Origin of the sequence: Thermogemmata fonticola (assembly GCF_013694095.1) — a bacterium.
Lineage (GTDB): Bacteria > Planctomycetota > Planctomycetia > Gemmatales > Gemmataceae > Thermogemmata > Thermogemmata fonticola.
This window is the reverse complement of the sequence record NZ_JACEFB010000016.1, coordinates 1-97,534: the sequence shown is the minus strand read 5'-3', so window position 1 is coordinate 97,534 and position 97,534 is coordinate 1. Positions and strand designations below refer to the sequence as shown.

69 protein-coding genes and 2 tRNA genes are annotated in these 97,534 nt (G+C 59.0%); 37 read left to right on the top strand and 34 right to left on the bottom strand.

Annotated features, from left to right (window positions below):
- Nucleotides 1-308, top strand: a 308-nt coding sequence (locus H0921_RS15905; protein WP_228499900.1) for a hypothetical protein, incomplete at its 5' end; no start/stop codon positions are given.
- Between the two features lie 413 nt (nucleotides 309-721).
- Here the strand turns inward: H0921_RS15905 and H0921_RS15900 are convergent.
- The gene (locus tag H0921_RS15900) at nucleotides 722-1,915 is read right to left on the bottom strand and encodes an NAD(P)/FAD-dependent oxidoreductase (RefSeq protein WP_194539502.1); all 1,194 of its coding nucleotides are present in this window, start codon (nucleotides 1,913-1,915) and stop codon (nucleotides 722-724) included.
- 756 nt (nucleotides 1,916-2,671) lie between these two features.
- Here H0921_RS15900 and H0921_RS15895 point away from each other — a divergent pair.
- The 12 genes from H0921_RS15895 (at nucleotide 2,672) to H0921_RS15840 (ending at nucleotide 22,963) form a co-directional block, all read left to right on the top strand.
- Entirely contained in the window at nucleotides 2,672-3,199 is a 528-nt protein-coding gene (locus H0921_RS15895; RefSeq protein ID WP_194539501.1) for an RNA polymerase sigma factor, read from the top strand.
- Nucleotides 3,200-3,522: 323 nt separating this feature from the next.
- The gene (locus H0921_RS15890) at nucleotides 3,523-5,178 is read left to right on the top strand and encodes a FecR domain-containing protein (RefSeq protein ID WP_194539500.1); all 1,656 of its coding nucleotides are present in this window, start codon (nucleotides 3,523-3,525) and stop codon (nucleotides 5,176-5,178) included.
- A 333-nt stretch (nucleotides 5,179-5,511) separates the two neighbouring features.
- Nucleotides 5,512-7,839, top strand: a complete 2,328-nt coding sequence (locus H0921_RS15885; protein WP_194539499.1) for a DUF1549 and DUF1553 domain-containing protein — start codon at nucleotides 5,512-5,514, stop codon at nucleotides 7,837-7,839.
- A 48-nt stretch (nucleotides 7,840-7,887) separates the two neighbouring features.
- On the top strand, nucleotides 7,888-9,195 hold the full coding sequence (locus H0921_RS15880) for a DUF1501 domain-containing protein (protein ID WP_194539498.1): 1,308 nt from the start codon (nucleotides 7,888-7,890) through the stop codon (nucleotides 9,193-9,195).
- 259 nt (nucleotides 9,196-9,454) lie between these two features.
- Nucleotides 9,455-11,968 carry a DUF1553 domain-containing protein gene (locus H0921_RS15875; RefSeq protein WP_194539497.1) on the top strand — a complete coding sequence of 838 codons (2,514 nt, stop codon included), beginning with the start codon at nucleotides 9,455-9,457 and terminating at the stop codon, nucleotides 11,966-11,968.
- Between the two features lie 145 nt (nucleotides 11,969-12,113).
- Complete coding sequence (locus H0921_RS15870) at nucleotides 12,114-13,463, top strand: DUF1501 domain-containing protein (RefSeq protein WP_194539496.1); 1,350 nt, start codon at nucleotides 12,114-12,116, stop codon at nucleotides 13,461-13,463.
- 130 nt (nucleotides 13,464-13,593) lie between these two features.
- Nucleotides 13,594-14,163: a 3-keto-disaccharide hydrolase gene (locus H0921_RS15865; RefSeq protein ID WP_194539495.1), complete on the top strand. Its 570-nt coding sequence runs from the start codon at nucleotides 13,594-13,596 to the stop codon at nucleotides 14,161-14,163.
- Nucleotides 14,164-14,188: 25 nt separating this feature from the next.
- Nucleotides 14,189-16,480: a PSD1 and planctomycete cytochrome C domain-containing protein gene (locus tag H0921_RS15860; protein WP_194539494.1), complete on the top strand. Its 2,292-nt coding sequence runs from the start codon at nucleotides 14,189-14,191 to the stop codon at nucleotides 16,478-16,480.
- 231 nt (nucleotides 16,481-16,711) lie between these two features.
- The gene (locus H0921_RS15855; RefSeq protein ID WP_315851921.1) at nucleotides 16,712-18,250 is read left to right on the top strand and encodes a DUF1501 domain-containing protein; all 1,539 of its coding nucleotides are present in this window, start codon (nucleotides 16,712-16,714) and stop codon (nucleotides 18,248-18,250) included.
- Between the two features lie 27 nt (nucleotides 18,251-18,277).
- Nucleotides 18,278-19,519 (top strand): hypothetical protein, encoded by a 1,242-nt coding sequence (locus tag H0921_RS15850; protein WP_194539492.1) that lies wholly within the window; start codon nucleotides 18,278-18,280, stop codon nucleotides 19,517-19,519.
- Nucleotides 19,520-19,550: 31 nt separating this feature from the next.
- Nucleotides 19,551-20,822: a hypothetical protein gene (locus H0921_RS15845; RefSeq protein ID WP_194539491.1), complete on the top strand. Its 1,272-nt coding sequence runs from the start codon at nucleotides 19,551-19,553 to the stop codon at nucleotides 20,820-20,822.
- 719 nt (nucleotides 20,823-21,541) lie between these two features.
- Nucleotides 21,542-22,963, top strand: a complete 1,422-nt coding sequence (locus H0921_RS15840; protein WP_194539490.1) for a DUF4832 domain-containing protein — start codon at nucleotides 21,542-21,544, stop codon at nucleotides 22,961-22,963.
- 849 nt (nucleotides 22,964-23,812) lie between these two features.
- Here H0921_RS15840 and H0921_RS15835 read toward each other — a convergent pair.
- The 3 genes from H0921_RS15835 to H0921_RS15825 form a co-directional block, all read right to left on the bottom strand.
- A tRNA-Arg gene (locus tag H0921_RS15835) sits at nucleotides 23,813-23,885 on the bottom strand.
- Nucleotides 23,886-24,021: 136 nt separating this feature from the next.
- Entirely contained in the window at nucleotides 24,022-26,718 is a 2,697-nt protein-coding gene (locus H0921_RS15830) for a sialidase family protein (protein WP_194539489.1), read from the bottom strand.
- Nucleotides 26,719-27,020: 302 nt separating this feature from the next.
- Nucleotides 27,021-27,578, bottom strand: a complete 558-nt coding sequence (locus H0921_RS15825; protein ID WP_315851920.1) for an NUDIX hydrolase — start codon at nucleotides 27,576-27,578, stop codon at nucleotides 27,021-27,023.
- Nucleotides 27,579-27,812: 234 nt separating this feature from the next.
- Here H0921_RS15825 and H0921_RS15820 point away from each other — a divergent pair, with 234 nt between their 5' ends.
- From H0921_RS15820 to H0921_RS15805, 4 genes are all read left to right on the top strand, one after another.
- Nucleotides 27,813-28,967 (top strand): site-2 protease family protein, encoded by a 1,155-nt coding sequence (locus H0921_RS15820; protein WP_194539488.1) that lies wholly within the window; start codon nucleotides 27,813-27,815, stop codon nucleotides 28,965-28,967.
- A 103-nt stretch (nucleotides 28,968-29,070) separates the two neighbouring features.
- A complete protein-coding gene (gene hisS / locus H0921_RS15815; RefSeq protein ID WP_315851919.1) occupies nucleotides 29,071-30,447 on the top strand; it encodes a histidine--tRNA ligase in 1,377 nt (458 codons plus the stop codon).
- Nucleotides 30,444-31,109: an HYExAFE family protein gene (locus H0921_RS15810; protein ID WP_194539486.1), complete on the top strand. Its 666-nt coding sequence runs from the start codon at nucleotides 30,444-30,446 to the stop codon at nucleotides 31,107-31,109. The genes hisS and H0921_RS15810 overlap by 4 nt, the downstream gene beginning before the upstream one ends.
- Before the next feature lie 140 nt (nucleotides 31,110-31,249).
- The gene (locus H0921_RS15805) at nucleotides 31,250-32,050 is read left to right on the top strand and encodes a sugar phosphate isomerase/epimerase family protein (RefSeq protein ID WP_194539511.1); all 801 of its coding nucleotides are present in this window, start codon (nucleotides 31,250-31,252) and stop codon (nucleotides 32,048-32,050) included.
- A 108-nt stretch (nucleotides 32,051-32,158) separates the two neighbouring features.
- Here the strand turns inward: H0921_RS15805 and H0921_RS15800 are convergent, their stop codons facing one another.
- Nucleotides 32,159-33,043 (bottom strand): LysR family transcriptional regulator, encoded by an 885-nt coding sequence (locus H0921_RS15800; RefSeq protein WP_194539485.1) that lies wholly within the window; start codon nucleotides 33,041-33,043, stop codon nucleotides 32,159-32,161.
- Between the two features lie 187 nt (nucleotides 33,044-33,230).
- On the opposite strand from H0921_RS15800, the gene selA reads away from it, so the two are divergent.
- Nucleotides 33,231-34,679 (top strand): L-seryl-tRNA(Sec) selenium transferase, encoded by a 1,449-nt coding sequence (gene selA, locus H0921_RS15795; protein ID WP_194539484.1) that lies wholly within the window; start codon nucleotides 33,231-33,233, stop codon nucleotides 34,677-34,679.
- 60 nt (nucleotides 34,680-34,739) lie between these two features.
- Here selA and H0921_RS15790 read toward each other — a convergent pair whose 3' ends face one another.
- The 3 genes from H0921_RS15790 to H0921_RS15780 form a co-directional block, all read right to left on the bottom strand.
- Nucleotides 34,740-35,519: an SDR family NAD(P)-dependent oxidoreductase gene (locus H0921_RS15790; RefSeq protein WP_194539483.1), complete on the bottom strand. Its 780-nt coding sequence runs from the start codon at nucleotides 35,517-35,519 to the stop codon at nucleotides 34,740-34,742.
- Nucleotides 35,516-36,034, bottom strand: a complete 519-nt coding sequence (locus H0921_RS15785; protein WP_194539482.1) for a DUF1802 family protein — start codon at nucleotides 36,032-36,034, stop codon at nucleotides 35,516-35,518. The genes H0921_RS15790 and H0921_RS15785 overlap by 4 nt, the downstream gene beginning before the upstream one ends.
- 147 nt (nucleotides 36,035-36,181) lie before the next feature.
- Nucleotides 36,182-37,177 (bottom strand): NAD(P)H-dependent glycerol-3-phosphate dehydrogenase, encoded by a 996-nt coding sequence (locus H0921_RS15780; protein ID WP_194539481.1) that lies wholly within the window; start codon nucleotides 37,175-37,177, stop codon nucleotides 36,182-36,184.
- Nucleotides 37,178-37,348: 171 nt separating this feature from the next.
- Between H0921_RS15780 and H0921_RS15775 the strand changes: the two genes are divergently transcribed.
- The gene (locus tag H0921_RS15775; protein WP_228499896.1) at nucleotides 37,349-37,633 is read left to right on the top strand and encodes a hypothetical protein; all 285 of its coding nucleotides are present in this window, start codon (nucleotides 37,349-37,351) and stop codon (nucleotides 37,631-37,633) included.
- 39 nt (nucleotides 37,634-37,672) lie between these two features.
- Here H0921_RS15775 and H0921_RS15770 read toward each other — a convergent pair whose 3' ends face one another.
- Entirely contained in the window at nucleotides 37,673-38,527 is an 855-nt protein-coding gene (locus tag H0921_RS15770) for a hypothetical protein (RefSeq protein WP_194539480.1), read from the bottom strand.
- Between the two features lie 360 nt (nucleotides 38,528-38,887).
- Between H0921_RS15770 and H0921_RS15765 the strand changes: the two genes are divergently transcribed.
- From H0921_RS15765 to H0921_RS15745, 5 genes are all read left to right on the top strand, one after another.
- Nucleotides 38,888-40,009: a DUF1559 domain-containing protein gene (locus tag H0921_RS15765; RefSeq protein WP_194539479.1), complete on the top strand. Its 1,122-nt coding sequence runs from the start codon at nucleotides 38,888-38,890 to the stop codon at nucleotides 40,007-40,009.
- A gap of 158 nt (nucleotides 40,010-40,167) precedes the next feature.
- Nucleotides 40,168-40,365, top strand: coding sequence for a hypothetical protein (locus H0921_RS15760; RefSeq protein WP_194539478.1), 198 nt, complete (start codon nucleotides 40,168-40,170; stop codon nucleotides 40,363-40,365).
- A 347-nt stretch (nucleotides 40,366-40,712) separates the two neighbouring features.
- Nucleotides 40,713-41,237, top strand: coding sequence for a hypothetical protein (locus H0921_RS15755; RefSeq protein WP_194539477.1), 525 nt, complete (start codon nucleotides 40,713-40,715; stop codon nucleotides 41,235-41,237).
- A gap of 319 nt (nucleotides 41,238-41,556) precedes the next feature.
- Nucleotides 41,557-42,444 (top strand): PEP-CTERM sorting domain-containing protein, encoded by an 888-nt coding sequence (locus H0921_RS15750; RefSeq protein WP_194539476.1) that lies wholly within the window; start codon nucleotides 41,557-41,559, stop codon nucleotides 42,442-42,444.
- A gap of 302 nt (nucleotides 42,445-42,746) precedes the next feature.
- Nucleotides 42,747-43,340, top strand: a complete 594-nt coding sequence (locus H0921_RS15745; RefSeq protein WP_194539475.1) for a peroxiredoxin — start codon at nucleotides 42,747-42,749, stop codon at nucleotides 43,338-43,340.
- 248 nt (nucleotides 43,341-43,588) lie between these two features.
- Here the strand turns inward: H0921_RS15745 and H0921_RS15740 are convergent, their stop codons facing one another.
- Nucleotides 43,589-46,462, bottom strand: a complete 2,874-nt coding sequence (locus tag H0921_RS15740; RefSeq protein WP_194539474.1) for a PSD1 and planctomycete cytochrome C domain-containing protein — start codon at nucleotides 46,460-46,462, stop codon at nucleotides 43,589-43,591.
- 415 nt (nucleotides 46,463-46,877) lie between these two features.
- Between H0921_RS15740 and H0921_RS15735 the strand changes: the two genes are divergently transcribed.
- Nucleotides 46,878-48,872 carry a DUF4129 domain-containing protein gene (locus tag H0921_RS15735; protein ID WP_194539473.1) on the top strand — a complete coding sequence of 665 codons (1,995 nt, stop codon included), beginning with the start codon at nucleotides 46,878-46,880 and terminating at the stop codon, nucleotides 48,870-48,872.
- A 379-nt stretch (nucleotides 48,873-49,251) separates the two neighbouring features.
- Nucleotides 49,252-51,252, top strand: coding sequence for a 1,4-alpha-glucan branching protein GlgB (gene glgB, locus H0921_RS15730; RefSeq protein ID WP_194539472.1), 2,001 nt, complete (start codon nucleotides 49,252-49,254; stop codon nucleotides 51,250-51,252).
- 101 nt (nucleotides 51,253-51,353) lie between these two features.
- Here glgB and H0921_RS15725 read toward each other — a convergent pair whose 3' ends face one another.
- Both H0921_RS15725 and H0921_RS15720 read right to left on the bottom strand, forming a co-directional pair.
- Nucleotides 51,354-51,698 carry a hypothetical protein gene (locus H0921_RS15725; RefSeq protein ID WP_194539471.1) on the bottom strand — a complete coding sequence of 115 codons (345 nt, stop codon included), beginning with the start codon at nucleotides 51,696-51,698 and terminating at the stop codon, nucleotides 51,354-51,356.
- A gap of 228 nt (nucleotides 51,699-51,926) precedes the next feature.
- The gene (locus tag H0921_RS15720) at nucleotides 51,927-52,409 is read right to left on the bottom strand and encodes a tRNA (cytidine(34)-2'-O)-methyltransferase (protein WP_194539470.1); all 483 of its coding nucleotides are present in this window, start codon (nucleotides 52,407-52,409) and stop codon (nucleotides 51,927-51,929) included.
- A 237-nt stretch (nucleotides 52,410-52,646) separates the two neighbouring features.
- Between H0921_RS15720 and H0921_RS15715 the strand changes: the two genes are divergently transcribed.
- The 3 genes from H0921_RS15715 to H0921_RS15705 all read left to right on the top strand — a co-directional run bounded on the left by H0921_RS15715 (nucleotide 52,647) and on the right by H0921_RS15705 (nucleotide 58,362).
- Nucleotides 52,647-54,977: a DNA translocase FtsK gene (locus tag H0921_RS15715; RefSeq protein WP_228499889.1), complete on the top strand. Its 2,331-nt coding sequence runs from the start codon at nucleotides 52,647-52,649 to the stop codon at nucleotides 54,975-54,977.
- Between the two features lie 332 nt (nucleotides 54,978-55,309).
- Nucleotides 55,310-57,559 (top strand): polysaccharide biosynthesis tyrosine autokinase, encoded by a 2,250-nt coding sequence (locus tag H0921_RS18370; protein WP_194539469.1) that lies wholly within the window; start codon nucleotides 55,310-55,312, stop codon nucleotides 57,557-57,559.
- A 23-nt stretch (nucleotides 57,560-57,582) separates the two neighbouring features.
- Nucleotides 57,583-58,362 (top strand): tyrosine-protein phosphatase, encoded by a 780-nt coding sequence (locus H0921_RS15705; protein WP_194539468.1) that lies wholly within the window; start codon nucleotides 57,583-57,585, stop codon nucleotides 58,360-58,362.
- On the opposite strand, the gene H0921_RS15700 is transcribed toward H0921_RS15705, so the two are convergent.
- Nucleotides 58,297-59,406 (bottom strand): GNAT family N-acetyltransferase, encoded by a 1,110-nt coding sequence (locus H0921_RS15700; protein WP_194539467.1) that lies wholly within the window; start codon nucleotides 59,404-59,406, stop codon nucleotides 58,297-58,299. The two genes, H0921_RS15705 and H0921_RS15700, sit on opposite strands and share 66 nt — an antisense overlap.
- A gap of 234 nt (nucleotides 59,407-59,640) precedes the next feature.
- Here H0921_RS15700 and H0921_RS18365 point away from each other — a divergent pair, with 234 nt between their 5' ends.
- Complete coding sequence (locus tag H0921_RS18365) at nucleotides 59,641-60,501, top strand: ribonuclease domain-containing protein (protein WP_315851918.1); 861 nt, start codon at nucleotides 59,641-59,643, stop codon at nucleotides 60,499-60,501.
- 2 nt (nucleotides 60,502-60,503) lie between these two features.
- Complete coding sequence (locus H0921_RS15690; RefSeq protein WP_194539466.1) at nucleotides 60,504-60,899, top strand: barstar family protein; 396 nt, start codon at nucleotides 60,504-60,506, stop codon at nucleotides 60,897-60,899.
- 870 nt (nucleotides 60,900-61,769) lie between these two features.
- Here the strand turns inward: H0921_RS15690 and H0921_RS15685 are convergent.
- From H0921_RS15685 to H0921_RS15640, 10 genes are all read right to left on the bottom strand, one after another.
- Nucleotides 61,770-61,857: transfer RNA gene (locus H0921_RS15685), tRNA-Ser, on the bottom strand.
- A gap of 185 nt (nucleotides 61,858-62,042) precedes the next feature.
- Nucleotides 62,043-63,401 carry a DUF1501 domain-containing protein gene (locus H0921_RS15680; protein WP_194539465.1) on the bottom strand — a complete coding sequence of 453 codons (1,359 nt, stop codon included), beginning with the start codon at nucleotides 63,399-63,401 and terminating at the stop codon, nucleotides 62,043-62,045.
- A gap of 208 nt (nucleotides 63,402-63,609) precedes the next feature.
- Nucleotides 63,610-63,897: a co-chaperone GroES gene (groES, locus tag H0921_RS15675; RefSeq protein ID WP_194539464.1), complete on the bottom strand. Its 288-nt coding sequence runs from the start codon at nucleotides 63,895-63,897 to the stop codon at nucleotides 63,610-63,612.
- A 30-nt stretch (nucleotides 63,898-63,927) separates the two neighbouring features.
- On the bottom strand, nucleotides 63,928-64,404 hold the full coding sequence (locus H0921_RS15670; RefSeq protein ID WP_194539463.1) for a response regulator: 477 nt from the start codon (nucleotides 64,402-64,404) through the stop codon (nucleotides 63,928-63,930).
- A gap of 340 nt (nucleotides 64,405-64,744) precedes the next feature.
- On the bottom strand, nucleotides 64,745-66,073 hold the full coding sequence (locus H0921_RS15665) for a DUF1571 domain-containing protein (RefSeq protein ID WP_194539462.1): 1,329 nt from the start codon (nucleotides 66,071-66,073) through the stop codon (nucleotides 64,745-64,747).
- A 401-nt stretch (nucleotides 66,074-66,474) separates the two neighbouring features.
- Complete coding sequence (locus H0921_RS15660; RefSeq protein WP_194539461.1) at nucleotides 66,475-68,220, bottom strand: GH3 auxin-responsive promoter family protein; 1,746 nt, start codon at nucleotides 68,218-68,220, stop codon at nucleotides 66,475-66,477.
- A gap of 152 nt (nucleotides 68,221-68,372) precedes the next feature.
- Entirely contained in the window at nucleotides 68,373-69,395 is a 1,023-nt protein-coding gene (locus H0921_RS15655; protein WP_194539460.1) for an alpha/beta hydrolase, read from the bottom strand.
- A 456-nt stretch (nucleotides 69,396-69,851) separates the two neighbouring features.
- On the bottom strand, nucleotides 69,852-71,036 hold the full coding sequence (locus tag H0921_RS15650) for a putative CRISPR-associated protein (protein ID WP_194539459.1): 1,185 nt from the start codon (nucleotides 71,034-71,036) through the stop codon (nucleotides 69,852-69,854).
- Nucleotides 71,037-71,100: 64 nt separating this feature from the next.
- Nucleotides 71,101-72,633: a PDDEXK family nuclease gene (locus H0921_RS15645; RefSeq protein WP_194539458.1), complete on the bottom strand. Its 1,533-nt coding sequence runs from the start codon at nucleotides 72,631-72,633 to the stop codon at nucleotides 71,101-71,103.
- Between the two features lie 427 nt (nucleotides 72,634-73,060).
- A complete protein-coding gene (locus H0921_RS15640; RefSeq protein ID WP_194539457.1) occupies nucleotides 73,061-73,765 on the bottom strand; it encodes a sigma-70 family RNA polymerase sigma factor in 705 nt (234 codons plus the stop codon).
- Between the two features lie 234 nt (nucleotides 73,766-73,999).
- Between H0921_RS15640 and H0921_RS15635 the strand changes: the two genes are divergently transcribed.
- The gene (locus H0921_RS15635) at nucleotides 74,000-74,620 is read left to right on the top strand and encodes a CDP-alcohol phosphatidyltransferase family protein (protein WP_194539507.1); all 621 of its coding nucleotides are present in this window, start codon (nucleotides 74,000-74,002) and stop codon (nucleotides 74,618-74,620) included.
- A 45-nt stretch (nucleotides 74,621-74,665) separates the two neighbouring features.
- Here H0921_RS15635 and H0921_RS15630 read toward each other — a convergent pair whose 3' ends face one another.
- The 5 genes from H0921_RS15630 to H0921_RS15610 all read right to left on the bottom strand — a co-directional run bounded on the left by H0921_RS15630 (nucleotide 74,666) and on the right by H0921_RS15610 (nucleotide 80,452).
- Nucleotides 74,666-75,523 carry a fumarylacetoacetate hydrolase family protein gene (locus tag H0921_RS15630; RefSeq protein WP_194539456.1) on the bottom strand — a complete coding sequence of 286 codons (858 nt, stop codon included), beginning with the start codon at nucleotides 75,521-75,523 and terminating at the stop codon, nucleotides 74,666-74,668.
- A gap of 2 nt (nucleotides 75,524-75,525) precedes the next feature.
- Nucleotides 75,526-76,833: a GTPase gene (locus H0921_RS18360; RefSeq protein WP_315851917.1), complete on the bottom strand. Its 1,308-nt coding sequence runs from the start codon at nucleotides 76,831-76,833 to the stop codon at nucleotides 75,526-75,528.
- A 169-nt stretch (nucleotides 76,834-77,002) separates the two neighbouring features.
- A complete protein-coding gene (locus H0921_RS15620) occupies nucleotides 77,003-77,827 on the bottom strand; it encodes a type III pantothenate kinase (protein ID WP_194539454.1) in 825 nt (274 codons plus the stop codon).
- Complete coding sequence (obgE, locus tag H0921_RS15615; protein ID WP_315851916.1) at nucleotides 77,824-79,059, bottom strand: GTPase ObgE; 1,236 nt, start codon at nucleotides 79,057-79,059, stop codon at nucleotides 77,824-77,826. Before obgE ends, H0921_RS15620 begins: the two co-directional genes overlap by 4 nt.
- A 382-nt stretch (nucleotides 79,060-79,441) precedes the next feature.
- A complete protein-coding gene (locus H0921_RS15610; RefSeq protein WP_194539453.1) occupies nucleotides 79,442-80,452 on the bottom strand; it encodes a sigma-70 family RNA polymerase sigma factor in 1,011 nt (336 codons plus the stop codon).
- Nucleotides 80,453-81,754: 1,302 nt separating this feature from the next.
- Between H0921_RS15610 and H0921_RS15605 the strand changes: the two genes are divergently transcribed.
- Nucleotides 81,755-82,834 (top strand): diguanylate cyclase, encoded by a 1,080-nt coding sequence (locus H0921_RS15605; RefSeq protein ID WP_194539452.1) that lies wholly within the window; start codon nucleotides 81,755-81,757, stop codon nucleotides 82,832-82,834.
- 269 nt (nucleotides 82,835-83,103) lie between these two features.
- On the opposite strand, the gene H0921_RS15600 is transcribed toward H0921_RS15605, so the two are convergent.
- Nucleotides 83,104-84,045, bottom strand: a complete 942-nt coding sequence (locus H0921_RS15600) for a zinc ribbon domain-containing protein (protein ID WP_194539451.1) — start codon at nucleotides 84,043-84,045, stop codon at nucleotides 83,104-83,106.
- Nucleotides 84,046-84,586: 541 nt separating this feature from the next.
- Between H0921_RS15600 and H0921_RS15595 the strand changes: the two genes are divergently transcribed.
- The gene (locus H0921_RS15595; protein ID WP_194539450.1) at nucleotides 84,587-85,897 is read left to right on the top strand and encodes a HEAT repeat domain-containing protein; all 1,311 of its coding nucleotides are present in this window, start codon (nucleotides 84,587-84,589) and stop codon (nucleotides 85,895-85,897) included.
- 134 nt (nucleotides 85,898-86,031) lie between these two features.
- On the opposite strand, the gene H0921_RS15590 is transcribed toward H0921_RS15595, so the two are convergent.
- The gene (locus tag H0921_RS15590) at nucleotides 86,032-88,098 is read right to left on the bottom strand and encodes an ATP-dependent DNA helicase (protein WP_315851915.1); all 2,067 of its coding nucleotides are present in this window, start codon (nucleotides 88,096-88,098) and stop codon (nucleotides 86,032-86,034) included.
- A 348-nt stretch (nucleotides 88,099-88,446) separates the two neighbouring features.
- Complete coding sequence (locus tag H0921_RS15585) at nucleotides 88,447-89,157, bottom strand: BON domain-containing protein (protein ID WP_194539449.1); 711 nt, start codon at nucleotides 89,155-89,157, stop codon at nucleotides 88,447-88,449.
- A 630-nt stretch (nucleotides 89,158-89,787) separates the two neighbouring features.
- Between H0921_RS15585 and H0921_RS15580 the strand changes: the two genes are divergently transcribed.
- Nucleotides 89,788-91,470 (top strand): FkbM family methyltransferase, encoded by a 1,683-nt coding sequence (locus tag H0921_RS15580; RefSeq protein ID WP_194539448.1) that lies wholly within the window; start codon nucleotides 89,788-89,790, stop codon nucleotides 91,468-91,470.
- 73 nt (nucleotides 91,471-91,543) lie between these two features.
- Here H0921_RS15580 and H0921_RS15575 read toward each other — a convergent pair whose 3' ends face one another.
- From H0921_RS15575 to tilS, 3 genes are all read right to left on the bottom strand, one after another.
- A complete protein-coding gene (locus H0921_RS15575) occupies nucleotides 91,544-92,545 on the bottom strand; it encodes an aspartate carbamoyltransferase catalytic subunit (RefSeq protein WP_390622569.1) in 1,002 nt (333 codons plus the stop codon).
- 82 nt (nucleotides 92,546-92,627) lie between these two features.
- Nucleotides 92,628-94,310, bottom strand: a complete 1,683-nt coding sequence (purH, locus tag H0921_RS15570) for a bifunctional phosphoribosylaminoimidazolecarboxamide formyltransferase/IMP cyclohydrolase (protein WP_194539446.1) — start codon at nucleotides 94,308-94,310, stop codon at nucleotides 92,628-92,630.
- Nucleotides 94,311-94,433: 123 nt separating this feature from the next.
- Nucleotides 94,434-95,414, bottom strand: a complete 981-nt coding sequence (tilS, locus tag H0921_RS15565; protein WP_194539445.1) for a tRNA lysidine(34) synthetase TilS — start codon at nucleotides 95,412-95,414, stop codon at nucleotides 94,434-94,436.
- Nucleotides 95,415-95,753: 339 nt separating this feature from the next.
- Here tilS and H0921_RS18245 point away from each other — a divergent pair, with 339 nt between their 5' ends.
- A complete protein-coding gene (locus H0921_RS18245) occupies nucleotides 95,754-96,518 on the top strand; it encodes a DUF2752 domain-containing protein (RefSeq protein ID WP_315851914.1) in 765 nt (254 codons plus the stop codon).
- A complete protein-coding gene (locus H0921_RS15555) occupies nucleotides 96,445-97,134 on the top strand; it encodes a hypothetical protein (RefSeq protein ID WP_194539444.1) in 690 nt (229 codons plus the stop codon). Before H0921_RS18245 ends, H0921_RS15555 begins: the two co-directional genes overlap by 74 nt.
- Nucleotides 97,135-97,534 lie beyond the last annotated feature (400 nt).

Here is a 97,534-nt window from a genome sequence, read left to right as displayed (position 1 = left end):
CGGATGGATCGGAGGTGGTGGTAATGGAGACGCGGGTGGGGAAGTCTGGGTATCCGATTCCGGTGCGTTGGACGTACCAATATGAGGGTGTAATGGTCACGAGGGAGTATGATTTGCGTGATGAAGGGGTGGAGCCGTTGGAGAGGGAGTTTACGTTGTCGGCGTTTGGATTGCCGGAGCCGGTGGGTGTGGAGTGGGAGCGGCCGGTGCGGTGGTATTTGTGGCTGACGCTGGCGGGGGTGGTGTGTTTGGTAGCCGGCGGAGTATTTTACTGGCTGAGCCGCCGCCGAGCCGGAGGGACGAACTGAAGCTGGTAAGCTGAGCGGTACATATTCGGTGTCCCATTTCGCGCGATGCCGTCCCGGAAACATTTGTTTGCCTTTGTTTTCCAAGATAACGTAGATAACAAAAATTGGAGTGTTCAACTTCATAAAGAAGGTTATGCTCAGCGCACACGTCAGGAAGACGTATTGTCCAAAGATTGGTCGAAGATTTGGATCAAAATCAAAAGCTGGTCCGTGGAGGTGATCTTGAAGGTGGAACCGAGGCGAAATATCACTGTTCACCTTTGGGGGCGTACCTCTTCTCGGATATTTTCCCGTCTAACTCCGGCATCAGCGACAGACGACATGCAGTTGTCGTGGGCGAATGAATGAAGGTACTTCTACATGCATTCTCTTATTTCATGATTTCGGGCGAATGCGGCAAAGGAAAAGCGGGATTACATACGGCCTTTGAGCATCAGGTTCCAATACATCCAGGGGAGGCCGTATTTTTTCAGGAGCCACATACTCCAGCGTTCCTTAGCCTGATTGAAGGGGAAGGTCTCCTTAGGTTTGTGGTCATAGTCAAATTCTGCCAGTATCAGTTTGCCGTAGTCTGTAATAATGGGGCAGGCAGAGTAGCCGTCATAGCGGGCAGGCAGTGGTTGGTGTCGCATGGCAGCTAGCAAGTTTTTGACTAACACGGGGGCTTGGTCGCGGATGGCCGATCCGGTTTTGGAAGTGGGCAGGTTGCTGACGTCGCCCAGGCTGAAGACATTTGGGTAACGTACGTGTTGAAGGGTGTACTTGTCGACGTCCACCCAACCAGATTCGTTGGCAAGCGGACTATTCCGCACGAAATCCGGGGGACCTTGTGGTGGGGTGACGTGGATCATGTCATAGGTCAAGACGACGGTTTCCTGCGTGTCTAGGTTTTCAAAGACCGCCTCATGGGTGTTTGGTCGGATTTCGACGAGGTTGTGCCGGAAACGGGTATCGATTCCCTTGCGGGCTAATACCTTGCTCAGTGCTTCCGCGTACTTTTCCACGCCAAAGATTTTGCGGTTGGCGGAGGCAAATACGATGCGGGAGCGGTCGCGGATCCCCGTCCGGCGGAAGTAATGCTCAGCCAGGTACATGATCTTTTGCGGAGCCGCACCGCATTTGATGGGAGTAGCTGGTTGTGTGAACAAAGCGGTACCACCCTTGAAGTTGCGAATGCATTCCCACGTATAATCGACGTACTGATAGCTATAAACGCTACACACTCCGTTGTGGCCAATCGTTTCGGGCAGCCCCTTCACTTGATCCCAGTTGAGTTGGAGACCCGGCGCTACCACAAGGTAGTCGTAGCTAACCGTTCGTCCATCACGTGTCTTAACCTGATTCTCCGCGGGTAGAAACTCAGTTACGGCATCACGAATCCAGGCGACTCCCTTCGGGATGTAATCGGCTTCTGCCCGCTCGCTGGCTTGTTTGGGGAAAACACCGGCACCCACCAGCGTCCAAAGGGGTTGGTAGTAATGTTTCTCGGATGGTTCGATAATGGCTACATCCAACCGTTTATCAGACCGACGAAGCCGAGCGGCGACTGTAATCCCTGCCGTGCCGCCTCCCACAATCAGAATCTGGTGATGCATGTTGGCGTGCATGAGAGTTCCTCCTACAGTTTTTGGATATCCATAACCGAGCCATTCCATCCTCGACAGATTCGCTGGGGATCCATATCGTGCGGCCTGAAGTCCGGGAGATAAGCGGTTCCAGCCTTAGAGCATCGGACTACGAACCTCAGTTGCCGAAACCAATATCGTTTTGGTTCACATCGCCTGGCATGGAGGATCCCCGATTTCAAGGTGAAAACCGATTTCACCCAACACACCCCAAGTCGCAGCAGTTGGTGCAAACTTCTGCAAGTGATTTGCTGACCGAGTACGATCCTATCCGTCAGGTTTGTGGATGAAATCTTTGGCTTGGTGCCTTTATGGGTGCGTCTAAACTCCGCAACGCTCGGTGATCTTAGTTAAGACGATCCGGAATTGGCTCCAAGAGTTACAAAATTTTCCAAGATCACCCGTCCCCAGCAGGTGTCCAGGCCAAAGATGGGCTTATCCGTGAAACTGAGCGATACCTGGTTTGAGGAAGCGTCTGAGGCCTTCAGTTGCTGTCGAATGACCAGATAAGATAGCCATAACAAATGATCCTGGAACAAATTCCAAATGTTGTCGTTGATGGCGGTGGGTAAAAGCGAGAATCAAGGGGCCAGCTCTCTCCTCAGCGGACAATAGCAGATTCGGTAACCGAGCGAGCAGAGGGAATTGTGGATTGACCCGGCGCGCTTCAGCCCAAAGATGTGATATTTTTGCTAACCTTTCGCCCCCTCGATCCACATCACCTACGGAGGGCATGAAATGCAAGAATCACCATTGCTACGGCAGTTTTTGCAACATAGGCACGTGATTCTCGCTTACGTTCATACGCTGACCCGCGATTGGTCCGCAAGCGAAGAGATTTTTCAAGAAGTCGGGCTTGCGATAGCTCAACAAGCCCGAAATGGCGTCCAGGTGAATCAATTTTTGGCGTGGGCATTGGAGATTGCCAGGCGGCAAACCTCGGCCTACTACCGCAGGCACCAGCGGCAGAAAAAAATAATGCCCCTGTCCGAGTCCTTGGCAGAAGTGGTGGCCCAGTCGATTCAAGAAAACGAGCGATTAGTAGGGGAAAGCGACGTCCGCTATCGGTTTTTGAAAATGTGCTTAGAAGCTCTCAAGGGGCGGAGCCGGGAAGTTATCGAACAGCGTTATAAACTTGGGCGTTCTATTTCTGACATTGCGAAGACCTTGGCATGGCAACCAGAATCAGTCAAAGTCGCCCTGAGTCGAGCACGGCAATGGCTGCGCAATTGTGTTCAGAGAAAAGTACATCTTATTGAAGATTAGCGGGGGCTGCTGAGGTGAACGAACGGCTTTGGGAGTATCTGGGACAACTCCAGGACGGTGAGCTATCACCCGAAGACGTCCAGATATTGGCCGAGTTGTTGCGATCTGGCGATGCGGGGGACCGTTCTCTGTTTCTGGAAATGATATTGTTGGACGTTCATCTCCATGAGGCTTTCGCGGAGGAACGATCTGTAGCTGAATACCTGTCAAGTTCATCCTCCGCTGTTGAACAAGGAGTTATTTTCGAGCGAAGAGGTTGGCCAAGGAGGGAGTGGAAAAGAGTTGGCAGTTGGGTAATTGCGAGTTGTGCGGTCTGCCTACTCGTGGCTTTAGGGATAGTCATCACAAATTGGCGGCTGGCCCCCCAACAAGCTCCGCAGGATCCATTACCGCTTGCCCAGTCCAGTCCGAGTGTAGTTGCCGAGTTGAAAAAGGTGGAAGGGAATGTCCTGGTGGTGAATCATGACGAGAGCAGGCCAGCCTATTCTGGTCAGTTTCTCTTTCCGGGTCAAAGCATCGTGACACGGGGATCAGAGAGTAAGGCTTTGGTGGCCATCGATGACGACGCCAAGATGAACATCAGCGGCGACACAGTCGTGTACACATCGTTGCAAAAGGAGGAGAACGCCCGTTTGTTCATTGTGGAACAAGGCAACTTAGTAGTGGACGTGGGGCGAGTTATCAAGCGCAAGATGAAAGTGCAGACTGCAATTGGCATTGCCGTAGCCGAGGCGGAAACGTCGTTGCATATCCTCGACGGGGAGGGATTGGCAGTCATACGCGGTGAGGTCCGCTTCACTCATAAGCTCAGCGGAAAATCGATTTCGATCAGAGAGGGACATTATCTGGTGGCGACTGAGGCAGGGGACGTATCCCTGGGCCGTTTGTTCTTGGGGCAAGGAAACAATTGGGCGGTCTTTCCTAACTTCGGCTTGGATACCCGAGCGGTAGCTCTGAATCTGGCATTTTCGCCGGACAGCGAATGGTTGGCGGCGGCATGTCGTGTTAGCAAAGAAGAAAGAAGTATTCGTTTGGGGCCGGTTCAAAGCCAAGCGCCCCCGAGGGAACTGTTGGGTCGGTCGTGTGTGGCATTTTCGCTGGATGGAAAGACGTTGGCTGCAGGAGGTCGTGGACATGTGATATTGTACGGTTTGCCGCCGGATCAGCCGCCACGGCTGCTGACCGACAAAAAGAATCTGGGGGAAAACACTATCAGTTGCCTAGCGTTCTCGCCCAATAGCAAAATATTGGCAACGGGTCTGAGCACAGGGAACGTACTCTTGTGGGACCTGACCACGGGAGTTGTCCAAGCCAAGTTCCCCGCCCACAATGCCTCGCTCACATCCCTCGCCTTTTCTCCTGACGGAACCCTCCTCGCATCAGGTGGTCTCGATTCCACCGTCATCGTACGGGATGCTCTGTTGGGATCAGAAAGGCTGAGAATCGATTGTCCGCCGGCACTGGCTGTTTGGGCTGTTTCCTTCTCTCCCGATAGTACCACGTTGGCCATCGCCACAGGCCCGCGGGATTTTCGCATGCGTTATCCCGTAGGTGATGTACGGCTATGGGACATTGCTGGTCAGAAAATGAAGCATATCCTATGCGGCCACACCCGAGCGGTAACCTCGCTAGCATTCTCCTCCGATGGCTTGACTATCGTGACGGGAAGTGCCGATACCACAGTGCGTTTCTGGAATGTGACGAAGGGCGCAGAGTACGGCATGCTGAAAGGGCATGAAGGAGCCGTGGGCTTTGAGGGTCTGAGTGTAGCTTTGTCTCCCGATGGAAAATACCTCGCCACAGGCAGCTACGACCGCACTGTCAAGGTCTGGAAAACGACTACTTTGTTGAACAACGATGAACCGACTGATTCGCTTGCGAGGACAGGCCCGTGGTTGGACGCCGAACTGTTCAGACCACGCGGCCTTACATTAGCCGAGCCAATAAGGAGCAATTACCAACGGCCTCGCTATCGCTAGAGCAAGCCTCCCCCCCGATGGTTGTTTGACTAGTCCGATTTCATCCATCGGCGGTCCGAACAGTGAGCGATCTGGCAAACAAGACAGCTTCCCCTCCAACAACCACCCTGAAAGCCGCGACAACGGAGGGAAACAGAGATGAATAAGCGCCGGAGCTATTCGTTGAGCCGAAAGAGAATGCCTTCTTTCCATCTCATACTGGTATTAGTTGGGATCGGCTGTTTTGCATCTGGCGAGTGTCTCGCAGGGGAGGCGCCGAAGGAGCCGTCATTCCATCGGCATGTGCTGCCGGTGTTGAGCAAACTCGGCTGCAATGCGGGATCCTGTCACGGGATGGTTCAAGGTAGGGGAGGCTTTCGTCTCAGTCTCTTCGGCTACTTGCCTGCTGCTGACCACGACCAATTGTTGAAAGATGCATCGGGGCGACGGGTCAATCTTGTCCATCCTGAGAATAGCCTGTTTCTGTTGAAGGCCACGGGTCAAGTTCCGCACGAAGGCGGCATGCGCACGGGTGTGGGTTCTTACGAGTACCAAATTCTCCGCAATTGGGTGGCGGCGGGTGCCCCGTTCGATTCCGTCAATAACTCTCATGTGAAGGAAATGATTGTGTCTCCGGCGCGGTTTACAGGCAAGCCGAAAGAGCATTTTACATTGAAAGTGGAAGTAGTTTTCCGGGACGGGTCGCGGGAAGATATCACAGCTCTGTGTGTGTTTGAGTCCAACAATCGGGAGGTGGCCGAAGTTGATGCCCGCGGACATGTGAGTGTGGTAGGAGTAGGAGACGCGGCTATCGTGATTCGCTACCCGGGCCAAGTTGGCATGGCCCTGGTAGTGGTAATGCCCGAAAAAATCGAGAACAGTTTCCCCGAAGTGAAAGAACACAACTTCATTGACAAACATATCCTTGCTCGTTTACGTCTTCTTGGCATTCAACCATCGGAGTTGTGCGATGATGCTACTTTTCTCCGCCGAGTTTATCTGGACGTGACTGGTGCTCTGCCGACACCCGATGAAGTGCGTGCCTTTTTGGCAGACAAGGACCCGGAGAAGCGCTCCAAAAAGATTGAAGCTTTGCTAGGGCATCCTGATCATGCGGCTTTGTGGGCCACCAAGTTTATGGACATCCTGCGTTTGAGCAGTTTCCACGCTCCAGGTTTTCCTCCGCAGGTGCACCATGAGTACCGCGCCTACGAGTGGTTGCGAGCGCGGTTGAAGGAAAACATCCCTTACGATCAACTCGTGGAACGTATCCTCACGGCAACTTCGCGCGAAGGGCGGAGCCTGGAAGAATGGGCCGAGGAAGCCGTCAAGATCGTGCTCGAAGAGGTAGAGGGAAAAGCGCCGACGACCTATGCCGCCCGCAAAACTCTGGATTTGTTCTGGCAGCGACGCATGGAGAGCGATGTGGATCATGCCATTCGCGTCGGACATGCGTTTTTGGGCCTGCGTTTGCAATGCGCACAGTGCCATCGCCATCCCAATGACGTGTGGACCCAGGATGATCTTCTCAGCTTTGCCAACTTTTTCATGCGGATACCCCACTATAACGGCCTTGCTGCTCCGCGCGCCAAGGCGAGTCAAGAGGTCGTAGCTCTGGCGTTGCAAAAGGCCAAAGGGTTGCCCCCGAAAGCCCAAGGTTTGCTCAAAGGGCAGCTTGGCGACGGGGAAATCTGGGTGCTGACCAGGAAAGACCTTGACGGGCCTGGGATGAAGAATGGCCGTTCGTTCTTCAACAGCGGCCAGAAAGCAACCGGCTACGCCATCGTCACGAGTCCGCTCGGCACGCAAACTTCCAAGACGCTGCGTTTTCTCGGCGAGAGGGAGCCGATAGCCGAGCCGCCCGACGGTGTGGATCGCCGCCAACTCGTGATGGATTGGTTGCGGCGCCCGGACAATCCGTTTTTCGCCAAGGCGATCGTCAACCGCGTGTGGGAACATTATTTCGGGCGCGGCCTGATCGATCCGGTGGACGACCTTTCGCCGTTGAATCCTCCGTCGCACCCGGAACTGCTCCAGGAATTGTGCGCGGGATTCATCAGGAATGGCTACGATTTGAGATGGCTGCATCGGACCATTCTCTGTAGCCGCACTTACCAGCAAAGCAGTGTGACCAACGACAGCAATCGGCACGATCGCCGTAATTTCGCCTCGTTTTACCTGCGGCGTCTACCGGCAGAGGTGTTGCTGGACTGCTTCGACCAAGTTGTGGGAATCCGGTCCGTTCCGGGAGAGAAAGTGCCGCCGGGAATGCCGGCAGGTATTCGGCTATTGGAAGGCGGAGCCATTTTCCACCGCAAAGACACAGACACGGCATTCGCCTTGGAGGCCTTTGGCCGACCGAAGCGCGATGTGGAAGTTGTTTGCGATTGCGAACGCGAGAACCAAGCCAACATGCTTCAAGCCCTTTATTTTGCCAATCATCCGGCAGTACGCAAAAAGCTCAAGGATCCCAGGAATCGCTTGTCTGAGATTCTCAAAAAATACCCCACAGAGGCGGAACGGATCACCGAAATCTTCTTGCTTACTCTAAGCCGAATGCCCTCCGACCAGGAGCTTCACTTGGCCCAGGAGTTCCTGAAACAAACACACGACACCCTGGAAGGTTACAGGAGCTTGATCTGGAGCCTGGTGAACTCGAATGAGTTTATTTTCAACCACTAGCAGACAAGTCCTGCCGCATTGGAACCATTGCCAAGGGAGGAAGGAAGCATGAATCGTCGCCATTTTCTGACGATTGGCGGGAGCACCCTGTTTGGGCTGACGTGGGCAGATATTCTGCGTGCTCAGGCTGTAACTGAGGTTGGTCGTCCCCAGCCGAAGGCACGCCAGATGATCTGTCTCTGGTTGGGTGGAGGACCGCCCCATCGTGATTCGTTTGATCCAAAGCCTGATGCTCCTGCGGAATTTCGTAGCTCGTTCCAAACAATCCGTACCAATGTGCCGGGTATTCACGTGACGGAATTATTGCCGCGGATGGCGCGAATCGCTGACAAGTACACCATCATTCGCTCCTGTACTACCGGAGATGCGCGAGCAGACCATGCTAAGGATACCTACTACTGGTTGACCGGTAACCGCCGACGTGAACCACAAACCCCTAAGTATCCGACTTACGGAAGCGTTGTAGCAAAGCTCCGCCCCGCCCCGCCTGGCATCCCCAGTTTCATCTCGTTTGAAGGAGCCAACGTACTGGTCGATTCCTACCTGGGTTCCGCGGTAGCTCCCTTGGTGTTTTCAGACCAGCAAGCTAGGGCGATGCGGGAAATGCTCACAGTTCCCCAAGCGCAATTGACGCTATTCGATCGTGAACGCAATTTGGTGCACGCTTTCAACAGGCTACGCTATCAACTTGACAAATTTGAACCGCTTTTAGAAGGACGTGATCGTTTCCAACAAAATGCCTTCGACATGCTGCGCTCGGCACGTATTGCCCAAGCGTTGGACCTCAGCAAAGAAAGCCCGCGCAATTTGCAACGTTACGGTGCCACGTCCGAGAATCGGGCCCGTGGCGGCCGCAGCGCTTGTGAAGCGGTACTTCTAGCTCGGAGACTGATCGAGGCAGGCGTACCGTTCGTCCACCTCCGGCTGCTGAGTTGGGATTTCCACGACGACAACGATGGCGGCTGTCGCAACAACTGGCCTTCGATCGATAGCGCCGTGTCCAGCCTGTTGGAAGACCTCGACGAACGCGGCTTGCTAAAAACCACCATCGTAACCCTTTTGGGCGAGATGGGGCGAACCCCTTGGCGCCAGGGTGGTGGTGGCAAAGGTACCGACCATTGGCCTGTCCAATTCGTCGTTGTCGCGGGCGGCGGCTTTAAGGGAGGGACTGTTGTCGGCACCACGGATTATCGCGCCGCTCAGATCACCGACAAGCTTTATTACGTCGAGAGCTTCGCTCGCACCATCTATACTTTGCTCGGCATCAACCCGGACCAGGAACTACTCACCACTGATGGCCGACCCATCAAAATTGTCGTTCAAGATCGGCCGCTTATTCGTGAGGCGCTGGCGTAAAGCAACGAAGCGCATTGGGTGTCAGGTGCCCGCCAAACGAAACTCTCTACCATCCCCCCTGCCTTTTATCAGAGAAATGAACTTGTCGAATGTTGCTGGTGTGCTTGTGGAAGGTGGACCTAATGCGTTGGCTACCATGCCGTGTGCGAGCTGATCGGAACGGGGTGAATCGCCAAGGGCCGGAGTGTTATAGGGTGCCTAAGGACTCGGCAGGCGATTGGCTCACGGAATTTGCAAAGAGGACTCGGAGGACGCGCAGATGACTGTCTATTGGCCCCACCTTGTTGGAGAAACTCAAGCATGGCCTCTGCGGTCCTGGTATCGTTGGGTATTTCCCCTGCTGGCGGTTATCGGCGGTCTCCCTTCCCAAGGCTTGGCGCAGGTCCAGCGGCAGGATGGCCCGTCGATTCCGCCCGAACCCATGTTTACCAGGCATATAGTTCCGTTGCTTAGTCGCTTGGGATGCAATGGGGGGGCTTGCCACGGTGCGGTTCAGGGAAAGGGTGGATTGCGGCTCAGTTTGTTCGGTGCTGAACCGGAGTCGGATTACGACCACCTGAGCCGAGAATTCAGCGGACGGCGATTGAACCTGCTGGATCCCGCTGCAAGTCTCTTTTTGCTAAAGCCAACCGGTCAGGTCAATCACGAGGGAGGCGTGCGGTTGGCTGTAGGCAGTCGGGAGTATCAGTATCTGTACAACTGGATTGCGAAGGGTGCGCGGCTAGACCCGCGGGACTCCTCGCGATTGATCGGCCTCAAAGTGACGCCAGCAAGCCATACCGTCAGACCGGGAGAGGAATATCGGTTACACGTCGAGGCTAGCTTCAGCGATGGCAGTAGGGAAGAGGTAACCGAGCTGTGCGTCTTCGAGTCGCACGATCCCGCCGTGGCCGAAGTGGACCAGCAAGGGCGAGTGCGGGCCATCCGACCGGGAGACGCGGCGTTAGTGATTCGCTACCGGTCCGAGCCAGTCGTGGCCATGCTTCTGGTTAGCAGCGAAGCGAAAGTGACATTCCCCCAAATTCAGGAACACAATTTCATCGATAAGCACGTGCTGAACAAACTGCGTCAACTGGGCATTCCGCCTGCCGATCTGTGCGATGACGTCACCTTCCTACGGCGTGTCTCGCTAGATGTAACCGGAGCTTTGCCGACACCTGAAGAGATTCGCGCCTTTGTGGAGAGCAAGGATCCTGAGAAACGACGCAAGAAGATCGAGGAGTTGCTCAATCGGCCTGGCTACTCGGCGGTGTGGGCGACAAAGTTTTGCGACCTGCTTCGTCCGCGGATCAGTTACGACACCAACCGGCACGCGCCCGAGCCGGCAAGCGTCCGCCGTTTTTATAGCTGGATTCGGGCACGGCTAGAGGAGAATACCCCCTACGACGAACTTGTCGCACGCATTTTGACAGCAACTTCATTGGAAGGCCGCAGTCGAGAAGAATGGATCAACGAAGCCATTGCGTTAGCGGCGGAGGAGAGGAAAGGCGGCGAACTGAAAATTTACAACAACCGGCGAACACTGGATTTGTATTGGCACCGCTTCGATGCCACCGGAGTCAAGGGGACTATTCAGATCGCCCATGCCTTTCTCGGTTTACGCCTTCAGTGTGCGGAGTGTCATCGTCATCCGCATGATGTTTGGACCCAGGATGATCTCTTGAGCTTCGCCAACTTTTTCAATCGCCTTCGGGCCAACACAGGCGTCTTGGACCAAAAACAAGCCGCTGAAGTGACAAGAAAGGCGGGCAGTGGCCTTACCGCCGAGGAAAAAAAGCAATTGGCAGCTAGGTTGGAGGAACGAGATAAGCTCCGGATTCCCCGGTGGTTGGACATGTCAGCCGTCTATCACGTCAAGGGTAACGTCTTTGGTTGGGCGACAGCATCTAGCACGCTCGGCACTCAGAGATCTGAAAAGTTCCGTTTGTTGGGGGAGAAGGACAATATCCAAATTCCCGACGAGCAAGATCCGCGTGAGGTGGTGGTCGCCTGGTTGCGGCGTCCAGACAATCCGTTTTTCGCTAAGGCGATCGTCAACCGTGTCTGGGCGCACTACTTCGGTCGGGGCCTGGTTGATCCCGTGGATGACCTGTCCCCTCTCAATCCGCCCAGCCATCCCGAACTGTTGCAGGAACTCGCAAGCGGCTTCATCGCGAGTAAGTACGACCTGAAATGGCTGCACCGAACGATCCTGCAAAGCCGGACTTACCAACAAAGCGCCCATCCCCATCCGGCCAACCCTGGAGAGCATCGCTATTATGCTTCGTTCTATCGTCGGCGTTTGCCGGCGGAGGTGGTGATTGATGCCATCAATCACGCCACGGGCAGTAGCGAGAGGTACGGTTCGGGCATTCCGGCAGGTACGCGCGCTGTGGAGCTACCGGGCCGTCTCGAGGAGGGCATCATCACCAATCACTTTGTCGAGCATGCCTTCACGGTCTTCGGTAAGCCGCGACGCAGCCCGGAGACAGTTTGCGACTGCGAACGCGACAGCTTGCCCAACCTGGAGCAAAGCTTGTTTATGGCCAATCATCCAGAAGTGATCAGGAAGATCAGCGCCCCCACGGGGCGAGTCGCCCAAATTGTCAAGATGCATAGCAACGACGCCAAACGTCTTGAGGAGCTGTACCTGTGGACATTATGTCGGCTGCCAACTGAGGCCGAGCGCCGGCTGTGCTTGGAGCATCTCAAGAATGCCCCCTCGGCCCAAGTAGGGCTAGAGGGGATCATGTGGAGCTTACTCAACAGTAGCAGCTTTTTGCTGAACTACTAAGCCGAGCAATCCCAGCGGTGCATGCGAAATTATTCTGAGATTATTTTGAACAAAATATAGAAAAAGGAGGTCCAACATGTTCGGATGTCCAACATTCAATCGTCTGATGAGTCGGCGGAAGTTTTTCCAAATAGGTGGGGTCGGAATGTTCGGTTTGACTTGGGCCGACGTGTTGCGTGCCCAGGCGGCGGACGGTGGTAAGCGGGGACGTGGTCGAGCTAAGCAGGCGATCTTCATCTTCTTGCCCGGTGGTCCGCCGCATCAAGACATGTTCGACATGAAGCCTGAGCATCCAGAGGCTGAAATTCGGGGTCCATTCCGCCCCATTGCGACTAAGGTTCCCGGCTTGCAAGTATGTGAGCATCTGCCGAAGTTGGCTCAAGTCGCTGACAAGTTTACGATCCTCCGTTCGGTCAACGCACGAGGCTTTCCCTTAGCCGGGGGCCACTTTGGCGGACTATGTTGGAAATGTGGTAATCGCCGCAGCACGGCTGGCACGCCCAAGTATCCAGCTTACGGATCAGTTGTCGCCAAGCTTGTTCCTACACCCCACGACCTGCCTGGTTTTGTCGTCCTCGGCGATCTCAATTCCAATTCACCCGGAATGAAAGAAAACTATCTAGGGCCTGCTTACAACCCCTTGGTGATCACTCTGTCCGACAGACCGCGGCAACCCAAACCACTCAGTACCGATCCACGGCAAGGCCCGGATTTCCCGGACATCACTCGTTTGCAAGTCAATGCGGCTGACTTCGAACGCAACACGCTGCTGCTTCGTTCGTTGGAAGCCCAACTGCGACAGCTCGACCGAGCGGAACCGTTACTGGGAGCAATGGACCAGTTCCAGCAGAAAGCCTTCGATATCTTGCGTTCACCCAAGCTACGCGAAGCTGTGGACCTGAGCAAGGAATCGCACCAAACCAAAGAACGCTACGGCTTCTCCGTGTACGACTCCCATGACAACCCCAGTAAGGCGGGGAATATCTATTCGCCTCGGGTATTGGCAGCTCGGCGACTGATCGAGGCGGGCGTGCCGTTTGTGTATCTCGATTTCGGCTCCTGGGACTGGCACGGCGGCCCCGGCCAATTGGAAAAAGCCTTGCCGGTCCTGGCTAGTTTCGATGCCGCCATCAGTGCGTTGATCACTGATCTGGACGAGCGCGGCTTGCTCGATACGACCCTGGTGGTGGCGTGTGGCGAAATGGGACGTACACCGCGGTTCCAAGGCAAGAACGGCTACGGTCGCGACCACTGGGCGCCAGCGCAGTTTGTCTTTGTCGCCGGTGGCGGCTTCAAGCGCGGTGCGGTGGTGGGGGCTACCGATTCCATGGCAGCCTACGTGAAAGACAATGAATACAAGGTCACCAGTCTGGGCAAGACCATCTATCACCTGCTTGGTATCGACCCTGATCACCAACTGTACACCACGGACAATCGTCCCATCAGGATCATCGATGACGATAAGGCGCCGTTGATCCACGAAGCGATCATCTGAGCATAGCTCCGCCGGGGAAAGAGGGTACACCGATGATAACGATTGGTGAACGGTGCGTTGGGACTAAGGGCCTTTCACGACGCGAGTTTCTGCGCGTGGGGAGTCTTGGTCTGGGTGGACTCACGCTGCCGTGGCTGTTGGCGAACCGAGCTGCCGGCGCCGCAAGAACTGGAAGGTGGAGGATGGCGCCATCGTCCTTAGGCATACCGAGGAACGGCCGGCGTGGCATGACCTCATCTATCTCGACGAAAAGTTCGAGAACTTCCACCTGTCGCTGGACTGGAAAGCAGAGTGCAACAGCGGCGTGTTCGTGCGGGCTGGCGTTCCGGGCACCCCCTGGGCTTACTTGGAAATCGCAATCAGCGGCGAATACAAGAATCGCAAACGGGTCCCACCTGATCAGGCGGACGGCGCCCTGTACAGTCTGGCGGCGCCGTCGCGCGATGCCCCCAGTCACGAAGGCTGGAACAACTTTTACATCATTTGTGACGGTCCGATCATTTCCTGCATGCTCAACGGTATTGAAACATTCCGGGTCGATTTCCGCGAGGAAAAATGGCACAAGCCGCAGGGCAAGTTCAAACTGGTGTACGCCAACTTACCGCGCGAAGGCTGGGTCGTTCTCCAGGACCATGGCAGCAAGGGCAAGTTCCTCGGCTTCAAGAATATCAAGCTCAAAGTCCTAGCGAGTGGGAAGTAGCAGATCCCGATGCGGAGGGTGCGAAATGGCCGGACGGTGGCTCCTGCACGGCATTCTCGTGATGGGTGGGCTGCTGCTTGCCCGCCCGCCTCTGGGCTTGGGAGCAGAGAACGCTGACCCCAGTGACATCGAGTTTTTTGAGGCCCGCATTCGTCCCATCCTCGTGAAACATTGTTACGCATGCCACTCGTCCCAGGCGGCCAAGGTGCGGGGCGGTTTGCTCCTGGACCATCGTAACGGCGTGCTTCAAGGCGGGAACAGCGGACCGGCAGTGATACCCGGCCGACCAGAGGAAAGCCTGCTCATTCAAGCCCTCAAACACCAGGGCAGAAGGATGCCTCCTGGAGAAAAACTGCCGGCGGCAGTCATCGAGGACTTTGTGCACTGGGTCAAGATCGGCGCACCAGACTCACGCTCCGAGGAGATTCGGGCGGTTGCCTCGCCTGCCGACAAAGCTAAGGACCTTTGGTCATTGAAGCCTTTATCGGACCCCGTGGTCCCTGTTGTCCAAGAGACGACCTGGCCGCGGACAGACATTGACCGTTTCATTCTGGCCAATCTGGAAGCCAAAGGATTGAAACCCGTCGCCGATGCTGAACCGCACGTTCTGTTGCGTCGGCTCCATTACGTGCTGACCGGTCTGCCGCCTACGCTCGCGGAACGGGAGCGGTTTTTGGAGATGTGGCGGCGGGATCAGGTAGTGGCTGTGGCGCAGACGGTAGATGAATTGCTGGCCTCACCGCATTTTGGCGAGCGCTGGGCCCGCCATTGGCTCGATTTGGCACGGTATGCCGATGTCAGTGGTGCCACCGCACCCGTCGCTTATCCGCAAGCCTGGCGCTACCGGGAATACGTCATAGACGCCTTCAATAGAGACAAGCCCTTCGACCGTTTTGTCCGGGAGCAGCTTGCCGGCGACTTGCTGCCTGCGTCCCGCCCCGAGGAAAAAGCGGCCAACTTGATTGCTACGGGGTACCTGGCGCTGTTTCACGTCGTCGCCGCTGATCGGAATCCGGAAAAGCGACGATTGGACATCGTCGATGAACAGCTCGAGGTGATAGGCAAAACCTTTTTAGGCATGTCGCTCGGTTGTGCACGCTGCCACGATCATAAGCTCGATCCCATCACCACACGAGACTACTACGCCCTCGCTGGAATTTTGCGTAGCACGCGCAGCATCAACAATGCCAAGGGGGATTTCGGTTCTGGTGTGCCTGGGATTGTCGCTCTCGGAAAACTGCCACCGACCGTACCGGTGTGGATGCGCGGTGCGGATGGCGGTGTGATGGCCGTTCGGGATGACAACGAGATCGTCGATGTGGCGATTCGCAAGGGAGGCGATGTGGATCGGCTTGGCCCTGTGGTGCCACGCGGCTTTCCTGTGCTGTTGACCTCGAAACCGGCATCCACCATTCCCCGGAATCAAAGTGGTCGGCTCCAGTTGGCTGATTGGCTGCTCAGTCCAGACAATCCCTTGGTGTCGCGGGTCATCGTCAATCGCATCTGGCATCATGTTTTTGGTGCGGGCTTGGTGCGCACCACCGATAACTTCGGTACCACGGGCGAGTCGCCGAGCCATCCCGAATTGCTGGACTACCTCGCGCGGCGATTCCGCGAGTATCACCGGGGAAGTTTCAAGTCGTTCATCAAAGAATTGTTGCTGACACGGACATGGCAGTTGAGCGCCAGCGACGATGCCAAAGCCCAGGCTGTGGACCCCGACAATCGTCTGCTCTGGCGTGCGCATCGTCGCCGGCAAGACGCCGAAGCTTTGCATGATGCCATGATGTTCGTCGCGGGCCGTCTCGACCTCCAACCTGCCACTTACACCGTCCCTGAGACCTTCAAGGGAACTGGCAATCAGGGAAGCACCATGCATTTGGCCATTCCGCGTGAGACTCTGTACAAACGTGCCATTTATTGGCCAGTCTTTCGCAAGGATGTGCCCGCGGCTTTGGATATGTTGAGTATCTTTGACATGCCCCCAGCAACTTCTCCCTGCGGTACCCGGGCAGTCTCCATTGTCCCCTCGCAAGCCTTGTTCTTGCTCAATAGCCCGCTGGTCCTGGAATGTGCCGAGGCTTTGGCGGTAAAAGTACGGTCCGATCCCGAACTGACCACAGAAGCCAAGCGCATCGACCGCCTCTACCTCCTCCTGTTTGGACGCCAGGCCAGTGCCAAGGAGCAACAGCAACTGCACAGCTTTCTCTCCACTTTTGTTGCTCAACTTGGAGACCGCCCCGACGCTTATGACGTAGCCTGGACTCGATTATGCCATACTTTGCTGATTTCCAATGAATTCACGGTGGTGGAGTAAGCAACCGCTTCCTTACGGAGACATCAGCAACTTTGTGTACGGACTCGCAGTATGAAATGTGCAAGATACCTGGGGGTCATGAGCAGAGAGGTAGGTGCGAACGAAGAAAATTGTGTCATCCGACCCCGAAGGTGGATACAAATGGTGTTCAACCAGGAGATCAAGAAACGGCCTTGAGCGCAAACGAAGCGCTGATACGGTCAATTGATAACCGGAATTTGCAGGGGGCTGATGCGAACGCGACTTCATCGGTCGGCAGCTTCGAGGGAGATGAGTATGAGCATGAAGGCATCGTTTCCGTGCGGACGCGTTCCAGTAATTCCGGCCACCCGTCGTGAGTTTCTCCAACAAACGGCGCTGGGCTTTGGCTCGCTCGCCTTTGCTGCCTTGGTTACGCAGTCAACAGCAGGTACCCCTATCGATTCTCGAGCGCTTTCTACTGGCTCGCCCCTAGCTCCCAAGCTTCCCCATTTCCAGCCACGCGCTAAGCGGGTGATTCTGCTTTTCATGGAAGGCGGTCCATCGCACGTGGACCTGCTTGACTATAAGCCAGAGCTTTTCCGCCGCCATGGCCAACGTCTGTCTGCCGAATCGTTGCCGCGGCATTTTCGGGAAGGTAAAGCGGAGAACCCTGAGGATTTCGGTCCACTCATGGCGACGCCCGTCAAGTTCAAGCAATACGGCCAATCCGGATTGTGGCTGTCGGATGTCATCCCACACATCGCCCAATGTGCTGACCAGTTGTGTGTGCTTAAGGGTATGGTGTGCGACAGTACCGAGCATGGGACGGCGGTGCAGCAGTTTCACACAGGCATGGTGGTTCCGCGGCCGAGCATGGGGGCTTGGATCACTTACGCTTTAGGAACGGAAAACCAAAACCTTCCCGGCTTCGTGGTCATTTCACCGCCGGCTGGCACAACTATAAACTGTGGGAGCGGCTTCTTGCCGCCGATTTATCAGGCTACCTTGCTGCATAATACCGACAAATCCAGCGGAGAAAAGCTACGTTACCTGACTGATCCACGATTGCCTCCGGAACTTCGGCGTAAGCAACTGGAACTTTTGCGTGAGATTAACCGCGAACATGCTCAGAGGGCCGGACAGGATACAACTCTGGAAAGTATGATCGAGTCCTTCGAGATGGCGGCGCGGATGCAACTTTCGGCGCCGGAAGTGCTTGACATTTCCCGTGAAACTCCCGAAACGATGGCTCGTTACGGCATCGGCGCGGGGGAAACAGACAGCTTTGGCCGACAGTGTTTATTAGCTCGGCGGCTTGTTGAAGCAGGTGTGCGCTTCATCCAAGTCACCAGCAAGGGGTGGGACCATCACAACATGATACATCGCAGCCTCAGGAGCAGTTGCGCCAGAGTCGATAAGCCGACCGCAGCGCTCTTGACAGACCTCAAACAGCGGGGACTGCTTGACGACACACTCGTCATTTGGTCGGGAGAATTCGGTCGAACTCCTCTGGTGCAAGGGGTGCGGGGCAAGACAACCCTCAACTACGAGGCTCTGGGGCGCGGACACAACCCCTATGGCTGGAGCCTCTGGTTAGCAGGTGGCGGTGTCAAAGGCGGGTTCTGTTATGGCAAAACGGATGACTTTGGCTTCCAAGCCGTCGAAGATCGGGTCCACATTCATGATTTGCATGCGACCATTCTGTACTTGCTCGGACTGGATCATGAACGGCTGACTTACCGGCACGCAGGGCGGGATTTCCGCCTCACCGACGTGCACGGGCGGGTGGTCAAGGAAATCGTGGCGTAACTACCGCTATGCGATGGAGAGAATGACATGTTGCCTTTCACGCTCGCTCTCGCCGGGTATGGGCTTGTTCTTTGGTCGGCATCGTCGTCCCTGACAGCCGACAAACTACCGCCCAAGGTCCCGCAGCGAGAGCATTTTGCCTTTTGCAACTTCTTCGAATACCTGGACGGCCCAAAACTGGAAGCGCTGTCCGGCCGGAGTCCCAACCTGGCCTGGGACGAAAAGGGAAACATGTATTTCTTCGCGACGTTCTGGTACGGAGCCATCCGTTGTATCCGCACCGATGGTCGAGTCGTGACCATTACCGGCAACGATTACTGGACTCCGGATTTAAATCTTAGCGAGGGGCCAGCGAGTGCGTTTCCATCGCCAACAGGCGGCTGGGGGACTAATTACAGCTACCCCATGGGCGGCATTGCCGTGCAAGGCGTGCCGCACGAGGGAGAAGACAAGGGCTGCATCTACGTCGCCAGCCACCACGGGGGCATCTACCGGGTCTTCCGCAACAAGAGCAAGAATAACCGTTGGTGGTTTGCTCAAGCCATCGGCTTCGGCAAGGACGCTGTTCCACGAAAGCGCGGCGAATCAGCCGAGGCAAAGAGTGTGAACCTAAGTTACGTATCGAATCTGCAAATTGGCCTCAATGGTAGATTGCAGCTCTTCACCAAGGGTTCGTTTCTGGAGTTTCACGACGGCAAGTTAATGTGTCTGCTTGGGCCGGATGATTACGTGGGTAAAGCGGATAACGGCGGGCCGAGACAGTCCTGTTCCGAAGGTTACCTTGCGGGTGATGGTTCCTTCTACCTGGGGACTTACTACGATGGGGAGGGATACGGCAGCCGGGGAGTGGCTATCTATCGAGCCAAGTTGGCGAATGGAGTCGTCAAGGTGGAGCCTGTGGCCAAGGCCCAAAGCGGCCAACCTCGAGATGGCAACGCCCTGACAGAGGCAGGTTGGTTTTGCGGGCCGCACTTCGCGTTCGGACGGAACGAGGCCCGTTATCAGCCGCCCAACGTCGTCTTCACCAGTTCCCACGACGAAGCCACATTACGGCGTATCCTCGACGGGCGTAGTGCCACCCTGTGCAGCGACGGGGAATGGCGGGAAGTACTCCGAAGCAATCCAAAAGAAACGCCGTGGTGGTTTCACTTTTGGCGCATTGGTCCAGGTGGTGCGAGCTATCAGGTTTACCGCGGTGGCGATTGGGGTTCCGACCAGAGAATGTACCGGATTACGGGCATCGATTACACCCGGCCAACCGCGAAATAGAACGAACTGTCGCAAAAGGGAGCGTATCCTCATGAAACGACTCGTAGGCATGCTACTGCTGGGCAGTGCCTCCATCTTATCGGGAGGTCTCGGTGCAGAAGTTACGGTAAGTGATGCGATCGAAATTACGCCCCGCTTCGAAACACCCCGTTGTCAGATGTGGCCTCGGGCAGCATGGGCCGAAGAACCGCAACTTTGGCTCGTGGCGTGGCGCGAAGGAAACACGAACGCCTTGGAGGCGGACATTTGGTGCGCCCGCGTCCATGCGGACGGCAAACCCCTCGATCCAGCAGGAATCAAGGTCTGTGCGGCGGCTGACAACCAGGAACGACCGTCCGTGGCGTCGGACGGCAAAAACTTCCTGATAGTGTGGGAAGACTACCGCAACGGTAAGGACTACGATGTGTACGCAGCCCGTGTGTCCGCCGATGGGAAAGTGCTAGACCCGGATGGTTTTCTCGTGGCCGGTGGTGCCCATAATCAGTGCCATCCCGTTGTGGTTTTCGCGAGCGGCCATTATCACGTCGTCTGGCAAAGTTACGGGCAAGATGGACCTCGCTATCTGCTCTGTGCAACACGTATCTCCCCGGAAGGGAAGGTCATGGACCGCGCCTTGCTCATTACCGAGCCTGGCAAAAGCCTGGGAGACAAGACGGCCAGCGCGTATAACCCGGTGATTGCTGCTACCCCAGACCGCATTTTAGTGGCATACCTAATTGCAGATGGCAACCCCATGAATATTGCGATTCGATCGGCTGTCCTGAGCATCGATCCAACAAGCGGCCGTCCCCTAGGACCCCCGCAGAATCTTGGTCCCGCCGAGCAGCGGATGCCAGCCTTGGCATGTGACCCCGGCGGTGCACTTGTCGCCGTGCCGCTGGGTAGTGCCGGCCAGAATACAGGCTTTCGTTTGTATCGCCTTGATAGAACCGGCAAGGTGGTTGACGGCCCGCGACAAGTTGCCGCGCCGACTGCCAAACGACTTGTACCGCTCTTCACGTTGGCGTTCGATGGACGGAATTATCTCCTTACAATGGATCGTCCGGACCTGCGGGAAGGGCGCGTCAAGCAGATCAAGGTCTGGGGTTGGCAAATGCCGCCTGACCGTTTTCCACTGTCCGAAGATGCTCTCAAATACGATGCCGTTGAGAAATACGGCTTCCTGATCGCCGGAGTAGGCGACAAATACCAAATGCAGGGTTTTGCTTGCGCAGGCCGAAAGGGCCACGTTCTGGTCGCTTACGTCCAAGTCGAGGGACCGAACAATCTGAAATTGCTAGCGCGGCTGGTCCGCGCCAAATGATCTCAGTACCTAAAGGGACCGCTGTCATCGTACCTACGGGAGACTGGATTCTCGATGACGTGGACTTGTGCAATCCGGCACTCCCGAAAGCTGCGGGGGAAGCTAACTGGCGAGTTGTCTGGAATTCAAACCATCCTTTATCTGCCCACCACCTGCCGCCCATCATTAGCGATGACGACTAACGTACCGCTGAGGTTGGATTGGCGACCTTCTGGCAGACGACCAGCTTAATCTGATTGACCCCAGTCTGTGGACATCACGCTCCAGCATTGGCATCCCCGATAGCTACTTGTTATGTTACGGTCTATTTGACGGCACCGCTTACCGCATTGATCCGCCACGCCTAGCAGATTCACGCAGTTAGTAGAGTCTGTTTCCGAACAACATGAGACAGTCTGAAACGGCAGTTTTCCGGGTGTCATCCGAGTTCTGAAATGGTCGTTGTGGACTTCGGCGATTTCCGAGTGTTGGTAATCTTGGGCATCGTTGCTGGGACCACTTAGTGCCCAGAAGTGGTTGTATTCCATAAAACACACATCGAACTATCGAGAGGTGAAATTGTACGATCTTCCTGGAGACTAACTATTTCATAATCTCGGTCGGCCCTCGCAAATGAGAGTTTACGGTGTGGAGTTTGGGGTTCTGGAACAATTTCTAGAACAAGATAAGTCATTGAGTTGAACGCAGCCGTGATAACAAACATCGAGGCAGAGGAGACGATGGTGCGAATTTCCCGAATTGTGTTTTGGTTGATGGCACTTGCCTGGGGGATGATGGCTGGATTTGTTGCCATGGGCGGCTTCAGCTCGGAGGCTAAACAGCAGGAATGTCGTCTCCTTGAGTATGCTCCTGCCCCCGTGGACAACCCTCTCAAAGGCCTCGTGCCTTATCAGGGTGATTACCGTGAGTATTTCCCACACAGTATGGAGTTCAATTATCTACCATATTCGGCTCTCGTAAAGGGATACAACGAGTTTGATTGGGCGCCGTTGGAGAAGATGTTGAATGATATTGCCGGTCGGGGTCATCAGGCTGTTTTTCGCATCTGTTTGGAGTATCCCGGTAGAAAAGGTCTGATTCCGGATTTCCTGATTCGAGATGGTCTGAAAATCCACAAGTGGTGGTATAGCGAGGGGCCAGGGCACGCACCCGCCTTAGTCGAGACCCCCGACTATGAAGATAGGAATTTGCGGAAGTCATTGAGATCGTTTGTTACGGCGTTGGGCCAGAGATACGATGGGGATCCACGCATTGGTTTTATCACAGCCGGGCTTCTTGGACTGTGGGGTGAATGGCATACTTACCCGAAGGTCGAATTGTTCGCCTCCAAAACAGTGCAACTCGAAGTCATGGACGCTTACGAGGCGGTGTTCAAGGTTACGCCGGTACTTTTCCGTTACCCTGTCGGTGAAAAATCATTTCGATCAGATTTGGCGAAGAATGTGGATCGCCCCTTTGGATATCATGATGATTCGTTTGCCTGGGCCACCTTGCACACTGGCAGGAAAGGGGACGAGTGGTTTTTCATGACCGCCCTGAAGGCAGCGGGTGCAGAAGAGAAGTGGAAGACTCACCCCATTGGCGGGGAGATCCGCCCCGAAGCGTGGGGGATCGTGTTCGACGAGAAACCTCGAGACAAGCGAGTTCAGGATTTCCTCCAGTGTGTGGAAGCTACCCATGTCAGTTGGTTAATGGACAGCGGCATGTTCCAGAAAAAGCAGGATCCCAACCGCATCCAGCGAGCTATGAAACTCGTGCGGCGAATGGGATACGAGTTTCACTGCCGTAGCGTGTCGCTCCGCAGGCTCCCCGATGGCAAGCTGGTGGTGCGACTGGAAATCGAAAATCGTGGAGTGGCTCCGTTCTATTACCAGTGGAAGGGGGAGTGGGGAATACTCACAGGCGGTAAACCCGTCAGAACTATTCCCGCGAGTGGCAAATTGACAGGCCTACTGCCCGGCGATGCCCCGCGCCTATGGTCGGAAACGCTTGATTTGTCCGGGTTGAAACCTGGATTGTACAAGCTCGCGCTGCGCGTTCCCAACCCGCAAAAAAACGGCCACCCACTCAAGTTTGCTAACAAAACCCAGGACATAGATGCAGCCGGTTGGCTGACGTTGAGCGACCTTCCCGTGAATTGAATTGCAACAGGTCTGTAGATTCGCCACAAAATCTCTCAGGTCCGTCTAATTCTTATAGTTCAGATAATTTTTGCTGAATACAAACTCGTCGTGGATTGCTTCTCATGACCTGGATTAACACCGTGCGCGCTGCGGGAGGAGACCTCGCGGGCTGCTTCTTTCACTAGAACGTTGGAATTGAGCGCGATGTTGATCCACATTTAGTGGAAACAACAACTGATTGCTACACATCAGATGCCGGTGCAAATACAATTGGCTGTCTTGTTCATCAGAAATTGTCTATAAATACGAGGTAGAAACTGTTTCCAAATTGCAGGCTTCACTCTGCAAACTCCTAATTTGCGAGGGTTAAACGAGGTTATGAAATGGTCTCTTGGCATGTCTCACAAAGTTCGGCTACATCCTAACAGTTTTCTGATCTCTAGGCCCTGCATTGAGGCAGCTTGACCATCTGCCGTTGCTTGATTTGTCGTTTCTCACAGACTACAGACACTGACCGTGTCGGTCTCTTGAGACTACCTCATCACACCACCATAATCCGGGGCCGACTCACGTTGTCGGTTCGCATTCGTAAGTGAGGGGGAGAGGGAGTGCGTGAAGCGACCAGCTTCTCCCGAACTACTATCAGAGATACCACAGGGGGCGTGTGGAACTGATTTATCCCCATAACCAATGAGGAGTTAGGAGATTTTTCTCGATGTCGAGTTTCCACGATATCGAGTCGCATCGATGGCCTACATGAGTTTTTTGGTTTGCGAACGGTGTAACGTTGAGAAATTCCGAACCTCGGGTTGCCGGGAATCTTGAAGCCAGCGAGCAAGGATTGTGGCCCCCACGAAGGGGGAACAATACCCCCGGCAGGGATCGAACCTGCGACCCTCGGTTTAGGAAACCGATGCTCTATCCACTGAGCTACGGGGGCCAAGACAGCCCTAAGGAGGTGTGGCCCACTCTTTGACCCAAAGCCGCGAAGGATTGTGGCTGTTGATGAAGGCCCGCTATAGCGGATCAGGCATATTATTACGGACAGTTCACAAAGAGCCAAGTTTCCCGCGGCCTTAGCGCTCGCTTTTCGGCCAAGTTAGTCGTCCTAAGAGGACGCTGCCGTCGGCGCCGCGAGGATCGGGCTTAGTTCGGTTAGCGGTGCGTTGAGGCAAGAGATTCTCCCCAACTGTGATCCACCATTCGCGTGAGGTAACCGGTGCCGCTCCGAAGTTGCCCATCATGGCTCCGCGTTCCGGCAGGACCACTTGCTCCGTGCTCCGCAGAACCTGTAACTTGTCCCGATCCACACGAGCTATCCAAAGTGGCGCCCGATGCCGAGGGATGTGGTCGTTCTGAGCACCCCGGCGGGTGTAAACAAGGTATAGCTCGCCCTCGTGGCAGACCCAATGCTGCTGGGTGTTGTAGCTGCCCAACTCGGAGCCGTCGTCGAATGTCCAGGGGCGGAGCGGTTCCCAATGCAAGCCGTCCTTGCTCCGGGTGACGTAACCCCGGCGATCATGGCGAATGGTGAGGTAATACATGCCGCCGCACTGAATCAGCGAGGGTTCGCTCAAGCCGCGAACTTCGTTGAGGAAGAGTTCATCTCCGTGTTCGCGGTAGATGAGTTTCTGCCCATCGAAACGGCACCGCAGCACCGTGACGGCGAAAGGCATGTTCGCACGAGGCGCGAAATAGATCGGTACCAGCAGGGAACCATCGTTTTCGACGACCCATTGTCCGCAGCCGTTGCGAGCCAGGAACTGGAATTTCTCCAGCGGAGGCAGTTCCAGGATTTGCCAGCGCGCCCAGCGGTCGGTTTTGGGATCGTAGACGGCATAAGCCACCTGGGAGCAACGCGGGCGGTCTTGCAACTGCCGGCCCTGGGAGTCGTAATAGACTGAGCAGCCCAAGGCGATGACTTTGCCCGTAAGAGGATGATAGCCCGGTGTCACGTCGCACATGGCCAGGACGGTGCCGTCCGGCTGTCGTATCCAATCCAACTCTGGGACAGGTTTGGGGCCTTGCCAAGTACGCCCCAAATCCTCCGAGCGCATCACGTACAAGCCGGAGTAGTAATCACTGGCTACCAGGTGTTTCTGTAAGGTTAGAATGACCGTGGGATGGGGACTATCACCGGTGGGAGGAATAGCCGCGGCTCGTGGATGGAACCATTGAAACGTCGGGCTAAGTTCCTGATAAATCACCTCACGCCGAATGAGGGGAATGCGCGCGTTCCAGGCAGTTTTTTCGGCCAGCAGAGGCGGTGGGACTTTCGAGGCATCGCTTTCTGGAACATTCAAGACTTGCCGCAGCACATCGAGAAGGATGGCATCCGTCATCGGCGCCACCCAGCAGTAGTCGTCGTTATACCCTTCTTTCCAGCAGCGGTCCGTGGGGATGTAGCCGGGCGCTCCGTCGCCAAAGCCCACGGCCATAACGAACGAATCGGGGCGGAGTTTTTGAGCAGCGAGTTGATAGCCGACGAACGCCTCTGCAGGCAAAACGAGGAAAAGAGCTTGGCCGCGATTGAAGTCCAAACAGGGTACGTCAATAGGTCGGCCGGCAGCAACACGTTCTCGCCAACTCAGCCCCATCGCCGCGGAAATGCGCTGCCAACGGGTGGCCTTTTCGTCCGCGAGTATGCGCCGCATTTGCGCCACGGTAAACTTCCCTTCATCGCGCGGCGGGAGGTAAAGCGGGGCCGAGCGAAAATCCGCCGATTGCAAGGGGAACCGCTGAGTGTTTTTCCAGGCGGCAAGCATGGCCTGGTAGAGCCGTTCGGCCAATTGGGGACGGTTTTCGGGAGTGCCGGTGTTGTATTTGCCCGCGGTCACATCTCCGGCACAACCGGTGAAGTACATCTGGAACACGCGAGGATCGTCCCGTTGCCGCCGTGCTCGTGCTAGGCCGGGAAAGTCCGCGGAGACTTGCCCTTGGCCGTAATAGCTCATGGGATGGACGGCATAGCAACTCCATGCCAGGATCGGCGTATCGCCGTCCCAAAAACTGATGGTCTTGAGCCAGGGGTCAATTTCGCCTTCCGGGGCGTTGAAAATGTCGCCACTTCTACTGCCACGGCTCCAGCTAATCCGCCCATCGGCAGAGACGACACGGCGATTAGAGGCGATGCGCTCGACTTTGGCCTGGCCTAAGCCGATGTGCGTGATGCGCTTGGGTTTGTCCAAGGCAGTTCGTAAAGCGCGAACCGTCCGTTGTACCGCGGTTTCGTGGAATTGCGGATCGCAGTGCCAGCCTTTCTTACCGGCCTGATCCAGTAACTGTTGGGCGCGCAGGTCGCAAATGGGAGCATCGTGTTGATGTACGGTGGCCAAAAAAACGCGTTCCCGCGTCGTCCCGGCAGCCTCGGCTAAAGCTTCCCGCCAACGGTCGTAGGAATCATTGTTGCATTGGCACCAATCCAGCGCCACGACCACCAAAGGAAAGTAAGCCGATTTCCCCGCAGGAACGGAGGCTAGGCGTTCGTCGTCTTTTTGGCGAACCCCGGCCGGCCGCAAGACGAAACCTTTCGCCCACAGCGGATCGACAATTTCCTTGGCATCGGCCACTCCGCCACCCATGCAGGGATGTCCGAGGGGAATGGTGATGTCCGCCTCGAAAGTGGCCACTTCCCACTGCACCAGATCCGTCTCGGTCCTCGTCGTCGGTTCCAAGCTGGATAGCTCGGATCGAGAGAGGATGAGGGCGAGAAGAATGACGAGCAGTCCCAGCCAGCGGAACCGCTTCCAAGTCCGGCCTGTGTCTATTCCCATGGGTTGCTCCTATTATTGGGCATGAGTAAAGGTATCGCTGAACACGCCTTCGGTGAAGACATGTCCCAGTTTACCCTCTTCCCAGGACAAATTGCTTAATTCTTCTGTTCGTAAGTGGTAGGAGGAATCGTTGCTGTCTCGGTTTCTCCATCCCGCCTGTCCCGGAGTGATATTCCAGGTCATAATTCCGGGTCTGATGGGAAGAGCGGCGGAGGTTGAAAAAAAATTCCCGGAAAAACTAGGCCGCTGGAAGCCACGCCAGGGTTTGGAAAAGGAAACAAGGGGAGAAAACAGTTTGGCGATTAGGAGGTGGATGGCGGCAAGAATTGATCTGCGTAGAAGCGATCCCACAGGAGTAGGGTGGTGACGGTTTTGGCATCCCGGATGTCACCGCGGCGGATCATTTCCAAGGCGGTTTGGAGGGAGAGGATCACAGGCTGGAGGTGTTCATCCGCTTCGGGATGAGCTGGGCCAGGGGTCAAGTCGAGGGCGAAAAACAGGTGCATTTTCTCGGTCAGCACCCCAGGTGAGGCATAAACGAAGCCGTGATAGTGCCAGCGAGCTGCCTGGTAGCCGGTTTCCTCGGCGAGTTCTCGAATCGCGGCTTGCTGAGGCTCCTCGCCGCTTTCCAAAGTGCCCGCGGGTACTTCCCAAAGGGTATCCTCAACGATGAAGCGGTAATTTTTCAGCAGTACGATCTGATGGCGATCGAGGACAGGAAGGATCACGACCGCACCAGGATGAATGACTACATCGCGGCGAACCTGTCGGCCGTCAACGGTGGTGAGCAGGTCGGTGGCGACTTGGATTTTGCGGCCTGTGTAGACGATCTGCCGCTGGGAGATCAGCTCTGGGGACACGGCATGCTCCTGGGGGTGGCGTTCGGGGTTCGTCTCAGTGTCGTTTTCGGGCCGGCTAGGGTATTGCACTTGCAACTGAAGAGCGCAGGTGTTCCCAGAAGCCGGCTTGGCCGAACCGCTGGCCGTGCGGTGGCTGGTAGCCCTCTCGACCTTTGATTGCGGTCTGCGATGCTGTTGGCTAGGATAACTCTACGAAAGCGTACCGTCCGTGGGTGCTGATAAAGGGTGGATGGCATGCGCGAGCCGCTGACGTGGGGGCTTCCTCTATTCCGGCTCTTCGGAGTTCGGATCAAGATCCATGTTCTGTTTCTCCTCGTGGTGATAGGTTTGATCTTGCGCATGGCCTTGGCGGAAACCCAGGCCATTGCTTGGACCGACCTGGTGCTGTTCTGGGGTGTTCTGCTCTTCGTGATCGTTTTGATTCATGAGTACGGCCATGTGTTCGCGGCCCGATCCGTGGGCGGAGATGCACGGGAGGTGATGCTTTGGCCTCTGGGAGGCTTTGCCTCAGTCGATGTGCCGTGGAATCCCCGCGCCCATCTGGTCTCGGCAGCGGGCGGACCGCTGGCCAATGCGATTCTCTGTCTAGTGATTGCTCTGGTTATACTGGCAGCAGGCTACTGGCCCAACCTGGATCCTTTTTCCAATCCCTTCGTCGCTGAATTGAAGAGCTACCGGGATGGACGTATCTACACCAGCCACTACGGCCTGCGGTTCTATCCGAGTGAAAACGGCGCGATGGAGGAATCCCCCCTGCGGCCCTGGGAACGGGGGATGTTCCACGATTTTGAGATGGTTCCCCGCGTGAAGATGGAGCGAGCCATAGCCCCGACCTGGATTGTTTGGCTACACCGCGCGTTCTATCTCAGTTGGTTGCTGCTGCTCTTCAACTTGATACCGGCCTATCCCCTGGATGGCGGGCGGATGCTTCAGAGCTTCGTTTGGTCCCGGAGTGATTACGAGCAGGGGGCCACGATTGCCGGTTACAGCGGTTTTGTGATGGGAGGGTTGTTTTTGATCCTGGCGATTGCCATCAATGAGTCGCTGCTGCTGGCCTTGTCGATCTTCATGTTTTTTGAGGCTTGGCGCCTGGCGTACTGGGAGCCGGAGGCGCGGGGTGCTTTTGGCTACGACTTTTCGGCGGGTTATACCAGCTTGCGCTTCGATGAGGAAAACGAGCCGCAGACCGTGCGCAAAAGTTGGTGGCAGCGCTGGCGAGAAGCCCGACAGGCCCGGCAACGGAAACGGGAACAGGAACAATTGGCCCGCGACGAGGCTCGCATGGATGAACTTCTGGACAAAATCGCCCGCTGCGGAAAGGAGGCCCTGACGGAAGAAGAACGCCGCTTTCTGGAACGGATGAGCGCCCGCAAGCGGAACATGTCGTAAAACAACCGGCAAAGCTAGCGGCGAGGTTGCCGTTCACGCCAACATGCCAGACGGAGGAAGGCCTCGCCTCGAACTTCCCAGGAATAGACGGGGAGAGAAACCTGTGTCGGATGTTATCCCGCCTCGGACCTTGTCGGGGTTCCGCGACTATCTGCCCTCGGTGATGCTCGCCCGCGAGGAAATTTTGCGCCGGGTCCGTGAAGTTTATCGTTCCTACGGCTACACGCCGATTGATACTCCGGCCTGTGAAGCCCTCGACATCCTCTTGGGTAAGGGAGGGGAAGAGTCGGATAAGCTGATTTACCGCGTCCGCAGTGCCAAAGGGGAAAAAGAGGAAATGGGACTGCGGTTCGACCTGACCGTTCCCTTCGCTCGGTTTGCAGCCCAGTATCTGAATCAGTTTGGTCTGCCCTTCAAGCGCTACGCCATGGGACCGGTCTGGCGTGGGGAACGACCTGGACAGGGTCGCTACCGGGAGTTCTGGCAATGCGACTTCGACATCATCGGGACGATGTCGAATGCTGCGGATATCGAGGTAGCTTTGGTCATCCATGATCTGCTGCTGGCCTTGGACGTGCAACGCTTCGCCATCCACATCAATAGCCGCCTGTTGCTCAACGGTTGGTTGGCCCAGCAGGGTTTGCAGGATCAGGCGGTGCCGCTGTTGCGCGCCCTAGACAAGCTCCCCAAGATCGGGCGGGACAAAGTGGCGGAAGAGATGATACGGGCGGCCCAGGTGAGTTCTGCTCAGGCCGAGCAAGTTCTGCGACTGGCGGAATTGCGCGGTTCTTCCACCGAGCTATTAGATCGCGTGCAGGCCGAGTTTGCCTCTCCCGTGCCCCCTCTAGCCCAAGAGGGTTTACGCCGCCTGCGAGAGTTGCTCGAAGTGGTTCATGCTGTGGGAGTGCCGCCGGAACGGATCGTCATCGACCTGAGCATCTGCCGCGGGTTGGATTATTACACAGGTACGGTGTACGAAACCTTTCTGACGGATCTGCCGGGCATTGGCAGCATTTGTAGCGGCGGGCGGTACGATAATTTGGCCGGTAAATACACACGGCAGGTGCTACCCGGTGTGGGCGCCTCCTTGGGTTTGGACCGTCTTGTGGCCGCGCTGGAAGAATTGCATCATCCGTTATTGAACCAGCGGCATACACCGGCGGAGGTGCTGATCGTGCAGTTCGATGCGGAACGCCTGGCGGACTATCAGCGCCTGGCCCGTCAGTTGCGTGCAGCGGGAGTCGCGGTCGAAGTTTATCCTGAAGCGAAAAAGATTGGTCAACAACTGTCTTACGCAGAAAAACGCGGCCTGCGGTGCGCCCTGATTGCTGGCTCCGAGGAGTTCGCCCGTGGCCTGTGGAAGATCAAGGACCTCTCCCGGCGTGTGGAAACCACGGTACCGGCCGCCGCGGTGGTCGAGGCTGTCCAGGCTGTGCTTCGTTCGCCGCCATGCGATGGAGCGGGAGCCAAGTCGGCATGAAGCGGAACAATCTCTACGAGCAGGCCTTCGCTGCTTGGGCACGCCGCTGGGGTGCCGTGGTTCTCCCGTTGGCCGAAATCCACCGCCAGCCGTTCCCGAACGGGCCGCTGAAGACGCCGGATTTCCTAGTCCTCGGCCAGGGTGGGCCAGAGGGCGCGCGGCTGGTCGTCGACGTCAAAGGGCGGCGCTTTGGCGGCACTCAGGACCACCCCCGCTCCGAATGGCCCAACTGGTGCCATGCCAGTGATCTAGAAGCCTTGCCGAGCTGGGCGGCCCATCTGGGGCCTAGCTTCCGCCCCGTCCTGGCCTTTGTCTACGCGCTGGCCGATCATGCGGTTCTCCCCCCCGGCACCCCTGACCTGTTCCGCTTCCGAGACCAATGCTATCTGATGCGTGGCGTCGATGTCTACGCTTACCGGCAGCACATGCGGCCCCGCAGCACGCGCTGGCAAACCGTCTTTCTTTCTCGGTCCGACTTTCGCCATCTGGTCCGCCCTTTCTCCTGGTTTCTTGATGACTCGCTGGAGCATCGAACTTCTGCCGATGACGATGCCACACCATCGGAGCCGTTTCTTCCGCCGCCGGATATGTCACGTCGGAGACAAGAGCCGGCGGAAACCAACGGCCAGGAAACGGCCAGAGTTCGTGGTCAGTTGGAATAGAAACCCCATTTCCGGCTGAGATGGCCGAAGGTGGCCACCTTGGCTGGGCGAACAATATCCAAAGGAAGCATGCAGCCGGTCCTGCTTGCCAGGGAATGGCCAGTCGTGAAGATGGTGACGGAGGAGGATGGTGAACGGTGATGAAAGCCATGCGTTTGGGATTGGTGATTGAATCCACGGGTTTGCCGCTGCGGCAAGCGATCGACGAGGCAGCTCGGTTGGGGGTGAGCGGCATCCAAGTGGATGCCGTGGAAGCTTTGGCTCCGGATGCTCTCAGTGCGACGGGCCGGCGGGATTTCGGGCAGTTGTTGCGCAGTCTGGGGTTAGAGTTGTCGGCGTTACATGTTCCGTTGCGGCGGGGTTTGGATGTGGCGGAGGGACAACAGGCCCGCATGGACCACATCGGCAAGGTAATCCGCTTGGCAGCGGATCTGCACTGCCGGCGTGTGGTCCTGCCTTGCCCGAAAATACCCCAGGAGGAAGACTCCCCCCGCGGGCGAACCTTGCGGGAAACCTTGAGCGATCTGGCTCGACGAGCCGACCTCTATGGCGTCTTCCTGGCTTTGGAGTTGGGTTGGGATGCTGCGGACACGGTGACGAGCTATCTGGGCCGCTTCGATACCGGCCAGCTCAAAGTAACGTTCGATCCCGCCAATTATCTGGTGCATGGTTATGAGCCGTTAGCCGAGTTAGCCAAGCTGAGCGGCTGGGTAGTACACGTCCATGCCCGCGATGCTCGGCCCGCAGGATTGGCCCGCGGACAGCAAGAGGTTCCCTTGGGAGCCGGCGAAGTCGATTGGCTGGCTCTCACTGCGGCCTTGCAGGTGATGAACTACGACGGCGTGCTGGCTGTGGAACGCCTGGAAGGAGAACGGCGGCTCGAAGACGTCCGTGCCGGCGTGGCCTTTCTGCGGCGTTTCCTGCTGCCTCCTGACCTGTGATTCCCTTTTCGGCAGCCAGAGGAGGTGCCCGCAGGAAACGGGCAGTTGGGGTAGCGTCATGGCGGCCTGACAATGTGTCTCCTGGCGACCGCCTCAATTTGGGACACCTCAATCTTTGCGGAGCAAAGCGATGAAATGGCGCAGCACAGCGGGGCGATAGCGATGCTTGTGCCAAACGGCGCACAAAGTCCGGTGCGGAACCGGGCGAACCAATGAGCGGAAGACACACCCCTGGCCCCAATTGCTGGCGGCAGCCATTTCGGGTACGATGGTGACTCCTTGACCGGCAGCCACCAGGGCGAGCAGAGTGACAATCTGCTCGCCGCGGCACACGACCTTCGGTTCCACTCCTCCCTGTCGGCACAAACTGAGAACCTGATCCCCCAGGCAATGTACGTCGTCGAGCAGGATGAAGGGTTCGTCTTTCAAGTCGGCCCACCGCAGGGCGTCGCGCGAGATGAGCCGGTGCTGGGCTGGCAGGGCCGCGACCAACGGTTCACTCCAGAGCCGCTCCACATGGAGATGGTCATCTCGCAGGGGCAGGGCCATGACTCCCACATCCAGTTCGCCGTTGCGTAAAGCTGCCACGAGGCGTTCGGTGACATCTTCCAGCAATTGAACCTGAACGAGGGGGTGTTGTTGGCGGAAGCGAGCCAGTACCGCGGGCAACACAAACGGAGCGATAGTCGGGATGGCTCCCACTCGCAATTGGCTCTGTTCGCCGCAGTCCTGGACGGTACGCTCTGCTTCCTGTACCGCCGCCAGAATCTGGTGGGCATACTGTAACAGACGCTGGCCGGCTTCTGTCAGCACGACCTTTCTGCCGAGGCGATCGAACAGTCGCTGGCCGACCCCGTGTTGCTTGCTCTCCAGGCGGAGAATCTGTTCGCTCAAAGTCGGCTGGGTGATCCCTTCCCGTTCCGCCGCCCGCGTGAAGCTGCCGGTCTCCGCCACGGCGACAAAGTATCGCAACTGGTGCAATTCCAGCGGCATGCTCTCGGTACCTCCATCTATCGACTGTTCCTATGGATAGTTCTGAGTTCATATCCTACGCCATTATAAGCATACCGGGACCAACTCGGCGGCTTACCGCCGGACTCTCGGAATTGCTAGATTGGACAGCAATGAAAAGGCGTTGGATCCGACTTGCAAGGGTCGGCCCGCGTGGGAACAAAGGCGCATGAACGAAACCCATTCCGTGATGAACGAAACCAATCCCTTGCGGCGTTTGCCAGCAGTGTCACGGGTCCTCGAGGAAGCGGCGCTGGTCGAGGCCCGGCAGAGCTATGGCCTAGCCGCAGTGACGGCAGCCGTGCGACAGGTGCTGGCTGAGATGCGGCAACGTTTGCAGGCGGGGCAAACGCTGGATACCGAGGAACTCGCCCCGGCTCATTTGGCCCAGCAGGCCCTGCTCCACCTAAGGCGGCAGTGTGGACCTTCCTTGCGGCCCGTGATCAATGCCACAGGTATTGTCCTGCACACTAACCTCGGGCGCGCACCTCTGTCGGAAGCGGCGGCCCAGGCAGCTTACGAAGCGGCCCGCAGCTACGTTAACTTGGAGCTGGACCTGCACGGGGGCCAACGGTCGCACCGCCAGGAGCATGTCCGCCAGGCCTTGTGCCGCCTCAGCGGGGCCGAGTGGGCTACCGTCGTCAACAATTGCGCCGCGGCGACCATTCTGGTCCTGCGAGCCGTGGCAGGAGGCGGCAAGGAAGTTCTCGTTTCCCGCGGCCAGTTGATCGAAATCGGGGGCAGCTTCCGCATACCGGAGATCATGGCTGTCAGCGGTGCGACACTCCGGGAGGTTGGCACGACCAACATCACCCGCCTGAGTGATTATGAACGGGCAACAGGCCCTCAGACAGCGGCGGCCATGCGCATCCACACCAGCAATTACCGCCTCCGGGGATTCACTCGCACTGTAGCGCTGGAAGACCTGGTCTCGTGGGCCCGCCGGCGGCAACTGGCCGTCATCGACGACATCGGCAGCGGCCTGGCGGTCGATCTGTCCCCCTGGGGATTGACGGGCGAACCGATACTTTCCTCTAGTATTCGCGCTGGGGCAGATTTAGTCGTGTGTAGCGGGGACAAGCTCCTGGGCGGTCCACAGGCTGGACTGATCCTCGGCCGAAAGGAATGGCTGGAACGCATCGAGCGGGACCCCTTTTTCCGAGCAGTCCGGCCGGACAAGATGACCCTGGCGGCCTTGACGGCCACGCTCCAGCATTATGAGGATCCGGCCCTCGCCCTGAACCATGTTCCCGTCCTACGGCTCCTGACGACTCCCGCGGAGCAATTGCAAGCCCGCTGTCAGTCTCTTCTCGAACGCCTGCAAAGCCGATCCTTCCCCGCCGCGATGCAGGTATTGGCTCAGACCGCCTATGCTGGCGGGGGTTCTCTCCCGGAGATTGCTTTGCCCACCTACGTCTTGCAAATCCGACCCCATCAAGGCTCGGAGGAAGAATGGGCCTACCGTTTGCGGATGGGGGAGCCACCAGTGATCGCCCGGCGAGCGCAAGGATGCCTCTGGCTGGACCTGCGCACCGTCTTTCCCTACCAGGAGGACATGCTAATCCAGCGCCTCTGCCAGGTGGCACAGTCTCTCGCGGGGCCACTGGATTCCCCATAATCCGCCGAAGCAGAGGAAAACGAGCCAGGCAGAGCCGCCAACACGCCGCGTAGGGTTGCATCACCACCCCGCGGCGTAGATCGAACGTCCCCCATCCACCGGCAGGCAAACGCCGGTCAGGTAATCATTCTGCACGAAGTGCCACACGGCTTGGGCGACATGTTCCGGCTTACCTTCTCGTTTCAGAAGCGTTGCAGCGATGACGGCTTGGCGCTCTTCTGCTGGCAGATCCTCCGGCAGCATTACGGGACCAGGGAGCACGGCATTGACCCGCACCCGCGGATGGCGCCGCCCCAACTCCACCGCCATCGTCCTGGTCAGCCCTGGGATCGCGGCCTTGCTGGCAAAATAGGCGGCATAGTCGGGATAGGGCCGGATGTCGGCCCAGTCGCCGATGGTAACCAGGCAGCCCCCTTGCTCTTGGCGGACCATCTGCAATCCGAAAGTTTGGCAGATCAGGAAGGTGCTCAGGAGATTGACCTCGAAATGCTCGCGGACGTCGGCAGCAGTAGTTTCTTCCAAACTTTTGCGCTTCCAGATGGCCGCACAGTGGACGGCGACATCGACGCGCCCGAACTGTTCGAGCGTGGTTCGGGCCAGTTCCTGTACCTGGCTTTCTTCCGTAAGGTCGGCTGCGGCAGTCAGGACAGGCACGCTGTATTGCTGGGATAATTCCTGGGCATTCTGGGTGGCTTCTTGGGCAGCGGTGCGATAATGCAGCAGCAAGGCGAAGCCTTCCTGAGCCAAACGTGCGGCGACGTGATAGCCGATCCGCCGGCGTCCGCTTCCCGTGACTACGGCCACCGGGCGGTCATTGCTTCCTGCTGCTGGTCCACTCATGACGATGGCTCCAGAGGTGCGGCGGCCAAGGGCACAGGCTGATCCAGATGAACCCAGCTCTTGCAACCGGCATATTCGGGGCGTTCGAGCCGTTCCACCGCTTGGGGTAAAGGATAGGTTTCCACATGGAGCACGAATAATCCCGGCTCGCGATAGTGGAAGCGCTGGCGCACGACCTCATCGGTCCAGATATGCTGGGGGCGCAAGGCCAGGGCAGCGGCAAGGTCCTGGACATATTCGACACGGAGGACCCGGACCCAGTGGGTGAGGCGGATGATCCCGGCAGGAGGGCGTTCCGCTTCCACGGCGGCCAAGCGTTCATGCCATTCCGGGATGATGCCCGCTCGCTGTTCGTGAAAGTATGTCGGATAGAGTAGGAAAGCCTCGTGTTGGGGTCGGAATTGGCCACCGGCTTCCGCGATTCCCCCTTTGCGGAGCAGGACCGATTGCCGTCCTTCTGCCAAGGCCTGGCACACAACCGCCCACTCCTTGCAAGCCACATCCAACGTGTTCATCGGCAGTCTCTCCGTGGCTGGAAACCGGAGCGTGTCTGACATCGTATTTATCCTAGGCCGCTGGACTGGGCCTGGCGGCGGGAATGGGCCGGATAGCCGTTGATGGTGTGACCAGAAAGGCCGTTAGGGAGAATGCTCCTGTTTCGGTCACCAGCGTTCATTTCCGGGCTGGCGGCGGAGAAGGTCCCGCACTGCATCCAAGGGTGATTGCCCCTCGTGCACGATCCGGTACACGCCTGTCATGATGGGGGTTTCCAGACCGATCCGCTGGACGCGTTCGTACACACTGCGGCTGGTCCAAACCCCCTCTGCTACCTGGGGACCTGCCAGCACAGCTTCGCGTGGTTCGCCTCGTCCCAGGCGGAAGCCTACCCGGCGATTGCGGCTGTGCTCGCTGTAGCAGGTGACGATCAAATCTCCCAATCCGGCCAGGCCGTGGAAGGTGTGGCTATCCGCACCATGAGCGACGCCAAAGCGGGTCATTTCTGCCAGCCCGCGGGTCACCAGGGCGGCCTTGGCATTGTCGCCGAATTGCAGACCGTCGCAGAGTCCCGCGGCTATGGCCATGACATTCTTTAGCGCCCCGCATAGCTCCACGCCGACCACATCGCTGTTGGTATAGACCCGAAAGCGTTCCGTACCGATGTGCCGCTGGACCCACAGGGCCAATTCCAATTCCTCCGAAGCAGCAACGACCGCGGCGGGCAGCCCACGCCCCACTTCCTCCGCATGGCTCGGACCACTCAGCACCGCCAATCGCTGCACGCCCAGCACCTCGCGGATCACCTCCGTTGGACGGTAGAATGTGCCATTCTCCAGCCCCTTGCTCAGGCTCACGATCGGCACTTGGGACGCCAGGCCGGCGAACCGCTGCAAAGAAGCACGTAGGAAAGCTGTGGGAATTGCCGACATCCAGCAATCCGCTCCCTCCACGGCCTCGGCGGGGTCGGAGGTCAGCACGACGCTCTCCGGGATCCGCACGCCTGGCAACAGTGGAACGTTCTCCCGTAAGCGGCGCATCTCCTCGACCGTTTCAGGCAGAGCGCCCCATAGCTTCACCCGGTAATCCGGACGTTGCGACAAATGAACTGCAATCGCCGTGCCCCATGCCCCATTCCCAAGAACTGCGAATGTCAGCGCCATACTTGCTCTCCGCCTGATCCTGGAGCTGATGCTGCCGCCATATCCGGCATATGCGGTCCATTTTACCGCAGATGGCTTCAGGGAGCGTTCCCTAAGCCCATCTAGGCATCAACTCGATTTGCTACCAGAGCCGATGAAAGCAAAGACATGGAAATGGCTGACGCCGCGAGGATGAGTCTGACATCTGGAGCGGAAAAAGCGGCGCTGGTCCAGCACCACGGAGGAACAGGCATGGCTGTACGCCTCAAGCTTTACAACCCCCCTGTTGAGGAACCGACCCCCGCCCCGGAACCGGAAGTCCGCGTTCGCTTGGGGGACCTCCTCCCTCTGTTTGCGGTAGCTCAACGGATGAATTACGTCTGGCTGCGCGACTTTCTGGACGACGAGGTGGCCATCACCTCGGACCTCTACGAGGTCTTGCAAGCCTTCCGGGAAAACCTACCGACCCCGGCATAATGCGATGTGCTCTTATCATTGGGCGAGTCCCCCCACGGTCTATTCGTCATCGTCCTGAAGCAATTCCGGCTTGCCGAACTGGCTTAGGTCGATCGACCCGCGCAACTCGGCTTCGGCCAGTTTCAAGCGCATTTCCAGTTCGCGCAACTTGTTCTCGACGCGTTCCCAGCGGCTCTTGTCGTCATCCCGTTGCCGCGAGCGCGGTACTTCCGGATAGCCCAATTGCCGTTGTAAAGCGGCGAACAGGTACAGGGGGTCTCGGCCGCGGCTGGCCTTGGCGATCTTCCCTTCTTTCTCCCCGAAAAGGACAGGCACTGGCGGCTGATAATGAGCCTGAAGGCGGCGCTGCTCCTGCACGTATAACTCCGAACGCAGGTACACCAGGTCGGCGAAGTCAATGTCCCCCATCTGTTTGCCCAGGCTCAGGATGAATTCTTGCCAGTGGCTGTCATAGAGCGGGTCCTCTGCCATGGCCTCGAAACCTTCTCGGTATCCCAGCCGATTCCGAGCGATCGTCTCGAATTGGTAAACAAAAAGCCCTGCGGCGGTGGGCTGCTGAGCACGGTAATGGGCCTCCCGCTCCAAAACCAACAGTGCTGTGGTGATAGGAAAGCGCGAAGTGGCTTCCTCCGCCTGTTGAATCACGAAAGCTTGAAAGCGAGTGAAATAATGCGGCAGGCGAGCGAAACCATTGCTGAGAAGGCCGGTGTGCTTCATCTCCGTCGCCAGGAATTGCACCGCCCACGGCAACCGTGTGGAACTGAGCAGCTCTTCGTGTACCCGGCTGAGAATCTCCTGCGCCGGCAGATTATCTGCCAGCCGCTCCCGAAAGGTGCGGAAAAAATAGGCTTGCTCGATATATTCCTCGCGTTCCAACAGTGGTGTCCGGCTCATAATGGCATGATATGACACCGGCTCGAGCGGTGTTGATCTTGACGATTTCCCCTGAGTAACGTCTCCCTGCAAGTCACGGAACTACGGAGCGGTTCATCGTTCGTTCAAGAAAACTACGCACAGCGTAAAAATAAGTTTCGCCGAAATGGCACATCGCAGTCATCTGAACTTCAAAGGCGGTTCTTAGGCATAAAAGCGTGGAGAAAGACTCGTCCTTTGTCGCTGGCCTAGCACCAGCCGGGATTGGGGAATCGGCTCTCTCCCTGCCTGGAGGAAAAATACCCGACTGGTCTAGGAAGGGACAAGGGGCGGGAACTGGCTCTCCACGCTCCGATTTTTCTCGTCATGGGAGGTTGTCGTATGCAGCGGAGGTTCTGTCCTAGCCGGGCGTTCACCCTCATCGAGCTGTTGGTGGTGATCGCCATCATCGCGATTCTGATCGGGCTGTTGTTGCCCGCGGTGCAGAAGGTTCGAGAAGCCGCGGCGCGTATGCAGTGTGCCAATCACCTCAAGCAAATCGGCCTGGCGTTCCACAACTATGAAAGCGCCATGGGTTATTTCCCTCCGGGAGGACTGGATGGGGATCCGCAGGCAATCACTACCGGCGGTGCTCCCAACCCCGCGGGCTTCAAGTACGATGAAGACCCCGGAGGGTATGAAACCACCACCTGCTGCCGGGCGGCCACCCGCCGAGGCTGGAACCAGTTCTATTGGATTCTGCCCTACATCGAGCAGGAAAACGTCTTCCGTTTGGGGCGCGACGATCCCCCCTTCTGGCCAAATGTGGCCAACAATGGCGGGGAAGATGATGTGGCCCGGCAGCTTATCAAGATTTACTATTGCCCTTCGCGGCGTGCACCGACAGGTTACGGCAGCGCGGGCTTTGGCCGGTGTGATTACGCCGGATGCGCCGGTCTCTTCCAAGGGGATATGCACGAGCTGACCGGTGACACCCCTCCACCGCCATTAGGATTTGGCCCTGCACGCAATGAACGGACTACAGAAAACTTTGGAAACTATCCGGGTCGCAAAGGGTTTATTGTCTGGCCGGGCCGTGGAGCCAAGCGGCGAATGGCGGACATCGTCGATGGTACGAGCAACACCATCGCTGCTGCCGAGAAAGCCCTTCCTGCTCGGCGCCACGGCGTAGACGGTGGCGATAATGAACGTTGGAATAACAACGGCTGGGATGAAGACAACATCCGTTGGCATTTCCCACCGAAACACGACCAGGATCCCACTAACTTCATGTACCGCGCCTACACCGGTAGTTGGGCTCAGATCGCTCCGCCGACTAATGACCCTGCCTTTAGTAGCAACAACCTTTGGCGCCGTTACTTCGGCTCGAATCACACCGGCGGTCTCAATGCCGTCTTCGCCGATGGCTCGGTGCGCTTCATCCGCTTTGACGTCAACCCGCTCACCTTCATGGCTGCCTGCGGGGCCGATGACGGTATTGTCATCAATATGAGTGACCTCTAATTTCGAGGAATACCGCCTGGTAAATCCAGAATAAGTTACCATTGCAGTCCATATTGTCAGGATGTATCCTTGATCACCCAGGAACATCCTGACATTTTTACACATGAATCTTACAGAAAATTTGGATAGATTTTCATCGTATTACGGAGTCCTAATCTATGAAAATGATAATACAATGTGTAACGGTTGTTTTCCTTGTGGTTTTGCTGGGGGGTTGTGGATCGAAACAACCCGCCCTCAACACCCAGCCTTTGACGGAAGAGCAAAAGGCAGCGGTGCGCGCTGAGGATGCAGCCATCGACGAAGAGGAAAGCCCTGGCAACCGGACACGTGCCATGACTAAGGGCAAGCGCTAAACTTGTTTACAGTCAGAACGACATCGTAAACAATGACAGGATAAAGTCACTATACAAGAGACTTTTTTTGGGACAATCAGGTTTTGCGAAGTGGCGCCTTTGTGATCGCATACAGCATCGGGCTGATGAAGAATGCAGTGAAAGAGGAACCGATAGCTATGGCGTTTCTCTCCCTTCGATGCAGATCGAACATCCGGGGGCAGTTCCGGCTACTCACATGCCTAGCCATTGTCACTTTGGTCACCAGTGTGGCTGGATGTTCTCGCCCCGCCGCACAACAGCCGCCGACAGCATCCGGAGATTCCGAGAAGAATCCATCTTCCGGGACTACTGACCAGGATGCCCTGGTGTTACTCTCTTCCTCCGCGGAAATGGTTGAGGACCTCACATATAAGCAATGGCAAGTTTTCCCGAAGGGGACTGTCGTTGTACGTCGGACAATCACACAAAATGCCAAGGTTCCGCGACCCACCATCTCCCATACCACCCTCAAACTTTTGGACAAGACAAACGAATTCCTTGTGATCGAAGAGCAAACCCGAACAGAGCGGAGCAACGGCGAGACAGTGCAGAACGAGCCGATGACATTCCGCTATCCACGGAGAATTCCGCTCCCCCCGAACATCCGCAAGGAGGATTGGGGGAAACCCCAGGGTATCCAGAAGGAAGGAACCGAAGATGTCGAAGTGTTGGGAAAAACTTATCGCTGCCGATTCTTCAAGTACACCTCTTCAACGGAAGCCGGTGAGATGCTCTCCACCATCTGGATTAGTCCGGAAATCCCCGGCGGATTGGTCAAGTCTCACAGTTATGTTCCCAATGCTGATGAGACTACGACCATCGAATTAACACAAATAACAATTCCGAAATGATATATTGTATGATATCATATAGATGTCATACTATAATCATTTGATATTTGTAATGCTTATCTTTACTGGTAGTTTCCTTGCCTAATCGCAGTTGCAAATCCACCCTCGCCTGAGGCAAGAGCCTGGGAAACTTACCAGTCGGTGCCGCCGCTACGTATCTTTGCTGGAAAATTCGCATCGGGGTGGGAAAAATCCACTGCCTCAGGGGGTAGGGCAAGTTCGCCTTTTTTTTCTCAAGTTTTTCGGTTACTTTGCCGAAGCGTGGCGGGATCTACCCGCCAGGAGGAATGACGACCCGCACATCAGGAAGGAAGAATGTATGCGTGGGGTGTTCCTGGGGTTACGGGTGTGGGGAGCCGTGCTGGCCTGTCTGGTAGGGACAGCCGTAGCACGAGCCGAGGGCTTTTGGGTGACTCTAGCAGCGGGGCTGGCCGGAGCCGGGGTCCCGTCAGATTACAATGAGTTCTGGTTTGATACCCAGCATGGTCCGCCGCTGGCGATTGTCAATCTCAACGGGGGGTTCACTGCTCAGGCGGTGACAGGAGGTGGAACCACCGTATTTTCACCCCTGGGGACGCCGGTACTCCTGCCCGTGCAGGATGGCTACGCCACACTAACTGCTAGCAATGGGAGTGTGGGTGGTTCTTCGTTTCCAGCGAGCGCCCTACCGCGATTTGCCGGCGGTCAGCAGGCTTCCGGAGCACCGCAGACAGGCTTACCCGTGCCGTCCGATGCTCCCCGCGTTAGTGTGGGTTTATCTCCCCCAACTTCCAACGGTTCTCGTGTAGTCACCGTCGATGTCAGCGATCCCCACGGCAATCCGCTCGGTTCGGGTCAAGTCACCGTACCGGATGGGGGATGGTGGGTCATTGGTCTGGGTCCAGATAGTGGAGGGCAGGGCGGAGGAACGAACGGTGGTGCAGGGGGTGGTTCAGGCGGTGGGGGTAGCAATCCCGATAACGCTGACAACGGAGGTGAACCGGAACCGCCTCCGCACAATGCCCCACCACCTTCTCCCCCCTGGGGAGAGGACGGTAACGAGGATGGCGGCTCTCCTCCGCCGATCGGAGGGATGCCAGGTCCTCGCCCCCCTCTGGAAGGCAATCCTGGTCCCGTAGCCACACCTGAACCGGGTTCGATTTGGATGGTGGCCCTGGGGGGACTCACCGTGGCAAGTTGGCGGCGTCGCCGGCGCCGGAAGCGCTGAATCCCACGGCTTCAGCTTCTCCAAGCTGTAACTATCCCATCCAACGTCTGCGCTACTTCATACCCATGTGGTTTTCTCCTCCGCTGCGGCCAGGATCTGTCTCTCACTGGCTGAGAAGGAACTTTTCCAGTTCCACGGAACATGTGATGCCACACTGACGGTCGGCATTGGCAAAACCGATTCCCTGCCTTGGCAGGACCCCGTGGCAAAGAGCGGAAGTTCTTCCTAAACATGTTCTGCGAGGCCGATGTGGTGTCGGCTGAGATGTGTGTCCCGCTCATATCCAGAGAGGAGAAACAACGATGCCAGCCCAAGTGCAAAAAGAAGCCCCGGATTTTACCGCAACGGCGGTCGTCAATGAGGAGTTCAAGACGATCAAGCTGTCGGACTATCGGGGTAAGTACGTGGTGCTCTTTTTCTATCCGTTGGATTTCACGTTCGTTTGCCCGACGGAGATCATCGCCTTCAATGACCGACTGGGAGAGTTTCACGCGCGGGGGGCCGAGGTGCTGGGCTGCTCGATCGACAGCCAGTTTTCCCACTTGGCCTGGATTCGGACGCCGCGTGAGGAAGGCGGACTGGGTGGCCTGAAGTATCCGCTGATTTCCGATCTGACCAAGAAGATCAGCAGCGACTACGGCGTGCTGCTCGACAGCGGGGTGGCTCTCCGCGGCACATTCATCATCGACAAGCAAGGGATCATCCGGGCCATCACCATTCACGATCTGCCGTTGGGACGCAGTGTGGATGAAACCTTACGCGTGCTCGATGCCTTGCAGTTCTACGAGCAGCATGGCGAAGTTTGCCCGGCGGAATGGAAGAAAGGGCAACCGACCATCAAGCCGGATGTCAAAGCCTCCAAGGAGTACTTCCAGAAGGTAGCCGCCAAAAAGTAAATGGGACCCTCAATCCGGGAGGAAGATAGGTCCTTCCCAGCGGCAATCGTCGATTCCATTCACGGCTTGATAGGGGAGGGGGGGAAATACCAACCCTCCCTCCTTTGTATTTTCGGGAAGCCAAGCCATAGTGTGATTAGGAAGCCTAAGCTAGCCAAGGGCATTTCAACGGCATGTCGAAGGAGGTTGAGCCGGGCTACCGTGGTTTCCTTCCTCCCCAGACTCGCTGTTGAGAGAAAACCCATTGTTCACGGGATAAAGAGGAACTCCTTGCTGTTGAATAGCACATGGGCTAATTCGGTCCAAGCGGTGAGGGATTCTGTGGGCGGGAATTGCTGGAGGAAGTGGCGGGCAGCTTGCACTTCCTCTGGATCGGGACGGCGGGCGAAGGCAGCCAGGTACATCTGTTGCAGGCGTTGTTCCAGCGAAGCCTGGGGTTGTTCGCGGTGCAGCCGTTCGGCCCAATAGCGGGCTTGCTCGTGGAAGAAGGGATTGTTCCACAGCACGAGGGCCTGCGTGGGGACGTTGGAGACACTGCGGCGGCCCACGGTGGTAAACGGCGGGGGATAGTCGAAGGCGGTGAAAAGTGCGGGGAGGAAATTACGGCGCACCGCGAGATAGATGCTGCGGCGCCCATGGCCATCGAGTGGTCCAGAAGGCGGCCGACCGCGCCCGACCTGCTGCTCACTGAGGTAAGGTAGCACCGACGGACCTCCCAAGCGGCGATCCAGACGGCCGGATACAGCCAGGACGGCGTCCCGCAGGATTTCCGCTTCCAAGCGTCGGAGATTCTGGCGGTGCAGGAGGCGATTGTCCGGGTCCACACGCCGGGCTAGTTCCGCCTGAGCGGTTGGAAGCTGACTGGCCTGCCGGTAAGTTCGGGATCGCACGATCAGGCGGTGCATGTGCTTGATGGACCAGCCGGAGGTGATGAACTCCTCGGCGAGCCAGTCCAGCAGTTCGGGATGGGTGGGTGCTTCGCCATGAGCGCCGAAGTCATCGGGAGTAGCGACCAATCCCCGGCCAAAATGGTGTTGCCAGAGGCGGTTGACGAAGACCCGTGCGACCAAGGGGCGAGCGGGACCGAGCACAGCATCGGCCAGTTCGCGCCGCCCGCTGCCGGAAGAGGTAACGGGAGGGGCCGGGAACAAGGACAGAAAGCCGCGGGGGACTTCCGGGCCGAGTTGCCGCGGGTTTCCTCTGATGAACAAGCGCTCATTGCGTCCGGGACCATCCCGCATCACGGGAGCACGCGGGCGATTGCGGCAAGCGGTTTCCAGCACTTCCAAACACCGGTGGCGATGCGGGTCCTTTTCCAGTGCAGCGGACGGAGGACGCGGGACGCTCTCGCCGGTTTCCGCGGGTGGTAGGGTGTCTGCAAACCAGGCTTCGCGGATGGCGAAGTAACCGGGGCCATTGTCCAGCAGTTCGACATAAGCCGGTTGTCCAGGCCAGAGATGCAGGTCGAATACCAGCCAGCGGAACTCTTCGCCGTGGTCGATCTGTTTGGCTAGACCGCCGTAAATGGGGTCGCGGATCAACTGCAAGCCGTTGAGGATCAAACGGGCCTGAGCTTGCCGGCCCGCCACTCGCAGCACGAGATAACGATGCTCGATCATGAAGGTCGGGGAGCGCAGTGCCGCTGATAACGCCTCGGCCTCTTGACCGCTGTGAGGGAATCCCTCTCCGCCGGTAGGACGCAGTCCCAAACCGGTGGCATCCCAGCGTTGCCGCCAGTCCGCCCCGAAATGTTCCCAGGCTTTCGCTCCCAGACGCCAGGCACTCCCCGGACGTGGCGGGGGGATGATGTCTCCCCCAGAACCTCTCGATTCCGCCGCTGTCGAATATGCCTGCGGACGAGATCGCGTTAATTCATCAAGGAGCCGCTCCAAGGGGCGGGGATCGCCGATGTCCCCGTAGTGAAAGCGGGAGCTGGCGAGAATCCCGAAGAGGGCGTAGTAATCGCGGCTGGGAATGGGATCGAATTTGTGGTCATGGCAGCGAGCGCAGCCGAGTGTTAGGCCGAGGATGGCCTTGCCGAATACGTCGATCTGATTGTCAATCCGATCCGCGAAGTCCATACGGGAATCGACCGGCGAATGGACGGCATCCCCTAGCCACCAGAAAGCCGTGGCGAGCAGAGACTCGTTGCTTCCCGTTTGCGGGTCATAGCGCGGGTCGTCCAGGAGATCGCCAGCGATCTGTTCCTGCAGAAAGCGGTCATAGGGTAGATCGGCATTAAAAGCCCGTATGACATAGTCTCGGTAGCGCCAGGCTTCAGGAATGTCGAAGTCGAACTCGTGGCCATAGGTTTCGGCATACCGGACCAGGTCCAGCCAGTGTCTGGCCCAGCGTTCCCCGTAGTGCGGGCTAGCTAGCAGACGGTCCACGACGCGGTCATAAGCATCGGGATGCGCATCGTTCAGAAAGGCGTCCAACTCTTCCGGGGAGGGAGGCAAGCCGATCAAGTCGAAATACACGCGGCGGAGCAAGGTGGCTTTATCCGCTTCCGGGGCCAGATTCAACCCGACCGCCTGCAAGCGAGCTAGCACAAAGGCGTCGATGGGATTCTGGATCGGCGTCCCCGCAGGGATAGAGGGTACAGTCGGACGTTGGAGCGGCTGAAAGGCCCAGTGGAGCCGGGCTGGGGTTTGGGGGTGAGGAGTCGAGGGAGACGGAGTGGTGGAAGGATTCCTATCCTGGGGCCAAGGGGCGCCTGCGGCCAACCAGCGCAGCAAGATGTCCAGCTCGGTCTGGGGCAGCTTCCCCTGGGGCGGCATGCGGATGTCGCCTTCGTATTGCAACACCTGGGGCAGGAGGTTGAGGGCGGGGCCACTGTCGCCCCCGCGCAGGAAACCGGCGCGGCTGTCGAGTTGCAATCCCCCCTTAGCCTTCTGGCTGTTGTGGCATTTCTGGCAGCGCTCGACGAGGATGGGCCGCACCTTCTTTTCAAAATACTCCGCGTCCACCGGTCCTTGGGACAAAGATGGAGCATTTGCAGAAGCTGCTGAAGTGGCGGCAGGCGGGCGCGGTTCGTCCGCAGCTTGAACGCTGTCTCCCCGTTTCACCTCGGTGAGGCTTCCGCCGAGCAGATACAGGCCAGCGAGGATGCCTATCCCCACGCGGATCTTCCAGGACGGCCTCGTCCAGGAGGTCCTGTTCCCGTGAAATCGACGGTGGGACAAGTGAGGAGTGCTACTCATGGGACACCTGCCAACAGCAATTTGCGGTCGATCGCGAGCAGGACAGTTAGATGTAAGGAGTGAGCTACGGCGGGCCGGTGGGTGCGGGCGTGATCCTACTGCTCTCGGAGCGAGCTTCAGCTATAGTGAGGGTACAATGGTACTGCCTCGAGTGCAAGGGCGCAGGGAAATGAACACCTAGCGCAAACGCTCCGGGGAAATGAAGGCACTGATGGAAGGCGGACTCCGGAGAAGCAACAACCGAAGGTAAGCCGCGTTTCTCGCGAAGGGCAGGGACGAAGAAAGTCATCGAGACGGGGGTGATCATACCCTTTGCTAAAGGGGCTGTGCTGGTATGGCTTCCAAGCGCCAGGAACCTACAGCGACGGATTATCTCATCACGGCCCTGAGTCCGGTGCTGATCATGCTCATGGTCGGCAGCTTTGTCTTTTTTCTGGTCGAGGTGCTGTACGAGGGAGAATACACGGAGCGGCTGCTGTACACCTTGTTTTTCTTCGTGGTAGCGGCGGTGCTGATCGCCCGCATTTCCATTGAGTTTGGTGCCGGACGAGCCGGTCTCTATGCGTTGGCTTTAGGGGTGGTCACTTGGCTAGCCCTACAAGCCTATGTGCAGTCCTCACACGCGTCCTCTTCAGCAATGGGACGGGGATTGATCCATTTCGGATTACTGCTGCTGATTTGGTGGTGTGCCCACAAGCTGACTTGGGATTGCACACATCTGGACGAGCGGCAGCGCGGTTCGGGCCGTGGGATTCTGGCCGCCGCCGGTTGGGAAGCCGACGGCTCAGAGAATCCCTCTTCTGCCGTTGCCGCCACTTCGGCAGGAGCACCCATCCCGCGGACCAAGCCGGCAGCGCAGGAGAATGACCCGGACGGGATCACGGTGGATCGCCTCTCATCCCCACCCAAACGCCGCCGCCGTCCAGCGGCAGGCGATTCCCGCCTCTGGGCCTGGATCGAGGCGTACCAGAAACATCGCGAGCAACAGCAGAAGCGCCCCCATACGCCTGGGGTGTGGGTTCTTTACTGTTTTCTGGTAGCTCTGCCGGTGTTTGCTCTGGGGCAATCTTTGATCGATCCGGCAGACAGCGACCGGCGCCGGGCCACCTTCTGGCAGATGGCCGTCTTTACCGGCAGCGCCTTGAGCTTGCTGGCCACGACGAGTTTGCTCGGCTTGCGCCGCTATCTCCGTCAACGTCAGGCTCGGATTCCTTTGGCCCTGTCCAGCGGCTGGCTCCTACTCGCCGGCGGATTGATTCTCGCCTTTCTGGTCATCGGAGCCTTCCTGCCGCGTCCTCATTCGGAGACTCCCTGGTTCGGCTGGCAACGGGTGGGCAGCCACACCCGTGAGGCTTCACGCTATGCTGTGCTCAAGGACTCTGCTGGTCGCGGGGACGGAGCGGCCGGCCGCCAGATCAAGTACGGGGACGGGCAAGTTTCCTCCCCACGTTCTGACAAAGGGACCGCAGCGTGGAACTCCGAGAATGGTTCCGCAGCGGCAGGGAAATCGTCCAGTACGAACCAGTCGTCTTCCGCCAAGTCGGGTTCGGATCAGAAACGATCAGCCGGCGGAAAGACCTTGACCTCGGATACCACCAGCGAGTCGAAACGGGAGGAAAACCAGGGCGAACGGCCCCGCCCTTCCGATAAGCGAGAGGGTATTCCTGTTTCTGGCGAACAGCGAAGGGGGGCAGATGGTGATGCAGAGAAAGGGGCGGCCTCGACTCCCGATGCGCTCTCGAATTTCTCGGCTCCTCTGGCCCGTCTGGCAGGGATCGCTCGGTGGCTAATCTTTGCACTCGTGGCCGTGGTGGTGATTGGGGTGATCCTGCTGGGCGTACTGCGCGGCCTGGCTCCGTTCACCGCTTGGGCCAATCGATTGCTGGCGACCTTGCAGCAGTGGTGGGCGCGCTGGTGGTTATGGTGGGGGTCGGACAGCCAATGTTCTGGTCAGGAGGAGGGGGCAATAGCACTGATGCTCCCGCGCCGTCCACCTCCTTGGACGAGTTTTTCCAACCCCTACGAGGATGGCTCCGCGGATGAACGGGACTTACAGGAAATCGTCGATTACACCTTGCTGGCCTGGGAAGCCTGGGCCTATGAGCAGGGCTGTCCCCGTGCGGAAAGCCAGACGGCCTGGGAGTTTCTCGCCCAATTGGAGCAGCAGGTGCCAGAAGCCGCCGAAGTATTGCGGCAATTTGCACTCCTGCATGCACGGGTTGTCTATGGCGATCAGCCGCTCCCTCTTCGCCAAGTGCACGCCACCCTTCGCCAAGTCTGGGAGGCTCTGAGCCTCCTCCCCGCTCCGGAGGCTAAAGCGACTGCCTGAGCCGTTTCCCGCTGTGCCTCAAGAGGGCAGAACTTGCAGCCTTGGTCCTCCCAAAACAGCCACAAGTCTGACGTGCCAGCAAGGACCGCAGAGCAGGACCGAGGATTGCGGAGTCAAGCTGAAAGTGTGTCCTATCAGTGGATATCCAATCGGTAGAGGACAGTTTCTGGCAGAAATTCGCGGGATGTTCCTTTGTTGCCTTCTTGGTAGGGCATGTCCGTGGTACAGGAGGGTCGCTTACCTCCGGTGGTAGCGATGGTGCCGATAGGAGCCGCTGGTAGAACCGCGGTGTTTTTGGTCTTTCTCTTCCACCACCACCGCTATTCCCTAATGGTAAAAATGGAAGAGTTTGCCGGATCGTTGCCGGCGGAAAGGGTCCATGGCGCATTCCCATCGAGGGCTAACACCGTTGACTGACAAAGCAGTGCCGCCTGGTCGATATGTTCCCTTTGGTACGGAAGCACATCCCCCCAGCACCGTGGCGAGTGGGACGGAGTGGTTTGGACCGCAGGATTTATATCTGTTCAACGAGGGGAGCCATCTGCGTTTGTACGAGAAGATGGGAGCGCATCCAGCAGTGCAGGGAGGGGTGCCGGGGTATCATTTTGCGGTCTGGGCGCCGAATGCGGATTACGTCTCTGTGATTGGGGATTTCAACGGCTGGGATCGAGGCCGTAATCCCTTGCGTCCGGTCGGTTCCAGCGGTATTTGGGCGGGATTTGTCCCCGGTGTAGTGGCGGGGCAGTGTTATAAGTACCACGTGGCTGCACCGGGGGGCTTTGCGGCAGACAAAGCCGACCCGTTTGCCTTTACCTGTGAGGTGCCTCCGAAAACCGCCTCCGTCACCTGGGATTTGCACTATCAATGGCACGACGAGTCCTGGATGAAGAACCGCCGTGCTCGCAATGCCCACGATGCGCCCATCAGCATCTACGAGGTGCATCTGGGGTCCTGGATGCGGCAAGCGGATCCGCCGTATCATTCCCTGAACTATCGGGAGTTGGGGGAAAAACTGGCCCGTTACTGCCGCGATTTAGGCTTTACCCATGTCGAATTCCTGCCGGTGACGGAACATCCGTTTTTCGCTTCCTGGGGCTACCAGGTGACGGGTTACTTTGCTCCGACCAGCCGCTACGGTACGCCGCAGGACTTCATGTATCTGGTCGATGTGCTCCATCAGCATGAGATCGGCGTGATCCTGGATTGGGTTCCTTCACACTTTGCCACGGATGACTGGGCCTTGGGCCGCTTTGATGGGACGGCCTTGTACGAACATGTGGATCCGCGGCAGGGCTACCACCCCGACTGGGGAAGCTACATTTTCAACTACGGGCGGCACGAGGTGCGTAGTTTCCTGCTTTCCAGCGCCCTGTTCTGGCTGGACAAGTACCATGTCGATGGTCTGCGGGTGGATGCGGTTGCTTCCATGCTGTACCTGGACTATTCCCGCCGCGAGGGGGAGTGGGTGCCCAACCAGTACGGCGGCAAAGAGAACATCGAGGCGATCCATTTTCTCCGCCGATTCAATGAGGAGGTTTACCGCCATTATCCGGACGTTCAGACCTATGCGGAAGAGTCCACGGCCTGGCCGATGGTGTCTCGTCCGACTTACGTGGGAGGGTTAGGTTTTGGCTTCAAGTGGGATATGGGCTGGATGCATGACACCTTGCGCTATGTCAGCCGCGATCCGATCCACCGCAAATATCACCAGAATGATCTGACCTTCCGCATGCTATATGCCTATCACGAGAACTTTGTCCTGCCGTTGTCCCATGATGAAGTGGTTCACGGGAAAGGGCCGCTGTGGGATAAGTGCTTCGGGGATGAGTGGCAGAAGTTCGCGGGTTTACGGCTGCTGTTTGCCTACCAGTGGGCCATGACGGGGAAAAAGCTGCTGTTCATGGGAGGGGAGATTGCCCAGCGGCGTGAATGGCGGGTGGATGAGAGCATCGACTGGCATTTGTTGCAGTACGCCCCGCATCGAGGGGTGCAGGACCTGGTGCGGGACTTGAACCGTTTGTACCGCACGGAGCCAGCACTCCACGAATGGGATAATCACCCCAACGGCTTCGAATGGATCGACTGTGCGGATGCCGCTGCGAGTGTGATCAGCTTCTTACGCCGGGGGAAGAGTTGCGAGGATATTATCGTTGCGGTCTTCAACTGGACTCCCGTGCCTCGCTGGGGTTATCGCATTGGTGTTCCCGGTCCCGGATTTTGGACGGAACTGCTCAATACGGATGCGGCTTGTTACGGCGGGAGCAATGTCGGTAATCGGGGCGGCGTGTACGCCGAGTTTGTCCCCATGCATGGCCGGCCTTATTCCGTAGCCTTGAACCTGCCGCCTCTAGGAGCGGTCTTTCTCAAAGGCCGGCCGTGATCCTAGGAGCGGGCGCCATCCGCCCTAGGTCTGGGCGCCATCTGCCGAGCGGGTAATAGCCCGTGTGTCGCAGAATGCCTTCTATTCCCACAAGAACTTGCTCAAGCGGCACGCCGATTTGCAGGGGAAGCCAATAGGGGTTGCTCCGCCAAAGCCGCAAGGACCGCTTCGGGAGGCGCTGGTTGTAGACGCACTTCCCGTGTGCGGTGGCCGTGAGAATCATACAGAATGAGCCGCTGTTCTCCAGCGACCCAGATAGCACTGGGCCGGATCTGCCTCGGTCCGTCAATGTGAAACAGAACGCCGCAGGGACGGCCCCGCCGATAGAGCAATTCCGCCTGCAGGGGGGCTTGGGCCGGTTCGAGGATTGCCTGCTGGCAGAGGAATTGATGGACCAGGGACCAAAGCTGCTCGGATGTCGGACAGGGAATGGTCTCTTGGTTCATACGGGCAGATTGCTACAGCGGGTATTCGATCCTCTACCCCTTGGGACGGCAGATGCACGCCATCCCAGAGCGGCAGCAGGGCATGCTTGATTTTCGGCAAGTGGGAACAGCCGCGCCGCATGTCAGGCTTGGAAAGGAACGATTCGTGCTCCGGGCGATTCCGATCGTGACGAATGTGAGGAATGGTTTGAGTGATGGCAGGCCGCGCCGATCTCGGAACTGGCCGGGCTACCAGCGGTGGATGCGGCGAAGGGCGTCATACAAGACGATGGCGACGGCGGTGGCCAGATTCAAACTGCGGACCCGGCCGGAGGGCATGGGAATCCCGATGAGAGAGTCGGCGAAGCGTTGTCGCAAGGACGCCGGCAGTCCTTGGGATTCATTCCCGAAGAGCAGGCAATCGCCGTCGGCAAATTCGGCCTGGGTGTAGAGTCGCGGAGCGGGAGTTTCCACGACCCAAAGGCGGGGCGGACGCCAGGAAGAAGGGGAAGCCGTATGGCGCCAGGCGGCCTCGAAGTCGGCAAAATGCAAATGGTGCACCCAATCCACAGCCGGCCAGTAATCCAGTCCGGCGCGCTTCAATGCTCGGTCGTGCAAGCGGAAGCCGAGCCGGCCGATCAAATGGAGGCGGCTGCCCGTGGCGGCACAGAGGCGAGCGATGTTGCCGGTATTCGGCGGAATCTCCGGTTCATATAGGGCTACGTGGAGCATAAACCTTTCCGTGGGCAACATTCGTATCCATTGTAGCGATCTTGCCAGCGCTGCCTGGGGATACAACGAACCCCTCCTCGCCTTCACTTCTATGGGAAATGGTCCCGGAATGAGAAAATGGTCCCATAGAGGATTTGGAGAGCTGGAAGCCGTGCCTCGCTTTGCCACGCACGATGGCAAATAGCACACATCAAGACGGATCGGCTACTGGAGGGGAACGGAATACGGATCACGAGAATGACCAGACGGAAAGAAACGCGGGAACGCCGTTTTTCCCTGGATGTTCTGGCCTGGATGTGGTGGCTGGCCGGCGGAATAGGAACCGCCGGGACGGTCTTGCGGCTGGCCAATGTGCCGGGAGGTAGCAAGCCATGGTGGGCTAGGGATTGCGGAGCGGTCGAAACCCTGGGTTGGGCCGCTCTGCTGTTGTGGTGGGGGTGGGCGGTGGTGGGCATCCGGTTGGTGATGCGGCGCTGCTGGCCGCGCGTGCTGGGCGCCCTTCTCGGTTGGACGCTGTTGACCGTGGTCGCGGCTGTGCTCATCGATGTTCACCTGGACTTTCTCCCGCATACCAGTCTTGCCGGGCCAGGCGGAAGCGTGGGAGCATACCTCCGCTTTATCGCAGAAGATGTTGGCCACGGGGAGTGGCTGCCCCTGCATCTGGCGGCCTTCGCTACGGCCTTTCTGGGCCTGCTCCTGGCGGCGGACCGCTGGCTTCGCCGTCTAGCTCGCACCATCTGGTGGATGATCTGCACGGTGGCCCGGGCGCTGCTGTGGCTCAACGAACGCTTTGCTGACATTAACGAAAAGCTGCTCCTGGCCCTTCTTTCCCTGGGCCGGTGGCTCGTGCAATTGTTTGGACGTCGGTCTGCGGCCACTCCTCCGACCTCCTCTGGCAGCAACTCGGCTGCACCTCGCAGCCATCCAGCACCCGCGGCTGATGCGACCGCAGACCACACCATCCCCATTGCAGCTTCCCCACCGGCTTTGGCCAACGATTCCGCAATGCCTTCTCCAGTGCCTCCCCTCACTTCCCCCGTGGCGGATGCCGAGGGATATTCCTTTCCCCCGTTGAGTTTGCTGCGTGATCCGGAACCGTTTTCGGTGGAAGAGCAGGAGCAGAAGCTGCGAGAAATGGCCGCTTTGCTGGAGAAAACCTGCCAAGATTTCGGCATCACGGTGAAAGTGGTCGGCATTCATACCGGACCGGTCATCACCCAGTACGAAGTGGCGCTGGAAACAGGTCTACGCTTGAGCAAAGTAACAGCCTTGGCGGATGACCTGGCTTTGAACCTGAAGGTACCGTCAGTCCGGGTGGTAGCTCCTTTGCCGGGCCGCAATACCGTCGGAATCGAGGTGCCGAACGAAGTACGGCAGACCGTTCGGCTCAAGGAAGTGGTGGCGGCTCTGGCGGGAACGCCTAAGGTGGCCCGGTACAAGCTCCCCATCTTTTTAGGCAAGGATGTCGAAGGCCGTCCCTTGGCCTACGATCTGGCAGCCATGCCCCATCTGCTCATCGCGGGTCGAACGGGAACGGGCAAGTCCGTGTGCCTCAACACCCTCATCGTCAGCCTGCTTTTGACCCGCTCGCCCCAAGATTGCCGCATGATCCTGATCGACCCCAAGAAAGTGGAGTTGAGCGATTATGCCCGCATTCCGCACCTGATGACGCCGGTGGTCACTGACGAGAAGAAAGCCGAGGCAATTCTAGCCTGGGCGGTCGAGAAAATGGAGGAACGGTACGAATGGCTACACCGGGCACGCGTCCGCAATATCGCTGCTTTCAATGAACTGGGAGAAGAGGAAATCCTCCGGCGAGTGCAGCCCGCGGATGAGGAGGAGCGGCGCGCCGTACCCCGCCGCATGCCCTATATCGTCATCGTCATCGACGAAGTGGCCGACCTGATCCTGCGAATGAAAAAGGAGATCGAAGGAAATATCATCCTGCTAGCTCAGAAGTCCCGCGCAGCGGGGATTCACCTGATCCTCGCTACGCAAAAGCCTACGGTGGATGTTGTCACGGGCCTGATCAAATCCAACCTGCCGGCCCGCATCTGCTTCCAGGTCGCGAGCCGCTCCGACAGCGCTGTCGTCCTGGATGAGAAGGGAGCCGAACGTCTCTTGGGGCAGGGGGATATGCTCTTCCTGCAACCCGGCACTAGCACCATACTTCGCGCCCAAGGAGCGCTCATCGAGGATCAAGAGATCGAACGGGTGGTGCAGTATATTGCCACGGATACGCCGAATTACGACAGTGAATTGCTCAACTTGCGGACGCGGGAAAGCCGCGAAAATGCTGAGGGGGCAGAGGGTGGACTCCGCGCTCGCGAACGCGATCCGCTCTATGAACAAGCCGTGGAGATCGTCCTGCGCGAACAACGTGGCAGCACGTCGCTATTGCAACGGGCCTTGGGCATCGGTTACGGCAAAGCCGCCCGCTTCATCGATTACATGGCTGAAGATGGCATTGTTGGTCCCTACAACGGCAGCAATGCCCGCCAGGTGTTGATCAGTTACGAACAATGGCAGGCGATGCGCCAGGCCGCTTCCGCAGAGGAATCAGCCTGATCCTACCCAAGTGGATCGAAATATCTGCCGCCTCATTTCCGCCCTTCCCTCACACCTGGCACCTGCCCCCTTTTGGTGCCCCAACGCTCGGCGTGCGGGACTTCTACCCTCGGTGCCCTGACGCTCGGCTTGCAGGATTTCTACCATAAAGCCCAAAGATCAACCGGAAAACACCCAGGAACAGCCGGACGGATCGGCTGAGCAGGTCTTTTCGGGACCGGGGAGCGTGCAAGATGACTTGGCAAGCGGCCTGAGACAGTCACAATGGGAAGTGAGGCGCGTCCGGCAGTAGTCGCGGGATAGACAAAAAGAGAGGAGGGGAGGTAGCAGCCGTGGCAGAGGCACACCCGTTGTTGGACCCCCCACCGGCGGCCAGAGGGACGGCTGAGAGCACCGGCGGCCTGGAAAACTCCGCGACGATGTCCCTTGTGGCCGGACTGCTGCGGCGCTGGCCCTGGCTGGTGCTCGGCGTCCTGATCGGTGTTGTGGTCGGCATCATCTACCACTTCCAGCGCCCGCTGGTGTATCAATCCACAGCTCAATTGATGGTGTTGAAGAACCGACCGGAGTTGGTGTCAGGGGGCGCCAGCGACGTGCGGGTGCAGTTCGTCGAGGATTACGTGGCAGGACAGGTGATCCTGTTACGCTCCGAACGGATTTTGCGCCGGGCTGCAGACAAACATCTGCCACGCCTCGGTCCCTTCGAGCGCCCCTTGCCGAGTCAGGAACACGCTCGCTTGGCCCTCTTGAGCGCGGGATTCTCGGTCATGCGGGAAAAAGAACCGGGATCGAACATCGGGAGTAATGTTCTGGCACTGACCTTTAAAGCTTCCCATGCCTTGGATGCCCCGAAGTATCTGCGGGCGATCATCGACGCTTATCGGGAAGAGCTGGCGGAAGTGTTCGAGGATGCCTCCGCCCGCCAACTACGGCAACTGGAGGAAGAAATCGCAGCGGTGGAGAAGTCAATCCGGGAGATTGCGGCACGCCGGGCTGAGGCGGAACGCTCGTTCCTCGTGGAAGACCCCCGGACAGGCCGCCTGCGCATGCCGGAGGACCTGACCCTGTTGCGCTCCCGCCTCTCGGCCAATCATGCCACTCAGATCACCTTGCGCTTGCGCCAGCAGGAGTTGCAGGCCGAATGGGAGGAGTTGCAATTGGCTGAACAGTCCCGTCCGGTTCGCTTGATGCTTCTCCAGCGCCTGGGTGTCTCTCAAGAACGTTCCTCGATCCTCCAGCCGGATGCCCGCAGCCCGGAGTCGCTGCTAAGGCATCTCCAATTCCGCCGCAGCGAGCTGATGGCCCGTTACGGCTATGGAGTAGGCCATCCCGAAATTGTTGCCCTCGATCGCCAACTCAGCGAATTGGAACGGGAGGTGCAAAGCCGCGGTGTGGGGGCGGAAGAATTGCTCGCCTATCGCCAACGCTTGATGAACGAACGGAACGCCCTGGACAAGAAACTGCAAATCCTAGCCCAGGAAATCGCCCAAGACGAACGCAAGTTGCAGGAATTGACACCGATCCATAACAGCATCCAGAAGGCAAATGAGGAATTGCAACGGGAAGAAACCCGGCTGAGGGAACTGCACCAGTTGCGCGACCAAATCCGCCGGACGGAACGGGGAGGCGTCTTTGAAGTCAAAGAAGTGACTACCCCCACCTTGGGCGTACTGGTCTCGCCGCTGTGGTTCCAGTCACTGGCAGTCGGACTGATGCTGGGATTGGTTTTGGGAGGCGGCCTGGCCTTGGGGTGGGAGTGGGCGGATCGTTCATTCCGCTCGCCCGCAGACATTCGCCGTCACCTGGGGCTGTCGGTGTTGGGCCATATTCCGCAGATCCGCATCGAAGAAGAAGTGGAGCAGGAATTGACTCAACCGCTCGATGCGGTTTTGGTCACCCTCTGGCGCCCCAGTTCTGCCGAGGCGGAAGCGGTCCGTGCTTTGCGCAACCAGGTTCTCTTCAGCACCACCGGGCGAGACCACGTATGCGTCCAGATCACTAGTCCACATCCAGGAGATGGCAAAAGCGTACTGACAGCCAACCTGGCCGTGAGTCTGGCACTGTCCGGCAAGCGCGTGGCCCTGGTCGATTGCGACTTCCGCAAGCCGCGGCAGCATCGCCTCTTCGCCCTCGGCAATCCGGAGCAGGGAATAGCCGCCGTGCTCGCGGGTCAGGCAGAGTTGGCAGCGGTGGCACGGCCTGCCGGGGTCGAAAACCTGACGATCTATCCTTGCGGAACGCGGCCGGACAACCCCGCCGAGTTGCTGACCTGCAAGCATTTCCCGGAAGTGCTGGCCCAGTTGCAGCAGCAATACGACTATGTGCTTCTGGATACGCCGCCCGTCTTGTCCGTTTCGGATCCCGTAGCGGTAGCGGCCCGTGTGGACGAAGTTGTTCTGGTCTTCCGCATGCGCCGGGATGTCCGTTCGGCCCTGGAGCGGACCAAACAGGATATTCAGGCGGTGGGAGGGCGCATCCTGGGTGTCGTGGTCAATGCCTTGCCCCTGCGTGACCATCCGTACAGATATTCCTACTACCATTCTGGCTATCTGTATCAGGATTCCTACCGTGATGCTCCGTAAGCCATGCCGAAAGGGGGCCGCCTATGGTCCCGTTTGCTGATACGCACGTCCACTTGCTGCCCGGACGCGATGACGGTCCGCTGACGGTGGATGAAGCCCTCGCCATGTGTCGGATGCTTGTCAGCGAAGGGGTGCGTCATGCCGCGGCCTTGGCTCACCAGAACGCCAGTTATCCGGACAATGATGCCGCCGCCTTGCGCACCGCCGTAGCCGAATTGCAGCCGTTGCTCCAAGCCCGGCAAATCCCCCTGACTCTTTATCCCGCGGGAGAAATCATGCTCGGTCCGGAGTTCCTCGACCAGTGGAAAGCCGGCCGATACTTGACCCTCGGCGATAGCGGCCAAACCTTGTTGGTGGAAATGCCCCATGGCCAGTTCCTTGATCTGTTACCCCTGGCCGATTACTTCCGTCCCCTGGGCATCCGCCTTATCGTGGCCCATGCCGAGCGCTATCCAGAGTTGCTCTACGATCCGGACTTGGCCCAGCGGTGGATCGCCGCCGGCTGCCTCTTCCAGGTCACCACGCAGGCTCTAGCCGAACCGTGGGATGCCACCACGGAGCACGCTCTCAAGGATTGGGCTGTCGGAGGGTTTATTCACCTGCTCGGCTCGGATGGTCACGGCATTGACCGTCGCCGGCCCCTTTTCCGCGAGGGGTATCAACGGCTTGTCCAGTGGGTAGGTCGTCGAGCGGCAGAACGCATCGCTTCCTTCTGGGGAATCGCGGCTTTGCAAGGGTTACCCCTGCACATTCCCCCGCCCCGGCCCCCCCGCCGCACCTGGTTCCACCGCCTCTTCGGTTGATCCTGATGGCGATGGAATGGACTTCTCCGCCGCCGGTAGCATCACGCTGGCACTCCCCTCATTGGCTGCGGAAGTGGACCCACTGCCTTTGATGTAAGTCGTGCCGTAATCCACCTGTTCCATGCCCAACGCGCGGCACAAACCAGTCAATTCCGGCTGAGTGTCGGCAGCTTGCACCTCGCATAGCCCGAAGTACTGCTCCTGCAAAAAGCGGAGCACCTGGACCATGAGGAACTTGCCCAACCCTTGACCCCGCAGGTCTTCCCGCACTTGGATGTCCAGCACCCCAGCCGCCGGCAAGCCCCAGCGCCAACCATATCCTTCCAGCTCCCACACCAACGCCCGGCCCGCAATGAAATGGTTGGCTAGCTTATCTGTTAGGCGGAACTCGACTGGCTCCAGCGTTCCCCAAACGCACTCATGCCACCACGACGGCGGAATCGCCGAACGGATCACCGTAGTATCATAACGCCGTCGCAAAATTTGGAAGCGGGCATCGGCCACAGCCAGCGGACTGTCCAGACGCTTGTGGAAGACAATGGTCGTGCCGGCCGGTGTATATCCCAGCTTGCGAAACAGGGGATCCGCGCCCGGGTCCGAAGCCAAAAAACCGGGACAATTTGTCCCGCCGTAGAGGCCGAAACCGAAGGGACAGTACGGCCAGCGCGGACCGGCCCGTAATACCTTTGCACCGTGCCGAAGCAGATACTCCTCCGCCCGCCTCACCAGTTCCCGTGCGATGCCCCGCCGCCGATAGGCCGGACGCACAGCCAGCAAACAAATCACCCCTTGCGAGTAATCTAAGGCGTTCAACTCGGAATTCGGCCCGAAACCTGCCAGGATGTAACCGACGACCCGCCCCTCCGCCTGCGTATCCACCGCGACGATCAAACCCTCCGGATCAAAATACGGCTTGGAAAAAAGCCAACGTTCCAGCAGCGCCGGCGTTCGCACGGGATAGGAGCTGCGCGACGCGTGCGACTCGTTCCACACGTCCGCCAACGCGGGGGGATCCGTGTTCCGAAAACGGCGATACTCAATCACGGTCGCTGCCTACTGGTCTTGGCCCTCACTCACCTGCTGCTTTTGGGTCGTCAGGATGCCACCTGCCGCGCTCTTGAATGCTTGCCCTCGTTTCGATCTTAGCCGATGACCGCAATTCCGTACAAGTTGAAACCATTCCTTCGGCCTTCCTCGTCCTGAAGAACCTCATCGAGAATCGTAAATCGAAGCGGCCGCTGGACCAGCCTCGACCCGCTCTCCTACGCCGCCGGGGATGTGGACCTATACCGCACCGTCGGCAACAACCCCCTTAACTCCCTTGATCCGAGTGGCCTGGATCGAATTGACTACCATGATGACGGGACTGGTCAAACGCTGGTTTGGTATGTCCCCGAACGCTGGTTCTGGCAAGGAGATGGACCTCGTCAATTCGTCGGTGTTCTCGTCCAGGTCAACGGCCAACTCTATGTCCGGCGATATATCGACCGCCAAGCATTGTTCATCCCGCTGCATCTCGTCGAGCAGACCACGGGATTCTGGGCCGATAGCGTCAAGGATTGGAAGCAGTGGTTTCAGCAAAATGGTCAGACCGACCTGAGTTCCACCGTGGCTAGCGGCTGGGCACAAGAGTTTGGGGTGGATTTGACTAGGACAGTCGCCGAGCTGCGTCAGACGGGCATCAATGCCTATCGGGACATCTACATCATTGGGACTTCTACGGCCATCGCCATGGCCATGGTCCCAGCGGGTAGACAACTTGTTACTACTTCAGAGACGGCGGTACCACGTCAACCGATTGTACCGAGTCGAACCGTTCGGTTTGTTCATGGTGTTACTATCAAAGATATACGAACAGGAAAGGTTCTGACAGGTATTGTTGATCTTCAACTAACATTGGACAGAATTAGAGCAGGTATTAGGTTTCCCCATTGTAATGACGGGGGTATCTTTAAGAATAAGCCCTTACCTGGTAAGACCACTCCCGAGTTGCCAGTCAAACCATATGGTTATTATCGTGAATACGTCCCTCCCACTCCTGGAATCTCTGGTCCAGGTCCACAACGTCTGGTTGTGGGGCAGGGTGGAGAGATATACTACATCCCTGACCATTACCGAACTTTTATTCGAGTCGATTAGCCATGACACAGCAAGAAAACTGCGGATTTCTTTTCTATACAGACGGCCTGTTGTTCGACGAACGGCAGGATTTCGTAGTTCATATCCCTCCGTCGATAAGAGATGCCAATACTCTTTTTGAAGCTTTCTTTGATAAGCTTAGGTTACTAGGTTACTTTGGTTTTAACTGGAATGCTCTGTTAGACTGCTTACGGGATCTTTCTTGGATTGAGCAATATCGAGTAGTAATCCTACATCGCGATTTGCCAAACCTTGCGAAGGAAGACCTTTCGCACTACCTCGATGTATTGCGAGAAAGTACAAAGAGTTGGAAGCCTGGTGAGCAGCATAAGTTAGTCGTTGCATTCCCGAAGAGCGTTGAGGCCACAGTTCACAATCTTTTGATGGATTGTAATTAATTATTCTATTTACAGAATTGTATAAAATTACAAAACTTTAATGAGGTATATAACTAACATTGACGGTAATATTTTCTATGATACTTTGCCTTAATTATCAACTATATGATACAATAAATATAAACTTTCAGAAAAATATTCACTCTCTGGTTACCTATCTTCTTACTTTTCTTCGCACTTGCGAACCTAGCTGGTGTTATACGTCCGATGGGGATTAAGCCGTTTCGCTTCATAGGATCCCCGTTCACCTTCATGGCTTGGAGTTTCGGTGTTGAGAAGTTTTTCGATTGGAAGTTGTTGCTTTTAAACTGCATAATTGGTTTCACTGGATCTATCTTGTTTGCTGGAATGTTAGCATGGATAAGGTGCCGATCGATTGTTGGTAGAAAAAACATAGACTCTGCGGCTAATCCTATTGTTGAATCCCATCGGAACCACAAGGCCAGCCGCGATAGCTAAGCATGTTGTCAACCTATCCAAACCTCAGTTTGCATAGACTCGGCACCAAAACAGAGGTGGACTAGAAACCACACTCGTTGCCCCTCGGCCGCTGGACCTCCCAAGGCTCCCTCGGTTTTGCAACCGAGGGCGTAAACCTCTGTCGCAGATTCTCAACGTACCGACGTTCATACTGATCCCAGTGGGCTGATCCTTTCCTTTTGATTAATTCGGTGGCGTTCTGTTGGCCGGAGCTGGGATCGGTGGGCTGGACTAAGCGCATTGCGGTGGGACCACGCAAGGAAGGATTATCTCTCTTGTCCCATCGCATTATTTGTCTTGTCCTATCGATCAGTGGAAGAACTGAAGTGCAGGCGAAGTATCGCAACGACATGCAAGTGGCGGACAGGATTGTAATATCTGCACCTCTAGCGGAGCGGGAGGGATTCGAACCCTCGGTACGGGGTTACCGTACACAGCATTTCCAGTGCTGCCTCTTCAACCACTCGAGCACCGCTCCGGGTGTATCCTGTTTGTTTTGCTTTCCGATACGGGATCGTGTCACTGTGCAGTGACGCAGGATGATCTCTTGTCAATCGTCTGGCGCACTGCCCTCCATCCTTTCTTTTCGACAATCTTCGACAATCTGCCATGCCCATTGTATAGAGACAGAGCGTGCTGGAAAAGTGGCGGCGCTGGTAGGAGTCAAGCGAAAAGGGTGGTCAAAGGTTGGCCGCGGGTGAGGGGCAAGGGCCGGTGAAGCCGGTCGTGGATTTCGAGCTGGGGATTCAGTCCCAAGGCGAAGGCGATTGTCGCGGTCAGGTCGGCGGGGGAGACGGGCGGGGTGGTGGGATAGGCCCCGATTTTGTCACTGGCGCCGTGAAGGGTGCCGCCGCGGATGCCAGCGCCGGCTACGAGTGCGGAGTAACAGAAAGGCCAGTGTTCCCGTCCCGCGTTGCCCGGCGTGATCTTGGGAGTGCGGCCGAATTCCCCGGTCCAGACGACGAGGGTTTGGCTGAGTAAGCCGCGGGCGTGGAGGTCTTCCAGCAGGGCGGCTGTGCCCTGGTCGGCAGGGGGCATGAGGCGGTGCTTCAGGCTGCGGAAGTTATCGCCGTGGGTGTCCCAGAAGAACGCACCATCGTTGGGCCAGTGGACACAGACGAAGGGGACACCCGCTTCGATGAGCCGCCGGGCCAGCAGGCAGGATTGCCCGAAAGTGTGCCGGCCATACCGATCGCGAATAGCTACCGGCTCGCGGTTGAGGTCGCAGGCTTGAGCCAAGCGGCGGGAGGTGAGCAAGGCCAAGGCTTTGTCCCGCAAGGGGGGATAGGCGGCAGCAGCGGGGTGGCGATCAAGAGCTTCCAGGAGTTGCTGGCGGGTCAGCAAGCGAGGTTCAGCGCTATCCAAGCCGGTGATGCGGAAATCCGGGTGGTTGGGATCGGCAGTGATGACGAAGGGATCATAGGCGGAGCCGAGCCAACCGGCGTGCTGGCCGGGTGCAGTTCCGCCGGGCGCCGCGGGATGGGACACCAGCCAGGGAAGCACCACACAGGTGGGAACCCCCGCAGGAGCTGGACGCAACTTGGCTAGCATCGCTCCAAAATGGGGATGATCCTGACGCGTGGCCGGTGCGGCATCCGACTTGGGGGTAGGGGCAACATGGCCGGTCATCAGGTGGTGCACCGGCGACAGATGGGCCGGATCGTCATGACCCATGCTGCGGATGATGGTGTACAGGTGAGCCAGCCGTGCCAAGCGGGGAAAATGTTCGCTGATCTGAATACCAGGCACCGTGGTGCGGATGGGTTGGAACTCGCCGCGAATCTCCGCCGGGGCCAGAGGTTTCGGGTCCAGAGTGTCCAGGTGCGATGGTCCGCCCCACATGAACAACAAAATAACAGCTTGGGCACGAGGACGGGGTGGGGACGCGGGTTCTGCCGCAGGTGCCAGCGCTATCTGTCCTGTCATCCAACTGCCAGCCCCAGCCGCCCACACAGCCGCTTGCACAACTTGCCGCCGGGTGGGATAACCATCACGCCAGGTATGGCACCCAATTCGCTGCATCGGTACACCTCGTGAGTGAAGCGAGACGGAAAATTGGAGCGGGCAAGTCAGGAAGGGCAGACCTTCCTCGGCGGGGCATTCAGTACCTGTAACCTAGCAGAAATATGGGAAGAGGTCAACTGGCGAAGGCCGCCGGGAACCCGCGAACCCGCTCGGAGATCGGCGAGCTGAAGGGCGATCGAGTCGAAGAAGGAGAAAGTGAAACGGGTCAGTCCACGACGGCGAGAATGTCATCTTCACTCATGACGAGATACTCTTTGCCGTCGATCTGGACTTCATTACCGGCGTAGGAGGAAAAAAGCACGCGATCACCGACTTTGACCTGGAAGGGGACGCGCTGGCCATTTTCCAGGAGTTTGCCTTCTCCTAAAGCGAGTACTTTCCCCTGTTTGGGTTTTTCCTTGGCGGTATCAGGGAGGATGATGCCACCGGCGGTTTTCTCGTCGGCTTCGACCCGTTCGATGAGGACTTTGTCGTTAAGCGGGGTGATTTTCATCGTTTCGGACTCCTTGCTCCTAGAGGGTCTTCAAGTCGCAGTACCGGGGTGGGAGTCTTCCCCAAGAGGGACGGACGGATGCTGGACCCCGTAGGTCTGGCGCAAGGCGCGGGCGAGAGTATGTACGACCACGGGCAATTGCACCGGTTTGGGCAACACGCTGAAGACTTGGGCTTGGAAAGCACGGCGCATCAGGTCGTTGGTCGCCTCTGCGGTCATCAGCACGGCCGGTGGCGTGGTGTGCAAGAGGTTGCGGATCGCCAAGAGGGCGTCCAGGCCGGAAAGGCGGGGCATGTGCAGGTCGAACAGGACCAGATGAACCAATTCCACCTGAACGACTTCCACCGCCTCGGCGCCATCGGCGGCCAGCAGAGTGCGGTAGCCGTGCTGCTCCAGAGCTTCACCCAGCGTTTCGCGCGTGCCCCGGTCGTCATCGGCGATCAGGACCGCAAACCGGCGGTCATGGGCCTGCGCCTCGGGCCGACCGGGGAGTGCCTCGATCACCATAGCTCTACCTCCCCGTGGCATGGCGGCCGCTACGGGAGGCCGACCGCCCCGCAAGGGAAGCATCCCATTGGGCCACGGATTGCAAAGCCAGTGCCGAAAAACATTCCGATTCCCGTTTCTCACACTAACTACTGAAAGATACGCTACATACGTTGCTTTTGACAAGAGCAAAGCGCCGCCTGTTTCGCCCGTTGCCTGCCGCTTCCGTCCCACTTTGTCTGCCACCCTGACAGCCGCAAGGTAAAGTTATGGACCCCTGCGGGAAAGACTCGGAACCTGGCCGTCCTGGACCGAATGTACTTTCCGAAATCTCAATCTCCCGTCACCGGCGCGAGTTCCTTTACTTTTTCGGATTGGGGCGTTTCGGAGTGCGAGCTTCGGGTGGGGGTTTACTGCTGCCGCTGCCCAGGCGATCGGGATGGAAATCCGCATCGGTCAGGCGGACATTGGGCTGAAGGCGTTCGATCCAGTAGTATTCCACCTCCTGGCCGTCGGCATCCAAGGCGCGGATGAGAATGGGTAAGGCGTAGGTTTCCGCCTGGGGGTTGGCGTGGAAGAACCATTGGCGCCGGCCACCCTGCGGGAAGAGGGGGTCATCACCGGGGCGGAGTTGCAATTCCACCAGATGCAGGGGATCGGGGCATTCCGGCCGGCGTACTTCCGGCTGGAAGCGGAGATTCTGGGGTGGAATCTGCCCCCGTTCCGCCTTTTCTAGCCACTGACTCACCCGCTGGATGGGCGTGCCCAGCCCCGCTTCCCGAATGCTGTAGCGGGATTTCTGTTTGACCATGGGGAAATCGGGGGACACAGCCGGGGCGCGTTGCCCAGCTTTATAAAGCAGTCCCTCGTCCGCTTTGCCGACGATGGCGTAGATTTTGTCCCCGTGCTGCTTGGGGTTGTACAACAACTCCCGGCCGGTATTCGCCTCGTCGAGATTGCGCATGTAAACGGAAAACGGCTCCTTGCGGAAGAGGTAAAAAACCCGGTCGTAGGTCCGCTGCTTGTTGGGAGCCAGTTCCCGGCGGACAGCAATGGCTTCGTAGGTGTGGATTGTGGCCCAGCGGTCTTGAGCGGTTTTCAGGAGTTGGCGCAAGGAGGAAAACGCATCGGCGGATGCTCCGGGTGCGGGATTGGCGGCAGAATCCGAGGGAGGGGAAAGAGGCGGCGCGGGCGGTGGTGGTGGAGTCGGAGTCCCGGCGGCGGGCGGCAGGGCAGGGGGTGCAGCCGGGGAAGCTGGCGGAGGGCCAGAAGGGGAAGATGGCGGGGAAGAAGGTAGCGGTGGTGGAGGAACCGGCGGGGGGACAGCACCCTCTGGGGGCGAACCTGCTGGCGGTAGCGGAGGGTTCCGGGAACCGGAAGAAGCATCCGCTGGAGGAATGAACGGCGGTACGGCATCCTGAGCGTAAGGGGAAGGCAGAGCGTCCGCCAAGCCAGTCCGACGGCGCGGCAGCAACGGACGGCGATCCGGGAATCGGCCCCCCGTCGGGATCACCGCCTCTCCCAACCGGCCGCGCGCTCCCATTTCCCCCTCATTCCACGCCACATCGGGCGGCAGGTTGCCCCGTCCATCCTTGCGAGCAAACGGACCTCCAGGAGGGTTCACTCCATAACGGGTGCAACCGAGGAGCAAAACCACTAGTCCAATCCTGGTCCATCCACGTAATGACATGGAGCCTCTTCCTGAATGAGGGGAAAGGGATGCCACCCCTCAGGGGATACAACCTCTCAATCCGGCGTCCATTTCCGGCGAATGCCCGAAAGTCCGATGCACCGCCTGCTGAGGGCGGGGAAGTCCAGGGTACCCCCACCTCCAGCATGACAACCATAGTCGCTCGGAAAAAACCCGGCAAGAGGAGAACGGGGTGAAGGTCCGCGCAGCGATGGACTCAAGCCGTCCGTAACGGCGAGATTGTTTCAACCGCTGGATTTGCTGAAGGCGGCACGAGAAGTTTCGCCCGAAGACTGTGCGGAATCGATCCGGAAAACGGCTATTGGCCGGACGGAGTACACCGCATTCCGGGGCGGTCCCTCGCGTTTCGGGATCGACGTTTTTGCAAATAATTCAGGGGGTTATTGGCCGGGCGAAAGTGGGACAGATTCCAGGGTGGCTTCCACAGGTTGCGGATCGACGATCTTGCAGACGGGGGCACTTTGACGGAAGGAGGTATCGCCGAGGAGGCAGGGATGCTTGTACTGTTCCGGCGAGCCGCCGGTCTGAAGGAGGCGTTGCCGGTCCCACTCGGTCCAGAAGCCGTTGGGTAAGATCAAGGCGCGGAGGGGTCCGAGCCGCCCGCTGGCTCGTTTGGCGGCATATTCGATGTTTTCCTGTCCCAATTGGCGATCGCAGGCAGCCAGGAAGCGGCGGAGCAATTCTTCATCCCTTGCGTCGGCGGCTTCCAGAAACAGGCCATAGTAAGGTTGCTGCTCCTCCCAGACCGGCGCAAGACTGTAACTGCTCAATGGCTGAGGCAGATGTTGCAACACCGCCGTGACCGCTTGGGTGACATGATACTCACTGAGTTTTTCCCCGGTGAGATTGGCAAAACGGTGGCCTTTGCTGAGGAACTCCACCAAGGGAGTGCGGCCATAATAGCCGGTGACGCGGACCAGGTCCGAGATATGATAGCGGTGCAAGCCGTAGGTGGTCGTCAGCAGGATGTAGTAACTGCGGCCTACTTGCAATTCGTGGGCGCCCAGCACGGTGGGTTGCGTCGAGTCGATTTCCCCTTCGGGAATGAACTCGAAGTAATGGGACCAGATGTCGAGGACGCCGGCGGGGGTATGGTCTTCCAAGGGCAAGGTCATACGCCCTTCGCTGGCCAATAAACCGAGATCGCGGATCGGAGGCTGGCCGTAATAGTGGGGGAGTAGGCGCAGGTAGTGGCCCATACTGCCGCCCGTCCAGCAGTTGAGAATGATGGTGTTATCCGGCCAAACGTCGCAGGGGAAGAGGCGGCCGGTTTTCTCAGCCAGCCGGTGAAGGGCCGCGGCCCGGACCCGATCTCGACGCAGGTAGGGGGTGAGCAGGGCGCGCAGGGACGGAGGAATGTCCAGGTCGGCATGCAGGGTGCCATCCTGCAAGTCCCGTAGGAGATGTTCCTTTTCCGCATCCAGAGTCCGGGCCAGTTGCAGCAGGGTGCTGGGATTGGCGGCCAGGAACTGCGACACGGGGCGGGCCAGGGCACAGCGCAAGGCCACATAATAGCGGCTGCGGGCATCGTGAATTTTGCCGATGAAGTAAGGCACGGCGTACATCCAGCGAATGAGTCGTTTCTGGACCATTGCGGTGTAGCCAGAAAGATTGCCGCAGGGGATGCCGCCACGGGTGCGAAACTCCTCCGGGTCGCCGACCAATTGCACGATGGGGCGCATGGCGATCTTCCGTTCCCGATGATCGCGGTACATTTTCACACCCCACATGTTCCAGCCGCGGCGGTAAGCCCGCAGGTAGGAATCGGTGACCGGGATCAATTTCCGCCGGGCCGTGGTACCGGAAGTCAGCGCAAAGAGGTGGACGCGCGGTTCTGCCAAAAGCGCGGACCATTCCCCCTGCGCCACGCGTTCAATGTAAGGGGCGACATACTCATAGGGAGCCACGGGAACCTGACGCCGGTAGTCCAGCACATTGCGGACCGTATCGAGGCGGTGGTCCCGTCCGAAGGCGGTGGCAGCTTGCCGGCGCACGATTTCCTGCAGCAACGCCGCTTGAACCGCCTCCGGTTCCTGGCAGGCGGCCTCGAATAGGCGCAACTGCCGGCGAATGGGGTAAGAGATCAACCGTCCCAAGCGTACGAGCAGGTATCGCTTCCAGGACATGCAGCAGGCCTCCGCAAGGGTCGGTCGGGGCCGTCAGGCGGGGATGCTTCTGAACAGAACCGACCGGGAAGGGAGGATGGCCTTTGTGATCCGCCAGCAGGACGCAGCGAACGGCAGGGATCGCCTCGATCCAACCTTCCCGGCGGCGCGGATCAATGGTGTTCTGCCAGGGGAAACGGTGCGGTCAGTTCGGGATGCAGCGGGGGAGCTTGGGCCAGATGCTGGTCGAAAAAGGCGATGAGCCGCTCGTGGTATTCTGCTCCGGCGACACTGAGGGCTTGATTGTGTTTGGCGCCCGGCACAATCCACAACTCGCGGGGCTGCCCACGGCTTTGCTCGAATAATGCCTCGGCCATTTCCGGACGGATGTAAGTGTCTGCCCCGCCGTGGATCATCAGCAAGGGGCGATGCCAACGCCGCAGGGCCTTTTCGATGCTCGGATAAACCACACCGCGATTGCGGGCGACCTTCTGAGCGCCAACACGCCCGACAATCGCATAAAACCACGTCGGCAGGATGCGCTGCAAGATCCGGCGCTCGCTGTAGATGGTAATCCACCGCTTCAAGTAGGGAACCATAGTCGTGTGGGTACCGTAGGCCCCGTCCGTGACCAAACAGCGAACAGCGGGTTCCTCCGCCGCTGCCACGATTGCGGTGCTGCCCCCCTTGCTCACGCCAAAAATGCCGATCCCTCGTGGGTCCGCATCGGCCCGGCTCAGCAGATAGCGGATCGCCGCCCGCATGTCCGATACGTCCCGATCCGTGACCCATTGCAAAGGCTCGTAGTTCGGGTCCCGATCGCTTTCCCCTTGATTGCGGAACTCCACCGCACAGATATCGTAACCCGCCGCCAGCAAACCCTCGCAATACGACCGGCAGGACCAGCGGTTTGATCCGAACTCCAGGCCGAACAAAATCACCCCCTTGCGTTGAGGAGCCGGAGTGCGAAAGTAACAGCCCCGCAAGTGCCATCCCTGCGGATGCACCACCGTGATCTCCTCTGCCGAGGCGTCCGGTTCTCCCCGCGGCACAATAAACAGCGGCTTTTCCTGGAATATCCGCGTCAAATACCCCATGTACTTCCAGCGCACGTAAAAAAACAAGATCGCCATCACCAGCCCGAAGAGCACGGGTGGCACCGCCAATAGCAAACTGATCCACAACCAGAAAACCACGAATCCCACCCTCCTACCACGACTTCGGGCTGACCGGCTTCCTCCTCAGTGCTGCATCGAGCGATTCCTTTCTGCCCTTGTCCCTCCCCTGACTGCCTGTCTGGCAGGAATTGGCTCCTGACAGCCTCGCTTTCTTAACCCGGACGCCGCACCGGTTACCGGCGTCTTCCTAACCCTCCATCTCTAACGGCTTTGGGGTGTCTCTTCCTTAACTCTGCTACTATGTCCAATTATTGAACAACTCTAAAGCCGTTGAGGCAAGACTCCTCCCCTGCTTTCTTTCTTCCGCGTGATAACCCTCTCTCCATCCTACACGAACCAATTGTTTCAGCGAAACCCCTACCGTCAATTGGGACTTAGGTGTGAGAAAGGGGAGGCGACACAAAGGGAACAGAAGGGAAGATCGGACCAGTCGTGGGTGTGGCTGGGATAGAGAGGGGGATGGAGCGGCCAAGGTCATTTGCGGCGGTCGAGCCACTCGTTGAGAGCAGCGACCACCGCCCGGCGTTGGGTGTCTGTCTCCGCTGTGGTGTGCACGAAGAACTTGACCGTTTCCCGGCCGTTGCAGTAAATCCCCTCGATCTGTAGCTCGTCGCTTTTCGGCTTGATTCGGAAGCCCATCGGTAAAGGCAGGTCCGGGTGGGTGTAATGGGTGACGCACCGCTGGATACAAGGCAAGGCTTGGGTCACTTCTTGCAGGTAGCGTTCCAGCTCCGGGCGGCATTTGAGAGTGACAGAGTGATCCCGGATGAGTGGCGCTTCCTTTCTGGGAGCTGGCGGCGGTAGCAGCATCTCTCGGTGGCTGCGAAAGCGCTCCCGGAAAGCGTCGTGAAAAATCTGCCCCGTCGCGGACAATTCCACCCATTTCTCCCCGTCGATGTCCACCACCTCGGTCAGACCTTCCAGCACCTCGTCCCATTCCTCTTGCAGCTCCGTCCAAGGGCGCGGTTCCTTCTCCAGGGCGTAGAGCACGCGGCTGTACTGCATCCAACGGTCGAAATCGAAAGCCACCGGCATCGGGGGGAAGGCGATGATCTCGCTGAAGCGTTCATGCATGTAATAGACCGGCACGTGGATGGCTTGGCCAATCAGGACCGCCAGGGCAATCTGGGCTTTGTAACCGCCGGTGGCGTTGATGGCGCAAGCGGAGGCCGTGTGATTGCGAATGATCCGCGACAATTCCCGTGCCAGATTCCGCAAGCCTTTGGTCCGGAAAAGCTTCGGATCACTGTCCTGCAAGTCGGTCACCTGGACGCATTCCACCGGCTGATGACCCCGTTGGCGGAAAGCCTCCCGGAGCACTTCACCAATCGCCCGGCCCTCGGGAGTATCCGAATGCAGGAAGTACACGCCGCAATCCCCGGTCACATAGCCATGTTGGATCAAGCTGTGCATCGAGTTGATTTCCGCGCCGCAAAGCCGCTCAGAGGCTGGCAAGCGGACCAGTTGCGTCGCCACCGCCGGCCAGTCCTTCTGCTCGTATGCCGAGGCCAAGGCTTCCAGGATTTCTCTCCGTTCCGGCGGCAGAGCGGCTTTCTCGTTTCCCGCACCGCCCCCCTCTTGCAGCGTCTTGCGCAAACCCGCCAGATTGGGATAAAACAGGCTGGTGCCCACCGTGCACAACACGATCGTCCGTGGCATAGGATCACCTCCGTCAAGCCGTTGGACCTATTGAACTCCTTCTAAATCGAGGCTGACATGTTGGTTACAAATCCCGGCCAACATATGGCTTGAAAAACCGCCTAACATCCTCCGGATTTGCCTGAAAGAGCCAGTATCCCGTATCTCCCGTTCCTGATGTCCAAAGTTGCTCGGACTCGGAATTGATGCAACCTATGTTTTGGGGCAAATGACGAGCGATTTGGTGGATGTTTCCTTGTCCCTTGCGTTGATCATAACGTAGAAGAAAATAGTTGTCCCACAATTGGCAGACAGCCCAGTTCTGACCCAACGTCCTACTCCACTCGCATAGGTAGTTTTCCAACCCCACGATGCCGCTCTCCGACGAGGAACGGGCTATCTGGTGAGTGCGCGGGCTGCCGGGAAACACGCGCTCGGCAAAGACAGGGTTTTGCCATAATTGTTGCGCATTTTGCAACACAGCCGGCACCGTAGGGATACCGAGGATGCGAGCCAGTTCCTCGAAAAACGTGCTGAGTTTACTCCGATCCAGGACGCGCAAGCCGATGCCCTCGGCATAGGTCCGCTCCTCGTCAAAAAACGTCCGATTGGGACGGAGCAAAACGCCAACGGCTCCCACGCCTCCTAACTGCCGCACCGTATCCGAAAGATTGCGAATCTGCTGCATGAGCTGGGCACCACGGCCGCCCCCGTTGCCTTCGCCTTGCAGCTTGCAATCCAGCACATAGATGCGGGACTGGTGATTGACGACAATGTCAATCTCGTGGAGATGCTGTCCCCCCTTTTTGGGATCATTCTTCTGTTGACTTTGTTTCCCTTCCTTACGCACATTGCGTGCGATATTTTGAGGGGGCACACCGATCGCCAGTAGTATTGCTGCTACGTAACGTTCAAATAAATGTCCGCTATTATTGTCTTCCTTTTCTGGAGGCACACCACAGGCCGTGAAGGCCTCTCGCCATTTGCCCTCGTGTTGGATCAGAAGCTGGGTGAGCCGGACGATATCGAGAGGTTTTGGATGGCGCAGATCAATAACCGTTCCTTCATCCCACCAGAGGGTCTGCAGAAGGGTCTCGAGCGGAATCCGATCCGTCACTTGAGGCGGGATGTCGAGAGGCAGGGTTTCCAGGTAACCGTTGTGGTTGGTCAGGTGGTACCAGGAGCCGTTGAGTTCGCGGTAGATGACCGAGACATGAGGCCGCCCGATCAGGCTGGCAGCACCGAGGAACATGAGCTTGGTGCCGCCGGTGGCGTTGATGACCCACTGATACTGCGGATATTGCACGAGCCAGCCTTCGATCTTGGCGACGACTGACTCCGGCTTGCCATCCCCGTCGGCATAGTCCACCTGGACATGGGGACAACGTGCCTGGCAGAAGTGGCCTAAACGCTGGGCGGGGAGGACCGAGCGGCGCTCATCTTCTGTGTGGTAGATAAAGATGTGCTGGAGGCTGTCCTTCCAATATTCGACACTTTCCACGTTGGGCCAAAGTTGCTCGCTGGCTAGTAGGATCAAGGCGGTGGGCGGCGGGAATGCCTGCGAGGTGTCAGACGCGATTGACTCCGTTGGAGCAGCAGACGGCGTTTCGGTGTTCATGATTTCACCTCCCAATGAGTCGCACCTCCTGATGGACAAAGAGTGTTAGTCCTCCGATTGGGTCCGTCTGGAAAGTCGCCACTCCCCTTCATCCGCCGCTGTTTGTGGGAATGGAGCATAGTTCGCGGCTGGTAAGGCGCCAGTCCTGGCGGTGGAGAGGCAACGGATTTATCTTCCTGCGGATGTATTCGCTGCGGAAGGGGGAATCTTCCGACATCGGGAGTTTTTTCCGGGACATCTTCACCGGCCGGCAAGTGAGGCCTTTTCCGAGGTGGGTCTGGACGGAGTCGGCTGGCAATCGGTTTCCACTCCGGAATCTGGGGGAGGCCGAAGCGAGCCGGGGGTGGAAGCGAACAGAGGTCGACAGTGCGGCAAAAGGCGGGCAACAATGGGGTGCGGTCATGAGGGTGCCTCTCCCATCCGTTCCTCACATAGCGATGGTGTAGCCGTAGCAGTCGGCCAGTTCCCGGACGAATTGCAGTTGCAAGAGTCGGGATCGCCCGCGCTTGAGGTGCTGATGGATGGAGTTTTCCTTGATGCCGAGAGTTTTGGCTAGATAAGCCGTGCGTTCGGCCGGTTCCCAGTATTCAAAGTCGGGTGGGGGAAACGGCTGTTTCAGAGAGACTTTTTGCAACAGGTGATTCTGGAGGTGGGGGGGAAGTTTGTGCCACATTCGCCCGTGCCAGGCCAGAACCACAAAGGCTTCCTTGGGACTCCAGGAGCAGATGCAGCGGCAATCGTGCTCGTTGAACGGAAATTGCCAGTCGAGAGTGTGGAAGGTGCCGTGGTAGGGGTCGGGACGGGGATCGGGGATGGTGTGGAGGAGGTCTTCGGTCTCGGCGGGGGCGGTAGGGTCCGAGGGCGAGGACAATTGCCGGAACTTACGGCGAAGTTGCCGGGAGGCGGAGAGGCAGTAGTTGTGGATGACCCGGTAGGCCCAATTCAGGAACGGACTGTGCTGGGGATCGTAGTGATGCAGTTGAGCAAGCACATGAGCGGCGGCGTCCTCCTGCAAGTCAGGGTCGTACCGTTTTCCTCCGAGGCGCTGGAGGCATCTTCGGGACAGTCGCAGCAGGTCCGAGTAGCGATACGGCGGGGTGCTATTCAGCGGCAGGGCGAAGTCGTAATTCATGCAGCAATTCCCTCGTCAGGTGCGGAGCTAGGGGCTTGAGACCGTCCGCTCAGTTCCTTCGCTGTCAAGCGAGCTGGCGGAATTGCTCCGCTCGATTACTAAGGAGGCGGCATCGCTATCCGCCGTTCGCCCAAAACTCCCGTGTAAGAAGGGGGGAGAGGCAAGAACGCCAGATACGAGGGGAGAAGGCAGAAAACGGAAGAGTTCGGGAAGGTCAACGCGAGGTGGCCCGTGATGGATCCAGGGAAATGGTGGATTGGCGTGCCGGACGGCTTGTCGCTGTCGCGGTTGCCTTTGGCGGTCGTACTTTGCGGATGTATCGCCTGCGAGGCGTGGTGGTGGGGATTGGGCGTGCTGCTATTGGCGGCGGGGACGGACTTCCTGGACGGCTGGTGGGCACGGCGCTACGGCCCGCAGAGTCTTTGGGGAAGAAGTCTCGATCCCCTGACGGATAAGGTGCTGACCTGTAGTGCCTTCATCTATCTGTCGGCGATGCCGGGGACGGGCATTCTTCCCGCTATGACCGCGGTGATCGTGGGCCGGGAATTGCTGGTGACCGGCCTGCGCGGGATCGTGGAGAGCGCCGGCCGGGCCTTTGGGGCCGATTGGGGGGGGAAGGTGAAAACCGTCTCCCAATTCGCTGTGCTGGTCGGGGTACTGGCGCGCCAGGGAATGATCGGCACGGGCTGGGATGCAGCGGCGGCGAAGCTGGATTGGCCCTTGCAGGCGTTGATCGGGGTGATGCTGGCCGCGACTGTGGTCAGCGGTTTGCATTACCTGGTGAAGGCGGCCCGCTTGTTGCGCGGCACACCCGACCCATCGGCGGTGGTCAGGCAAGAGAACGGCCGATCCTAATGCCGAAGGAATCCTCGCCTTGGGGAGAGACTCTTACCGCGTGATTCAGGCCACGGAGTTGTGTAACGTTCCGATGCCGGTGATGGCGATGCGGATGTGATCGCCGCTGTGGAGGGTGAAGTCGTCGGGAGGGACAATGCCGGTGCCGGTCAGGAGGATGGCTCCGTGGGGGAAGTCGTTGTCTTGGAAAAGCCAGCGGATCAACTCTTGCGGTGTGCGGGCCATGCGGGCGAGGGAGGTGGCTCCGTCGAAGACGGTGCGCCCCTGCCGGGTGATGGTCAGGCGGATCTCGACCTGTTCAGGCGGGGGAAAGAGGGCGGTTGGGGTGATCCACGGCCCCACGGCACAGGACTGCCGGTAAATTTTCGCTTGGGGCAGATAGAGAGGATTTTCCCCTTCAATATCGCGGGCGGACATGTCATTGCCGATGGTGTAACCGAGCAGGCGTTGATCGGGGCCGATGACCAGAGCCAATTCCGGTTCCGGTACGCTCCAGCGACTGTCTGAGCGGATGCGAACGGGCTGTTCCGGACCGACCACACGGGCAGGTGTGGCCTTGAAGAACAGCTCCGGACGGGGGGCGGAGTAAACCCGGTCGTAGAACACCGCGGCCCCGCGGGATTCCTCCTCGCGGGCGACTTTGCTCCGTTGATAGGTGACGCCAGCGGCCCAGATTTCCTGCCGATCCACAGGTGCGAGGAAGGTCTGTCCACCGAGGGGTTCAGGAGCGTAGCGTTGATCGATCAATTCCCGCGCCGCGGCCAGGGGGTCAGGCTGCGCGAGCAGATCGCTCAGCGATGCTACCTCTGGAATGCGGGCGGTGTCGATGACATGAACCTGCCGCTCCGCATCGATCATGACCACGACATCACCGGTCGGTTTGCGGATTTTGCCAAAGTGCATCGTCAACTCCTGGGATAGGGATATTCGGTCTTGGCAGGCGCAGGGAGAGATTGTTCCGCCGTCGGCCCAGATTCGGCGTGCAGCCCAGGGCATTGCACTGTCTGGCAGGGACAAGCCACGGTGTCCGGGCCAGCCGGTGTCTGGGGCAACGGCGCTGCCTGGGGCAACGGATTGGGGGACGATCGTGCACCGGGAGTCGTTGGGAGTCGAGGGAAGCTCAGGCAGGGCGGTTCAGCGGCAGGCAGTATCTGACGAAGGCGGGCGCAGGCAGCGGCTGGGTCACCCTGTTGCCAGTCGTCCCAGGCTTGCAGCACTGCCTTTGCCAGCAGGGGAGTGAAGGGCACCGGCGCGCCAGGCGGGGGCGGATCCGGAACCAAGCGATTCAGAATGCCCGCACACAAGGCCTCCAGCCCTGCCCCGGTGCGCACGGAGATGCGCCAGGCATGCGGGGGGAGGACGGCGTCCTCCGCCAAGAGATCGCATTTGTTCGCGACCAGCAAGGCCTGAGGGGGTAGCTCTGCTTCCAGGCCGTCGCCGCTGGCCGCATCTGCCACCCAGAGCACGAGGTCCGCCTGAGACAGCCACGAGCGGGTGCGGGCGATACCGGCGGCCTCCAAAGCATCAGAGGTCTCGCGCAGCCCGGCGGTGTCGATCAGTTGTATCGGCCAGCCATCAAAGGCCAAAGTGACTGTGACGGCATCGCGGGTGGTGCCGGGAATTGGTGAGACAATCGCACGGGGGAAACCAGCCAGCGCATTGAGAAGCGAAGATTTCCCTGCATTCGGAGGGCCGACAATGGCCACTCGCCAGGGTGTCATCAGGTGTTCGGCCAGGGGAGCGTAACGGGCCAGAGTCGCTAGAGTACCGCTGTCCTGCTTTTCGATCACCTGCCGCAGCGCCTGAGCACAGGCCCCTTGCCATTGATCCAAGAGCAAAGCAGCAACGCGGCGAGTCGGGGCATGAGCCAATAAATGCAGCAGGGGATGCTCCTCCAAGGCGTCTACTTCCACCGCTCCCGCCGCCTGCAATTCTTCCACCAGGCAGCGGACCAGACGCACTCCGCCATGACAGTGGATTTCCACGGTATCCGCGGCGGTAACCGCCACAATCACCTCATCCTTCAGGGACAGGCCCCAATGGCCGAAGTAGCAACGGTAGAGGGGTGGAGATGAGGGCAGAGACGTTTGGCCCACGGGCCGGAAGAAGCGGCGAGTCAAACTCCACGCTTGGGGTCCCCGCAACGCGAGAGTGGCCACCGCGGCAGGGGCAGGGGGAGTCAACACACAAACTGTCGTCGCTTCAGCTTCCACAGATGCCATCGCAGTAGTGGCATTATAGGAAGGCACCGGCAGGAGGGGGTGGGGGTGGAAAACACGGGCGCGCTGAAGGAAAGAGCGAAGTTCCGGCCAGGCTCACAAAATCGGGCCAGTTTTGAGAAAGCCGGGCTGTACGAAGTGAGATTGACGGACGGAGTGAGATTCAGGAAAGCGGAATTGTTGGTTTCTCACTCGCCGCAGAGGAAGGGGGCGCCTCTGAGGGGGGCGGGTCGGGCAGGCTTTCGGCAGCGATCCGCAGCCCCTCTAAGGTCAAGGCTGGTACGTGGCGTGTCCCGCGGAAGCGGCCGCCAAAGTTCCACTGGGCTAGGTCGCCGAGCGCACCGCCGGTGAGGAAGACCCACGGAGCCGGAAAGTGATCCGCATAATGATGGAGCAATAGCAGCGCTCCGCCAACTAAAGCGGCCCGGATGCCCGCGAGAATGGCATCGCCGGTGTTGGTACCGGGTGCCACCACCGCAGGCAACTCGGACACGTCCAGGTAAGGGAGCAAGGCAGTATGGCGATGGAGGGCGTCCGCCAAAAGGCGCGGGCCGGGCAGGATCGCTCCCCCGCGGAACACTCCTTGGCCATCCACCACATCGACCGTCATCGCTGTGCCCAAGGCAATAATGACAGCCGGGGCCGGGGCCGCCAGACAATGCGCCGCTACGGCGTTGAGCAAGCGGTCCCATCCCACTTCGCGGGGTTGGTCCACACCCAGATGCAGCGGCAGCAGGGCCGGGTTCTCGAACAGATATGCCGCCTCTCCATGACTTTGGAGCCAACGGCGGAAGCGCTCCGCGGCGGGAGGGTTGACCGAGGCGATTGCCCAGTGACAGGGTTGGGGCAGGCGCCAGCGCCGCCGCTGTTCCTCCCAGCTCTGCGGATCGTCGAGCGGCAGCGAGACCATCTCGGCGATGCGCCCCGGCTGGCACCGGCCCCATTTCAAGCGGGAATTGCCAACATCAGCGACGACATCCGGCGTCATGTTGGCTCCTGAACCGCCGGGCTGACTCTCACCGGCTTGCCGGTGGCTGGCGCCTGGCTACCAGCCGTTGGGACTGAAGGCGATGAGGACGTAATGCCGGGGACCTCCGCGATTCGGAAATCCGCCGTTCGGACCGCTGCCTCGGTGGCAAACGAGGTCTCGCCGAGCCGTTGCGCTTCGGCTTGCTTGAGCTGGGCAATCAGCGTAGCGGCACGCCCTACCAACTGCGACAATCCCAAACCCGTCACCGCGGAAATGAGCAACACCTCTTCGCCCAAGGCCTCTTGCAATCGTCGGCGTACCTCATCGGCTTGCGGCAACTCCCCTTTGCTGACGCAGACAAGCTGCGGCTTGTTTTCCAGGACCGGTGCATAGTCCCGCAATTCTCGGCGGATGATATGGTAATTCCGCAGCGGGTCGGAGCCATCGGCAGGAAACGGTTCCACCAGGTGGATCAACAGGCGGGTCCGCTCCACATGCCGGAGGAATTCATGCCCCAAGCCGGCTCCCCGCGCCGCCCCTTCGATCAACCCCGGCAAATCGGCCAACACGAAGCTACTCTCGCCGAGATGGACCACCCCCAAATGGGGGTGCCGCGTGGTGAAGGGGTAAGGGGCAATCGCCGGAGTGGCTCGGCTCAACCGTGACAGAAGGGTCGATTTGCCGGCGTTGGGTAGGCCGATGAGACCGGCATCGGCGATCAATTTCAGTTCCAGGACGATCCAGCGTTCCTCGCCTGCTTCTCCTGGTTCGTACTGACGGGGTGTGCGATTGGTCGGACTTTTGAAGTGGGCATTGCCGCGTCCGCCGCGACCGCCGCGAGCCACCACCACTTCCTCGCCCGCATGGATCAGGTCCTTGAGGATGTGGCCGCGCTCCCGATCCCGCACCACCGTGCCCGGCGGAACCAATAGCACAATGTCCTCGGCGCTTCGGCCATGACGGTTGTTTCCCCCACCGGCTTGGCCGTTGCCAGCGCGCCAATGTTTCCGGGTGGCCAGACCCGCCAGAGTATCAGCATTGGCATCGGCCCGCACAATCACGGAACCGCCATTCCCGCCATCGCCGCCATCCGGACCGCCACGCGGAACGTATTTCTCCCGCCGGAAGGAGACCGCTCCCCGCCCGCCGTCACCACCCTTCACGTACAACTCCAGCCGATCCACAAACATCAGCACCTCTGCTCCCAATGTATCACTGGCCGTGAAGCTCCCGTATTGGGACGTTTTCACTTGGCGGCTTCCTTACAGATTGTATGCAACCGTCGTGGACATGCGGTGTGGGAACCGTGCCTGGCCTTGGATGGCTTCGGAGACTTGCTAGAGGCATTGTCCCCTGACGGAAGTATCTCTCCTTGATGGAAGCATCTCGTCTTGACGGCCGCCGCAGTACCGGTCGTGCAGTCGTGCACGGCCCCAAGCCCTGCATCCCCGATCGCAGGAAGATGAAAAAATGGAAATGAGAAACAGGCGGCACTTGGAAACAAGATATGCCGCCTGCCGGGGAGCGGTTTTTCTTTGGAGCGTCGGGTGAGGGAGAACTACCGCTTGGGGTAGTAAATCTCAGGGTAGGTTTACCTGTGCGGCGTGGCTGAGACCGATCAAGGACGCGAAGCTATTCCAAGAGGAGGTTCGGTTCCCAGCCGACACGTTCCGCATTGGCCCGCAGTTTTTCCAGAGCGCGGTTCTGGATTTGCCGGACCCGCTCTTTGGAGATACGGAGCATGTGGCCAATCTGGCGCAAGCTATGGGTGCCGTTGCCGGTCAGGCCGAAACGCAGGTCGAGGACTTTGCGTTCCCGCGGGCGCAGGCTTTCCATGAGGAAGTTGAGGGCTTCCTGACGCTCGTTGTTCTCCTGAGCTGTTTGGGCGCTGGTGTCTGGCATGGCTTCGGTGAGTTTGAAGTCGCTATCGTCATCGAGGACGGCATTGAGGCTAACCGGCGTGCGGGTGGCCGTTTGCAGGTGGGTGAGGTGTTCCAGCGAGCTGCCGGTCCGGCTGGCCAGTTCCTGGGGGCTGGGTAGATGCTTGCCGCCGTGAGCCAACGCCTCGCTCTCCTGCTGGAGCAACCCCAGTTCCTGCAGATGATGCGGGCTGAGACTGACCAAATGGGATTGCCGAGCCACGGCGATCTGCAACGTTTGGCGGATCCACCAGGTGGCGTAAGTGGCCAAGCGGGTCCCGTGCGAGACATCAAAGCGGTCGATGGCCTGCATGAGGCCGCAGACGGCTTCCTGAAGCAGATCGGAATAGGCGAGACTGTGGTGGCGGAAGCGCTTGGCCACGTGAGCTGCCAAGCGGATGTTGGCGCTGGCTAAGCGATGCTTGTAGTGGACATAGCGATCATGCAGCCGGCGGATGGCCATCACTTCCCGGCGCTCCGCAGTGCAGTGCTCGCGGATAAATTGAGCCATGGGCCACGGTTCCATCGGCGGGCGGTGAGGCCGCAATTCCGGAAAGGTTCGTACCAGGACCCGGACCAACTCGCTCTTGCAGTCCCAGAAATTCGTGAGCAACTCCCGCTCCTCTTCCGGAGTGAGCAAGTCGGAAGAGAACGTGGTTTGCAGCATCTCTTCTGCTTCTTTCTTGGCCGTCTGAGTCACACGCTTACGCCGAGAAGTCTTCATGGCGGCTGTTCCCTGGATTTCTCTAGAGTCCGGAAAGTTCGCTACCAGCCTTGATCCTTTGTCGGCCACGGACCCTCCCCCGCGGCCACATTGTGAGGTACCTCTTGTTCCCCGGCTTCTTACGGCATTTTCGTTTCCCCCGGCTTCCTTGCCTCCGCAACTCTCTACCGAGCCGGGAACGTCCCGCGGCGATCAACCCCCATCCTAGGGGCAAAAAAACACCCGACTCCAGGGGGAGTCTGACCTTCGGCGGGCCTAACGTCGGAACACCCGATTTACCTCATCCCTCCTTCAGCCCAAAGCGACCGAGGGGGGTGTCTTTGGAACCTTCAGGCGTTCGGCGGGGTCCGTCGAGCGATCCTCTCCGTTGAGTCGGGCGGGAAACTCGAACGTTCGCTCGCTGAGCGGGATGGTACCCCGTAGTGCACCCGATTGTAACCGATGCCTGACCAATAATCAAGCACCTATCACAAAAATTTTACCTTTTTTCCAAACTCTTTGTAACAAAAATACCTACGACGCTATTCTCCTTTGCTGTTGTTAGCCAATTTCCCCAATTATTTCCGTATAATAACATATTACCAAATTACTCTCTTCCGAGGAACCCCACAGGATGCCAGCCTACGACTTTAGACTCACTCTGCTAAACTTTACTTCCCATGACGAGTTGTCTTACGTCCATTTTTGCCCTTTGGTTCGCGATTTAGGAGGATTCCTCCTGACTTTACCTGGATGTTCCTTCGCACCATTTTCGGCCAGCGTTGCCGACTTATTGTAACAGCGAAGTCGATTGCATTGGTTTGAACGAATTCTTGGGCTAGACAATACGTTTAGAACAAGTGGCGGGAGGATTTTTGGGGGAAGGTAACGAAACTTTGGGGGATGACGACCCGACAGAGGGACAAAAAGTGATGTAAAGTGGAGAGAGCGGGTGTTTCCCCACTTGGGTGGGGCGAAAGATGAGGTAGCCGCCGTCTCGCCGTTGATTGATATGGCATAGGGGTGGAGCAACGCCGGGCACCCGGAATAGCCGGTACGGAAATAGCTGGAATGAAAACAGCCCCTACTTCTGATGTCGATGGTGATAGGACAAGGGGACGGTGCGAGCCGAGACAGGATGGGTAGGGGCAGGGCGGTCTGCCGCGCTGGATCCCATTGGGAGGAACGATCCCCAGGCTTAGAGGTTTTTGCAACGGTTCGAGGAAGGCGGGTTCCAGGAGAAGGCGCTTCAGACCGTTAGAGGTGACAGAAGGAGGAAAAGGAAGAAGGAAGACATCATTTGCCGCGGAAGGAGCCGATGGCATGGTCGTGATACGACGGCGGAGCCGTCAGCGCGGAGTGATCATGAACGTCACGCGCTACAAAACCGTGGTGCTGATCGTCGATGATGATCCCCATGTCCTGGAGCTATTGCGGGTCCAATTGGACGGGGAATTTGAAGTCTTGACCGCCGAGACTTCCGATCAAGCCCGCGAACTGCTCGCCAGCCGCAACGTGGATATGGTGCTGGCCGACTTGCAACTGCCCGGCGAAACCGGCTTGTCGCTGCTGGAGTGGGTGCGCCGCAATATGCCCCGCACCAGCCGCTTGCTGATCACAGGGACCGCCCGGCTGGAAGACGCCATCGATGCGATCAATCAAGCCCAGGTCCACCGTTTGATCCTCAAGCCCTGGCGGCGGGATGACTTGCTCCAAGCCCTACGCTCCGTGGCCCGGAACCTGATGATGGAACGGAGCCACGAACAGCTCCTCGACCAACTCCGCCAGCTCAATCAAGAACTAGAGCGGCGCGTCGAGGAGCGGACCCAACAACTCCAGGCGGTTCTTGAGGAACTGAGAAAGAAGAATCACTTCCTGGAAAAGGTAGCGATTACCGATCCGCTGACGGGCTTGCCCAACCGCCGGGGTTTGGAAATGATTATCCGCAAGGAGCTATATCGCCGCCAGCGCCAGCCCCAGCCTTTCGCCTTGCTGCTGGTGGACATCGATCACTTCAAGCAAATCAATCATGATTACCTGCATCCGGGGGGGGACCATGTCCTGGTTTGGCTTACGGGCGTGATGCAGCAATCGATCCGCGGCTCCGATTCGATCGCGCGTCTCGGCGGGGAAGAGTTTCTCATCGTTGCACCCGGAACGGATTTATTTGGAGCGGAAGTTTTAGCGGAACGCCTGCGCACCAGTGTCGCCAATGCCGAGACGATCTACAACGGTCAGCCGATCCGCATCACCATCAGTGTGGGGGCCGCGGTGGCCGATGCCGAAACACCGGTCACCTACAACGAAATGCAAGAATTGGCAGCCGCTGCCCTGCGGGAAGCGAAACAGAAGGGCCGGAATTGCTCGGTCGTGCGCTACTTTCAGCCTCCGATTGCGGTTTGAGCTGAGTCCGCGCTCTGCCCCGCTCCTCGCTTTCCATCCCCATTTTCAACCTGTTTGTTCCTCCGTTCGGATTCCCCAGGGTCTGTGCAGTGGGGCGGCCTCGGCCTTAATCCCAGCCCAATCGTAGGGAGAGTCGCCACTACGAAGGAAGAATCAGGTCGCGGGTATCGCCAGCTCGTCGGGTGGATGTGTTGCGAGTACTACCTGGCCTTTTGGCGAAGGCAAGCGAGCTAACCCAAAGTTTCGGCGGCAGTGTGCGCCCTGGACGATCACTTTTTGCCGCGATTGTCCTTCTGTTTTGGCCTCTGAGGTACCGGCAGGTCCGGCGGGAGGGGATCCTGTGCGCGCAAGCGCAGGACGCGGAAAGACTGGAAAAAGCGTTCCACACGCTCAGGGTCCGGTTCCGCCCAGAAGTAGCGGCTTTGCACCAGAAGCAGATAGAAGCGCTCGCCGGCGAGGACCAACCGGGCGATGTGGAGGCGGTTTCCCTTGTCGTACCAGTGGAGTTCGTAAGTCAGATGGGGTTGGCCGGGGACAAGGCGCGGTCCCTCCACGATCCGCTCGCCGCGCAGTTGCCCCTGGAGGTCCTCCAAAGCCCGTTGCATCAACGCCTCATCGGTTCGCACCAGACGTTGTAACGGCTGAACGTTCCAGGAGATGACCCGGTAATCTTCCCCGTACTTGTCCAAGTTGCATCCTTCGACGCGCGGATTGTTGACGCCGGGTAGGAAGGCAGGCGGGCGTAATTGGGACCGGGGCGGAGCGGGCAGTTCGACCTGGAACCAACCTTCGGGATTGGTGTAGATTTGCCAATCAGGTTCGGGCAGGACGGCCAGGATGCCACAGCAACACAGACAACTACCGACGATCAGACCGCTGATGACGATGAGTGCCCAGAAGGCGACGCTGCGTCCCGGACTGGCAGGGGGAGGTGGCGGCCACGGTGCACCAGCTTCCGGACGAGGCCGCGGAGGAGGGGCGCTGCCTGTGGAAGGAATTGGAGACAGTTCCGCCGGGGGACCGTCGCCGGATGACCCTGAGGGGGGAGAGGCTCTGCCGGATTCGTCCCGCACGCGCTCGGCGATCCCGTACGGTGTCGAGGGCACGCGCATCAGAGTGCCGCAATCCCCGCAGCGGATCACCGTTCCAATCATCGACTCGTCCACTTCCAATGTGCCACTGCACTGGGGACAGGAAAACTCTAGACTCATGCCTTTGTGCCTCCCCGCCGTCTCGAACCCTGCGGGTCCCCGGAAAGACCCCCCTTACTGGCGCACGTCCCTCTGACACACATCCTTCCCCCACGGAGTTGCGGATGAGGCCGGTCTAACCTGTCCGTACCGGCAACCCGTCGGGTTCCCTTATCCTATTCTTTCGGCGCAACTTCTCCTAATCCCCCCGTTCTTTCTTGCAATAGCCTACCTGAGGCCCAAGCTAGGGTCCCAAGCTGGGTCCCAAGGGAATGACTGCGCCGGCACACCATGCAGGTCGAGGAACCAGGTTCGAGTTCTGGATGGCAGGATGGTGAAAACTCTGGATCAAATGCCTGTTCTGGATCAATTCCAGTACGGCGGGCAAAGCTCCGTCCCGATCCGGGGAGGGCAGGACAGAAGATTGTTGCCAACAGGGCCAGACGCTTCGTGTTGCAACAGTCGACTAGGACCGTCTATGCTGGAAATAAGGGCATGATTTAGAAGTTAATGCGCATGATCCGGTCCTGGCGGAACGGTTCACCGATGGGAGGATAACCCGATGTTGTGGTACCGCCTCGTTTTGGCCTGCGGGTGGATCGTGGCCGTGGCAACTCTGCTCGCGGCTCAGGAAGGGACGCAAAATCCCCCGCCCATGCAGGAGTTCAAATGGCCCACCAATATCGCTGGCAAAGGGGTCCAGGAGTGGCTCAAGGAGGTGGACGATCCCGATCCCGGCAAGCGGGAGATGGCCTTGAATACGCTGCCGGCCTTTGGTCCCGATGCGATCAAAATCTGTTCGCGCAAAATTGTGGAGCGGATGCGCAATGAGAAGGACCCCTCGGTGCGCATGGCCGCCTACCGGGCCGCAGTGATGCTGGGTCTCGATGACCGGGACTGGAAGGATGCGATCACGATTCTGGCTAACGCGGTGGATCAAGGAGTGCCCGGTTCCCAAACCCGCTTGGCCGCGGTGCAAGCACTGGCTGCTATTGGACCCAGGGCCGAAAGTGCGGTTTCCGTCCTCACCGGCGTGGTCTGCCAGGACCCCTCCTATGCCATCCGCCAGGCGGTGGCCAACGCCTTGGGGCGTGTCGGCGGCAATGAGACTTACGGGCCGAATGTCCGCGCCCTCAACCGCCTGGCCGGGACCCTTGCCTCCGATGTGGCCGCTGCCGTGCGCCTGGAAGCCTTGCAATCCCTGGTCCTGCTCGGACCACCCTGGACCGGACGGCGGAATAACTCCAAAGACCCTCCGCCCATCGACTGGAAACAAGCCGCCTATGTCGCCGATCGCATGCGGGAGCGCCTCCAGAGTCCTAAAGGCAAAAGCGGGGAACTCGACCCCCAGATCGAAATCTGGGTCCGCGTGGTACTCATGCGCTTCGATCCCAAGGAGATCGGCGATACCCACCTGAACGCCATCGCCAAACATCTGAGTTCTCCCGAACTCGGACCGCGCTTGCAAGCCCTGCAAGCCTTGAGTCTGTTCGGGGAACAGGCCGCCGGGGGTAAGCGCCTCGATGCCGTCGTCCAACTTCTCCCGCCCGATTCCCTCACCGACCTCAACACCATCAACCCGGTGGAGCTGAACCTGGTCCTCGGCTGCCTCGTCGCCATGGGGAAAGAGGCCCAGGGAGTCCTGCCGACTCTGGAAAAACTGGAAAAGACCTTCGAGAAACTCCGGGACAAACGGATGCAGGAGGAAGACTTCAAGCAAGCGCTGAAAAACCTCGGCCCCAAGCAGACCCGCGAGCAACTCATCGCCAGCCTGCCGGAGGAGCAACTCCGCCTCGCGGTGGCTCAGGCCATCAAGTACATCCGCAAGCCGGAACTCCGGTTCTCCGAAGTTCCCATGGGAAAAACTCCCTGACGTGGGAAAACCCCCTGGACTTCCTCCGCACGGACTTTGGGGAGACATTCCCCTTGCCGGCGAGCGTTTCCCCGGATCTCGTGAGGTCTCCGTGGGCCAAGGGTTGACGGAACGGGGTCGGTGGCGGAGGCGGATCAATCCTCGTGGCTTTCCCAGGGCTGGCCGTTGCGGAAGCGGCGGGCTGGTGGCAAAGCGTCGAGGAACTGCCGCCCGTAGCGCTTGGTCAGGATGCGCGGGTCCAGGATGGCCACCCGACCACGATCTTGCCGGGTGCGGATGAGCCGACCGAAACCCTGCTTGAGCTTGAGAATCGCCTGCGGGAGCTGGTAGTCCAGAAACGGGTTGCCCCCCGACGCTTGGATCGACTCCAGGCGGGCTTCGATCAACGGGCGGTCCGGTACGACAAAGGGCAAGCGGGTGATGATGACGTGGCTGAGGGCTTCACCGGGAATGTCGATCCCTTGCCAGAAGGTATCGACGCCGAAGAGAACACAGCGGGGGGTGGTGCGGAACTGTTGCACCAACTGTTTCGGCGGCAAATCTCCTTGGACCAGCAGGGTATAGCCTTCACTCCGCAAAGAGGATCGCAGGGAGTCGGCGGCCCGTTTGAGGAAGGCGTGACTGGTGAAGAGGACGAAGGCACGGCCGGCGGTGGCGGTGATCAACTCCGGCAGGCGGCGGATGACCGCTTGCTCATACTCCTGGGGATCTTCCGCGGGATCAGGTAAATCGTCGTAAAGGTGTAGTTCGCATTGCTCCGGGTAATCGAAGGGGCTGCCCAGTTGCACGAGGTCCACCTCGGTGTCTCCGCCGAGTCCGAGGCGGCGTTGCATGAGACGCAGGCCGGAAGCACCGCGACCCACGGACAGCGTGGCACTGGTGAAAATGACGCTGGAAACCTGCGGATACAACCGCTCGCGCAGGGCCGCCCCCACGTCGAGCAGCGCGGTGGCCAACGTCACTCGGCTGTGCCCCCCTGGCCGGATTTCCACCCAGTACACCTGGCCGGGTAACTCCTGCCGCAGCCATTGCTCTAAGCCGTGGGCGAACAGTTTGAGGCGGTCGGCCCGGCTGGTCAACTCGTGGATTTCATCCTTATCCTCGCGGAGATTCGCCAGGCGCTCGAGATGGCTCGCCAGCTTGCGGACCTCTTCGCAGAGAGAATCCTCCCAAGGCGGCGCAGTTCGCACTCGCAGGGTTAGGGTCTCCGGGTTCGCCTCATTTTCTCGCTCACGACCGCGATTCTGGCTTTGAACCTGCTGAAACGTCCAGCGTTGCACCTGGTCAAAAAACCGTTCCGCAGCTTGCCGAACGAAGGTCATCTGCTGGCGGCTCGAATCGTCGCCCCACAGCACCAGCAGTCCCTTGTGCCCCCGCGGATGGAGCAGTTGCCGCAGTTGATGTTCCAACCCCACATTGCTCAGGGACAGGCCGAAGTGCTCCGCCGCGACTTCTTCCACCATGTGGGCTTCATCGAAGATGACCACTTGATACGGAGGGAGGATGCTGCGATCACTATCCCGCCGGACCAGGTCGGTGAAAAAGAGAGCATGGTTGACGACGAGGAGATCCGCCTGAGCTGCGGCGCGGCGTGCTCGGAAGAAGAAGCACTCCCGATAATGGGGGCAGTCGTTGGCGCGGCAGTTCGTCATGTCGCTTTGTACAAGGTCCCAGACGCTCTCGTGGGGCACGAACGGCAGATCGCTCCGGCTGCCATCCTCACGGCGGCGGGCCCAGCGAGCCAGTCGCTGGAGTTGGTCGGCCTGTTCCTCCTGTTCCAGGAGCCAGCGGCCTTGCTGGAGGGCCAGATTCAGGCGCCGGCGGCTCAAATAGTTATTCCGCCCCTTGACCAGCACCGCTTGAAACTTACGGGAGCCAGGCCAGATGTCCCGCACCAGGGGAATATCCCGATAGACAAGTTGTTCCTGCAAGCTGATAGTATGGGTCGAGATGACGATACGGATTTTCTCCGGCTGCCGTTGCCAGGCTAGCAGTGTGGGCAGAAGGTAGGCCAGCGATTTGCCAACGCCGGTTCCGGCTTCCACGAGAAGTTTGCGGCCCTTCCGGATCGCGGCATCCACCGCCTGGGCCATCGCAAGTTGCTGCGGGCGAACCTCAAAGCCCTTCACTTGCCGGGCGAGCAAACCATTCGGAGCTAGCAGGGTCTCGATGTCCATAGTGCTTTCTATTGTTTCAGACACCGGAGTTGTCCGGCAAGTTCGGTTGTTTCGGGTCTGTCACCGGGGAAGCAGTTTTCGGCTCTGTCACTGGGGAGAAGCGGTTTCGAACCCTCTCCGCACGTGATGATCTGGACATTCGCTTCGGCTCATGCGCGGCGCATAAAGCAACCCCGTGGCGTCGAGCCAGCGGGGCTGCCCAGGGAGGAGGACGGAGGTCTGGCGGAGGAAACGGCTGAGCTGAGATTGCCTCACCTGCTACAGGTCGAGGGGAGGAAAACACGTCCCAGCCGTTTGGCTCCACCAGGAATTCGATCACCAGAGATCGGGATCGCCAGGGATCAGATCACCGGAGATCAGGAGCGGTATGGATCACCAGAAGCGGACACGCCAGTAGTCATGGGGTGTCGAGTTGCGTCCGTAGTACCAGTGGCCGTCTTCCCACTCCAGAGTGACCTTCCGCCAGCCGAGAGGCACTTTGGGGAAGGGATAGAACGGACCGATGAAGGGGAAGGCGTTGTAGGGGTACGCCGTGGGGTAAGCGACCCGGCTGAAGTTAGGATACGGCGCATAAGTGGGCCAAGCGAAGGGGGGCAGCGGGGGGGCGTGCAGTTCAGGGCTAAGATGCCCTGGCATGCCCAGCGGAGCGGGTTCCACCAGCGGAGCAGGCGCTGGGGGTGCAGCAGGGGGCTGAGTGTTTTGTGCCGGCTTGATGTCAGCCGCCACCTGCAAACCATCGCGGACCACATGGACCCCTGCCACCTGACGCACCTCTGCCAAGAGTTGGGCTTTGGTTTGCGGATCGCTCACCGTGCCGCTCAGGGTCACGGTGCCATCCTGGGCAATCACGGCGATGTTCGCTTGCCGGATCGCCGGATGCTGCTGCAAGCGCCGGGCGACGGCATCGGCCAGTGCCTGATTAGGATTCTGCGGAGCCGACGCCGGGGTACCAGCCGTCGCAGGGGATGATGGAGCGGAAACCGTCTTATTCGTTCCGGAGGCACGGGGGGCGGATGTCTGAGCCAGCAGCGAACCACTCAGCGCCACCGTCGCCGCCAGGGACCATAGGGCGGGTGCTTTCACGACCAACCTCCTTGTTTGGCGAAGGAATAAGCCATAGGGCCGAGCTGATCCTGCCGGAGCGGATTTTGCGACGTAGAGTTCGCATCGTTCCGCCGATACAGGCACAGGGAGGGCAAAACCAGCTCTGCTTCGTCTATCGTTCAATTCATCCATCGCCACATCCCCCGTCTGGCATGGAGCGGCAACCGCGATTCCCGGTACATTTGGCTGCATCCTCGCCCTTGTAAGTGCTACACGTTGCACGACCGCGCCGGCTGGCATCCTCCTGCATTCCCATCCCATGCTGCTTCCGGGAGCATGGACGGAGGGGGGAATGATGAGAAAGTCTCAAGTCGATTTGGAACAGGTTTCGGGAGCGGTGTGCTTGCCCATCGACCGATCTGACTATTCGGAGGAGTTCTAGCCATCCGTGGTGTGGAGTTTTCATCCGGCTGTGTGTCCTGCCAGCGGGAGGAGCGGCGGTGCCGCGATGACAATTCTCAGGTTCCTGCCGGCTCCCTGGCAGGTAGGCATGGGGCCAGGGCGATTGCGATTGCATTCCTCGGGCCAGGCAGCTAAAAGGGCGTATTACTCGGTCCATTCGCCCGGTTCCCAATCGGATCGCGGCGGTCGGGTGGAGGAAAGACGAGGATGGCAGAACAGGTCGCGCAGTTGCAAGCGCAAGAGTTGGCCTTGTTTGCCGGGTTGCGCCAGGTGGTCCAGCCGCCGGTCATGATCGACGTTGGCGCCCATCACGGAGTAACGCTAGCTCCCTTCCTCGAAGCCGGCTGGCAAGTGTTCGCCTTCGAGCCAGTGGAAGAGAACCGGGCAGAAATCCAGCGGCGTTTCGGCACTCATCCCCGCCTGCAAGTACGGGGCGAGGCTGTCAGCGATTCCTGCGGTCCAAAGGTGCTCCACCTGGCTTTGCACCCGGACGGACGACTGCATGACTATCATCACAGTCTGGAGCAGCTCGGCCATACCGAAGAGTTCCGCCCAGGTCCCTCCGTAACAGTGTCGGCTGTCACCCTCGATGCCTTGGTCGCTCGCGGCGAATTGCCTCGCGAAGTCGGCTTGCTCAAGATCGACACCGAGGGGCACGATCTGGCTGTGCTGCGCGGTGCGGAAACGCTCCAGGCGGCGGTGATCACTGTGGAGTTCTGGTGCGAGGGGCTGTATGGCGGGCGATGTCCCTCACCAGTCGAGGAGATAGTGCGGCTGTTGCAACAGCGGGGTTACCATCATTACGCTGCTATTATTCATCAGGGAGCCTCTGTGCGGGTGCAGTGGTCCTCTCTGGAGGGGCTGCCGGCCGATGCGTGGGGGAACCTGGTCTTTTTCCGAGAGGAAGCGGTCGCATGGGCCGTGCGGCAAAAGCTGGAGCTAAAGGCTCAGTCCGCAGCGCACGGCGAGGAAACGCCCCGCTGGCTGGCCCTTTGTGCCCCCTGGCTGCAACACCGCAGCGGCTGGATTTGCTACGACGTCGGGGCTTATCAGGGAGACTTCACCGCTCTGCTGCTGCGCCATTTCCCGCATCTTTTTGTCGCGGCCTTTGAACCCACCCCCCCCACATTCCGCTATCTTGAGCGCCGCTTCGCCGAGGAACCGCGGGTCCAAGTGCATAACCTGGCGCTGAGCGATCAGACAGGTTGGGCCAGTTACTATCTCACCGAACGGCCGGTCAACAACAGCCTGCTGCCTCCGGCGGATGGTGCTGTGTTGGAAACCATTCGTGTCGCGGTGGACAAGCTGGACCAATTCCGCCGCCGGGATTGCCGCCCTGTGGCTCTGCTCAAAGTCGATGCTCAAGGCCACGATCTCCGCATCCTGCGCGGTGCGGAGCAGATTTTGCAACAGGACCGTCCCTGGCTTTTCGTCGAAGCCACGTTCCTGCCCATGTACCAGCAGCAGGACGATCCCTGCGACCTCTGGCTTTTTTTGCGCGAGCACGGCTATCGCTTGGCCGGATTGTACAACACCCACTCCACACCCCAAGGGCTGCTGGCGTACACGGATTGCCTCTTCATTCCCCAGGAAATCCATCAGCGCTTGGTCCCTGCCCAGCGTTTGGAACGATACCTCTGCGACGATCCCCAGACCTTGCAGCAACAGAATGCTCTACTGCAAGCGGCTTGCCAGGAACGGCTAGAGTTGATCCATCGTCTGTCTGCGGAGTGTGCTCAGCGGGAGCAGATCATCGCCCGCTTGAGCCAGCCGTCTCCCGCTCAAGCTCTGCGTGGGCTAGTCCGCTCCGTGCTCAGCCGGCTGGACCAAGCTGGCCGGTGGGTGTGGGAACGCCTCCGGCACGTGTCACGAGGTCGGTCAGCCTCGTGACCGCCTCGTACGTGCAACAGATCACAGCGGAATACTCGGCGGACCCCCGGAAACCGGTTCGCAACCTTGCCGATTAGCCAGGCGGGAAGGGGCGGGATGCGCGCGGAGAACCGCAGACTTCCGCCAATACGGCCATGCGCACGGCCAGGCCATATTTCACCTGATCGAGGATGGCGGAATTCGGGCCATCGGCGACTTCCGGTGTGATCTCTACGCCGCGATTGATCGGACCCGGAGCGAGCAGGAGCACATCCGGCCGGGCGCGGCGCATCCGTTGCCCATCCATTCCGAAGAGCAGGCGGTATTCACGGATCGAAGGGAATAATCCGCCCCGTTGCCGCTCGAATTGAATGCGGAGCAGATTCAGGACATCGCAGCGCGGTAGGATCGCATCGAGATTGTGGGTGATTTCCACGCCCCAGTGGGCCACCTCGCGGGGAATGAGAGTGGTAGGTCCGCAGACGATGACGTGGGCGCCGAGGGTCTTCAGCGCGTGGATATTGCTCCGGGCCACCCGGCTGTGCGCAATGTCCCCGACCAGACCGACCGTCAAGCCGGCGATCCGCCCCAAGCGCTTGCGGATGGTGAACAGGTCCAGCAGCGCTTGCGTGGGATGTTCGTGGGCACCATCTCCGGCGTTGATCACATGGACGTGCGGCAGCAGATGGCGGCTCAGGATGTGCGGCGCACCGGGCGAAGCGTGCCGGACCACCATCACATCCACCCCCATCGCCTCGATGTTCTTGGCCGTATCGATGAAGCTTTCCCCTTTGACTGTGCTGGAACCGGCGGGCGAAAAGTCCAGCACATCCGCACCCAAGCGACGGGCTGCTAAAGCGAAACTCATCCGCGTGCGGGTCGAAGGTTCGTAAAACAGATTGACCACGACGCGCCCTTGCAATTCCGTCCGCTTGGGGACTTCGCCGACCCCGACGCCGACATACTCCTCAGCGCGGTCGAGCAGGCGGAGCAGTGTCGCGGCACTTAGCCCTTCCAAGCCTAAGAGATGATGCAACGGTTCCCGCTCATCGGGGCTAGCGGCAGGGGCAGCGGGAGCATCGGAGAGAGGCGTCATCATACCGGAGGACTCGACCTTGAACTAGGGGGACAGTCGGAAGCCAACAGCGGCGTGACTTCTGAATATCGGTATAGGATTTTCAGTGGCGGAAGTGGCGGACGCCCGTCAGGAGCATAGCCAGGCCGTGACGGTCTGCCGCGGCGATACTGTCAGCATCGCGCAGTGAACCGCCCGGTTGCACAATGGCTGTCACTCCCGCCGCAGCGGCGGCTTCCACGTTGTCGGCAAAGGGGAAAAAGGCATCCGAGGCCAGCACAGCTCCCGCCGCCCGCTCCCCCGCCTTGCGCACCGCTATGTGCACCGCATCGACTCGGCTCATCTGCCCCGCACCGACGCCGACCACTTCCCATCCGCCGCCTTCTCCGTCCCGTGCCAGCACGATGGCATTGGACTTGACGTGCTTGCACACGCGCCAGGCGAAAGCCAAGGCGGCACGCTCCGCTTCTGTCGGAGGGCGTCGGGTCACCACCCGCCAGGAATCGCTTTCTTCCTGAATGTCATCTACGGTTTGCACGAGCAGGCCGCCGTCGATGCTGCGCAGCGCCAGAGCTTGCGCCGCTATTGAACCGGACGCACGCTCCGCTCGTGGCCGGCTGGCTCGCAGACGGAGCAGACGGATGTGCTCTTTCCAGCGGCGGAGCATCTCCAGGGCGTCAGCATCGTAGTCCGGGGCGATGAGGCATTCCACGAAGCGCCGGGCCGATGGTTCGGTGATGGCGGAAGCTGTGGCGACATCCACCGTGCGATTGCAAGCGATGATCCCGCCGAAGGCTGACAAGGCATCCCCAGCCCAGGCCCGCCGGAAAGCCAGCTCCAGCCTCGCCGCCACGGCTGCCCCACAGGGATTGTTGTGCTTGACAATCACGCATGCCGGCTCGGCGAACTCTTGCACCGCCCCCCAGGCCGCATCCACGTCCAGCCAGTTGTTGTAGCTCAACTCTTTGCCGTGCAGTTGTTCCGCTTCGGCGACCGTCGCACCGCTCCCATTCATCCCGCGGTATAAGGCTGCTCGTTGGTGGGGATTCTCGCCGTAACGCAGGCGCTGGACCAGCCGGCCTTGCCAGGTGAAGGTTTCCGGAAAATGCCCTTCTTCGCTGGGAGTTGGCTCTACGGTGAGTCGTCCGGCTTCCTGCTGTTTCACCTCCTCGGATCGCTGGCTGGCCGATTCCCCCGCGCCAAACCAGGCTGCGATAGCAGCGTCATACTCCCGAATACGGGCAAACGCCTGGGCTGCCAGTTGCCGCCGGTAGTCCCGTGGTGTCTGCCCGCCATGTTCCGCCAGCACCTTGAGAAACTGCTGATATTGGCCCGGTTCGACCAGCACGGCCACTCCGTCGAAGTTCTTGGCTGCCGCTCGGATCAGGCACGGACCGCCAATGTCGATATTCTCGATGACTTCCTCTTCAGTGACTCCCGCTCGGTTGCTGACGCTCTCGAAGGGATAAAGATTGCACACCACCAAATCGATGGTCGGCAGTTGCTGGCGAGTCAGTTCGGCCAGATGCTCCGGTTTGTCTCTCCGGGCGAGCAAACCGGCGTAGATGGCCGGGTGGAGCGTCTTGACTCGGCCATCGAGGATTTCCGGGAATCCGGTGAGAGATGCGAGGTCGCGGATGGCAATGCCCGCCCCTTCCAGATGCCGCCGTGTGCCGCCGCTTCCCCATAACTCCACGCCGTAGTTCTGCTGCAATTCCCTCGCCAGTTCCACCAATCCTGTTTTGTCCGTCACACTGAGCAAAGCCCGGCGTATCGCGCGGAACATACGCTGACCACCTCTGAGGCACGGAATAAGCACGCAATAGACACGGAAAGGCCCGCATCCTCCGAACAGGGCAGGCTCGCCGCTGCTAGGGTTTGATCTAGCTATCTCGCCATAAGATTTGATTTAGCTCTCCCGCCACAGGAGAACCACCCGTCCGTGGCGGCGGAGATGTACCCCCGCGGGAAAATCCCAGGCTCCCTCGCTACGATTGCACAGTTCCGTCACTTTATGCCAGGCGGTATAGTCCATATCCTCCAATGGCCAGCCTTCCCGCTGCCACAGACTCCGCAACGCCCCGCGCTGAATGAGCGGCGGCGCACTCTGCAAGACCTCGGCATCCAGCACCACCTTGTCCCCAGCCCGCGGCCGTTCCGCGTGGGTGAGCAAGTCCTGACTCAAACGGGCTAGCACCTCGTCCGCTTCCGCCGCCTGTTCCCCCAACCGGCACAAGGCTTCCACCACACGGGGATTGAACGATTCCAAGAGCGGCATGACCTCATGCCGGATGCGGTTGCGCGTGTAAGCCAGATTCCGATTGCTGGAATCTTCCCGGTACTCCTGCCCCAAGTGCCGCAAATACTCCCGCACCTGTTGGCGGCGAACGGTCAACAAAGGCCGCACCAGGGGTACGGTCCCTCCGCCCGGCAGGGCCAGCGCTCGCTCCGCGGCCATCCCGCGCAACCCGCTGAGGCCTGTTCCCCGAATCAGGCGGTGCAGGATGGTTTCCGCTTGATCGTCCGCTGTGTGGGCTACAGCAACCCATTGTGCCCCGGTTCGCTGAGCTACTTCGGCAAAAAAGGCATACCGCGCCCGCCGCCCTGCCGCCTCCACATTCCGACCCCAGGCCGATACCTCCACCCGCCGGCCTTCGTATCTCACTCCCAACCGCTGGCATAATCCTCGCACAAACTCTTCATCCGCGTCGGCCTCAGCCCCGCGCAAGCCGTGATGGACATGGGCCGCCGTTACGGACCGGCCCGCCGCCACTAGCGCGCGCAACAAGGCCACGCTATCGGCCCCGCCGGAGACTCCCACCACTCCCGGACCGCTGTAGCTGGCCAGGAACCGCCCCACCACTTCTTCCAGCAGTTGTTCTGCTGTCATGCTTTGGCCGCCTGGTTGCTCACCCGTCACCGTGTCGCTGTCCGCTCTGGTTTCTCCTGGTCCCCTCTGGACCTCGCTTCTGCCGGTGCCCATCTTTTCGCTTCGTCTCATTCTGCCTGTCGCTGCCGGGCATTCGCTTCCTCATTATTGTTCCAGCCTCTGTTTGGCAAAGGAAGGGTAGCGATTACAATGGCTTGGGGAGTGCAGCCGCCGCAAAACTCCAAGAAAGCAGGAGGACGCCGGCGGGGCACTTTTCCTCTTGCATGGCTCAGGCCCGGAGGGTATGTGTCCGCGGAAATGCCTCGCCCAGGGGTAAAACCCGCCCAGGAAGACGATGTGGTGATCGCGATCGTAGTCGATCCGCCAGCGAGTCCGCCGGCCCAACGGCCAGGACCCAGCCGCGCCCTCCCGCTCCGAAGCCGACCGGCGCATTTGCCGGCGCGGACCACGTGGACTGTGCGCGCCGCCTTGCTGCTGATTGCCCTCATCCTGATCGCTGTCTTTGCCGTGGCCGCCTGGCTCAATCCGTACAATCCCGATGGCACCCCCCGCCGCCTCGCTACCCACCGCCAATTGGGTCTTCCCCCTTGCAACTTCGTGATGATGACCGGCAAACCCTGCCCATCCTGTGGCATGACCACCAGTTTTGCCCTATTCATCCGCGGGGATCTACGGGCTTCTCTACAAGCCAATTGGGTCGGCACCCTGCTGGCGGCCGCCGCCGTGGTCGCTCTCCCTTGGTCGCTCCTGAGCGCCCTGCGCGGCCGACTCCTTGGCATCCGTCCCGGTTATGGCGACTACCTTCTGACTCTGGCCGTCACTCTGCTGCTCATTCTGATGCTGGGCCGCTGGTTTGGCCTGCTCCTGATGACCAAGAGCGATCCCACCGACCAAGCCGAAGACCAACAGGCGACAGCACTCCTCCGGCCCGAGGCTCCAACGCTGTCCAGGCCTACTTACGCCCTCGCCTCGCCGTTCGCGGAATCCATCGGAAAATCTGGGGGAAATGGACTTCACAGGGGGATCACGGATGAACCGGACATATCGCTGGCTCCGCCGCTGCGTGTGGACCACTTGGCTGGGAATCATCGCTCTCGGCTGTAATCCGCTGGCCACAATCGCCTTCCTCACCCACCGGGATGTTCCCGTGGCCGCCCGCTACCCCTTGTTCCCCAAGGAGGGACCTAAGCGGGACAAAGTCGTTGTCGCCATCTTCGTCAATCCAGGGGTCGGACTGGGCTACGAGTTCGCCGGTGCGGAAGATGTCCTCGCTTCGGAATTGGCCAAAAAGATGCCCGAAATGGCCAAGGAAAACAAAAAGAACTTGGAAGTCGTCCCTCCTGCAAAGGTCAACGAATTCAAACGTAAAAATCCCAACTGGAAAAACGGTATGAGTCCCCTGGCCTGGGGCAAAGCCCTGGGAGCTGACTACGTGCTGGACATCCATCTGATGAAAATGAGCTTGTTCCAACCCGGAAGCCAGAATCAGTTGTATGAAGGCCGAGCGGAGGTCCATGTCTTCCTCTACGATGTGCACAGCGGCGGGGCGCCGGAACATTACGTCCACCCCTTCGCCTTCCCCCGCACCGGCTTCCGCGATGCCACCTCCATTCCCGTGGGTGCCTTCCGCAAGGCCTTTCTCGAACGCCTCGCGGTGGAAATCGCCCAATACCATCTCGACTACCGGGCGGACAGCGGGATCGCCGAAAGCCGCTGGTAATCGCCCAAATTCGATGGCTGAAATCATCCCGCTCCCACACCGAAAAAGGCTTCTGGAAGGACACCCATCTGTCAGTTCTTACCTCGATTCTCCACTGGCGCGCAACCGGGCAGCGGCGGCAGCGCGAATTCCACCCATGCTCATGGCGGCGCTGGCCACCCGCCCCGCCTACGCCGAGGACCCGATTGAAAACTGCGTCTGTCCCTGTCCCCCCGACATGTCACCGGAGGAGAGTGCGCTCCTTTGCGACCCAACGAGACGGCCTCCATGTAGTTCGGGGCATCCAGATTGTGCACCTTACGTGACCGAAGGGGACTGTTACCCAGGACCTCTCCATGAAAATAACTGCGCTGGCGATCCCCGCTGCAATTGCCGGTGGCGGCCTAATGTCCAAGGACAG

Bases quoted from the DNA above. Each gene is read 5' to 3' on its own strand.
- H0921_RS15810 (WP_194539486.1), top strand. From the start codon at position 30,444: ATGAAGCGGAACAATCTCTACGAGCAGGCCTTCGCTGCTTGGGCACGC.
- H0921_RS15665 (WP_194539462.1), bottom strand. From the start codon at position 66,073: ATGTCATTACGTGGATGGACCAGGATTGGACTAGTGGTTTTGCTCCTC.
- glgB (WP_194539472.1), top strand. From the start codon at position 49,252: ATGGCGCATTCCCATCGAGGGCTAACACCGTTGACTGACAAAGCAGTG.
- H0921_RS15620 (WP_194539454.1), bottom strand. From the start codon at position 77,827: ATGACGCCGGATGTCGTCGCTGATGTTGGCAATTCCCGCTTGAAATGG.
- H0921_RS15645 (WP_194539458.1), bottom strand. From the start codon at position 72,633: ATGAACACCGAAACGCCGTCTGCTGCTCCAACGGAGTCAATCGCGTCT.
- H0921_RS15840 (WP_194539490.1), top strand. From the start codon at position 21,542: ATGGTGCGAATTTCCCGAATTGTGTTTTGGTTGATGGCACTTGCCTGG.
- H0921_RS15830 (WP_194539489.1), bottom strand. From the start codon at position 26,718: ATGGGAATAGACACAGGCCGGACTTGGAAGCGGTTCCGCTGGCTGGGA.
- H0921_RS15610 (WP_194539453.1), bottom strand. From the start codon at position 80,452: ATGAAGACTTCTCGGCGTAAGCGTGTGACTCAGACGGCCAAGAAAGAA.
- H0921_RS15760 (WP_194539478.1), top strand. From the start codon at position 40,168: ATGAAAATGATAATACAATGTGTAACGGTTGTTTTCCTTGTGGTTTTG.
- H0921_RS15780 (WP_194539481.1), bottom strand. From the start codon at position 37,177: ATGGCGCTGACATTCGCAGTTCTTGGGAATGGGGCATGGGGCACGGCG.
- H0921_RS15800 (WP_194539485.1), bottom strand. From the start codon at position 33,043: ATGCCGCTGGAATTGCACCAGTTGCGATACTTTGTCGCCGTGGCGGAG.
- H0921_RS15600 (WP_194539451.1), bottom strand. From the start codon at position 84,045: ATGAGTCTAGAGTTTTCCTGTCCCCAGTGCAGTGGCACATTGGAAGTG.
- H0921_RS15595 (WP_194539450.1), top strand. From the start codon at position 84,587: ATGTTGTGGTACCGCCTCGTTTTGGCCTGCGGGTGGATCGTGGCCGTG.
- H0921_RS15870 (WP_194539496.1), top strand. From the start codon at position 12,114: ATGTTCGGTTTGACTTGGGCCGACGTGTTGCGTGCCCAGGCGGCGGAC.
- H0921_RS15770 (WP_194539480.1), bottom strand. From the start codon at position 38,527: ATGAGCCGGACACCACTGTTGGAACGCGAGGAATATATCGAGCAAGCC.
- H0921_RS15680 (WP_194539465.1), bottom strand. From the start codon at position 63,401: ATGCAGCGAATTGGGTGCCATACCTGGCGTGATGGTTATCCCACCCGG.
- H0921_RS15575 (WP_390622569.1), bottom strand. From the start codon at position 92,545: ATGACGCCTCTCTCCGATGCTCCCGCTGCCCCTGCCGCTAGCCCCGAT.
- H0921_RS15725 (WP_194539471.1), bottom strand. From the start codon at position 51,698: ATGAACCAAGAGACCATTCCCTGTCCGACATCCGAGCAGCTTTGGTCC.
- H0921_RS15885 (WP_194539499.1), top strand. From the start codon at position 5,512: ATGGTTCAAGGTAGGGGAGGCTTTCGTCTCAGTCTCTTCGGCTACTTG.
- H0921_RS15640 (WP_194539457.1), bottom strand. From the start codon at position 73,765: ATGAATTACGACTTCGCCCTGCCGCTGAATAGCACCCCGCCGTATCGC.
- H0921_RS15605 (WP_194539452.1), top strand. From the start codon at position 81,755: ATGGTCGTGATACGACGGCGGAGCCGTCAGCGCGGAGTGATCATGAAC.
- purH (WP_194539446.1), bottom strand. From the start codon at position 94,310: ATGTTCCGCGCGATACGCCGGGCTTTGCTCAGTGTGACGGACAAAACA.
- tilS (WP_194539445.1), bottom strand. From the start codon at position 95,414: ATGACAGCAGAACAACTGCTGGAAGAAGTGGTGGGGCGGTTCCTGGCC.
- H0921_RS15690 (WP_194539466.1), top strand. From the start codon at position 60,504: ATGACACAGCAAGAAAACTGCGGATTTCTTTTCTATACAGACGGCCTG.
- H0921_RS15635 (WP_194539507.1), top strand. From the start codon at position 74,000: ATGGATCCAGGGAAATGGTGGATTGGCGTGCCGGACGGCTTGTCGCTG.
- H0921_RS15900 (WP_194539502.1), bottom strand. From the start codon at position 1,915: ATGCACGCCAACATGCATCACCAGATTCTGATTGTGGGAGGCGGCACG.
- H0921_RS15855 (WP_315851921.1), top strand. From the start codon at position 16,712: ATGCGAACGCGACTTCATCGGTCGGCAGCTTCGAGGGAGATGAGTATG.
- H0921_RS15790 (WP_194539483.1), bottom strand. From the start codon at position 35,519: ATGAGTGGACCAGCAGCAGGAAGCAATGACCGCCCGGTGGCCGTAGTC.
- H0921_RS15820 (WP_194539488.1), top strand. From the start codon at position 27,813: ATGCGCGAGCCGCTGACGTGGGGGCTTCCTCTATTCCGGCTCTTCGGA.
- H0921_RS15860 (WP_194539494.1), top strand. From the start codon at position 14,189: ATGGCCGGACGGTGGCTCCTGCACGGCATTCTCGTGATGGGTGGGCTG.
- H0921_RS15630 (WP_194539456.1), bottom strand. From the start codon at position 75,523: ATGCACTTTGGCAAAATCCGCAAACCGACCGGTGATGTCGTGGTCATG.
- H0921_RS15880 (WP_194539498.1), top strand. From the start codon at position 7,888: ATGAATCGTCGCCATTTTCTGACGATTGGCGGGAGCACCCTGTTTGGG.
- H0921_RS15670 (WP_194539463.1), bottom strand. From the start codon at position 64,404: ATGGTGATCGAGGCACTCCCCGGTCGGCCCGAGGCGCAGGCCCATGAC.
- selA (WP_194539484.1), top strand. From the start codon at position 33,231: ATGAACGAAACCCATTCCGTGATGAACGAAACCAATCCCTTGCGGCGT.
- H0921_RS15895 (WP_194539501.1), top strand. From the start codon at position 2,672: ATGCAAGAATCACCATTGCTACGGCAGTTTTTGCAACATAGGCACGTG.
- H0921_RS15775 (WP_228499896.1), top strand. From the start codon at position 37,349: ATGAGTCTGACATCTGGAGCGGAAAAAGCGGCGCTGGTCCAGCACCAC.
- H0921_RS15715 (WP_228499889.1), top strand. From the start codon at position 52,647: ATGACCAGACGGAAAGAAACGCGGGAACGCCGTTTTTCCCTGGATGTT.
- groES (WP_194539464.1), bottom strand. From the start codon at position 63,897: ATGAAAATCACCCCGCTTAACGACAAAGTCCTCATCGAACGGGTCGAA.
- H0921_RS15705 (WP_194539468.1), top strand. From the start codon at position 57,583: ATGGTCCCGTTTGCTGATACGCACGTCCACTTGCTGCCCGGACGCGAT.
- H0921_RS15875 (WP_194539497.1), top strand. From the start codon at position 9,455: ATGACTGTCTATTGGCCCCACCTTGTTGGAGAAACTCAAGCATGGCCT.
- H0921_RS15750 (WP_194539476.1), top strand. From the start codon at position 41,557: ATGCGTGGGGTGTTCCTGGGGTTACGGGTGTGGGGAGCCGTGCTGGCC.
- H0921_RS15555 (WP_194539444.1), top strand. From the start codon at position 96,445: ATGAACCGGACATATCGCTGGCTCCGCCGCTGCGTGTGGACCACTTGG.
- H0921_RS15580 (WP_194539448.1), top strand. From the start codon at position 89,788: ATGGCAGAACAGGTCGCGCAGTTGCAAGCGCAAGAGTTGGCCTTGTTT.
- H0921_RS15765 (WP_194539479.1), top strand. From the start codon at position 38,888: ATGCAGCGGAGGTTCTGTCCTAGCCGGGCGTTCACCCTCATCGAGCTG.
- H0921_RS15720 (WP_194539470.1), bottom strand. From the start codon at position 52,409: ATGCTCCACGTAGCCCTATATGAACCGGAGATTCCGCCGAATACCGGC.
- H0921_RS15735 (WP_194539473.1), top strand. From the start codon at position 46,878: ATGGCTTCCAAGCGCCAGGAACCTACAGCGACGGATTATCTCATCACG.
- H0921_RS15745 (WP_194539475.1), top strand. From the start codon at position 42,747: ATGCCAGCCCAAGTGCAAAAAGAAGCCCCGGATTTTACCGCAACGGCG.
- H0921_RS15785 (WP_194539482.1), bottom strand. From the start codon at position 36,034: ATGAACACGTTGGATGTGGCTTGCAAGGAGTGGGCGGTTGTGTGCCAG.
- H0921_RS15805 (WP_194539511.1), top strand. From the start codon at position 31,250: ATGAAAGCCATGCGTTTGGGATTGGTGATTGAATCCACGGGTTTGCCG.
- H0921_RS15850 (WP_194539492.1), top strand. From the start codon at position 18,278: ATGTTGCCTTTCACGCTCGCTCTCGCCGGGTATGGGCTTGTTCTTTGG.
- H0921_RS15660 (WP_194539461.1), bottom strand. From the start codon at position 68,220: ATGTCCTGGAAGCGATACCTGCTCGTACGCTTGGGACGGTTGATCTCT.
- H0921_RS15845 (WP_194539491.1), top strand. From the start codon at position 19,551: ATGAAACGACTCGTAGGCATGCTACTGCTGGGCAGTGCCTCCATCTTA.
- H0921_RS15650 (WP_194539459.1), bottom strand. From the start codon at position 71,036: ATGCCACGGACGATCGTGTTGTGCACGGTGGGCACCAGCCTGTTTTAT.